Below are 87,476 nucleotides of genomic sequence, written 5' to 3' on the forward strand. Positions count from 1 at the left end.
GTGTTGACTGTGTTGACTGTGTTGACTGTGTTGACTGTGTTGACTGTGTTGACTGTGTTGACTGCGGGCAGGTGCAGGTGTTGATAATGAAACTGTGCCAATATAATAATTAGCACAGCTCCATTTCTCTGCAGAGAGTAAGTATTAAAATAAGGGTTTATTACTTAACGGTTGCTCTTAACATCCAAGCCGTTTTTTCATGGATCCCCATTCTATCTGACACCAGTGAAGCCGTTGATTCATCATCAGCCTCTTGGGCTATTTTTAACACGCTTCGCGCCGTTTTTATCACTTGCTCATGGCCTTTTGTCAGTAGCTTAACCATTTCTATTGATGTAGGTACACCATCAACTTCAATAATAGAACTGAGTTCGGCAAACTCTTTATAAGTACCTGGAGCAGGTTCATCAAGCGTACGAATACGTTCTGCTATGTCGTCGACTGCAGTTGCCAGTTCGGTATAGTGCTCCTCGAACATTAAGTGTAATTCGCGAAATTGCAGGCCTGTTACATTCCAATGGAAATTATGAGTTTGTAAATATAAGGTGTAAGAGTCAGCAAGCAATCGCTTTAGACCATATGCAATCTCTGCTCTGTTTTCTTTACTAATGCCAATATCAATATCTGTCATAACTCATTCCTCGTATCTGATATTTGTAAACTGTTACACCTTAAGTGTTACTTGAGGTGTAAAAATTAATATGTTTAAAAGTCGTCCTGCGGGTGAGTAGGCGTGCTACTCACCACAGGCTAGTTTGGTGTTAAGCGGTTAGCTTTGTTTAAAACCTGTCAGCATTCATTAATTTCACCCATGTTGCGACGAAGTCGTTTACAAACTTTTCTTTGTTGTCATCTTGTGCGTATAACTCGGCATAAGCACGTAAAATAGAGTTTGAGCCGAAGACAAGATCAACGCGAGTGGCAGTCCACTTTAGCTGGTCAGTTTGACGGTCGACAATGTCATATAGGTTCTTTGCAGCTGGTTTCCAGCTGTACTTCATATCGGTCAGATTAACGAAGAAGTCGTTGGTCAATGCGCCTTCGTTATCAGTAAATACTCCGTGTTTAGTACCGCCATAGTTTGTACCAATAACACGCATACCACCGACGAGTAATGTCATTTCACATGCAGTTAGTCCCATGAGTTGAGAACGATCTAACAAGAGTTCTTCTGCACTGACCACATAGTCTTTTTTCAGCCAGTTTCTAAAGCCATCATGAAGTGGCTCAAGTACGTCAAAAGAAGCTGCATCTGTCATTGCATCTGTAGCATCGCCGCGTCCAGCAGAGAATGGTACAACAATATCGACACCTGCTTTTTTGGCTGCAGCTTCAATGCCCGCATTACCACCTAATACAATAACGTCTGCAATACTGGCACCTGTTTGATTAGCAATATCTTCATAGACAGAAAGCACTTTAGCTAAACGCTCTGGTTCGTTACCTTGCCAGTCTTTATTAGGTGCTAGACGAATGCGTGCTCCATTGGCGCCGCCTCGCTTGTCTGAACCACGGAACGTTCTAGCACTGTCCCAAGCTGTGGTTACCATCTCGTTAGTGCTGAGTCCTGATGCTATGATCTTGTCTTTAACTGATTGAATATCATAATCAGTTGCACCAGCAGGAACTGGATCTTGCCAAATTAAATCTTCTTGCGGTGCATCAGGTCCGATATAGCGAGCTTTAGGTCCCAAGTCTCGGTGAGTCAATTTAAACCACGCACGAGCAAAGACTTCTGAGAAATAGGCTGGATCTTGATAAAATCGCTCAGATATTTTTCGATACTCAGGATCTACCTTCATGGCCATATCGGCATCGGTCATGATCGGGTTGTATCGGGTTGTTAGATCTTCAACATCGACAGGTTTATCTTCTTCCTTGATATCGATAGGTTCCCACTGCCATGCCCCAGCGGGACTTTTTTGTAGTTGCCACTCATGGTTTAGCAATAGTTGGAAGTAACCGTTATCCCACTTTGTCGGGTGGGTTGTCCAAGCACCTTCAATACCACTTGATACGGTATTTCGGCCAATACCTCGTTTAGTCTTGTTTAACCAACCAAAGCCCTGGTCTTCTATTTCAGCGCCTTCTGGATCAGCTTCTAATAAATTAGCATCACCGTTACCGTGGCACTTACCTACAGTGTGTCCGCCCGCAGTAAGAGCAACCGTTTCTTCATCATTCATTGCCATACGTTCAAATGTTACTCGAACGTCCTGGGCTGTTTTGAGGGGATCTGGTTTCCCATCTACGCCTTCAGGATTAACATAAATCAATCCCATCATGACGGCAGCAAGGGGGTTATCTAAATCACGTTCTCCAGAATAACGACTGCCTTCACCGCCACTTGGTGCAAGCCATTCTTTTTCTGAGCCCCAATAAATGTCTTTTTCTGGATGCCAAATGTCTTCTCGTCCAAATGCGAATCCGAAGGTTTTCAAACCCATTGATTCATAGGCAATAGTGCCGGCATAAGCGATTAAATCTGCCCAACTGAGCTTATTGCCGTATTTTTTCTTTATTGGCCAAAGTAGGCGTCTGGCTTTATCTAGGTTAACGTTGTCAGGCCAAGAATTAAGTGGCGCGAATCGTTGATTACCCGTGCTAGCACCACCTCGGCCATCTGCAATTCGATAAGTCCCTGCAGCATGCCAAGTCATGCGTATCATCAAACCACCATAGTGGCCCCAATCAGCAGGCCACCACGCTTGGCTATCAGTCATGAGAGCATGTAAGTCATTTTTGAGGGAAGATACATCCAGTGTTTTAACTATTTCTCGATAGTTAACATCATTAGTAAGTGGGTTAGTCTTACTATCGTGCTGATGTAATATGTCGAGGTTCAGGGCTTTAGGCCACCACTCCATATTGGACATACCGCTTTCAGTTGCGCCGCCGTGCATTACTGGGCATTTACCTTTAGTCATCGGTTAATCTCCTTCATCCATAAAATAATGTGCAAACCATTCTCAAACTTAATATTTACAGTATTGAGTATTTCTGTGTTGTTTTAAAATTGATTAAACAAATCAGCGTAATCGCTTTATTCGGGTATTGCTTAATTAGGGAAAATTAAATTACTGTTAACTCGTTACAATTAATGAAACAGCATAAGTGTGCTATGAGCGTGATGTTCTCTTATAAAAAGCCATTGATTAGTACGTTTGCTTACTCAATAAGCGATCTATTTTTACGAAGATTGATATCCGGTTGTCGTATTGATTATGTCTTTGGCTTTTGATGCTACTTCAATTTTGAAAGCTGACTTGTGACGTTGATCTAACTTTATTTGCCTGTTTTATGAACACTCATTTCAGGTCAAGTATTGTAAATTTGATGTTTTTATCCACAACGAGGTGATAGAGGGAGTTAAGGTTTACTCTTTGATTTGTGTGGAAACTGAATGTAGGTTAGGAAAAATAAGCCTAGAGCTAGATATCGTTTGGGCGTTTGTCTGTCGAGAAAAGATCGGGTTCAATCATATAAGTAAAAACACAAGTATCAAGGAAGGCTCATGATTAACGTAAGGCGTTTTACCACAAGCGACATTAAGCCTTTGTGGCAGCTTAAACTTAATACCATCCATAATGTTATTAGTCAGCACTATTCGTTAGCTGAGGTAACGGCATGGGCGCCTCATGAATACAATGAAAGCGCTTGGGTACAAAGAGTGACAAAAATTAATCCGTTTGTGGCTGAAGTTAATGGTGTTATCGCAGGTTTTGCCGATCTTCAAGATGACGGTTATATCGATCATTTCTATTGTAGTGCTGATTTTCAAAAGCAAGGTGTGGGTGATGCATTAATGCAAGCGATCTTCAACAAGGCTGCAAAGTTAACGCTTAATAGTTTATATGCTGAAGTGAGTATTACCGCAAAACCATTTTTCAGCCGCTATGGCTTTGTGGAAGAAGAGGCCCAAAGTGTGGCGGTAAGAGGTCAGAAAATTAATAATTTTGTGATGCGTAAATTACTTGGCTGATGCTTGAATCAAGAATCAAGAATCAAGAAGCAAGAAGCAAGAAGCAAGAAGCAAAAATGCCACTGTCAAAAGACGGTGGCATTTTATTTTCTATAAATAGCAACTTAATAAAGCTTAGTTGGTATGTGTATTCTCAACAATCGCTTGTTTGTTATCAGCTTGAGCAACGTGACACTGCACACAGAAGTAGTATTTATCATCAAATGTGCCATCAGCTTTGACGTGAGATTTATCAACAGGTGTCGCTTTCATACGCGCTGCTTTCTCAGTGCTGTGACAGGTTAAACAACCATTCTTTTTAGCTGTAATTTTATATGAGTCTCTGTGCGGGATGAGCGGTGGCATATGCACAAAATCTCTTGCTAAAGCAGTACCACGGCTTGGGTAAGTCGCTTTAGCATCTGCTGGCATTGTTGCGGTAATCGCTACATCGCCAGCGAGTGATTTAACAGTTACTGGAGCTGCTGTTTCTGCTGTTTGTTGACCTGAGCATGCGCTAAGACTGAGCACTATCGCAGCAAGGCTGAGTATTTTCTTCATGGTTTACACTCCGTCATATCCATTATATCTGTTTATAAATGGATAGAGAAAATTAGTGATTTAGTGATGCCTTTTTCCTTTTGAGAAGGCATCACATTTCAGTCAAATTAGGCTTTAACAATCTTCACAGGACACTTCTTGAAATCCGTCTCTTTCGATAATGGATCCGTTGCATCAAGTAATAGTTTGTTTACCAGCTGTCTAGCATCAAAGAATGGCATAAATACCACGCCGACAGGTGGCTTGTTACGGCCTTTAGTTTCAACACGCGTTTTCACTTCACCTCGTGGAGAAATTACTTTCACTTCATCACCATTTTTCAGGCCGCGACTGCTCGCGTCTTTAGGGTGCATGAATACTTGTGCATCAGGGTAAGACTTATGCAGCTCTGGTACACGAGCTGTCATACTGGCTGTATGCCAATGCTCAAGTACGCGACCTGTTGACATCCATAGGTCAAACTCTTCATTTGGCTCTTCCGCTGCAGGCTCAAATGGCAGAGCAAAAATCACTGCGCGTCCATCAGGTTTACCGTAGAAGTTATAACCTTCACCAGCTTTAACGTATGGATCGCTTCCTTCAACGAAACGACGAACCGTCTCTTTACCATTGACTACAGGCCAACGTGCACCACGGTTTTCATGGTAAGTATCAAAGTCTGCTAAATCATGACCATGACCACGGCCAAACTGAGCATATTCTTCGAATAGACCTTTTTGCAGGTAGAAGCCGAATGCATCGTTTTCGTCGTTGTAGTCACCTTTACATTCAGAGCTAGGGAATTTATCCACTACGCCGTTTGCAAATAGAATGTCATATAAAGTCTTGTCAGCGTATTCAGGTTTTTTAGCAATTAACTCTGCAGGCCATACTTCTGACACTTTAAAGCGCTTAGAAAACTCAACAAGCTGCCATAAGTCAGACTTAGCACCTTCAGGAGTTGGAACTTGCTGGTGCCACATATGAGTACGACGTTCAGCATTGCCGTATGCACCTTCTTTCTCAACCCACATCGCAGTAGGAAGGATTAAATCTGCAGCAGTTGCTGTCACTGTTGGGTATGGGTCTGATACCACAATGAAGTTTTCTGGGTTGCGGAAACCGGGGTAAATTTCATCGTTAATGTTTGGACCGGCTTGCATGTTATTGGTACACATTGTCCAGTAACAATTTAGCTTGCCATCTTTAAGCATACGGCTTTGAAGTACCGCGTGATAACCCGGTTTTGGCGGAATCGTACCTTCAGGTAGCTGCCATAACTCTTCAGTCATTGCACGATGTTTAGGGTTTGCTACAACCATATCGGCCGGTAGACGATGTGAGAATGTACCGACTTCACGAGCGGTACCACACGCTGATGGTTGACCTGTTAGTGAGAACGGACTGTTACCAGGGGTGGCGATTTTACCGGTTAACAAGTGAATGTTATAAAGCATGTTGTTTGCCCAAACACCACGAGTATGTTGGTTAATACCCATAGTCCATAAGCTCATGATCTTGATGTTAGGATCAGCATACGCTTTAGCCATTTCTTCAAGATTTTCAACTGGTACACCACTCATTTCTGAAGCGTATTCAGCAGTATAAGTGCTGACGAATTTTGCGTATTCTTCAAAAGAGATAGGCTTAGATTTGCCGTTACCTGGGTTTTTCGCTTTTTGCTCAAGCGGATGCTCAGGGCGTAAGCCGTAACCGATGTCAGTCACACCTTCAGCAAAGTTAGTGTGCTTGCTAACGAAGTCTTTATTAACCGCATCGTTTTGGATGATGTAGTTAGCAATGTAGTTCAAGATAACTAGGTCAGATTGCGGCTTAAATACCATTGCGTTGTCGGCAAGTTCGAAGCTGCGGTTTTCAAACGTCGATAACACGTGAACCTTGCTGCCAGCGTGGCTCAAACGACGATCTGTTAAGCGTGACCAAAGGATTGGATGCATTTCTGCCATGTTCGCGCCCCAAAGCACGAAGTGATCAGCTGCTTCAAAGTCATCATAGCTACCCATTGGCTCATCGATACCAAAGGTACGCATGAAACCACCAACCGCTGATGCCATACAGTGACGTGCGTTCGGGTCGATGTTATTGGTTAAGAAACCGGCTTTATGCAATTTAGATGCAGCGTAACCTTCCCAAATAGTCCATTGACCTGAACCAAACATACCAACAGAAGTAGGACCTTTTTTAGCGATGCTTTCTTTCCACTTGTCAGCCATAGTATCTAGAGCAACATCCCAACTAACAGGAGTGAAATCACCTTCTTTGTCATACTTGCCATCTTTCATTCTTAATAATGGCGAAGTTAAACGGTCTTTACCGTACATGATTTTAGATAGGAAGTAGCCCTTAACACAGTTAAGACCTTTGTTAACCGGACTTTCTGGATCGCCCTGAGTCGCAACAACTTTACCGCCTTTTGTTCCGACTAATACACTACAACCTACACCACAGAAACGACATGGGGCTTTATCCCATTTTATTTCTGCAGCTTTCTCTTCTGCTTGGACCATTTTGATTGGTAAGGCAAGCCCAACAGCCGACGCGGCTGCTGTAGCGGCATTGGCTTTTAGAAACTCGCGACGGCTTATGCTCATGGTGTTTCCTCACTCTTTGCTGTTAGTTGTTAGCCCTTAAACAGGCTAATCATCGTTTTGTATGCCAAATAATGGCTTTTTCATCTCAATAGAATTGAGTTTAAACCTCACATTTCGCAAGGGTATACCTCGCAATGAGTATACTGAGTGTTTGTTGTTGTAGATCACGTTTTACGATGTGATCTGCGGCACATTTTAGAAGTTACTCAGTCACTTAATTAGTTGATGGTAATTTAACCAGTATATTGATTCTAGGTGAAGATGGTAGAAATTAAAGCTTATACAAGGCCAAAATTACACTTTTTTTAATTGTTTTTATTTTGTGCAATCATTGATGTAATTATAATCTGCCATGAATATATTAAATCGATAAATCGTCATTATCATTAATTGATATCAGAGGCTGGGTATTACGTATGGGGTAGCATAAGTTAATACCTTTAGTTGACTTAATCTTGGTTTATATATCGCTCGTTGATATTCAATGAGTTTAATTATATTGACTAATAACCTGTGAGCTCCATATAACCATTGCCATTGTGGCTGCCACTCACTTCAATTGGGCCTTCCCAGTAAGGGATGGATAAAGGCATATTGCTGTTAGGGTTGAGTGCTGAAACTGTGACATCAATCTGTTCACTAGGAATACTTAACTGCCAACTCACTGGATAACGCCCACTGGCGGTTTGTTGCCACTGAAGTGCTGTCATCGCGATGAGTTCACTTGAATCGCCGCTGATATTGCGGCCTGTGCCATCAGCAAACATTCTTCTGGCACTGTAAAAAGCTGGTAAATCTTTATTTGCCCCGCGTAGCTGAAATAGCATTAATGCAGACTCATCATCTAAACGGATAGAAAACCAATCCCAGCCTTGTTGTGCTTTAGTCAAAAACTGAGAACTCCACTCTCTGTCTAACCAAGCTTTACCAGTCACAGCTTCTTGCTTTCCATTTCTTGTGACGGTGCCGCTTAAATCAATAAATGGCTGGCTGTAATAATAAGAGGCAACAGCTGCATCAGCACTTTTGATACTGTAACCCTTGTCACCTTGCAATTGCATTGGCGCATGGCTGGTTAAAGAAAGCTGATAACTAAATTCATTCGTTGCGACAGATAACGTAGCGGGGAAAAGGCCATCTGATCCGCTCAACCATTGCCAATCATCCAGTTTTGCTGTGAATGGCTTTGCGCTAACGTTAGCCAGTTCTGGGTGACCTCTTGACCATTTTTCTGCAGCTTGATGGGCTACTGATGACGTTAATGCAGCATGGGACATATACATTTGTGATGTTGCCCAATTTGATGCTTCTGAATTTGAGCTATCTAAGTTTAAAGCTTCAGAGTTTAATACTTCAGGGTTTAATGCGTTAGGGTTTGCAGCATCTAAGTCTGAAATAGCAGACTGTGCGGCTTCGGGCGCAAGTGCAATCCTAAATTGTGTCCACTGAATACCGAGTTGCTCCCCTGATTCAGTCTGCATATTGGCCGTTAAATACCACCACTCTTGGCGAAAATCATCATGACTTAAATGATCTGCAGGAAAAGATAATTGATAACCTGGGGTAACAGTAGCGTATTGGTTTAATTGAGAGGAGGAATCACCCAAAATCCCGCCCATACTAATAGATGATGCAGGCTCTGGCTGACAGGCACTTAACGTGACTAAAGCAATCATGAATATGCTAGCCCGTTGGGCATTGTTGATTACTGTTAACGATATATCGGGCAACCGCTTCATAATGCCTCCTGCTGCAAGCTATTTATCAATGGTTTTCTTGTCTGCCAATATAAAGGAATTGCAATAGCGACAGCACTTGTGGTGAGCGCAATAACAACCACGCGAATGTAGGCATGCCAGTCCCATAGCATGGCGATACTCCAACCGAAGGCCTGCAGAGTGACTTTATTTATCAGCAAATAACCCAAGACTGCTCCTGTTGGCAATGCCACTAAGCAAGTGAGCAATACTATGAGCTGCATCTGCACGAATGTCATCAGTCTTAATTGGCCTTTACTGAGCCCTAAGGCATATAGTTTTGCAAGCGGCGCTTGCCGTGCTTGGGTGAGCATTAAACAGGCACTAAATAAACCAATTGCAGCGACGATGAGAGTGAGGCTATTCAGCACCATAGTGATGGAAAATGTTTGTTTGAACATTGCAATCGCTTGCTGTTTTATTTTGGCTTGATTATACATTTGCGCAGTGCCAATAAGCTTAGTGTCGACTAATAGTTGTTCAAGTTCAGTAACGTCACCTTGATAACTGGCTGCAATACTTTTGGGTTTTTTAGGCAAGCCTATGTTTTGCCAAAACAGCTGGTCGATCACCACTTGGCCTTTAGGGTTACCATAATCAAAAAATATTCCACCAATCGTCGGTAGCGATGAATTGGGCTGTGATGTAATGGGCTGTGATGTAATGGAGAGTGCTTTGGTAAATGGAGCAATAGAAAAGCTGTCGCCCAAATTCAAACCATATTTAATCGCAATGGGTTCACTAATGAGGATTTGGTTACCTGATTGAAACTCAGGCCATAAATCATTGGTTTGGGCTTTTAATGAGCTGGTTACCTTGGTTGAATATAAGTCTCGACTGACAAGTTCTATCGGCATATTTTGATAGGTGGAATTAATTGTCCATTGGTTATATATGCCAGTGACCTTGTCGTTTTGGTCTAAAAAGTCATTTATGTCTAAGATTTTATCACTGGCAGGACGCATGTATAAATCCGCATGTAGGCGACTCTCAAGCCAAGTTTTTAACGTGACCTCAAAACTCCCCACTAAGGTATTCATTGAAATGTTTGCAGTTAAGGCTAACAGCATTGCCATCATCGCGAGTGATAAAGGGCCTATGAGTTCTTTGGTTTCTGCAATCATGTAATGCCAAATTCCAGCAGGACAAAGCCGAGCAAGCCATTGACTGATTTTATAGATGGTTAAGGGCAACAAAAGAGGAATGGCAATAATCACAACGCCCATTAACCCTAAGCTAACTTGATATTGCTTTGCGAAAGGGAAGGCAATTGCACAGCAAGCAAGACTAGATATTGCAATTGTAAACTGGATTCGATGGGTTCGGATTAAGTGACTGACTTGGCCTATTTTAGTGCTAATTCTCGCTAGTGGCTGATTGGTCAGTTGTCGATAGAGTGGCAAACATGCCAGCAGGCCTGCGAACAGTGTAAGCAACATCGCTTGAACTAACCATTGCCACTGCCAAGATCCCGGCATAAGTCTGGCGCCATAAAGTTGCTCCAAGGTCATTGCCACCATTGGTTGTAGCCATAAACTCAGTTGAAGCCCCAAAATAAACCCGATAATAGAGCCGATTATCACCAGTAAAGTCAGCTCACAGATTAATGCAATCATTAAATGATTTTTTTGAATGCCAAGTTGTAGTAATTGAACCAGTAATTTTTGACGTTTCATTAAGCTGTAGCGGACACCGTTATAGGCGATGAAAAGCCCAACTACAAAGGCAAGCATGCTCATTGCATTAAGGTTTAAATGGAAGCTACGAGTTAACTCTTGCAGCGCTTGGCCTTGGTCTTGCTCGGTAATATTAGCTTGTTGTTGCAATAGATTGCGTTGAGTTATTTGATTTATCAATGACTCAGGTTCATCAAACAGTGCGATGTAAGACAGCTGTTGAGGTTGATTTAACAGTCTTTGTGCCAGAGAAATATCGGCAACAATGGCATTACCAAGTCCTAAGTCATCATCTAAGCTAATCACTTCAAGTTTGATCGGTTTCTGCTTATCTATAGGATCTTGCAGATAAAACTCACCATTAGGTGCCACTTTATTGGCTAATGATTGGCTCATTAATAAAATGTTTTCAGCAGCAAGCAGTTTAGCAATAGGAATATCTGAGTTAACTAGATTGTTTTGCTGACGGGTATTTTCATCATTTGTAATTGATTCATTTACAGTAGCTTGAGTCGTTTGTAGGTTGATTGCCGCAAACAAATCACTGCCTTGAACCTGCCAGCGTCGACCTTCTGGATCTACAGCGAGCCCACTAACTATCGCTAATGCGTTGCTGATACCTGATTGGCGTAATCTAAAATATACCTCTTCGGTTAAATATCGCTCACCTGGATTCGGTGTTATGAGCAAACTTGCACGCTGACTGAGTAACTCGGTTGCTTCACTGTAACTACGAACAGCATTCTCATTGGTTGATTTAACCCCAATCAGTAATGTGACGGCTAAAATGATGCCGAGCAAAATGGCACCAGCTTGCAGTGGGGCATGCTTATAATGAGCCAAGAAAACATTTAAGCTTAATCTTATCTCGGCAAGGCTATTCATGGATTTTTCCTTGCTCTAGATGCCAGCGCCTTTGCATGTAATTAGCACAAGTATCGCTATGAGTTACCATTAATATTGTTGTATTAGCCGCTTGTGCCAATTCACATAGTAACTGCATCACTTGCTGTCCCGCTTTTTCATCGAGATTCCCCGTGGGTTCATCAGCCAGCAATAAACTGGGTTTATGAATGAGGGCTCTTGCTATCGCAACCCGCTGCTGCTGACCGCCTGATAAGGTTTCTACTGGCCTTGCAAGGACTTCACGTAAATCAAGTTGATTAATAAGTTCATCAGCCCAAGGGCTCCACTTGAGTTTGTTTAGCTGTAACGGAAATCGGATATTGTCGAGGACATTGAGCGGGGTAAGTAGATTAAACTGTTGGAATACGATGCCAAGTTGTTGGCGACGAAAGTGGCTCCAATGGTTGTCTTGCCAACACTGGGCTTGCTGGCCTAAAAGCTGTAATTCACCGCTATCGATTTTTTCAAATCCGGCAATAATATTGAGTAAGGTACTTTTCCCTGTTCCGCTAGGACCTGTGAGTGCGATGGTATCCCCAGAGTGCAAGGCTAAATCTACGCAATCGAGAACCTGATGGTATCTGTCGCCGTCAGTAAACCCTTTAGAAACAAGTGAGAGTTGACTAACAAGATTGGTTTCGACTGTTTGCATATTAAGGCCTTGTAAATCTATGAATTACATCATCATACGATAGATTTTATATAAAAGATCGAATATTGATGAACTGAAGAAATCCCTTATAAATCAAGATTGGTACTTTAGTTGTACTATTTTATGTTTCTTGATTAGGCTTTAAATACAATGAAGATTAAATAATTGATTATTGTTTCAGCACATTTGTAATTGCAATCATAGGCTTAAGGGTTATAGTAATAAGGGTGTTTTTTGAGCAACCCAATCCTTCTTATGATGTATTGGTTAATGTCAGCCCATGATTTACTGTGGGCATGGTATGAATAAGCCAAGTTAAGGAAAACCGCTGTTTAAGATTGGCAATAATCAAATTTTGACTTGTAAATGAGACTTGTATTTATGGATAAAAATAAGCAGATATTACACAGTTTTCGAAGTCGAATTTTGGCTTTTATTGCCTTGCCGCTGATTTTAATCATGACGTTAGTATATGGCTTTAATGGCTGGATTAATTACTTAGAACATGAAGAAGATGTATATCAACGCCTAGAGCAACAGGCGGTACTTTCTGCTAATCACCTTAATTTTGTTTTGGATTCCGTTCAAAATACGACTCGCGGTCTTTCTGACTATTTAACTTATATCGATAGTAATAATATATATGGTGACATTGAAAAAATTGAGCTGTTATTAATTAATCGACTTCAGCGTAACCCGAGTATTTTTGGCAGTGCGATCGCTTATCGTCCTAATTTTTTGACCGACAAACTTCGTTACGCTCCCTTTGCATATCGGGAAGGTAATGATATCAATATTATCGATATTGGTGCTGAGGCTTACGATTATACCGATGGTAGTTGGAGCTGGTGGACTGATGCGATGAACAGTAACACTGGTGTTTGGTCTGAACCGTATTTTGACGAAGGCGCGAGTAACATCTTAATGGTGACTTATTCTAAAGCTTTCGGGAGTCTTGATGATCGTTACGGAGTCGTTACTGCAGATGTTGCATTAAACAAACTGCCGCAAATAATGAAGATCCCAAGTAAAAATTTAGTCGTTCTTGATGACAACGACAAAGTCATTTTTTACGATTCGGCTAACAGTGATTTAAAAGGCAGTAGTGACAAGTGGCTGTCTGATGACCCACAAAATGATCAATTAAGATCTTTACTGGCAAACAACATAGCTGGTCAAACAGAAGCGATTACTGTTTCAGGCGACCGTTTTCTTGTCAGTGTCGCAATCGTGTCATCGCTAAATTGGCAAGTGGTTATTGCGACCAGTGATAGTGAGCTTAATCAGTATTTTCTATCCAACCTTTCAAGATTAGCCTTCATATTATTGTTGTTATCAATTGCGCTGTTATTTACTAGCATTCTTGCATCTAAACGTTTAAGCCGTCCTCTAGAAAACCTAGAAAATGGCATTATGGACTTTGGTGAAGGGAAAATTGATCGCTTGCCCTCTGATAAAGTTAACATTTCGGAAGTGTCGACATTAACCAATAAGTTTAATCAATTAGCTGACCTACTAGCAGAAAGAGAGTTGGCGTTAAAAGACTCTACTGGCAGCCGCTTTGCAAGTCTAATCGATGGTATGAGTGATAAGTCATTTTATTGTTCTTTAGACCCAAAAGGGCAGTTAGCTCAAGTGAGTGATGGAGTAAAGAAAGTACTAGGGGTTGATGCTGATACTTTGAAAAGGAAGTACCAGCGGATGTTTACTGCTGATCCAATTAATGAGGTTAATTGGGATTATATGGAGCAAGCACTGGAAGGAAAAATTGTGCCTGCACACCAAGTTGAAATGCTCGCTGCCGATAGCAAAATAAGACGCTTGGATGTCTTTATGCAGCCTCTTGTTGCTGACTCTGGTGACATCATTTCTGTAGAGATGCTATTTACTGATGTGACAGAGCAATTTTCTGCAGCGCTATGGTCAAATGCAGTGATAGAGTCATCGCCTCAAGCCATGTTAATTGTTGATGAACATGGCGGTATTATTTTTACTAATACACGTTGCCAGGAATTATTTGGCTATCCAGCTGATGCACTTTTAGATATTAATGTTGAATTACTATTTCCTGAGCGTTTTAGAGAAAAGCATGATGCAGTTAGGGCTGTCTTTTTAGAGCAAGGGTTAACCCGTTTCACCACCCCGAAAGAAGGTTGGGTGGCGTTAAAATCTGATAACGCAGAAATTAGGGTAGAAATTAACTTAGCCTTACTGCCGATAGCCCATGATGGCAAGAAACAAATTGCTGCCACTATTCGCGATCTCACCAGTCAGATGGCTATCGAACGTAAGATAAAAGACAGCGAAAGCCGTTTTAGAGGCTTGGTGGCTAATATACCGGGTGCAATATATCGAACCCGCATAAGCGATAATTGGACGATGGAATATGTCAGTAATAACATCGCAGACATAACCGGTTATCCAGCCTCAGATCTGATAGAAAGCCATAAACTTCAGTTTAATACCATTATCCATCCTGATGACGATGCCGATTGTTTTACGGCAATATCTCAGGCAATTGAAACTCAGCAAAACTTTGATGTTGAGTATCGTATTTTTCATCGTGATGGTAGCGTCAAATGGATCCATGAGAAAGGCAAAGCCAGCTATGATGAGCAAGGAAAACCATTATGGTTCGATGGCAGTATTAATGATGTCACTGAAAGTAAAAAGGCTTTAGAAGCGATTCAAAACTCACAAAAACAGTTAGAAAACATCACCGAATCCTTACCTAATTTAGTGTATCAAATGATATGGCACTCGGAGACTGAACGAGAGTTTAGCTTCCTCTCTGAGGCGTGTATTAGCATCATCGGTTTTCCTCGCGACATGTTAATGCAAGATTTAGATTTATTAATCGGGCGTATTATTGACACTGAAAGACAAACGGTTATTGATGATTTGTCGGGTAAAGGCGAAGACGGTTTACATTGGGTCACTGAATTTAGGTACAGACACCCCTCTGGTGAGGTTATTTGGTTACAAGCTGGTGCTAAAGGTCAAGCATTAGCAAATGATGCCATTCTCTGGAATGGCTATTTGATGAATATTACCGATCGTAAGAATGCTGAAACTCGTTTAGCTGATAGGGAAAAGCACTTACGCACCTTACTTAATACAGCAGAGATGGGCATTGTTAATATTGATACTCATGGTGTGATTATTAATTGCAATGAGCATTTTGGTCGTAATATTGGCATCAACTCCAATGATTTAGAAGGTAAGCTGTTTTTCGAGTTCATGGTTGTAGAAGATAAAGTATTAGCCAGAGAAAGATTTGATTTGTTAATCAGTGGGGCGTTTGAAAACTTTAATATTGAACCACGGGTACTCAGCCAAAATGGTGAAAATATTTGGATGGACATGACCTTTGCCGCGCTTAAAAATGAGCAAGGAGAAGTGACATCTTCAGTGGTTTCAATGGCAGATATAACCAGTTTAATGACAGTATCAAACGAGTTGAAACAAGCCAAAGACGAAGCTGATGCTGCCAGTAAAGCTAAAAGTGATTTCTTAGCGAATATGTCCCATGAAATTAGAACCCCCATGAACGCCATTATTGGTATGTCACACCTGTGTCTGCAAACCGATTTAAATAAGAAACAACATAATTTTGTTGAGAAAATAGAGCGAGCGTCTAAATCCTTACTTGGGATTATTAATGATATTTTGGACTTCTCAAAAATTGAAGCTGGAAAAATGGAGATTGAAATCGTGCCATTCCAGCTTGATACCATGTTGGAAGATCTCAGTGACATGTTTGCCGCAAAAGCGGCTGAGAAACAATTAGAGTTGCTGTTCTCTGTTGCGCCAAATATTCCAAGTCATTTAATGGGTGATCCGCTCAGGTTAAGCCAGGTGCTGATAAACCTGATGAATAATGCAATTAAGTTTACTGATCGTGGTGAAGTGATTTTAGCGATTGAATCTATTAGTCAGCAAGGTGATGAACTTGAGCTTAAGTTCAGTGTGAGAGATAGCGGTATCGGTTTAACTCCGGAGCAATGCAACAAACTGTTTAAGTCGTTTAGCCAAGCTGACAGTTCAACAACCAGAAAGTATGGCGGAACAGGGTTAGGTTTAGCGATTTGTAAGCAACTTGTAGAGCTGATGGAGGGGGAAATTGGTGTTGAAAGTAAGCGCGGTATCGGCAGCACTTTTTACTTTTCTGCTAATGTCAGTAAGGCTGATGACCTGCAGCTTAAAGTGACTCAAGAGCTGGAAGGGATGGAAATCTTAGTGGTTGATGATAATCAAACCGCACGAGACATTTTGCACACTATGCTTAAAAGCATGGGCTTTAACGTCGCGCTGGCCAAAGATGGCACAGAAGCGATATCAATGTGCCATTCTAATGAATATCAACTAGCCTTAATTGATTGGAAAATGCCAGGGCTTGATGGCCTTGCTACAGCTGAAACCATCATCCAGCAAAGTGCAAACCCACCGCTTACCATTATGGTTTCAGCTCATGCAACAACGGAATTTACAGATTCTATCAATGACATGGGAATTAATGGCTATATAACCAAACCTGTTAGCGCGTCTCGTTTACTTGATGCCATTATGTCGGCGCTAGGTAAGCAAGGGCATATGCCAGTTAGGGCAAAAGCCACAGAGCTTAATGAAGCCTTATTACAGCAATTGAATGGTAAAAAAATATTGTTAGTTGAAGATAACGATATGAATCAAGAGGTTGCTACAGAGTTTTTAGAGCAAGTGGGAATTGATTTAACGATTGCTGATAATGGTCAGATTGGCTTAGATAAATTAGCTCAGCAAGAATTTGACTTAGTATTAATGGATTGCCAAATGCCAGTCATGGATGGTTATACCGCCACAGAACAGTTGCGAAAGAATCCTGCGTACGAAACTTTACCTGTTATTGCAATGACGGCTAATGCGATGGCGGGAGATAAAGAAAAGTGCCTCAGTGTAGGGATGAATGACCATGTGGCTAAGCCGATAGAGGTTGCTTTACTTTATCAAACCTTACTTAAATATTTAGGCGATAAAGTCAGCGATATCGAGTTAGCCACCCCTGAAAAAACTGCCAATGTTAAAGTGGAAACTTGGCCACAACACCCAGATATTGATGTCGATCGTGGTTTGCAACTGGTGCAGAACTCAGCCAGATTATATCGAAAGATTTTAACTCGTTTTGTTGAAGGTAAACGCAATATTGCAACGCAAATAGCAGCCGCGATAGAAGCTGATAATCGAGAGGATGCTGTTAGATTTGCTCATACTCTTAAAGGTTTATCGGGTAATTTAGCCAGTAATAAACTGTCTGAGCTTGCTGCGGAACTTGAAAAGAACTTGATTGACGAAGTTGAGTTTTCAGTTGAACTTAATGCCATTGATATGCTGGTGAGGTCATTATGTGAAGCCATAGATCTGTGGTTGAATAATAATGAGTCAAAAGTAAAGACTGAGTCAGCTGATCTCATTAGTAACGATGCTTTTCTCAGTTTATTAGATGAACTGTTGGTGTTGCTAGATGACGGTGATGCGAGTGCAATCGATATGATTGATAGCCTAGAGATGCAGGTGAATCATCAAACCTGGGATCAATTAAAACCAGTAGGGTTAATGATTAAAGGTTATCAGTTTGAAGATGCGGTTGAGTTGATTAAGCAAATTCGTCAACACTCCTCCCAAGCAACAGATTAATATTAAGCAAAGATATAGGTAATTAACATGGAAAAAGCGACTGTGCTGATAGTTGATGATACGCCTGAGAATATCGATATCTTAGTCGGGATTTTGGGTAGTGATTACAAAATCAAAGTTGCCATAGATGGACCTAAAGCGCTAGCTCTCGCACAAAAATCATCTCCTGATTTAATACTGCTTGATGTAATGATGCCTGGAATGAATGGGTATGAAGTATGTCAAAAACTGAAAAATGAACCGTTAACCTGCCATATTCCAGTGATATTTGTGACAGCACTTTCTGATACTGAAGATGAAACTAAAGGCTTTGCGCTCGGCGCAGTTGATTATATTACTAAACCTGTCAGCCCAGCAGTCGTTAAAGCGCGGGTTAAAACACATTTAAGCTTATACGACCAAAAAAGGTTATTAGAGTCGGAAGTGGAACATCGTACTAAAGAGCTAAAAGAAACGCGTTTTGAAATTATTCGCAGATTAGGGCGAGCTGCAGAATACAAAGATAATGAAACAGGATTACATGTTGTTCGTATGAGCCATTATGCAAGATTACTTGCTATGGCTGCAGGGCATTCCTCTCGGTTTTGTGAACTGCTATATAATGCAGCGCCTATGCATGACATCGGTAAAATCGGTACACCAGATGCCATTCTCAAGAAACCAGGAAAGTTAGATGCGGATGAGTGGAAAGAAATGCAAGCTCATGCAGCAATCGGTGCTGAAATCATTGGTGAACATGATGACCCTTTATTACAAATGGCCAAAAGAATTGCTATTAGTCATCATGAAAAGTGGGATGGCAGTGGCTATCCTTACGGGCTTGTTGGTGAAGATATTCCGATTGAAGGGCGTATTATTGCTATCGCTGATGTGTTTGATGCACTGACATCGGCAAGACCTTATAAGAAAGCTTGGACAGTGGAAGATACGTTGAGTTTGATTGAGAAAGAATCAGGTAAGCACTTTGATCCAGAACTGGTTGAGAAATTTAAATCTGTCATGGATGATGTGAAATTGATCAAAGCAGAGCATGAAGAGTCAATCTAGCGTGTTATAAAATATTGTTTCTTAATATCTTATTATATAAAAAAGGATAAATACTTAAAGTATTTATCCTTTTTTGCTTTACTACTGTACCAAGATAAATGATTAATCTTCCAACGAGTAAGGTAGTGCAATAACACTGAGCTCACTTGTTTCATCTTCTTTAATACGCAGTTTTGCATCATTTTCTGTGTCGTTAGCAAGAACCGCAGTGAGTAAGACTTTACCTTCATGCTGTACTGACTCAATGACTTTACCTGCACGACGAAATCCGTCTTCATCAGCAATTTCAATTTGAGTTTCGCTGCTAACTGTTTCTGATGTGGTTCCAGTAAGGATATATAAAGCACGCTTATTACCGCCGCGATACTTCATTCTTGCGATTGTTTCTTGCCCCATGTAACAGCCTTTTTCAAAGCTGATACCGTTGACGGCTTGTACATTACACATTTGAGGAACAAATTCGCCACTGTGGTTCGCATCAATATTGGCATAACCTGACTTGATTTCAAGAGCTTGCCAAGTTGCAGCCTCTTGTAAAACTTGTTCTGAAGCTGCAACTAACTCATGGGCTTTTACGGCTTCTGTGATAACAATGAAACGTTCACCATCTTTAAGGATAATAGTATCTGCAACTGTGGTTAATTCAGCTGTGATGTCACCAAATTGCTGGGCAATAAATGCTGCAGCATTTTTCCCTGCCAAACCCAGAATGATTTTATCAGCGGTAACATCAATTAATTCAGCTTTACTGAAAACGGCATATTTTTGCCATTGCGCTAAGCTCAGAGGCAGGACTGAAGCAGGTAATAGGGCAAATAGCTGCTCAGCAATTGAAAAGGTTCTAAAGCTTGAAAGCATTTTACCTTTCGCATCGCAATGTGCACCCCAACGCCATTGATCATCCTGTAGTGACATGATGTCAGTCGTCACTTGACCGTGAATAAAGGTTTTTCCCTGTTCACCGGTTATTTCAATTAAGCCTAAATGAGTAAGATTGGCGACTAATAAGTCAGGAGAGGTATGTAAAAAATCCCAATCAGGCAGAGTCGTTGCAAGTGTCATAAACTAATTCCTAAGATGACCAACAGATATATGGATTGAGTGTAACGGAAATCATTAACGCTCAAAAGAAAAAGCTATCTCCAATTGAATGAAGATAGCTTTATTTCACAGTTCACCTGTACAACTAAAAGTACGTCAAATTAACACTGGTGGTTAAAATAAAACGCGAGTACGAATCGTACCTTCAATTGCTTTTAACTCGCCTAAGGCTTGTTCTGCTTGATTCGAATCAACTTCCATTACTACATAACCAATCTCTGCAGTTGTTTGCAGGTATTGTGCAGCAATGTTAATGCCTTTTTCAGAGAAGGCTTGGTTAATTTTAATCAATACACCAGGTCGGTTATGGTGAATGTGCAGTAAACGCGAAGTGCCTTTGTGTTGCGGTAAAGAAACTTCTGGGAAATTAACTGCAGAAACCGTTGAACCGTTATCTGAATATTTGGCTAGCTTGCCAGCAACTTCAATGCCGATATTCTCTTGTGCTTCAGCTGTACTGCCACCAATATGCGGGGTAATGATGACATTATCTTGGCCGCGTAATGGGCTGATAAATTCGTCATCATTTGATTTTGGCTCGACTGGAAATACATCGATAGCTGCGCCAGCAAGGTGACCTGATTTCAATGCATTTGATAGTGCGTCGATATCAACCACAGTGCCACGAGATGCATTAATGAAAATACTTTTCTCGCGCATTTGAGCAAACTCTTTTTCACCAAACATATCTTTTGTTTGAGGCGTTTCAGGGACATGCAAACTGATCACATCAGCTTCACCTAATAACGTTTCTAACGAATGAATTTGGCTTGCGTTGCCTAGGGGTAGCTTATCTTCAATATCGTAGAAAACCACTCGCATACCTAAGGTCTCAGCTAAAATACCAAGTTGAGTACCAATATGGCCGTAACCAATAACACCAAGGGTTTTCCCACGGACCTCATAGCTGCCACTGGCACTTTTAAGCCAGCCACCACGATGGGCATGAGCATTTCGCTGAGGAATACCGCGCATTAGCATGATGATTTCACCTAAGACTAACTCTGCAACACTGCGGGTATTAGAAAAAGGCGCATTAAATACCGGTACACCGAGTTTTTCAGCAGTGGCGATATCAACTTGGTTTGTGCCAATACAGAAACAACCAATGGCGACGAGTTTTTCAGCATGATTTAACACGTCTGCAGTTAATTGAGTACGGGAACGCAAACCAACAAAGTGCGCATCCTTAATGGATTGCAGCAACTCATCTTCAGGTAAAGATGCTTTATGGTATTCAATGTTTGTGTAACCTGCACGCTCAAGTACATCGACCGCAGTTTGGTGGACGCCCTCCAACAGCAGGATTTTTATCTTATCCTTGTCAAGCGAGTGTTTCGCCATGATATGGGTACCCTCTTATCAATAGTTATGCTTATGTTATGCTGATATAAACGCCCGACCAAAGTAGCACTTTTTTTAACGCTTGTAGAGGGCTAGATGGCTAAAGTTAATATTCTAATTCTAGAACAATATCATCTAAGAGGGATTTAGTTTGAATAAGAAAGTTATATGGATAGTTATATATTGCGCAGTTTTAGTTTGGTCAGTCATTTCGCCTAAAGATATGTTTACATGGTGGTTAGAAGCATTACCTGCTTTATTGGCAATTCCTATCTTATTTTTCACACGTGATCGGTTTCCGTTAACACCACTTTCCTATGTTTTAATACTCATTCATTGCTGTGTGTTACTCGTTGGAGCTAAGTACACCTATGCAGAAGTGCCTTTATTTGATTGGATAGCGCAGTGGATGGGGAGCGATAGAAATAATTACGACAAAATAGGCCATTTAGCTCAAGGGTTTATTCCAGTCATTTTAGCTCGTGAGGTCATGCTAAGAAACCAAGTACTACAACCAGGGTATTGGTGTCAGTTTTTGTCTGTATGTTTCGTTCTGGCATTTTCAGCTTTTTACGAATTAATCGAGTGGTGGGTTGCTATTGGAACAGGTGAAGATGCAGAAGCATTTTTAGGTACTCAAGGTTACGTCTGGGATACTCAATCTGACATGTTGATGGCCTTATTAGGAGGTATTAGTGCTTTAGTAGTGCTTACTCGATTGCATAATAAACAGTTAGCATCACTGATAAAAAATAAAAATTAGTGTTTTATGCTTTTTGTAGCATGAAGTTAAGTTTTTTTATGCTATTAATAGAGGGTATTAGAAGGACTTATCGTTTTATTTAATGCGTTAGTATGACAAAAAAACCATATTAACTAGTTAAAATATACTATGATTGAGTATTGTTACTATTTTGTTATCGAAATTCAGGAAGAAACCCGTTAGATCGGGATGTTAGGGATGCTTTTCAGGGAGAAAAGTGATGAGCTCAAATATTGATGAATTAGTTTTCTTACACCAAGTTGCAGCGCCATGTAATTTGGCCATTCTTGCGGAATCAATAGGTCTTAAAACCAGGATAGTTAAACATGCTAGTGATTTGGAAGTAGAAAAAAATTCCAACAGTTTTTATTTGGTGGCGCAAAAGGGCGCTGCTTTAGACAGTAAAGGGATACCTTTACTTGTGTCTCGTTTGGTTAACCATGTGCCAGTTGCTTTATATCAAGTTGAGCGAGGCTCCTTAGATCAAGAGTCAGCGTTATTACTGGGCGTAAGAGGGCTACTCTACTCCGATCAACGTATGGACTTGATGTTGACAGGGCTGCGTAAAATGGTAGCTGATGAACTTTGGTATGACAGGCCGTTAATCAGTAAAATTTTCCGTAGATTAGTACAAAAGTTAGATGCTAATACGGAGATTCCACCAGATACAGTTGCCATGCTTCAGATGCTAACTAGTCGCGAAAGAACGATTATCCAACTTGTGTCTAGTGGTGCGAGAAATAAAGAGATAGCCCATCGCTTATGTATTAGCGAGCACACAGTTAAAGCACATATTTCTTCTATTTTTCGTAAAACTCAGTCGCGAAATAGAGTTGAGTTATTACGTTGGGCACAAACTTATCAAGCCCACTTTGAATTTGCGTAATTTATAGATTAAATCAAAACAAAAGGGAGCATATAGCTCCCTTTTTTGTTTTATGTTGTCAATACTCGAATATTAATTTTGATATACAGTCGCAGTATTGAAATCACCGGTTTGAGAAACATTAATCATGCCGTTTTCGCCGATTTGTGAGCCAATGACTAGGTTATCATTACCCATTTGCGAGATAGTTAAGTTATTGCTGTAACCATCGACTGAGAAGTAACCTTCATCACCGCCAATCCAGTTTCCGTCACCTTGTTGAGTAATATCAACGATGTGTTCATCGCCAAAAGCAACTACGTCAGTGAGGTTAAACTCACCGTCTTGAGCAATATCGATAACTTGAGCAATACCGATATTAGTCAAGCTCGCTTCGTTATCTGAACCTACTTGCTCAGTAGTCACTTCATTTTCAAATCCAATAGTATCTACATAAGCAAAGTTAGTATCGCCTGTCTGATCAACTGTCACCATATTGTCATCTAAATTAACAAACACTGCGACTTCATTGTTCATGCCTTCAGAGCTAACGCTGACCTCATTGCCAAAGCCATAAGTCCCTGATGCGACATAGTTTGATTCACCATCCTGTAATACTGTGACGGTATTTTCATCACCGCTGGTTTCAAATTCTGTTAAATTAGACATGCCAGCTTGATCGATATCGATGACATTGTCATTACCAGAAATGACAGCGATGTTAGCATCACCTACTTGGTTATCTGTACCATCTTGGTAGATATAGACTTCATTGCCATCGCCAGTTGCAAATTCAATCACAGCGCTGTTTACATCACCAGATTGGTCGATAACGATGTCGTTACTATTACCTGTAAGACTAGCCACAACCCCTGTATTAGCATAACCAGATTGATTGATTTCAATGTTATTGCTGTCGCCGTATACGCCAATGGCTGCACCAAAGTTTTCGTCACCTGATTGGTCAACGAATAAGACATTGTCATTACCTACATTGGCTGTACCACCCGGTGCGACAAGTCCTGCTTGGTTATTATTACCATCTTGAGTGATGACACCTTCGTTACCATTACCATCAACACGGAATACTGCTAAGTTAGCTGAACCATATTGTGTGGATTGCGTAAGGTTACTATCACCTACATGTTGAATGATGCTGTTGTTCTGAAATCCATCTTGCATAGTGTCAGCGATGTTTTCGTTACCGAGTGCAGTAGTTTCACTGGTATTCCAAAAACCTGATTGATTCACGGTCGCTTGGTTATCATTACCGGTAATAGCGACATTAGAAATATGCCAATCATCTACTTGGTTAGTCGTAACAAGATTCCCATCACCTGCAGAAGTTATATATGACTCTTGCCAATCACCAGATTGAACAACCTCAGCTATTTGATCATTTCCGTTTTGGGTGACTTCAGCCACATGGCGTGAACCTGATTGTGATACTGACGTATCCTGACCTAGGCCATTTTGCTCTACGGTTGATTGGTTATTAACTGCAGCTGCAACTTCTGCTGATTTTTCAACGGATGCAACACCAGGCAGTGATAATCCTGTAGCTGAAACGGGTAAAGCGAGGCTAGTAGCGATGGCGAGTGAGATTAACGATAACTTTGTTTGCGACTTCATTTGACGCTCCCTGTAAGGATATTGAGTGAGTTGATAGCTGTTTTGCTATCTTTCAATATTGAAATTCGCCTTCTAAATACAAGCAAATCAGGCTTAAAAAAGCCAATGTTGATTATCTGATATTTGAAGGTGAGCAAGTAAGTAAACTTGTTATTGACGTTCATCAATATGAATTAGCTAGGGCATTAATAATCAAAATATAAACCTAAGAAATTGCTTATTCGATATCTCTTTATCGGTTTAATTCTTTGCTGACGTATTTGATTACTAAACCGCATCCTTTAGCTGATTTGACAAGTTACAGAGTTAACTTACGGATTGAAGAGAGTTATCTCAATCGGAAGAATGGCTATATTTTTGAGGGTTTTTAACAAGAGAACTTTCGTACTACAAAATTTTAAGTTGTTGTTATATTTGGTTTTGTGTTGTTGTTTTTCGTTTGTAGGCGAATTGCTTACACTAATAGGATTAGTAGTTTATTACTATTTAAGGTTTAGCTACTTTTATTCTGCTTTCATTATGACAACAATCAAAAGGCTACAACAATTCCGGGTTTCACTTCGTGGAAAACCAACTCGCTTAATAGGCTAATGGAAAAGCTACCAGTGTTGAGGTACCGGTTCTGGGAATTAATAATGGAATATAGGAAAGCCAGAAATGATAAAAACAATGACTCCAATTGCAATTGCAATTGCTTCTACTATGGCACTAAATGTTGCCCCTGCAATCGCTAAAAACAAAGTTGAATACAAGAAAGATCAAATTCTTGTGGTTTATAAAGATAATGTCACTAAATTTGAAAGACTTTCAGCACAGCGTTTAGTGAACGGTACGTTAACCGATAAGAATTTAGATGGTATTGATGATAAATTTCAACATTTATTATCAGGTCGTCTTGCAAAACTTGAGTTAAAAAGTGGCAGTGATTTAGATGCCGCGATTAAAATGATCAGTAAACACCCTGCGGTTAAATATGCTGAGCCTAACTACACATATAGAGCACTAGGAATGCCAGATGATCCTAGTTTTGTTGATATGTGGGGCTTACATAATACAGGCCAGTCAGGAGGAACCTCTGGAGCTGACATTGATGCAGTGGCTGCTTGGGACATCACCACGGGCAGTAGTAACGTGGTGATTGGTGTGATTGATACTGGTGTTGACTATAACCATCCAGATCTCGTTGCCAATATGTGGGTAAACCCAGGTGAAATTGCAGGAAACGGCATTGATGACGATGGCAATGGCGTAATCGATGACATTCATGGCTATAACCCTACAACAGGTACTGGTGATCCTATGGACGGCAATGGCCATGGTACTCACGTTGCGGGCACTATAGGTGCGACTGGTAATAATGGTGTTGGTGTAGTGGGCGTTAACTGGGACGTCACTATGATTGGTTGTAAGTTCCTATCAGATGGTGGAACGGGGAGTACTGAAGACGCCATAGCGTGTATTGATTATTTTACTAACTTAAAAGTTAATCATGGTGTTGATGTTAAAGCGACAAACAACTCATGGGGTGGCGGTGGATTTAGCCAAGCACTTAAAGATTCCATTGAATCGGCAGGTGATCAAGGCATCTTATTTGTTGCTGCAGCGGGTAATGACGCCATAGATAATGATGTTAATCCACATTATCCATCAAGTTATGACTCAGATGTTGTACTTTCTATTGCGAGTACTGATAGAAATGATGCAATGTCGGACTTTTCACAATGGGGCCTTACAAGTGTTGATATGGGGGCGCCAGGCACATCGATTTTATCAACTTTCCCTAATGATAGTTATGGCACTATTTCAGGCACTTCTATGGCAACGCCACATGTCGCCGGGGCTGCAGCATTAGTTTGGTCTGTTGCACCTGATATTGGCGCTGTTGAAATGAAGCAGCTATTAATGGATTCAGGTGAAGTTAATGCTGGTTTAACGGGCTTAACTGTTGCAGGTACCCGATTGAATGTCGCAAATGCTTTAGATGCAGCAGATCCTGATCCTTCATTTAATTTATCAGCTTCGCCAAGTTCGCAGTCGGTAGAAGCGGGTAGTGCTGTTAGCTATGACTTCTCTGTTGGCAGTATTGCTGGTTGGGATGATCAAGTGAGTTTAACTGTATCGGCTTCTCCAGCGTTAGATGGTGTCAGTTTATCAACCGCCACCGCAATGGCTGGTGATAATTTTACCCTCGATGTGGCGACATTAGACGATGCTGCTTGGGGCAATTATGTATTGACCGTATCTGCCGATGACGGTATGACAGTCAAAGATAAAGCCGTTGCGTTGACAGTATATCCGGCTGGATTAAATGACTTTACTTACGGTAATGATACGCCAGTTGATATTTCAGACAATACCACTATCACAAGTACGATTGAAATCGCTGACCCTGTTCAAATCTTTGATTTAGCAGTTAATGTCGATATTTCACATACTTGGATCGGTGATCTAATCGTAACCTTAACCTCACCAAATGGTACAGAGGCAGTGTTACACGATCGTGCTGGCGGTAATACTGATGACTTAGTTCAGACTTGGAGTTTATCTGAGTTTGATGGTGAAGTTGCTGCTGGTACGTGGACCCTGTCAATTTCAGATAATGCTGGTGGCGATACAGGTGCACTTAATAGCTGGGGACTCGATATTTCTGCGCTAGGTGAAGCAGCACCAGCAGCGCCTCTGGCAAGTTTTGATTATGATGTTGATGGATTAATGGTGACTTTCACCAATACTAGTTCAGATATTAACGATGATATTGTCAGTTACGAGTGGGATTTTGGTGATGGCAATATGTCTTCAGATGTCTCTCCTGCTTATATGTATGCAGCTGGTGGAACGTACACTGTTTCTCTTGTTGTGACTGATAGCGAATCGCAGACTGATACTGTTTCTATGGATGTTGAAGTATTTGAATATTCAATTGATGCAGCAGTTACACGCACAATGAAGTCTCGCCGAGGTAGTGCGCTAGTCGATTTAACTTGGAGTGGTGCAGTGGGTGATGATGTCGCTATCTATCGTGATGATGTCATGGTGTCTACAACGTCTAATGATGGTCGCTTCCGCGATCGTTTCACTGACGCGCCAGCAGAAGTGACTTATAAAATATGTGAAACAGAGTCTAGCTTATGCTCAGATCCTATTGTTGCAGTTTTTTAATGTTTCAATAATTCTATGTAAATAGAGTGAAAATGAAAGAAAGGGATGGCTTGCCATCCCTTTTTATATATAAGCATTTTTTGTAAATGCTTTGATATTAAAAGGGTAATCAGTAGACTAATGATAATTTATTACTTTGGATGGATGTCATGAGTATTTGGTTTAGAGAAGTTACATTAGAAGATTGTGCCAAAATGGATATCGGGATGCATGGAAAGGGCACCTTGATGAAAACACTAGGGATTAAAGTGACTGAAATTGGTGATGATTATATGGTGGCAACAATGCCAGCCGATCCTTCAGTGCATAACCCTCTTGGTATTGTTCATGGTGGTGCCAATGTCGCACTTGCTGAAACTGTTGCCAGTTACGCAGCTAACTTTGTTGTCGACTTCGAAAACTTTTACTGTGTTGGTCAAGAAATCAATGCTAATCACTTAAAAGCATCGCGTAAAGGCGAATTAATTGCCACAACTAAGCCGGTACACATAGGCAAAAGAAGCTCTGTCTGGGAAGTGCTCATAACTAACAGCGCTGGTGAGTTGTGTTGTATTTCGAGAATGACAGCAGCCGTTGTAGCACGTAAATCAACTAAATAAACATAACTGTCGAAACTTGAACCTGTGTGAATGATTAAAATTAACTACACTGACAATATGATGCTTTTAAAGAAGGGTGATGAATGGAAGCTGCAACAATTTGGGAATGGGTAGGCTACCTCGCTTCTGTCGTGGTCGCGATTTCGTTGATGATGTCGAACATCAAAAAACTTCGCTGGTGGAATTTAATTGGTGCTGCACTATTTGTAGCCTATGGATTGGCTATTGACGCAATCCCTGTTGCCTTAGTTAACTTTTTTATTGTACTTATAGATGCATACTATTTAGTTAAACTATATCGTGAGCCGTCCAAGCCTGTAGACAATTAGAAAGGCTATTGGGTTACGCTGGTTAAATTATTATGCGGCTGCATTTTAAGAGATAACTTATTAAGTTACCAGTCTGTAAAGTATTGATACATAACTTACATTTATTGTTGTTTTAGATCAAACTCAGCTATTAAGTCGTATAATATTATAAAAAGAGTGATGCAATGCATCGCTCTTTTTTTATTTGTTTAATCGTATTTTTCAATCAAGGTGATCAAATTTAATCGTTTTTGCATTTGGTTTTCGATTGGTATTATGAATTCAATGAAACACAGCCAGGAGAGATATCGTGGCAACAGTATTTGATTTAATTGAACAATGGTTACTAGCTGAATAATTTAAAGGTAAATAAAATGAACAATAACTACTTAACAAGCCAGAATGGCGCTCCAATTGCCGACGATCAAAACTCTCTGTCTGCTGGTGAACGCGGGCCGCTATTACTGCAAGATTGGCATTTAATTGAAAAGCTTGCTCATTTTAACCGCGAAAGGATCCCTGAGCGTATCGTACATGCAAAAGGTACAGGTGTTTACGGTAAATTTACCTTAACCAAAGATCTTAGTGATTACACCATTGCAGAACATTTTAACGGCGTAGGTAAAGAGACTGAGACGTTTATTCGTTTCTCTACAGTAGGTGGAGAAATGGGTAGCGCAGATGCTGAGCGTGACCCTCGTGGATTTGGATTACGTTTTTATACTAAGCAGGGTAATCACGACATTGTAGGTAATAATACACCGACTTTCTTTTTAAGAGACGGGATCAAGTTCCCTGATTTCATTCATACTCAAAAGCGCAACCCGCAAACCAATTTAAAAGATCCTCAAGCGATGTGGGATTTCTGGTCATTAAACCCTGAAGCCATGCATCAAGTGACAATTTTAATGTCAGACCGTGGTATCCCAGCTAACTATCGTCAAATGCATGGTTACGGTTCGCATACATTCTCTTTCTGGAATGCAAAAGGTGAACGTTTCTGGGTTAAGTTCCATTTTAAATCACAGCAAGGTGTAGTGAACTTAACTGGTGAACAAGCCGACGTGCTAAAAGGCATTGATCCTGATTCATCACAGCGCGACATGGTTGCAGCCATTGCGGATAGTAATTTTCCTAAATGGACAGTGAATGTGCAAATCATGCCTGAAGCAGAAGCGAATACGTATGCTATCAACCCATTTGATTTAACTAAAGTTTGGCCGCATTCTGATTACCCACTGATTGAAATTGGTAAACTTGAGTTAAACCGCATGCCTGAAAACTATTTTGCTGAAGTTGAGCAAGTTGCCTTAGCACCAAGTAACTTTGTACCAGGTGTGGGCGCATCGCCAGATAAAATGCTTCAAGCACGTTTGTTCTCGTATGCAGATGCTCAGCGTTACCGTATCGGGACTAACTACAATCAGTTACCTGTGAACTGTCCGCACGCAGCTAAAGCCAATCATCATCAACGTGCTGGTGCAATGGCTGGGACTCAATGTCCTTACAATGGCTCGCAAACCGGTGCTGATTCAAGCGCAAACTATGGCCCTAATACGGTAGATGGTGGTCTTAAAGATACGAGTCAATTTGCAGAGCCACCGTTAAGACTTGATGGCGAAGCTGACAGATATAGCCGTTACGACCAAGATGATTATACGCAAGCGGGTAACCTGTACCGTATTTTCAGTGAAGAAGAGAAGCAACGTTTAGTTGAAACTATTGCTGGAACGTTGAGTCAAGTGACTGCAGATGTACAACAGAAAATGGTTGCGCACTTTACTCAAGCAGACGCAGATTATGGTCAACGAGTTAACGCACTTTTACAAGCTTAGTTAGTTTGTAGGTTTAAAAAACTAAAAAGGAAGGCTGAGCCTTCCTTTTTTATTACTTAATTTTTAGCAATTAAACAATGTATATTTAATTTTTGTTGAGAAAGCAGAGGGTTAAACCAGTACTTGATTTAACACTCTTTGCCAGTTGCCACCTAAGAAGCGGTCTCGATCGCTCGATTTATAGCGCGCTTTTGCTAACGCATCATCAATACGGCTCATTCTATCGATATTGTTGAGTTCAGGAATAACCACATGTTGCGGTAGACTTTCAAAGCCCAAGACATTCTTTTCAGCTAAACTTTGCCACCAAGCGTGATACTGTTTAACGCCTTCTGCATTGTTATTATCTAATGCTAATAAGTTCTCTTGACCTCGTAGAGGGTAATCATTGGCGATGCCTACTGCGTTTACGCCACCAATTCTGGCGACTCTATCAAGTTGACGAATGTAATCATCAAGAGTGGGTACGGGCTCATTTGTGAGCCAAAAACTCATCATGAATACCCCAAACACACCACCTGTATCGGCAATCGCTCGAATGACTTCATCGGGTGAGCAGCGAGCGTTATTCACAATAGAGCGAACAGCGCCATGGCTTTGCACAATAGGCATGGTGCTGGCTTTTGCGGTATCAAGTGCTGTTTGAGGGCTTGAATGACTCACATCAATCAAAATATTACGTTGGTTTAGCGCACTAATTAATTGCTGGCCATCTGTTGTCAGCGGTTTATTTAATCCTTGAGTACCATCATTATCGAGCGCGCCGCCGGCAAAGCGGTTGCCGTAATGGTGGGTGAGTTGTAGAACACGTAACCCGTGCTGATGGAATTCATTTAAATGCTGCCAATGCTCGCTGTTTTCGCCTTCATTACCGTCAAAGCTATCGTCTTCAACACAGTCAGCGCCTTGAATTTGAAAGTAAACTGCAGTGTGCTGCTCTTCTCGGGCAATGGCGATATCGCGACCACTTAAGCCCTGCATTAAAATCGTCGGGTTATCATTAACGATTTTTTCTGCCTTTTTAATACTGGCGATACAAGCTTTATAACTGCGCTTATAGTTGGTGGTACCATCTGCTTGGGTAATGGCTTCAATATCTGAAATATCGCAAATGTAGGCATCGAGTTTTGAGGCGCGGACATCATCAAGGTTTTCGGGTAAGAAACTGAGCCCATCGATATAAAGTCGTTTTTTGGATTGCGCAAGTACAGATGAGCTGTAAAGCGGGCATAGTAAAGAGGCTGCTGCTATGCCCTTTAATAGTGTTCGGCGGCTTTGGTTACAAGCGCTTATTGTCATGTGGTTTCCTTTTTAGACGCTTGTAATCATGGTTAACTTGATTATGTTGCGGCAAATTGCTTAATAGCATTGGCTAGTGCGGTTAACCCATTGGTACGAGATGGACTGAGTTGACCACTTAATCCTAATTGCGTGAAATACTGTTCTAAGTCGAAATTAGCAATTTCGCTGGTGGTCTTCCCATGGGTTGCACTTAGCAGTATAGCAATAAGACCCTTAACTATACGTGAATCGCTGTCGGCACAAAAAAAGTGTGCTGACTCAAGCTGATGGTGATACAACCAGGCTTGGCTTTCACAACCTTTCACCTGAGCCGCTTCTACTTTATAGGCTTCAGCTAATGGTGCAAGTACTTTACCTACCAACATGATCTGGCGATATTTATCTTGCCAATTCTTAGCATTTTCAATCGCAATAACCGCCAGTGAGACTTTCTCATCTAATGGTAAAAAAGCGCTTGCTGCAGGTTGTAAGATTGCGGTGTCAGATGTGCTATTTGTATTCAAGGAAAGCCTCTTAAATGGATCGTTTACTCATGGGTATTATTGGTGTCTTATTGCTGCAAACACAATTAATTACTTGATGATATAAATACTCTCAATTACTTGATTATAAGAGTAATGCTTTGACATTGACGAGTGCAGCAATGAATTGGTCAATATCCTGCTTATTGTTGTAAACGCCTATGGATGCTCGACAGCAACCTTTTATGGCCAAAAGGTCCATTAATGGCATCGCACAGTGATGACCACACCTAACAGCAATACCTTGCTGGTCTAGCAAGATACCCACATCTTGATGGTGTTCATTAGCAAGATTAAATGCAACAGCACCAGTATTATTAGCGTTTGCGCCATATAGGCTGATGTCACCTAATTGTGTTAGTCGCTGCTGTAAATACTCCAGCAGAGATTGCTCATGTTGTCTGACTTGCGCTTTAGGTAGGCTATTGATAAAACTGATTGCAGCACCTAAACCGATGACTGCTGATATTGCAGGTGTTCCTGCTTCAAGTTTATTAGGCAAACTGCCAAATGTTGTACCCGTAAAGCTAACTGTTTTGATCATCTCACCGCCGGTCAGCATAGGCACTAATTGATCAAGTTGCGCGAAACGGCCATAGAGGATGCCTACGCCCGTTGGGCCATACATTTTATGACCTGAGAATACATAAAAATCGCAATCAATTTGTTGTACATCTATATCAAAATGAGCAATGGCTTGTGCGCCGTCAACCAATGTTATGGCACCTGCTGATTTTGCTTTTTGTACTAAGGTTGCTACATCGTTGACAGTGCCTAAGGCATTAGTGACATGACTTAATGCGACAAGCTTAGGCGAGAGAGTTAATAGTTGCTCAAAAGCGCAATGATCTATTGATAAATTGTCATTCAGTGGAATGGGCTTTATTGTCGCGCCTGTGCGTTTAGCGAGTTCTTGCCAAGGCACAATATTGGCGTGATGCGCAGCGCTATCCACCAAAATAATATCATTTGCGCTAATTTGCTGACTTATACCATAAGCAACCATGTTGATTGACTCAGTGGTGCCGTGAGTAAAAATGATCTCTTCAGCTTTAGCGCTATTGATAAAACTTTTTACTTGTTCGCGTACGGTTTCATAATGCTTCGTCGCACGGGCGGATAACTGATGAGCAGCGCGATGAACATTGGCATTATCGAATTGATAGTAGTGATTGATAGCATCGATGACTGATTGTGGCTTTTGACTGGTAGCTGCGGTGTCTAAATAGCACAGAGGGATTTCGTCCAATTGCTGGGCTAATGTAGGAAATTGGGCTCTTATCGCATCATGTTCAAACGCTATTGTCATTGCAGGCTCATTATTAATGAAATATCACACAGGGCATTAACCCAAAAAAAGAAAAGCGTCACGATCTTCATAGAAAGTGACGCTTAATGCAAGTATACAATAGCTTTAACTGGCTTTTAGCTTATGGACAGGGCATACGATAAAGGTTCGATAGCTGGTTTATTCTTGCTAGCAATTCAGGTGTCAGACTGACATCAAGGCTATCTATGTTTTCTTTAAGTTGCTCAAGGTTGGTTGCGCCAATAATATTTGAAGCCACAAACCGTCTTGAATTGACGAAAGCCAATGACATTTGTGTTGGGCTTAAATGAAATTCACGAGCTAAGTCGACGTAAGCTTGGGTTGCCTCGAGTGCCATTGGCGTCGCGTTATATCTCGCAAAGCGTTTAAAGACGGTTAACCTTGCTTGTTCTGGCCATTGGTTATGTTCATATTTACCTGTTAAGGCACCAAATGCGAGTGGAGAGTAGGCTAGTAATGGCAGTTCTTCACGATGACTGATTTCAGACATACCTAATTCAAAGCTACGATTAAGCAAGTTATAAGGGTTTTGCACACTGACAATACGCGGTAAGCCATGTTTTTCAGCTAAACGTAGGTATTGCATTAATCCCCACGGGGTTTCATTGGATACACCTATGTAGCGTACTTTGCCTTGACGAATAACTTCAGCTAATGCTTCAAGAGTTTCTAAAATAGGGGTTTGCTGTTCATCATCTAAGTGGTCATACAAAAACTCACCGAAAAAATTACAGTGTCTGTCAGGCCAGTGCAATTGATATAAATCGATAGTGTCGACTTGCAGGCGTGCGAGTGAGGCATCGACAGCCTGATGAATATTAACCCAATCTAGTGCCATGTTAGGGCGAATAAAGTCACTTTTAGGCCCTGCCGCTGACACTTTAGTGGCGATGACTAAATTGTCACGGTTATCACGCTGTGAAAGGTAATGCCCAATGATGCGCTCAGTTTCACCCTGTTTTTCAGCATTAGGTGGCACGGGATACATTTCGGCAGTATCAATAAAGTTAACGCCGCGATTAATGGCGTAATCCATTTGTTCAAAAGCGTCACTTTGGGAGTTTTGTTCTCCCCACGTCATGGTGCCTAAACAGATCTTGCTAACATCAAGGCTAGAATGCGGAATGCGTTGATATTCCATTTATATCTCCTATGCAATGCAGTTAGTTTGACGTTAGCAATGTTTGCCAATAAAAAAAAGTGACGAATGAGGGCAAAGCGTTAATTGCTGAATATATCAGCATTGATAAAAGGTGCCATAGCCAGAATAATGGCTTGAGTATAGATACTCTCACGGGTGGCCAGTCCATGTGTGAGTAGGCCAATAGCGCCGCCTTTTTGTTTAATGTTGTTGGTATTAAATAACCTATCCATGACGTGTCCCAATTCTTCACCTTGCTCGAGTGCCTGGTACACTTTAAGTGGTAGTGGCAACAAAGCACTGCGGCCAACAGACAACTGCTGCTTATGCAAAATGGCCATATAGGCAAATGTGGCAGGTCCATGATCAAAATTATCTACACCACCTTCCATGGCAATATAAAAATCTGCATCTTGCTGTTGCGCCTGACAATATTGGGCTCGGTTTATTGCGCCTAGTTTTGTATCTGCCTCAGTCATAGGTTGATCTGCGACTAAAGATGGCGCATGTATACCCTGACATATGATGTTGTGATCTGGAAAATATTGACTAAAAGCCACTTTAGCCGCGTTAACTTTAACTGGGTTTTTCGAGCCGACGGAAATAATGAGTTGTTTCATAGTGGTTTCAATTTCTAGATGAGTAGGTTCAGACATAGTTTTTTGTTTGGTGAGTTATTTTTAATAGCGCCATAAGATACACTGGGCACATTAAGCATATTACCTGATTTATATAGAGAGTCATCATGGCAAAGAAGTTTTATGTGGTATGGGCAGGCCGAGAAACGGGCGTGTTTACCAGTTGGGATTACACTAAAAAGCAGGTAGATAAATTCCCCCAAGCGAAATACAAGTCCTTTCCTACAGAGGCACAGGCGAAAGCGGCATTTGCGGCATCACCGGCTAGCAGTATGGGTAAAGCAACAGCAAAAGCGGGCTCGGCTAGTAATAACAAGCCTGTAAAAAGTAATGCTGTGGAATCGATCAAAACTAAACAGGTCGATCTAAGTACTCACGATACCATCGTATTTACCGATGGCGGCTGTGAGCCAAACCCAGGTAAAGCAGGTTCTGGTATGGCGGTTTATCGTCAAGGCCAAGTCAGCGAGTTATGGTATGGGCTATATAATGCTAACGGCACCAACAACAGCGCAGAGCTAAATGCTTTATATCAAGCGTTGTTAGTCGCTGAGAAAAGCATTAATGCACAACAAAGTGTTAAGGTAATGAGTGACTCACAGTATTCAATTAACTGTATTACAAACTGGGCTTACGGCTGGAAGTCAAAAGGTTGGAAACGCAAAGTCGCTGGAGATATTGCTAATTTGGAGGTGATCCAACAAGCCCATGAATTATATGATCGCATAAAAGATAACATGGCTATTGCTCACGTGGCAGCGCATATCGGTATTGAAGGTAATGAGCTTGCCGATCGCATGTCAATTTACGCCATCGATAAGAAGAATCCGGATTTTACCCTCTATGATAAGCCGATTGACTTAAGTGCCATTTTAGCGCTTAGAACGGGTTAACCTTTTAAGGATATACATTCTCAATAATATTTATTTTAACTGTATTATCGTACTTATAAAAAATCACTTAATGTGGCTGTAGTGTACATAAAATAAGAGTTACAGCTATTTTAGGTGTTGCTTTATTAGTGCTTTTGTTAATGTTTATATTAAGCATTGTTAATGACTTTACCATCTGATCGTACCAGTTGACTATCTTGCTCGCAAAATGCTTATTATTTTTTGGAAGTCGAGCTAAAAAATGACCTAGATCATATTTCGCTATTTAGAATTCTATATTCTTCGCCGTGAAATTAGTTACCTCATTTAAGGTCATTTTTATGCAAAGAGATTCAATCAATGCGCAGGATGTTGCAGTTGCAGCTCAAGAAGAGCAAACCCCAGTAAAAGGCTGGTCACGCCAAGACACTACTTGGATGCTTAGTTTGTTTGGTACCGCTGTTGGTGCAGGTATTTTATTTTTACCGATAAATGCTGGTATGGGTGGGTTTTGGCCATTAGTGTTAATGGCAATCATCATCGGCCCTATGACTTACCTCGCTCATCGTGGTTTATCTCGTTTTGTTTGTTCTTCTAAAAATCCTGGTAGTGATATCACTCAAGTGGTTGAAGAGCATTTTGGTGTCAGTGCAGGTAAAGCCATTACTGTCCTGTATTTCTTTGCTATTTTCCCTATTGTGCTTATTTATGGTGTTGGAATCACTAACACGGTAGATAGCTTCATCGTAAACCAGCTTGGTTTTGCTTCACCTCCACGCATTATTTTATCTGCAGTACTGATTATTGGCATGATGTCAGTAATGGTTGCGGGTGAAAAATTCATGTTGAAAGTGACCCAGTTCTTAGTTTATCCGCTTGTGGCTATTCTTGCATTTATGTCTTTCTACCTGATCCCTGATTGGAAATTAGATGCATTACAAGTTGTGCCTTCTGCTGGTGAATTCCTTGGTACTGTGTGGTTAACTATTCCAGTGCTGGTGTTTGCATTTAACCATTCACCTGCTATTTCACAGTTCTCAGTGTCACTTAAACGTGAACATGGTGACAATGCAGCTAAAAAAGCCGACGTGATTTTACGTAACACGTCAATGATGCTTGTTGGTTTCGTCATGCTCTTCGTATTCTCTTGTGTATTGTCTTTAAGCCCTGCACAACTTGCTGAAGCAAAAAGTGAAAACTTAGCTATTTTGTCTTACTTAGCCAATGTTCATTCAAGCGGCTTTGTTAGCTACTTCGGTCCTATCATTGCATTCATTGCGATTATCTCTTCTTTCTTTGGTCATTACTTAGGTGCGACTGAAGGCTTAAAAGGCATGATCACTAAACAATTACGTAGCAGTAATAAAGAAGTGTCTGATGCAAAATTGAATAAATTCATCTTAGGCTTCATGTTCTTCAGCATTTGGATTGTTGCGGTAATTAACCCTAGCATTCTAGGCATGATTGAAGCGTTAGGTGGTCCAATTATTGCGGCAATTCTTTACCTAATGCCAATGTATGCTGTGCATAAAGTGCCTGCTTTGAAAGCGTATCGTGGTCGTATCAGCAACGTATTTGTTGTGATTGCAGGTCTGTTAGCAATGACGGCAATTCTATTTGGTTTAATGAGCTAATCGCTTTTAATCAACAGTATTAAGCCGTTCATTTTAGTTGTGAGTGGTTATTCGAGGAGTGCAATCTGTGCTCCTCTTTTTCTTGTTTTAAGCTGTGCTGCTTTGCCAGTAGAGCATTGAGGTTTATTTATGTTTAGTGCATTTGAAATCTTTAAGATTGGTATTGGTCCTTCTAGTTCTCATACCGTTGGGCCGATGAAAGCGGCGAATTGTTTTATTAATGATTTAATCGAGCAAGGTCAACTAACACAAATCACTAAGTTTACCGTTGATGTTTACGGCTCATTGTCTTTAACTGGTAAAGGTCATCATACTGATATTGCTATTATTATGGGACTTGCTGGTAATGAACCTGAAACGGTAGAAATTGAAAGCATTGAACCTTTTATTGCACAGGTAGAGAAAAACCAAGAAATCATTATTGGTGATGCCATTCACCACGTTGATTTTCCACATGATGCATTAATATTCCACCCTGATACTTTGCCATTGCATGAGAATGGCATGAAGCTACATGCATGGAGTGGTGATAAGTGTGTTTATAGCAACACCTACTATTCTATTGGTGGCGGCTTTATTGTTGAAGAAAAAGACTTTAACCAAAGTCATTCTAATGGTGTTGAAGTGCCGTTTCACTTCAACTTTGCCGATGAGCTTGTTGCTCATTGTCAGCAGTCTGGATTAAGCATCAGCGGCTTGATGAAGCAAAATGAATTATGTTTTCGCAGCGAAGAAAGCATGTATTCAGGCTTTAGTTTAGTGTGGAAAACCATGCAAGATGCCATTGAAAAGGGCTGTAATACTGAAGGTGTTTTAGCTGGGCCTTTGAAAGTATCACGTCGCGCTCCAGCATTACATCGTGAGTTACTTCGCAGTGAAAAAGTGAGCAATGACCCGATGGAAATCATCGACTGGGTTAACTTATTTGCTTTAGCGGTCAGTGAAGAAAATGCGGCTGGTGGCAGGGTTGTGACCTCACCGACCAATGGTGCAGCAGGGATCATTCCTGCGGTACTGGCTTACTACAATAAGTTTATCCAAAAGGTTGGACCCAAAGAATGCAGCCGTTATTTTTTAGCCGCTGCAGCAGTAGGCTCGCTTTATAAACGCAATGCATCGATTTCTGGCGCTGAAGTTGGTTGTCAGGGCGAAGTGGGCGTTGCATGTTCAATGGCTGCAGCTGGTTTAGCTGAACTGATGGGCGGCTCACCTGCACAAGTGTGTATGGCTGCCGAAATTGGTATGGAGCATAACTTGGGGCTAACTTGCGATCCGGTTGCAGGCCAAGTTCAAGTCCCTTGTATTGAACGTAATGCTATTGCATCTGTTAAAGCAATAAACTCATCGCGTATGGCGCTTCGTCGTAATTCAGAACCGAGAGTGAGCTTAGACAAGGTGATTGCTACCATGTATGAAACCGGTAAAGATATGCATGTTAAATATCGTGAAACCAGCCAAGGCGGCTTAGCGATTAAAGTGGTTAATTTGTGTGCGTAAATGTGTGCCGTTTTATCTGCTTCGTTTAGTGTTCTAAATAATAAAAAGGCTTTCAAATGAAAGCCTTTTTTGTTTACGAGATTGTCCACTTCATTGCGTTAATTCTATTCGCTGTACGTTATGCCTTTGAGCCTTCAGCAAGCTCTTCGTACATCAGGTAGTGGCTTTGCTCCATACCTAATGATTCATAGGTTTTCTGCGCAGCTAGATTATCGTGCTCCACATATAATCTGAAACTTGCTGCGCCACCCATTTCAGCTGCCTTGGTTTTTACCGTTTGATAAAGCTTGGCATAGATCCCTTGGCGACGATTTTGTGGACGAATATAAACACTCTGAATCCAACAGTAATTAGTTGCGCGCCAGTCACTCCACTCAAGTGTCACCATTAAAGAACCTGCAATTTCTCCCTCTATTTCGGCCACTAAATAGAAACCCTTTTCAGGGCTGTCAAGCATAGTGTCAACGCCCTTGGTAAGCAGTGCATTGTCTAATGACAAGTTTTCTGTCTCCATTGCCATGGCTTGGTTAAATTCAACTAATGCTGCTAAATCTGATAGTTGGCCTTTTCTTATTTTCATTGTGGCTCCTTGATGCGAAAGAGTTGCATATTTTTACGACATTTTTATTCGACTAAAGTCTAAGCTGCTATGCTTAATACTCATCTTGTATGGTTTGAGAGAATGCTATGAATAAATCAAAATATCAATTCAGAGTATACCGCTACTTTGCGCATCCTAATCGTATTAGTTACGCCATTAACGAGCAATTGCAGGCTTCATATCTTGCAGCTACTCCTAATTCACAGCCGGTAATTAACCATGTGCTGCACTTTACATTGACCTTAATGACTTTTGGGTTATGGGCCATTGTGTGGTGGTGGCTAATATTAAAAGCGCGTGGGGAGCAAGATAATCTTTTTGCAGGCTTTGATGATGACTATTGGAGTTACTTGATTGAAAGAGAGCGCCCACCTGCGGCGCTGTATCCTATAAAAGTAGGAAAAGAGCGAGTTGAGTGTATTTTCGAGGCCTAATGCTATTTATTAAGCTTTAGCGATGCGTAAGATGATATAGATCACCCATCTGATTGTAATTGTCGTGCTAGTATGCCGCGCCGATTCTGCTGATTATTGCCATAAATCAACTCAATATGCCGTTCGGCGCGAATTTATTACAACTCACTTACTCAATCTGCAAGGTTTACATCATGTCAAAACATGCTCCGTCACTGCCAAGTCGAGTTTGGTCTCGCTGGATGTCAGTTCCGTTATGGTTACAAATTCTTATCGGGATGGTGTTAGGTATTATTGCTGGGGTCAGCTTAGGCGAAGATGCAAGCTATCTTAAGCCGATTGGTACTTTATTTGTTAACACCATTAAAATGCTCATTGTGCCGCTAGTATTTTGTTCGTTAATTGTCGGGGTTACCTCGATGCAAGATACCGCCAAGATGGGGCGAATTGGTTTCAAATCTTTTGCATTTTATTTAGGTACAACCTCTATTGCTATCAGTATTGGCTTATTGGTTGGCAATATCATGCAGCCGGGAGCCGGACTTGGTTTACAAACTAGTGAGATCATTAATGAAGTAAAAGAAGTGCCCACCTTAATGGAAACCTTGATTAATATCGTACCCACTAACCCTGTAGCTGCGCTGGCAAGTGGTCAGATTTTACAGGTGATTGTATTTGCAGTTGCTTTGGGTATTTCACTGGTATTGATAGGCGATCACGGTAAGCCCGCTATTCGAGTATTTGAAAGTTTAGCAGAAGCCATGTTCAAGCTAACTGATCTTGTCATGAAGCTTGCTCCTTATGGCGTCTTTGGCTTGATGGCTTGGGTTGCTGGCGAGTATGGCCTTGATATGTTACTGCCATTAATTAAAGTGATTATTGCCGTTTATGTTGGTTGTGCTTTGCATATCTTAGGTTTCTACAGCCTAGTGTTAAGCTTGTTCGGTAAACTGAATCCGATTCAATTTTTCAAAGGCATCGGCAATGCAATGGCGGTGGCATTTACCACTTCAAGCTCTGCGGGCACATTACCTGCAAGTATGAAATGTGCTAGCGAAAACTTAGGGATTAACAAGAAGATTTCAAGTTTCGTATTACCGCTTGGTACGACAATCAACATGGATGGCACCGCACTTTATCAAGGTGTAACGGCGTTGTTCGTCGCTCAAGCATTTGGTATTGATTTAACTTGGGTTGATTACATCACCATTATATTAACCGCAACGCTTGCGTCTATAGGTACCGCTGGCGTACCTGGTGCGGGTCTTGTGATGTTAACATTAGTATTAACCACAGTTGGTTTACCGCTAGAAGGTGTAGCGATTATTGCCGGTATTGACCGTGTGTTAGATATGGCGCGAACTGTGGTCAATGTATCTGGTGATTTAGTAGCAACAACGATTATTGCCCGTTCTGAAGATGAGATTGATGTAGAGCATTACAATGCAGATATGGAGCAATCAGCGATTATTGCTCAACACGCTGAGGTCGATATGAAGCAGAAAGTAGAAGATAATATTCGAACGAGTTAGCGCTCTATTGACTGGTTTTATTCGTTTCGAGAAACAAAAAAGAGTCGTTACATCATTGATTAATTGATGAAACGACTCTTTTTTTTCATGAGATTTAATCTTCTTTCTTGCTTAACACTAATAAGTTAGCACCCGCATCAGACTTTAATAATAATTTGCCTGATTTCGATATTGTGATGTTAGTGACTAGTGGCATAGCTTTCATCACGCGCTGTTCTTGCTTCATCAGTACATCAACGCATGCCATCATGCTTGAACCTGCGGGTAAAAGTGTTAATTGGTTTTCTTCTTGTTCATACTCACCAAAAAACTGATTGCAGCTATTATTACCTGATAGTTTGCCGTCAGCAGCGAAAATGATTTCAGCAGGACTGTGATTGATTACGGCTTCAGATAATGCTGACTCCACATGCCAGTTACCTACTATATTGATTTCTTCAGCTTGATGACTGTTGCTTTGACAAGCACTAAGGCCGAAAATAACCAAACAAGCAGTGAAAATGGGTTTTATCATGATGGATTGATTCCAATAAGGATGCTAATACGTATTAATATCCATAGTATATACTGTGTTTTGCGGTTATTTTTCACTTTCAACAAGATTTAATCTTTTAACGTATAAAAGTTGCTGTTTCAGGTATTCAAATCAATTTATCTTTCGGTTTATTTCTTAATAAGAGTTGCGCTAATGAGTAAGATTTTTAAGATGATGCATATGCTTGGGTTATTGTCTGTTGGCATAGGTGCGAGCTTGTACCTTTTTACTGACTTCGCCAACGAAGTCAGCGGCATGTTGCTTGTTGCCAGTTTAATTGGCGTTGGCTTATTAATCATGGCACCTTACCCTGTTGCGTTAGTATTTGATTGGGCGCAAAAACAAAATGGTGATAACGCTTCTAAATGAATATTAAATACCGATTAGCAAATGAAGCTGATGCTAATGCTATTGCTCAGCTTGAAAAGCAGTATATGAATGATGAATTATCTTCTTCTGCAGACGTGATGTCTGGTCAGTGTTTTTCTAAAATACAAATAAGTGAGTTGATTAAAAAAGGCTGGATTATGTTGGCTGAAACAACAGAAAATGAAAATGTTGTCACAGCTATTATTGGTTACGTCATTGCGGGTCCATGGTCATGGTTTCAAGCTTGGGGGATTTATGCCCACGTACTACGCAAAATGAATGATATTGAAGTGGGTTTTAGTCGACTAAGCTCAAACAATAGCTGCCAGTATGGACCAATATGGATACATCCCAATTATCGTGGTCAGGGTATCTTTGAGCAATTAGTGCAACAACTTAAACGTAAAGTTTCAGCCAAATACAGCTTTATGGTGACATTTATTGCTGAAGAAAATGCGCTCTCCTTTGCCGCGCACACTAAGAAATCGCCAATGGAAGTCGTGGATTACTTCAGCTTTCAACAACGTGATTACTATTTGTTAGTGATGAAAAACTAGCCCTAATCACTCTAATCTTTTTATTAATCTTTTAAATTGAGTAATCCCCTTATGGCACATTCTGAATCGATAACCTTTGAACAAGTATTTCAACCTTATCTGCATTTAAGGTTGGCAGCGTTTGAAAACCTAAAAATTGTGGTTGGTGTTTTGGCGGCTTTGGAAAAGCATTATTCAGCCTTTGAAATTGAACTTAACCCTCAACTCTTCATTTCACAAGTGGAGGACAAAAGCAGTTCAAGCGCTGAGGGCAAGTCACCACTCAACTTGAAGCCATATTATATTGTTGAAACTGAGTTTGGTAATATTGTGTGCGGCCGCACAAATGGTTATGAAGAGGCCATAAAACTGATAGCAACAGATGCTGAACCTATTGATTTATCTTCAGGCAAGTCGGTTAATGTGCCTATTCTTAGTCTGCAGCAGATTTCATTTATGTGTGTTGAAACTTCACACTTCGATCATTGTTAATCAGGTCGTTAAGTTCAAATGCTAATTGAACGCCTTATTTTGAAACAAGCTTCATCAGAATTAAGGGTCTATCTGGCTGTTGGTACTTAAGAAATAATTGTTGGATATCATTATCAGGTTTGTGGCAAACGATAAAACCATAAGCTTGATAAAATGATTCAAGTTCGGGAATCGCAAAAACATAAGCTTGTTCGAGTAATAATTCAGGTTTTATATATTCCAGTAATTGATGAGCAAACCCTTGTCCTCGTGCAATTTGTGCGACGACTAATCCAGTGACCAATTGACACTTGCCGATAGGTTTAATTCGAATGCTGGCTTCAATTTCACCCAGTGAACCCAATGAATCTTTGGCTTCAACCTCTATGTTTATGCCTTGATTCAATTCAGATAAATCATCACTCAAATCATCACTTAGAACATCACTTAGAGCTCCACTCAAGCCAGCATCTATTACGCTATTATTTTGCAGTTTGCGATAAACACCTTTTGTACTGCTATTTCTTATGAGTGCTATGCGATCGTTAATACTGGGTTTTGAGTAACTTAAATGTTGGCGATAAAAAAGTTTTATTTCAGACCACTGCATTTGGGCGAGTAAAATCTGGCTATTGTCTTGTTTTGGGGTTTGTTCATGATTTTGTTCATGGCTTTTTTCAAGGTTGTGTTTAGGCTTCTGCTTATGAGTGAGCAGAAACGCTGGAGGGGAAAACCACTCAGGCATGGGCACAATGATCCTGTCAATTTTTATAAGTAATCTGAGTTTTGTGTTTCGCCATCATAACAAATCATCAGTTTAGCTGATATGAATAGCTAAATTTCAATGATCTAGCCCTCGCTCAATAACATCACTACCTTCTGCGCGTTAAATGTTGAGCATAATATGCTCAGTTTTGCTGATAAATTATGTTAATGACTTGTTTCTTTTGAGTGGGAAGATTTGGGCTTGTTTGAACAATTATAGGGTGATAGCTTAGTAAGTAACTTATTTAGCATATGATTTTCATCAGTTTACCCGAGCTCAATTAGCTAAGTTGATGTTTAGAACAACTTGAGACATAAATGGAATTTTTGCCAGAATCATTAACACCGCAACAAGTTTATAAATTGCTTATTGGTGGTGTCAGCCCAAGACCCATTGCTTGGGTTTCAACAGTATCAAAATCAGGGGTCAATAATTTAGCACCTTTTTCATTTTTTACTGTAGCAAGTGCTAATCCACCAGTCTTGTGTTTTAACCCTATGAGCACAGATAAAGGGGCTGAGAAAGACACTTTAGTCAATATTCGTGAACAGCAAGAATTTGTGATTAATAGTGTCAGCTATTCAGATTTAGCGGTGATGAATCAAACCTGCCATCAAATCCCCGCAACTGAAGATGAGTTTGAATATGCAAGTGTTGAGAAACAGGCTTCATCGATAGTCGCTCCGCATAGAGTGAAGCAAGCGATTGTCAGTTTTGAATGTAGACTAAATCAAATTGTAGATTTAGGGCAGGATCCTATGTCAGGCCATTTAGTGCTAGGTGATGTGGTTGCTATTCACGTGCAAGATGATGCCGTTACTGACTTTAAAATCGACAGTGAAATGTTGGATGCCATCGGCAGAATGGCGGGTAATGACTATAGTTTAACAAGAGACAAAGTGCAGCTAAATCGATAACTTTTGAATTAGTGAGGCTCCAGTAGGAGTGCGAATATCGGTATATGACCATATTAATGAAGGATCATCGAGGTCATTTTTTTAGCAGTTGAGCATTAATGACAGGGAGAGATAATGCCAATTTCAAGTTCAATTACCAATAAACTTACCAGTAAGCAACGTGATGTCACTCAAGGTATTGTGATAGGGATGCTTGTGTCTTTTGCTGTGGTGATTTATGGCGCACTAGCAAACCCTTTTGAATATAGTGAGCCACAATCATTAATTGAAAGGTTGGTCATTTATGCCTATGGGATGATTTTACCAACGTTAAGCTTAATCATTGCTGTGGGGCGTGTTGCTAAGCATCGATTTTTCAGTGCGAAAGATATTGATGGTAGCAGTTATTATGAGCAATCAGAGCGAGTTAGGCGCTTGCAAAGTGTTCTGCAAAATACCTTAGAACAATTTTGTATTGTGATGAGTGTGTATTTCTTATGGGCTTTCATTATGCCCGCTGACTATATGTCGTTAATTGGATTAATTTCGGTATTATTTTTTATCGGCCGAATATTGTTTATGCGCGGTTATGATAAAGGGGCGGGGGCAAGATCTATCGGCTTTAGCTTGACCTTTTATCCGTCGGTGTTAACTGTGGGCGCGATTATCATTTATCTTTTCTATCGTACTTTCACCTAGCCTGTAGTGTACATATCTATCTTGCACTGCCAATAGTTATCTATCTTGCACTGTACATAGTTATTTTGAACTCTAGATATCAAGTGAGATAAATTAAAGGCACAAAAAAACCGTCAATTGACGGTTTTTTTATTGCTTAACTTAGCGTAAACAATTTACTTGGCATCAGCAGTCAATAAGTTTAAAACTTATAGACCTGCATCAGCGCGTAAGATTTCAGCTTTATCAGTTGCTTCCCAAGGGAACTCTTCACGACCGAAGTGACCGTATGCAGCTGTTCCTTGGTAGATAGGACGTGCAAGGTCTAGCATTGCTGTTAAGCCGTATGGACGTAGCTCAAAGTGCTGACGTACAAGCTTAATCAATACATCTTCAGATACTTTACCAGTACCAAATGTTTCAATGCTGATAGATGTTGGTTCTGCAACACCAATTGCATAAGACACTTGGATTTCACAGCGGTCGGCAAGACCTGCAGCAACGATATTTTTAGCAACGTAACGCGCAGCATATGCAGCACTACGGTCAACTTTTGATGGGTCTTTACCAGAGAAAGCACCACCACCGTGACGAGCCATACCGCCGTAGGTATCTACGATGATTTTACGGCCTGTTAAACCACAGTCACCTACCGGTCCGCCAATAACGAAACGACCAGTTGGGTTGATGAAGTATTTAGTGTCTTTGTTTAACCACTGAGATGGTAAAACAGGCTTAATGATGGTTTCCATCACGCCTTCAATCAAGTCTTCTTGGGTCACATCTTCACGATGTTGAGTCGAAAGCACGATAGCATCGATGCCTTTGATTTTGCCATTTTCATAAGCAAAAGTGACTTGGCTTTTCGCATCAGGACGTAACCAAGGTAAAGTACCATCTTTACGCACTTCAGACTGACGCTTCACTAATTTGTGTGCGTAAGTAATCGGTGCAGGCATTAATACGTCGGTTTCGTTACTCGCGTAACCAAACATAAGACCTTGGTCACCCGCGCCTTGTTCAGCAGGATCGCTACGGTCAACACCTTGGTTAATGTCTGGAGACTGTTTACCAATGGCATTTAAAATCGCACAAGAATCAGCATCAAAACCCATATCTGAATGGGTGTAACCAATTTCACGTACTGTTTTACGTGTGATTTCTTCGATATCAACCCAAGCAGAAGTTGTGACTTCACCGCCGACTAAAACCATACCGGTTTTAACGTAAGTTTCACAAGCAACGCGTGCTTTAGGGTCTTGCTCTAAAATTGCGTCTAATACCGCATCAGAAATCTGATCGGCGATTTTATCTGGATGACCTTCTGAGACTGATTCAGAGGTGAACAAGTGGTTTGCCATAGTTGGTAAATCTCGTCTTTTGGAATTTGAACGTGTAGAAGCATCTACATCTAGACGTCTATAATAATTCAAATCGGATTGGATAACACCCCTTAGAACTAATATAAGTTAATAATTGTGCAATCATTCAAAGATTTATAAAAACTGATTTATACCTGTTTCATATTTTTAATAAATTAATCTTATGAATTTTATGCTAATTATTTGCTTTACAGCCTACGTTTTAGTTGGGTGAGGTTAAAAATAAAACAATAACTTTAGTTGATGATTATCACTTTGTTGTTTTTTATTGCTAATTGGCAATAAAGTTCACGCACCTTTATTACGCTTACTTTGAGCTTTAGATCAATAAATCCATAAATATGGCCTTTGAATGACGATTAAATAGATATCATCGTTGCCGTGATTATTATTTGTTCAAGGTTGTGATGAATTGGGCTCAAGCTGGCGATATGTATTGATTCAAGAAAATGGTGATGGTTTGTTCAAATATTCACCAGCAATATCCTATCGAAAACAGTTAGATGTAAAAAATAGTTAATAGATCTAATAATAATTTGCGTCCCATCGCTGAGTAGGGGAAAATATGTCCCCACAATTGCCCGCTAGACCTCATCATCAACAAGCAGGAGAGAGCATGTCATCTCGTAAAGAACTCGCTAACGCAATCCGTGCATTAACCATGGATGCTGTTCAAAAAGCCAATTCTGGCCACCCAGGTGCACCAATGGGGATGGCTGACATCGCTGAAGTGCTATGGAATGACTTCCTTAAGCACAACCCAAACAACCCAGAATGGGTTGATCGTGACCGTTTTGTATTATCAAATGGCCATGGTTCAATGCTTATCTACTCTTTACTGCATTTAACAGGTTATGCATTACCTATTGAAGAATTGAAGAACTTCCGTCAGCTTCATTCTAAAACTCCTGGTCATCCTGAATATGGTTATACGCCAGGTGTTGAAACTACAACGGGCCCATTAGGCGCTGGTATCAGTAACGCTGTCGGTATGGCGATTGCTGAAAAAACCTTGGCTGCTCAGTTTAACCAACCTGGCCACGATATCGTCGACCATTTCACATACTGCTTCTTAGGTGATGGCTGTTTGATGGAAGGTATTTCTCATGAAGCATGTTCATTAGCAGGTACTTTAGGTCTTGGTAAGCTTGTGGCTTTCTGGGATGACAATGGTATTTCTATTGATGGTCATGTTGAAGGCTGGTTCACCGATGACACGCCTAAACGTTTTGAGTCATACGGCTGGCACGTTATCGCAGACGTAGATGGACACGATAGTGATGCAATCCGCGCAGCTATTGAAGAAGCGAAGTCTGTTACTGATAAGCCAACAATGATTTGTTGTAAAACGACCATTGGTTTTGGTTCGCCAAATAAATCAGGTAGTCATGATTGTCACGGCGCACCACTGGGTGATGCTGAAATCGCTGCAGCACGTGAATTCCTTGGTTGGGAGCACGGTGCATTTGAAATCCCTGAAACTGTTTATGAAGGTTGGGATGCAAAAGATTCTGGCGCTTCAAACGAAGCAAGCTGGAACGAGAAATTTGCAGCTTATACTGCCGCTTTCCCTGAGCTAGCAGCTGAATACAAACGTCGTGTTATCACAGGCGAGCTTCCTGCAGAATTTGAAGAAAAAGCCAACGCATTTATTCAAGAATGCCAAGATAAAGCAGAAGGCATTGCAAGTCGCAAAGCTTCACAAAACGCCATCGGTTTCTTCGGCGAAATGTTACCTGAACTGTTAGGTGGCTCTGCTGACTTAGCGGGTTCAAACCTGACTCTTTGGTCTGGTTCAAAAGGTATTCAAGACGATCCTGCTGGCAACTACATCTACTACGGTGTACGTGAGTTCGGTATGAGCGGCATTATGAATGGTGCTTCTTTGCATGGTGGTTTCATTAACTACGGCGCGACGTTCATGATGTTCATGGAATACGCTCGCAATGCAGTACGTATGTCAGCATTAATGGGTATTCAAAACGTGTTCGTTTATACCCATGATTCAATTGGTCAAGGTGAAGATGGACCAACTCACCAACCAGTAGAGCAACTTGCTAACTTACGCATGACGCCAAACATGACTGTATGGCGCCCATGTGATGCGGCTGAAACTGCTGTATCTTGGAAGTCTGCTATTGAAAACCGTAAAGCGCCTACTTCACTTATCTTTAGTCGCCAAGGCCTTAAGGCACAAGCACGTACAGCTGAGCAATTAGCTAATGTTGCTAAAGGTGGTTATGTACTGTCTGATTGTAAAGGTACTGCTGAAGTGATTCTAATTGCTACAGGTAGTGAAGTGCAGCTAGCACTTGATTCTGCTGCAGCATTGACTGAAAAAGGTCAAAAAGTTCGCGTTGTTTCTATGCCATCTACTAACGTATTTGATAAGCAAGATGCAGCTTATAAAGAATCAGTATTACCTGCTGGCGTACTGAAACGTGTTGCTATTGAAGCTGCGCATGTTGATTACTGGCACAAATATGTTGGTTTTAACGGCGCAGTAGTCGGTATGTCTACGTTTGGTGAGTCTGCACCTGGCGGCGATTTATTGAAGCACTTCGGCTTTACCGTTGAAAACGTGGTTAACACAGTGAATGCTCTTGTTTAACCAATATACAGTTAAATAATAAGGGTAAACTTTTACCCTTTAAGTCTGTATAATGCGGCCTGCAATCACTTGCAGGCCGTTTTATTATCTGCTTTTTACTGAGTACTGTTAAGAGGAAGCTTAACCCTCAATGATCCGAGTCGCTATCAATGGTTATGGCCGTATAGGTCGTTCTATCCTCCGTGCACTATACGAGTCGGGTAAACGTCAAGAAATCCAGATCGTGGCAATTAATGAACTTGCCAAACCTGCCGCAATCAGTCACCTCACTCAATATGATACGACTCATGGCCGTTTTCAAAATACGGTTAAGTTAAAAGATGAACAGCTCGTCATCGGCGATGATGTGATTCAATTGTTCCATCAGCCTGACGCGAATTTACTGCCTTGGTCAGATCTCGATATTGATATCGTTTATGAATGCAGTGGTAGTTTAGGCGATCGAGCAGAATGCGAAGCGCATATAAAAGCCGGTGCCAAACAAGTCCTGATTAGTCACCCTTCTTCTGCTGATGTTGATGCCACCATAGTCTTTGGTGTCAATGATGATTTACTCAAAGCAGACCATACAGTGGTATCAAATGCATCATGTACCACCAACTGTATTGTGCCTGTCATTGATGTGCTAGATAATCACTTCGGGGTGAAAAGCGGCGCAATAACCACTATCCATTCATCGATGAATGATCAACAAGTTATTGATGCGTATCATGACGATTTACGCAGAACACGTGCAGCGGGTCAATCCATCATCCCAGTAGATACAAAACTTGCTCGCGGCATTGAAAGAATTTTGCCGCACATGAAAGATAAATTTGAAGCGATTTCAGTGCGAGTGCCCACTATTAATGTCACCGCAATTGATTTATCGGTGACATTGAATGAGCGAGTAGATATTGCCAAGATAAACCATGTTTTAGAGCATGCAGCCAGCGGATTATTTAACGCGGTGCTAGGCTATACCGATGCGCCATTGGTGTCGTGTGATTTTAACCACGACCCGCGCTCCAGTATTGTTGATGGCACTCAAACGCGGGTGAGCGACGGCCACTTGGTCAAGTTATTACTTTGGTGTGATAACGAATGGGGTTTTGCCAATCGAATGCTCGACACCAGCTTAGCAATGATATTAGCTAAGCAAACAGATAACTAATTTTATTGTTATTGAGCGCTTTATCTCTGCGGGTAAAGCGCTCAGTAGCAAAAGCAGTTTTGTTTTTAAATTATAAGGAAAGTCTAATGGCTATTATCAATATGAGTGAGTTAGATTTAACCAATAAGCGTGTGCTTATTCGTGAAGATCTAAACGTGCCTGTCAGTGATGGTGTTGTAACGAGTGATGCTCGTTTACGTGCTGCTTTACCAACAATTAAGCTAGCGCTTGAAAAAGGTGCAGCTGTGATGGTGATGTCACATTTAGGTCGTCCAACTGAAGGCGAGTTTAACCCTGAGTTTTCTATGCAGCCAGTGGTGAACTACTTAAATGAAGCACTTGATTGCCCTGTAAGTTTAGCGTCAGATTACCTTGACGGTGTTGAAGCTAAAGTTGGTGAAGTCGTGGTATTCGAAAACGTTCGCTTTAACGTCGGCGAAAAGAAAAACGATGAAGCTTTAGCTAAAAAACTAGCGGCATTATGTGATGTCTACGTAATGGATGCATTTGGTACAGCGCATCGTGCGCAAGCATCGACTCATGGCGTTGGACTTCATGCATCAGTAGCTTGTGCTGGCCCACTTCTAGCGGGCGAGCTATCTGCTCTGGGTAAAGCATTAGATAATCCAGCCCGTCCAATGGTTGCTATAGTAGGTGGTTCAAAAGTATCAACAAAACTGACCGTTCTTGAAAGCTTATCAACTAAGGTTGATCAATTAGTTGTCGGTGGCGGAATTGCGAACACATTCGTCGCGGCAGCTGGCCACCAAGTGGGTAAGTCATTATTTGAAGCTGATTTAGTGGATGAAGCTAAACGTTTAGTTGCAAACGCACAAAGCCGTGGCGGCGATATCCCTGTACCGACTGATGTTGTTGTAGCGAGTGAATTTAGCCCAACAGCTGAAGCTACATTAAAATCAGTTAGTGACGTATCTGATACTGATATGATTTTTGATATCGGCCCTGATAGCGCAGAAGCTTTAGCTAAAATTATTGAAACAGCAGGCACTGTTGTGTGGAATGGCCCAGTTGGCGTATTCGAATTTGACCAATTTGGCGAAGGTACTAAACGTATCGCGCAGGCGATTGCCGATTCGAGTGCATTCTCTATTGCAGGTGGTGGCGATACGTTAGCAGCAGTAGATAAATATGATATTGCTGATAAAGTCTCTTATATCTCTACAGGTGGTGGTGCTTTCCTTGAGTTCCTTGAAGGAAAAGAATTACCTGCAGTAACCATGCTTGAACAGCGTGGTGCTTAACAAGCAAGTATAAAAAACGTTTTAGCCATTTCGTCACTTAGATGCTAACCAAAGAGTTGGCACTAAGGCTGATGGGCTAAAACGGAAAGATTGCAGTAAGAAAAATATAATTATTAGAAAAAAACCGCCCGTGTTCTTTATTGAAACGTTGGCTATTTACGGATAGTTAACCTGGCTTTGAAGTGTCATAGGGTATAAAAATCAATCCAAAGCGATAGCGACCTAGGTGAGACATCACCCTACTTTTGGAGTAAAAAATGGCCTTAATATCTCTACGTCAAATGTTAGATCATGCTGCAGAACACGATTACGGTGTTCCAGCATTCAACGTAAACAACCTTGAGCAAATGCGTGCAATTATGCAAGCTGCTGAAGCAACTGACAGCCCTGTGATTGTTCAGGCATCAGCTGGCGCACGTAAGTACGCTCGTCCTCAGTTTCTTAAGTACTTGATGGCTGCTGCTCTTGAGCAATATCCAGATATTCCAGTATGTATTCACCAAGACCATGGTACCGATCCTGATATTTGTCAGCGTTCTATCCAATTAGGTATGTCTTCAGTAATGATGGACGGTTCTTTGATGGCTGATGGTAAGACACCAGCATCGTATGATTACAACGTGGATGTAACGCGTCGTACTGTTGCTTTTGCACACGCTTGTGGTGTGTCTGTTGAAGGTGAAATTGGTTGTTTAGGTAGCCTTGAAACCGGTGAAGCTGGCGAAGAAGATGGCATTGGCGCTGCGGGTATCCTAACAATGGATCAAATGTTAACTACGCCAGAAGAAGCTGCACGTTTTGTTGCTGATACTCATGTTGATGCATTGGCTATTGCAATTGGTACCAGCCATGGTGCTTACAAGTTCAGCCAACGTCCTACTGGTGATGTGTTGCGTATTGACCGTATTAAAGAAATCCACGCTCGCATTCCTAATACTCACTTAGTTATGCACGGTTCTTCTTCTGTACCGCAAGAGTGGTTAGAAGTGATTAACCAGTACGGCGGCGCGATCCCTGAAACTTACGGTGTGCCATTAGAAGAAATCGTTGAAGGTATTAAGCACGGTGTGCGTAAAGTGAATATCGATACTGATCTACGTTTAGCATCAACGGGTGCTGTACGTAAATTCCTTGCTGAAAATCCATCAGAATTTGATCCACGTAAATTCTTAAAAGCATCTATGGAAGCAATGGCTGACATCTGTACAACACGTTACGAAGCATTTGGTTGTGCTGGCATGGGCTCTAAGATCAAGCCTAAGTCACTACAAGCAATGTATAAAGCGTATCAGTCAGGTGAACTTAATCCTCAAATTAACTAATGGCTGACTTTTACAAGAGTCTTTAGTTATATGAGCATTTAGTTACATGAGTCTTTAGTTATATGTGAAAGTAACAACACTTATCAGTTAACTAATTGATTAATAAAGCTTCAAAAAACCAGCGGTCAACGCTGGTTTTTTTATGTCCAAATTTTGATGAAACAACTTGTATCAAAGGCGTTTATAACGCATTATCCCCGCCCTTAAAAATGGAATAAAACTGACTCAGCTTAATTAGAGACATATTAACTGTCATTTTGAGTCGTTAACCTTGTCATGGAATATGCTCACCTTTAACCATTACTGAAGTACTAACATGCACGTAAAATCAGATAAACCACTCTCATTATTCGCGTTGACTTGGCCATTATTTTTCGATTTTGCGCTACATTTTTTAACCGCAGCGTTAAATACGTTAATGATTAGCCGTGTTTCCTATCAAGGGGTGGCAGCGTTATCTGTTGGTAATATGGTCTTTGAGTTATCCATTACCTTATTTAGTTTTGTCAGTATTGGCGCGAGTGTGGTCATTACCCAATATTTGGGGGCTAAAAATCGATCAACAGCCCGCGATGTTGTTTATTCCTCTATTGGGTTTAATTTAATGGTTGGGGTTGCAGCAGCGCTTGGAGTATTTTTTGGCGCGGGGCTAATACTGCACCTGATGAACTTACCGGTAGAGTTAATTCCCGATGCTAAGTTATATTTGCAAATCGTTGGTATCTGTTTGATCCCTGAAGCTATGGCAATGTGCTTAGCTGCTGGGATGCGTGCCCATGGATTTACTCAGCAAGCCATGTGGGTCACTTTATTAATGAACGTGATTACCTTCTTGGGCAATTTATTATTGCTATACGGCTGGTTCGGTATACCCCAAATGGGCGTCGCTGGCGTTGCTATTAGTACCGTAGTAGGTCGACTCGTCGGCATGTCTTTGATGGCATATTTATTTGTTAAGTACACCCAAATTCCGCTTAAAATAACTGAAATTATTAAGCCTAAAAAGCATTTACTTGCCAAAGTATTCCATATTGGCTTACCTGCGGCAGGGGAAAATATCTCTTGGATGCTGCAATTTATGGTGGTGACAGCCTTTGTTGGTTTGATGGGTGATAAAGCCCTTGCAGCGCAAGCGCTTTATTTTCAAGTCTGTATGTTCATTCTTTTGTTCGGTTTATCTATCGGTATTGGCAATGAAATTATGATTGGCCATATGATTGGTGCCAAGCAATACCAAGCTGCTGAGACACAAATGTATCGAGCACTCAAAATTGGACTGGTTCTAACGACGATTGTTGCAATTCTTGCCGCCTTAATGGGGGAAAGGTTAGTGGCCTTTTTCACAGATGATCAAGATATTCTCGCTATGGTTGGGCAATTATTTCTTCTGACTTTATTGATGGAGCCAGGGAGAACCTTCAACTTAGTGGTAATTAATGCTCTGAGAGCTAGCGGTGATGCACGCTTCCCCTTTTTTGCTGGTCTTATATCTATGTGGTGTATAGCTGTGCCTGGTGCATACTTCTTTGGTATTTGCCTCGACTTAGGCTTGGTCGGCATTTGGATGGCCTTGGCGATAGACGAATGGGTGAGGGGATTAACCATGTTATGGCGCTGGCGGAGTGGCCGCTGGCAAAGTAAGAGCTTGTTATCTGCTTAAAAACCGCCATTTGGAGTTTAAATATTAAATGCACAGTAGTTTTTTCATTTTTGATACCAAAGTGTTAGAATTCGGTTCGATTTCTGGGGTGAACTTGAATTAATTGTAAATAAAGGATTTGATGACATGAAAAAACTGCTACTTGCTGCAGCTGTAACACTTGCCATGCCATTTGCGGCCCATGCTGGTGCTGATTTTGTTGAAGGTGATGCGACGTTTGCTGGTGAAGCTGAGTTAGGTGCAACGTTAACAACGGGTAACACTGATACTTCTTCTTTTAAAGCCCGTCTTGGCCTTAAACAAGAGCTGGGTAACTGGGAAAATGCTTACTTACTAGAAGGCTTATATAAAGAAGACTCTGGTGAGAATACGGCAAAACGTTACTATGCTGGTATCCAAGGTGATTATAAGTTTGATGAAAAGAACTACATGTATATCACAGCAAACTACGAAGCCGATCCTTTTACTGGTTTTGATTATAAAGCAATTGGTTCAGCCGGTTATGGTCATAAATTTATCGATACGGGTAGAACATTTTTAAGTGCTGAAATTGGTCCTGGTTACATTTATAAAAAGCTAGATGATGAACAGTCTTTAGCATTGGGCTATGACACTGAAGATAGTGTAGTTGCCCATGGTGCACTTAACTTTTCTTATGAAATAACAGAAAGCTCTAAGTTTACTCAACTCTTCGTAGCTGATTACGGTGATTATTTAGAGGGACGTTCTGAGTCTGCGTTAACAGCTAACATTATCGGTGCGTTAGCGATGAAGTTTGCTGTGATTGTTCGTTACAACAGTGAGCCTTTAGAAGGTTTCAAAAGCACTGATACTGAAACAAACATGACACTGTTATACGCATTCTAATGTATTCGGGATATCACCGGTAAACATTTGTGTGAACCTATAAAAGCCGAGGATAACTCGGCTTTTTTGTCGCTATTTTTTGAAACGGTTTTACTTTTACCAAGCGTGTACCGCTCTAATGTTATTAGCGTTATGAATGTTACATTTGAGGGCTAGGTTTACTTTGTATAAACATAAATGGAGGCTTGCCTTATGATCTCTGCTTAGATAGGGGAGGTTGTTTGAGTGCTTTTAATCTTATAAGCCTCTGGTAAATATTATTATTTTGTTAAAATAGTTAACATTTGTATCCGTTTTGCTGTTTGTGACAATGAACTCTTACGAAATTACGAGGGCTAGTTCACGAAATTAAATCTAGGCTATCTATCGTCTGTTTTGATCACAAACTATCTTTTTTGGCTAGCGTATAATAATTGGTGATATTGACTAAAGAGATTATATAGGAATGCAAATCGGGTGTTGTTGGTTTGATGATGAGCAAAAAGAGCTTATTAATCAATCTAATGCTACTAAATGGCAACTCAATTATAATGAGTACAAGGTGTTAAGCATTCTTGCAAAGCATCGTGGCCATGTTGTACCTATAGAATCACTGTCATTTCCAGAAGAGCATGATGGCTATTTGCACAGTTTATCTCTTGCGGAAATGGAACAACTTGTAGAGAACTTCCAAGATTACTTTGGTGATGCTCATCGTGGTCTAATTGAATTAATTGCAGATCAAGGGGCCATTTTATATACCAATGTGGTAGTAAATCGTTCCAGCTTGCTGGATTCACCCACTAAAGTTATTTCAAACGCACATTACATTCTTGTTATTCTAATGACAATAATTGCGTCTTATTTTGTCCATTCAAATCTAAAAGACTCGGGCTTTAGAGTGCCAGATTTTAGCGGTGAATTTATAACTCCTGCTGGTCACTTAGCTAAGCTTTATGCTTACGAGTCTGAAGGGAGTGAGGACTATCATGGCGGTTTTTTATCTCGTTCTGAAAATGCATTAAGCGAATTATCAAAGTGTGATGTGATGGATTGGGATTCACTTTTAGTGTCGATTGCTCGCGATAATAGAACCATTAGCGTTGTTTTGAAAAAACGTGATCAGGATGGGTTACATTTTGAAAATATTAGAGTGATAAAAGAAGATCCACAAATGACTGTTGTGAACCAAGATTGGTTAAAAGAGGTGAATATTTGTGGTTAATCGCCTAGCACAATTTCTAATGACAAAGCTTGGGCTCGCTGTTTTTATTCTGTCGAGTACAGTTCTGTTTTGTATTAGTATTTTAATACTGGAGTTTTTTGCAGATTCGCGTCAAGTGTCAGCGTTTGATTGCAGTACAAAAATTCACGTAATGACAGCCAGTGATAATAGTGTGATTAACACCCCTCAAGTCTCGATACATCTCTCATTGACTTTCAATGATGAGAAAATTTATTTGGACTATTTTAGTGAGCAATCTGAATCATCACGTGAATATTTATCTTTAAAAGGTCAGTTAAGAGAGCTTGAGATTGGTAAGTTATTGTATCAGCTAGATTTAGATATAACAGATGCTAAGTTTGTATCTTATAATTCATCATTACAGGGTTATTTAGCCAATGAATTCAATGAACCAAAAGAAAACCTTGCTGTTGATAACCAAGTGAGTGTTAATGTTCAAGTGTTAGAGATGGACGCAGACAACGGCTTTATTTTGGTAAAGTTTACTCCTTTTAGCACCCTTTGGGCTTGCCGATTGCACGAATAAAGCATGAGTTGTTAATATCCCCCTTTCTCATTTTTCGCTAAATTCGTTATAGTAGCTATATTCTCCGTTATTGAGTTCTCCTCAGTGGCAAAAATCAAAGTAAAACAAGAAGAAGCATTATCAATTAAGTTCAGCCATCAGATGGAGGTTGGGCATCAGCGTGCACTCGATTTATATTTTTATTTGCCAACAGAAATGGGCATTGGCGATAAAACCTTAGATGAAGAAGAGTATTATCATAGCGCCATTGTCGGGCGTCGTTCCTATTATTCTAAGGGCCTGCATTTACCTTTAGTGCAAAACCGTTTTGTGAGTATTAATAAGCGTACTAAAGAAGAGTTCCGCTTCTACCTTAATTTATTCGCTTATCAATTTGCCGTTGCTATTGAAACTGATGCAAAGGAATTAAGGCAAATTACCGAGGCCGCAGAGTTTTATCCTACATTAGCAGAGCTTGGCACATCGGTTACACAATTATTAAAGAAATTTCGTCGTAATGAACCCAGCGAAGAAAAGTGGCAATCTTATTTTGCTAATGCTGATAACTATCTGTCTTGGTTTTGTGAACAGCAATTACTTAAAACACTAGCTTATCGGCCTCGAAATGCTGATTACAGTGATATCAAAGAGCAGATAGTTAACTTGTGTCGTGCTGAAAATCATTACCGTGAAGAAGAAAAAAAGTACAACTCGGCAGGTACAAAGCAAGATGCAAACCGCATTTCAAATAAGATGTTGTTACTGCGCCGCTTGATCCAACAAGGTGTAGTACTTAAAGAAGAGCTAAAAACCCTCGGAGTAGGGCTAAAGAAGTTCGTGACAGGGTTAGCCACAACCCTGGTTATGTTGGTCGTCTCAACGTTGATTATTAAAGCACAGGGCGTATTTAGCGGCTTAACCATGAGTTTAATCGTTACCCTAGCGATTATTTATGGTTTTAGGGAAATTTTTAAAGAAGATGTGCGCAATGCCCTATGGCGCTTTATTCAACGTGGGCGTCCACGTTGGAGTCGTATTCTTCGAGATACATCGACTAAAACGGTGGTTGCTAAACAGTTGGTTTGGCTCGATTTCACTCGCCCGCAGGATATTCCTGCAGAAGTCGCTGAAATAATGAAGCAGCGGCATAGCCAAAACAAGGTTGATGCTGAGGTGTTGCATTACCGTATTGCCACCAAAGTCACTAATAAAGAATTTGAAGCAGGCTACTCGCAAATTCAAGAGCAAGTTAACTTTAGCTTAGTGCCATTTGCAAGGCACCTAGAGCGTGGCAAAGCCAAGATCTACAAAGAACTGGACGGAAAAGTCAGTAATGAATCGGTAGAGCGCCGTTATCAAGTCAATTTGGTCGCGGTGTTAAAAGATGGTAAAGGGCCGTTAGAATATGCCCGTTATAAGGTCGTTATGAGCCGTTCTAACATTATTGAAATTACTCGTAGTAAGTTACCAGCAAACTTATTAGAGATGGGTGATTAAGTCGCTGTGTTAGCTGTTTTTTATCAGGTTAACTTAAGCTTTCAATATACTTAAACCACTTTAGAACATATCAATTAAGCAGCTTTAGGCTATTTCAACTAAGCCGCTTTAGGCTATTTCAATTAAACTGCTATAGGCAATATCAATCAAGCAGCTTTAGGCAATTTTAATTAAACAGCTTTAGGCTATTTCAATTAAACAGCTTTAGGCAATACCATAATGAAACACAAGGGCTGCAATTTTTGTTCAGCCCTAATACCCAGTTCCTTCCTAATATATAGTTCAGGTTTTGACAGATTGATAAGCAAAATATCCGCTCTGTACTTTATGTGTTGCGAATAAATTTAAGCCTTGCGAGTAAAAGCTTGGCAGATGTTTTGATCACCCGTTTGCTTAGCGCGTTTCAATGCAACTTCAGCGTTGGCTAAATAGTCTTCAAAACCTTGCTGTTTAGGGTAACCAGCAATGCCGATATTAATCCCTTCATTTAAGTCGCTTTGCTCTAATCTATCCATCGTACTCATTGCATATTTGTGCGCTTGAATTGAATCACTCAACGGCAATAAAATCACTAATGAACCTAAACGCCAACGGGCAACTTGATAACCTGTAGGCAAATCAATCAGCAACTGAATCTCAATGTCTTTTTGACGTTTTTCAAGATGATCAATATCGCTAATATGGCTAATTAATCCTTCTGGGTTAATATCCATAATCATTAAACAAGTTTGCTCGCGATTAGGCTCAGTTAACGTACTAAAATGTACTTCTAATTCTACTAATGGCAATATCATCGAACTTAATGGCGACTGCTGTGATGGGAGTTGTTTAGATAATGTTTGCTGTTTTAATACCTGTAAGGTAATCACTAAGTATTCTATATCACCATCAAGTGAATGTTCTGCTTGAATACTGGCTTTTAAACTATTAGCAAATCGTGTGCCTGTGTTGGCTATGATTTGGCCTTTCCACTTTCCTTGTAAACTTAAGCGACTGGTAATGTCGGTCCATTGTTGAGTTATTTCTTCGCCTAATAAATCAACAATATTAGCTTTACTCGCTTCTTCGACATCTAACAGTTTTTTGAATTTATGGTTAAACTTAATAAGCTCACCATTTGCATCGGTCAATGCTGTCGCTACATCACTTTCTGACAATAACTGATAGGTATAGGCTTGCTGTTTTACAGTGCTTAATTCGGTGACATTCTCAAAGGTAATCACCCAATAGTGTTCACTTTTTAAGTGAGTTGTTCCTGGTTGAGCATAAACGCAAATGGTGCAATTTTGATCGTTAAAGCTGATGACTTCAGACCAAGGTTTATTGCCATTCATTGCTTGTACTAATGCCTGATAAGTGTGGTCTTCTAGTTGCAGTATTCGCTGTAATCTTCTTTCTAGTAGCTCGTCGATGTCTAAAGACAAGGTTTCAGCGGCTTGTTTATTGGCTTTAATGACTCTTCCGCTGTTATTCACCAATAAACAGCTTTGATGGCTATTGAACAGACTGCTGGACAGGGTAATGCTGTTAGTGTTGGCGTTCTTCTCAAGTTGAAAACGGTGACGAGTAAACAGTAATGCACTGGCTAATGCCGCAATAATGACGCCGAAACTCATTAGGATATAACGCCACCGCTCAAACCTTGCTGCAATGTCTTCGTGGCGAATATATGACAATAAATAATATTCCCTAATGATAGGGTGATGAGCAGCAAGCTCAATTTTAAGAAACACAAATGTACCGACATCATTGTGATACTGGCCAAAATTGGTATTGGCCATTTGTTGCCAAATAGATGGATAACTTTGTTGCAGACTGCCACCTAAGGCATTGGGCATTTTCTTGAGTGGACTGTCTTGTTCATCACCTGCATAAAATTTTCCGTCTTCACCGAGTAACAATAGTGGGGTATCGTGATTGAAGAAAGCGGGTTTAATCGATTGTAGTACTTCGGTAATGGAATTGTAAGTGACTAAATATCCACGAATACTTTGATCGGGGTTTTCAATCCAAGCTAACTGAAAAACAAAAGGAACCAGTTTGCCATTGATAGGCACAAATTGAATCTGAGAAGAATAAATATCATTACCGCCCATGATTTTATCTTTACTTAACACGACTTCAGGAAGCGAGATGTTATCAAAGGCTGGGGTGGTGGCAATACGGATATTACCCTGAGGATCAAATAAGGTGAGTCCCAAGAGTTCTGGAATATGAGTCAGTAACCCAGACCAATTTTCGAGTAAGCGTTCTTTTTGAAGTTCAGCTGGCGTTGTTAAATACTGGTTCATCAACTCGCCATTAGCAAAGGCTTGGGTACGAAACTTAAGGAAGTTAACTTTATCTGCCGCCAGTGTACCTACAGTTTGCAATTCACTGTAACGTTTATCGGCCCAATCCTCTTGTAAGCGACGTTCGCCCAAGCTGAGTAATAGGGCGGTAAAAATAATGACGCTGATGATCATCACAGACAATTGACTTGCTAAGGCCAAGACCTGTTGACGACTCCAATGGATATCTTGCGCTGAAATGAGCAGAAATTTTGAGACGTTTTTATTGGTTTGTCTTTTAAACATTCACTTACTTATATTAACTGTCCCGATAGGCTGATGTTATCACGAAAGCTTTACTAGGTTGACCTCAGTAAAGCTTTTTTAACGATTTTATTACCAAAAAAGCGCTAGATTAACCCACAATATCCAGTTCTCTTTGCTTAAACTCACAGCCTCTTTGTTCGACTATTTCTCGGCATCGCGCAATATCGACCTGATCGAGCCCATTAATGGCTGAGACTTGAACTTGAGGAATATATTGTGGTGCAAGCTCAATGAAGGCTAGCAGTGCGTCATAAGCGCCTTTGAGTTTAGGTTTACAGTGTTGGATATAAAGCGCTTCAGTGTCCGCATTAAGTGAAATAGATAAACTATCAATACAAGCTGAGAGTTCTGGAAGGATGTTTCTTCGATGAAATAGATTGCCCAGTCCATCAGAATTAAGACGAGTTTTACCGCCTTCAGACTTGATGTATGTCGCAACCGTTATCAGGGTTTCTAAATTAAGCGTTGGCTCGCCATATCCACAAAACACATATTCATCAAAGTCAGTTACCTTACCTAAAAGCGGGATAATATCAGCTGGCTTCACTTGTTTGTCTAAAGACAGTTCATATTGGTGAACCTGCTTGGAACCATTGTGTTTAGGACAGAATTGACACCTTAAGGTACAGCGGCCGGTAATATTCAGGTAGCGGCTTTGACGAATATCGTAAACCAAGGTTGAATCATGGGGCTCACTTGAATTATAGGGCTCAGTAGATTCTATTAATTCTTGATTGTGATTTTTGGCGTTGACTATTTCGGAGTTGAGTGTTTCTGTCATAATTTTGCCATGTTAAGCCTGACTGTAAAACGCTCATTTTAGCCTTAACTCAACTTGATTACTGTTTTGCGGCTCGCATAAATAAAGCTTAACTATAATAGCCTTTCAATTCGCTAAGGTGAGACAACTCATGCCGTTGGAGAAATTAAAGAGGGGAGCTTTAAGGAATAAAAAGGGAGCTTTCGCTCCCTTTTAATGAATTACTTTACTGTGTTTAAGCCTAGATCTAGTGTTTAAAGCCTAAAACTAGTATTTAAAGCTAGAATTAGTTTCAAGCATTAGGTTAATTGTAGGCTTCATCATCGTCCTTTTTAGGTTGCCACCACCAAATGAATAATCGGCGAAGTACGCTTTTGACATCTTCTAAAATGATGTACAACACAGGGACTAAAATCAACGTCACTACGGTTGAGAATAAAATACCAAATGCCAGTGATGTGGCCATCGGGATGACAATTTTTGCTTGTAAGCTTTTCTCGAGCAAGATGGGCACTAAGCCGACAAAGGTGGTCATTGAGGTTAAGATAATGGCCCTAAAACGATAGCAACCAGAGTCAATGGCAGAGTCTAAAACTGAGTAACCTTCTTTGCGGGCTCGGTTAACAAAGTCGACTAGAATCAATGAGTCATTAACCACAACTCCAGCTAATGCCACGATGCCACACAAGCTCAATACACTCATGGATATCCCAAGCAGATAATGGCCAAACAATGCGCCAATCATCCCAAATGGGATAACCGACATGATAATCATCGGCTGAGTGTATGATTTAAGCGGAATTGCCATAAGTGCATAAATGGTAAACATCGCAAAGAAGAAACCTTGCACTAAACCTAACATGGCGTCTTGCTCATCTTGACTACCGCCATCAAGAGAAGCATTGACTTCTGTATATTGACTGGTGAGTTCAGGTAAGAAATCCTCTTGAATTTCACTGACAACTTTTGACGGCTCAACCGCATTTTTATTGACGTTAGCGGTAATAGTAATCGCCCTGCGACCATCAACACGGGTAATAGACGCAAACGACTCACCTAGTTCAATATCTGCCACAGTTGAGAAAGGCACTGCAACGCCCTGGGGCGTGCGAATAAGCATATTCTCAAGGTGACCAATGGTGCGGCGCTGCTCAAGCGGATAGCGCACCATGACTTTCACTTCTTCTTTATTACGCAAAATACGCTGGGCTTCATAGCCATAAAACCCATAACGAACTTGGCGAGCTAAATCAGACAGTGTGAGCCCCTGGGCTTCAGCTTCAGGACGAATGTTTAGACGAATTTCTTGGCTGCCAGATGAAAAGTTATCAGAGATATCATAGACACCTTCATAGGTGGCTAATTTACCTTTTAATTCTTTTGACGCCTCAGACAACTGCGCTAAATTGCTTGAAGTTAATCTGAAGGAAATATCGCCTCCGGCATCATTTGTACTGGCAGCAATATTGAGTTTTTTAACCGATAGCAACTCAGGTAATTGTGCTCGCCATTCAGCCGCGATAGTCACGCCATCAATCTCACGGTCTTCGCCTTTTGATAATTCAGCAAAGATAAATGCTGAGCTTCTCGAACTCATATTAATAAAACTGTGTTTAACCACATCTGAGCCTGACTCTTGGGCAAATTTGTCGTTCATTGCATATAAGGCTTCTTCTACTTTTTGTACGACATCAAGGGTGTTAAGTTCAGAGCTACCTTCTTCCATTTCAAGTTGTACTTGAATAAAGTCTGACGGAATATCTGGGAAAAACACCCAACGCACTTTACCGCTTCCAACCAATGCCAAAGATAAGATCAATACTCCAACAAAGGCTGCGACGACATTGTATCGATGGGTAATACACTTACCTAAAAATTGGCGGTAATTATTGTGAATAAAGTACTGTAGTTTTTCGTTCAGTTTTACTTTGAACTTTGAAAATACATTGGTTGGCGGGCGCTTTTTCTTCACTTTCATGTGCGCTAAATGCGCAGGTAAAATAAGCTTTGATTCAATAAGCGAAAAGGCCAAAGCTAAAATCACCACCATGCCAATTGATTTCCAAATCACTCCCATCGGCCCAGATACCATGATCATTGGAATGAATGCCGCAATGGTTGTGAGTACCCCGAAAGTGGCGGGCATAGCAACCTTTTGCACGCCTTTGACGACGTTATCGAGAGATTGACCGTGTTTTTCAATTTCACTGTAGGCACTTTCGCCGATGACAATGGCATCATCGACGACGATCCCCAACACCAGAATAAAGGCAAATAAGGTCAGCATATTAATTGATAGATTAAATGGCTCTAATGGCATCAATAAGATGGTGCCAAGAAAACACACTGGTAAGCCAACCATGACCCAAAATGCTAACTTAAGATCTAAAAACAGCGCCAGAATAATAAACACCAATAAAGCACCGTAAAACATGTTCGACAACATCATGTTTAAACGACCTTCAAGGTAGTGGGTTAAATCCCCCCAAGTATCGAGTTCAATATTGGCTTGTAAGGTGGTCTTTCTTTCTGCTATATAGCTTTTAACTTGTTCAGATATTGCTAATGCATTTTGATCGTCAATACTGGTAATTTCGATAATGGCTGCGGGTTTGCCATTAAAGCGGGTGTATTCTAAACGTTCTTCAAAGTCATCTTTTATCGTCGCGACTTCAGGTAGCATTATTCGGCTACCATCAGGGCGTGTCGTGACTACGATTTTAGAGAAGTCTTCACCTGTATATGCTTGCCCTTTGGTGCGCAGTAAAATATCACCATCTTGAGCTCGAATTGAGCCACCAGGTAAATCAATAGATGAGTTTTGCACCGCTTGAGCGACCTGAGAGAAAGTGAGATCATATTCTCGCAGTTTATCTTCCGATAGCTCGATACCGATTTCATAATCGCGCACTCCAGTAACTTGGGCGCGTGTTACAGCAGGTAAATCTGTAATGTCATCACGAATGGTTTTAGCCATTTCCTTCATTTCGTGCAGGCTAATATCGCCATACACCGACACCCAAATAACATTATTCTCAGGTTTTATTTGATAAATATTGGGCTTTTCAATGTTATCAGGGAAAGTTGAAATAGCATCTATTCGTAGTTTAGCTTCATCCAAGACTTGCTGCACTTCATAGCCGTCTTCAACTTCAATCGTCACAGAGCCGACACTATCACTGGCGACAGAAGTGACCTTCTTAATGCCGTTGATATCTTGAATGGCTTCTTCGATTTTTATGTTAATCCCTTCCTCAATCTCTTGCGGCGCAGCGCCTGGGTAGGCGACTGAAATATTGAGCAAGTTGAGTTCAAATGTTGGGAACACTTCTTTGTTAATCAGCAATGAGCTAAATAGTCCACCAATTAACAAGGCAAACATCAGCAGATTTGCGGCAACATTGTTGCGAGCAAACCAAGCAATAATTCCTTTATTGGTATCCATTATTGCTCACCTGCCAATGATATTGCTTCGGGATCTGCCGACTCTATTTCAACTTCTTCGGACTTTTCACCGAGTAACTTCACTTTTTGACCTGAAACCAAGTTACTAATGTCAGTAATCGAAACGCGCTCGCCCGTTGCTAAGCTGTCTTTGATAAACACATTCTCAATGTCAGTACGAACAATATTCACTTTACGGATTTCAATGGTGTTATCGTCTTTGACAATGGCGACTTGGTCTTGACGAACCACGTAGCGTGGTAATTTAACAATACCGTCGACCGTGCGGCCTTTAATTATTGCAGTGACAAAACTGCCATATTTAAGTGGCAGCTCATCTTCACTGCGTTGATTACGTAGGTATGGATCTTTCACTTCAGCAACCAAGTAGACCATGCGGTTTTGTTCATCTATAACATTTTCACTGCGGACAATGTTGCCATTCCATGTAAATGATTTACCAGCGAGTGAAGCACTTAATATCACCGAAGTGTCAGGGTTATCGACAGACTCTAAATAAGCTAGGTCGTTGTTGGTTAACGGTAGGCGCACTTCAGCAATACTAATATCGTAAAGCTCACCTAAATTGGTACCTAATGAAACGTACTGACCTAAATCAACATTGCGAGCTTTGATGATGCCATCAAAAGGGGCACGAATAACGGTGCGCTCTAAGTTGCGCTGTGCTCTCGCTAAAGCGGCTTTGGCATATTTAACGTTGGCTTGTTCTTTCTTTAACTGCGGGATACGTAAACCTAACTCAGGCGGTAAGCCATTATCAAAATCTTTGAATTCAATTTTTGCCACTTCACCGCGGGCAATCTCTTCATTTAGTGCTGCGTTAGCTTGCGCTAACGTCGCTTCTGCTTGAATGAAATCAGCTTGATAGTCAGAAGGCTCTATTTGAGCGAGAGCTTGCCCTTGCTGAACAATTCCGCCTGCAACAAAGCTTGGGTCTAAACTCACCAGTCGTCCTTGTACTTCAGTGACTAATTGAGTTTTATATTTAGGACTGACAACACCATAAGATGGCAAATTTAACGATATTGTTTGCTGTTCAACGGTCAAGAAATCAATGATAGGTGTTTTAACTTGTTCTTCTTTTTGTTCTGGCGCTTGTTGAGTACTCAGCAAAACGGCTGCGAGGCCAATAAATACCACTAGAATAAACAGCGGAGAGAGGATTCTTAATATTCTTTTCATTGATAAACGTATCCATACTAAAACGACATTGTTGGCTCTAAAGGACTACTCTGCTAAAAACTTAGTTTTCTTATTAAAGACTTAGAGCAATATAGACTCTAAATTAACAGACAACGAATTGAAGCAAAAGCGTTAGTTGTGAATTAAATGTTTCAGAAAATTTATTTCACGATTAAACAGAGCAATACGCTACCAAATTGATTTATGGCCACAAAAAAGCCCTGAATTGAGTAAACAATTCAGGGCTTTGATAAAAATTAGCTTATTTCAGCTTTGCATCGCAGATTTATTTTTTCTTTTTGTTCTTCTTCGATTTTTTCGCTGCAATCTTATTCTTGTCTTTCTTCTTACCTGGGACTTTTGCTTCTTTGTGCGTTGGTCTTAACCCATCGATATAACGACGCTTCAATGGCTGCTCAATATAGCGTTCAATTTTGCTAACGATACGCATATCATGAGCTTCAACTAATGAGATAGCAGTACCTTTGGCACCGGCACGAGCTGTTCGGCCAATACGGTGAACATAGGCATCAGCAGAACGAGGCATATCGTAGTTGATAACGTGAGTGATCCCATCAATATCAATACCACGTGCAGCAATGTCAGTGGCAAGTAAAATGTTGACTTCACCTTTACTGAACTTACTTAATGCTTGGAAGCGTTTCTTTTGCTCCATATCACCACGTAAGAATGCGCAAGGAATACCTGCTTTTAATAGCAAGCCTTCGAGGCTGGCGACGACTTCACGTGTTTTAACGAACACAATAGTGCGCTTAACTTCTTCTTGCTGAAGCAAGTTACATAACAAGGCAAATTTATGCACATTGTTATCGGCTAAATGCGCCCATTGGTGGATTTTGGCTTTTTCGCTACGAGGAGACTCAACATCAATGGTGACTGGGTCTTCTAATAGTACGTGAGCAAAACGAGCAACACCGCTGCCTTCTAAAGTGGCAGAAAACAGCATGTTTTGTTTACGACCTTGAGCTTCGATGGCAATGGTTTCTACCACTGACGAGAATCCCATGTCTAACATGCGATCTGCTTCATCAATAATCAATATTTCAACTTCAGTCGCTTCAAATTGACCTTTATCGAGGTATTCCATTAAACGCCCTGGAGTGGCGATTAAAAGGTCGATGTTTTCTTCAAGTTGTTCTTCCTGCGGTCCGTAAGGAACACCACCAGTAATAATACCAACATCTAATTCGAGATCGGTGGCTAAATGACAAGCGTAACGGTGGATTTGGCTGGCAAGTTCGCGGGTCGGCGTCAGAATCAATATTCTGGCTTGACCGTTAAAGCGGCGCGGGAAGTCAATCAAGTGTTGTAAAGCTGGCAATAAGAAGCTTGCAGTTTTACCTGTACCTGTAGGCGCTTTAGCTAAAATATCCCGTTGTTCCATCGCCATTGGCAATGTTTGTTGTTGAACGGTCGTCGGGCTTAAATGTCCCATAGCCTTTAGAGAGTCTAATAGGCGTGGATCTAGGTCAAAATCTTCAAATAGCATGCGCTTTGGGTCTCACTGATTGATAGCCAGACATTATAACCTAAGTTGTTAATCTCAGCGAGAGACTAATCAGCCAAAAGCAGATTAAACCTTAAAGTTTCAAATAAAAGTCACGGCAAAGCTGGATCATTGCCTGAGTATATTGACCTTTACCGTCAGCAATGACTAAGTTTGATGTAATTGGCTCATATTGAGGCCGAGCCCGAGTTTGTGCCTGATGTCGAGATTGAGGTTGAGCCCGAGGTTGAGATTGAGGTTGAGATTGATCCTGAGATTGTTCTTTTGTTTCTGATGAGTCTGTTGATTCAATTAAGCAGGCTTGATGCTTAATTGCCAATAGCAATCGACTCGGCGCTTTAGTTTCAACAGTGCTGATATGGGTTTTGTCTGATATTTCAAGTTGAGAACAGGCGAGTGCAGCTAAAAAACCTGTTTCACTTTGCACTGGAATGATAAAGCTTGCTGTCCCATGTTCTGCAAGCAGCAATTGAACCTGTGTGAGCAAGGTTTCAAAGTTCAATGTATCTGTATGCCTTGCGGTTGCGCGTTGTTTGGCATCTGATTGTGGGCCATTTTCAAAATAGGGCGGGTTACAAATAATGGTTTCAAAAAGAGGAAGGTTTGCTTTGAGCAATTCTTGACGATATCGCTGAATACTCGTGTGTTGAACGGTTAACTGTGAAGCCCATGGGCTCTGATTAAAGTTGCTTTGGCAATCTTGCGCCGCACCTTCATCGAGTTCTACTGCAATTATTTCAGCACTTGGATTACGTAACCGCTGGGCGAGCATTAAAGACAGTAAGCCACTTCCTGCTCCAACATCTAATACTCGATATGGACCTTTGGTGTTATCCGTTGATAGTTTTGCCCATGCGCCTAATATTACGCCGTCAGTACTGACGGGCATTCCGCAGTGGCTATCATCAATGTGAAATTGCTTAAAGGTAAATGGCATTGGGTCTAATTCTGTTTCAGGGTTAAGTGCAACTTGGTCTTTAGTCTGTGTCGTACACAGAGGTTTATGGTACCTGCTTTTAGTTTATAACCCTACCTAAATAGCGTTACATTGATGTTGCTGAGATTGTGCTATGTGGTTGCACTGTAGCGAGAATGTTTTATGGGTTTTAAGCTTGTTTTCAGATGAGGTTTAATTTTACTTTGTGCTGGTTTTGCGCTTGTTTATCTATACGCTATTTGATATTAGTTCCTACCCGTTTAAAGGCGCTAAACGCAGTTAAATGGTAGAAAAAGAAATACGACTCACAAATGAGTGTTCTAAAAACGAGAAAATGGCTTTTTAATAACCATTTGTGAGTAGTTTTTAATAAAATAAAGTGTAATTTTAAGTTTACATTCTTACAGGTGGGTTTTGATTAGCAGTAGCTAATTAGCACTGAATCACTTAAGTTTGTTAAAAAACAAAACAACAAGATGGGGCATTGTGTGCAAAACAGTAATATGAGTATTGGCGATACATTAGGCTTAGGCTTTATGACTTTCGCATTTTTCTTAGGTGCAGGTAACCTTATTTTTCCGCCTTTTGCAGGTATGTTAGCTGGCGAGAATATGATGCTGGCAATGTTAGGTTTCCTTGTTACTGCAGTAGGTTTACCTCTTGCTGGTCTTATCGCCGTCGCTAAGGCAAACGGTAAGGTTATGGCAATGCTCCCAGCATTTGCTGCCACAGCATTAGCGGTTTCTATTTATATCATTATTGGCCCAGCTTTCGCCGCACCTCGTACAGGGTTAGTGGCGTTTGAAATCGGCGCTCGCCCATTTTTAGATAACGCAGAAGCGGTGATTCAAATCGGTGCGCTGGCGCTGAATCAAGCACAGTTGTTTTACACTATCGGCTTTTTTGCTTTGGCGATGGTGTTGTCGCTATACCCAGGTAAATTGCTTGATAGCGTTGGTAAAGTATTAACCCCTATTCTTATTTTCTTGTTGGTTGGTTTAGCTGTTTCAGTGATTGTTACTCCGAGTGCTGCGATCGGTGCTGCGACTGGTGATTATATTGATAGTCCGCTTTCTAAAGGTATTTTAGAAGGTTACAACACGATGGATACATTAGCGTCTGTGATCTTCGGTATGCTAATTATTGATATTCTTCGTAAGAAAGGTATTACTGAATCTAAAGCGCAAACTCGATACCTTGTTCGTGCTGCGGTTATCGCCGCTTCAGGTCTAGCTTTTGTTTATATTTCACTATTTTATTTAGGCGCAACAGCTGGTGATATAGCAGCTGGCGCTGAAAATGGCGGTCAAATCCTCACAAACTATGTTACCCATGAGTTCGGAACTATGGGGACGGTACTATTAGCTGCGGTTGTGAGCATTGCTTGTTTAACAACAGCAGTTGGTTTAATCACAGCATGTTCTGAGTATTTTAATGAGTTGCTACCAAAGATTTCATATAAAGCATTCGTTATCTTTTTCAGCTTAGTGTGTGCAACCGTTGCAAACGTTGGCTTAACCCAGCTCATTAATATCAGTATTCCTGTATTGATGACGATATACCCTGTGGCGATTGCACTTGTGGCGATTACTTTCTTGACTGAGCGTTTTGCTCGTCCAGAGTTTTCACACCGTCTAGTGCTATCGGTTGCGTTGTTCTTTGGTATTTTTGATGGTCTTAAAGCCGCTGGGTTCGAGATTAATTTCTTAAGCTTTATGCCACTTCATAGTGAAGGCATGGCTTGGTTATTGCCTGTTGGTATTGCAATCGTGGCATGTTTATTTGTCCCAGCTAAAGATCAAGCGGTAGCTGCAAGCTAAACAAAAGTCATTGCTTGGCAATCTTTGTCAAAACAAGTTAATTTTAGTTACACTAATGGCGTTATTTCAATTGAAATAACGCCATTTTTTTAGGAAAAACAGTGACAGACAAATATCAAGCGGACCCTATTATCGACGCCTTTTTGGATGACTTATGGTCCACAAAGGGCTTAAGCGATAACACCTTGGCATCTTATCGCACCGATTTGCGTCACTTTGAGCGTTTTGTATTGAGTCAAAGCCATTGTTTAATTGATGTGGACCAAGCAAGCATCCGCGATTATTTGGCTTATCGGGTTGAGAAAAATTTTGCTAAAACCAGCACTGCAAGATTGCTTAGTAGTCTAAGACGTTTTTATGGTTACTTAATTGTAAAACAGAGCATTGATGTGGATCCAACGAGCTTAATTGAGTCGCCAAAGCTTGCGCGTCAGTTACCTGATGCGCTAAGTGAAAGCCAAATCGATGCGTTACTGGATGAGCCCAATGTAGAAGATGCCGTTGAATGCCGTGACAAAGCGATGCTGGAATTACTTTATGCAACAGGGCTGCGAGTGACAGAACTTGTGAGTCTAACCCTTGAGCAAATCAGTTTACGCCAAGGACTAGTGAGAATCGTGGGTAAGGGCGGTAAAGAACGCTTAGTGCCATTAGGTGAGTTAGCGGTGACCGAGGTCGAGCAATACTTATTAGCAGCACGAGCAGAATTGCTGAACAATAAACAAAGTGATGTATTGTTTCCATCAAAACGTGGCCAAATGATGACTCGGCAAACGTTTTGGCATCGGATAAAACTCTATGCTATTCGCGCCGGAATCAATAGTCATTTATCGCCCCATACTTTACGCCATGCATTTGCGACTCATCTGCTGAATCATGGCGCAGATCTGCGTGTGGTGCAGTTACTATTAGGCCACAGCGATTTATCGACGACCCAGATATATACTCATGTGGCTAAAGCTCGATTGCAGCAATTACATAGTCAGCATCATCCAAGAGGCTAGTGTTCAACAACACGCGATAAAGATTTGTTACGTTAAATATGGTGGCAGTTGTCACCAATAAAGGACTTAAGGTTGCTTTAGTCATATATTCGCTGTAACTTTTGCCGACAATATCAGGTCTATGTATTAGCTGAGACATTCAGTTTTACCCAATAGGATTTATTAATGAAGTTAACCAAAGCATTTTCTTTCGCGATAACGCTAGCTGTTGCCCCACTGCTACAGGCAGCTTCTGCAACAGATATTCCCAATGAAACTGAATTGAAACAACAAGTGTCAGACGTACTTGGCGTTAATGTTTTGAAAATTCAATCATCACCTATTGATGGTCTGTATCAAGCATTTACCGATCGTGGTGTTTTATATGTTTCTCCGGATGGTACTAAGCTGATTCATGGCAACATGTATGACCTTAAAAATGGCATGCAAAACTTAACTGAAGCTGCATTAGCTGGCCCACGTATTGATATGCTAAAACCATTTGAAGATGACATGTTGGTGTACAAAGCCAAGAACGAAAAGCATGTGGTGACTATTTTTACTGATGTGGATTGTGGTTACTGCCGTAAATTGCACCAAGAAATGGATGGCTATAACGATTTAGGCATTACGGTTCGTTATTTAGCGTATCCAAGAGCTGGTATTCCGTCAGCAAATGCTGAAGAAATGAAAGCGGTTTGGTGTGCAACAGATCCACTAAAAGCAATGACCGAAGCTAAGACTGGCGGTAATGTAAAAGCTGCAAGCTGCGATGCGAACATTGAAGAACAATATCGTTTAGGTCAGGCATTTGGTATTAATGGTACGCCAGCAATCGTGTTAGAAAATGGTATTTTAGTGCCAGGTTACCAACCACCTTCTGCATTATTGAACACAATTAAAACTAACCTCTAATTTGGGTTGTTTTAAATAAAAGGTGAGCCATTGGCTCGCCTTTTTTGTAATCTTTAATTGTCGATTTTTATAGTAAAAATAAGGTTTATTTGTGGCTCACAAAATTGTCCGCCGTGCTGAAGTAGATGACAGTCATTTACCTGCAACTATCCATCCTTTATTAAAACAGCTTTATGCTCGCCGTAATGTTGATTTAACGGGTTGTGAGCTAAGTTTATCTAAGCTACTTAGACCTGAAACTATGATGGGCTTATCTGAAGCTGCAGTCATTATCGCTGATGCCATAGCAGCGCAAAAGTCGATATTAATCGTGGGTGACTTTGATGCTGATGGCGCGACATCAACGAGTGTATGTTTATTAGCACTGCGTATGATGGGCGCAACTAAGATTGATTACTTAATTCCTAATCGTTTTGATTATGGCTATGGATTAAGTCCTGAAATTGTCGCGGTTGCCCAGTCAAAAGGTGCAGAATTACTTATTACTGTTGATAATGGTATTTCATCAATTGACGGCGTTGCTGCAGCTAAACAGCTGGGCATGCAAGTGGTGGTGACTGATCATCACCTACCTGGGAAAAGTTTGCCTGATGCTGATGCGATTGTGAATCCAAATCAACATGGGTGCCAGTTCGCCAGCAAATCGATTGCAGGTGTAGGAGTCGCATTTTATTTAATGTCAGCATTGAGAACTGAGCTGAGATCGCGTGACTGGTATCAAACCCATCAAATTTCTGAGCCTAACTTAGGCAGCTTACTCGATATTGTGGCGCTGGGTACAGTCGCTGATGTTGTGTCCCTAGATAGTAATAACCGCATCTTAGTTCAGGCGGGGCTGCAACGCGTAAAGTCGGGTCGCTGCCGAGTGGGAATTACAGCTTTGTTAGAAGTAGCTAAACGTAGCCCACAACGAATAGTCGCCTCAGATTTTGGTTTTGCAGTGGGCCCAAGACTAAATGCTGCAGGTCGTCTTGATGAAATGGCTCTAGGTGTTGAAACCTTATTATGTGAAGACATGATGCTAGCTCGCAGAATGGCTGATGAACTTGATGGCTTAAACGGCGAGCGCCGTGAATTAGAAGCCGGAATGCAGCAAGAAGCACTTAAAAGCTTACAAAAATTGACCTTAGATGAATCGAAATTGCCTTGGGGATTAGCGATTTTTCAAGATGATTGGCATCAAGGGGTGATCGGTATTTTAGCTTCAAGGATCAAGGACAAATATCACCGACCAGTGATTGCGTTTGCTGATGCTGGCGAGGGTGAAATAAAAGGCTCTGCGCGTTCAATTAAAGGCTTACACATGCGCGACTTGCTCGAACTGATAAATAGTCGTCACCCTGGGATGATCATTAAATTTGGTGGCCATGCAATGGCTGCTGGGTTATCCCTACGAGCAGATGCGTTTTCCGAATTTGAAGCCGCTTATGATAAAGCCGTGAGAGAGATGCTAAAGCCAGAACAATTAACTGGTGAAGTCTTATCGGATGGTGAATTGCCAACAGAACTTATGAATCTTGAGACGGCTTTCTTATTACGTGAGTCAGGCCCTTGGGGCCAGTCATTTGAAGAGCCATTATTTGACGGTTACTTTAGTGTTATTCAGCAAAGAATTGTTGGAGAGAAACATCTTAAATTGGTGCTCGAAACAGACTGTGGTTCTGTGATGATGGATGCCATTGCTTTTAATGTCGATTTAGCAATATGGCCAGATGCCACGATTAAACATGCAAGAGTCGCCTATAAGCTGGATGTGAATGAGTTTAGAGGTAATCAGACGGTGCAGATGTTGGTGGATTATATCGAGCCTGCTTAAATATCCTTTCTACAGCTCAGTCAGCGCTGGCTAACCCTGCGCTGAGTTAGGGCGTTAAATCGCAGACACAAAAAAGCCTCGCAATGCGAGGCTTTTTTGTTATTTAGTCGCGTTAGCCACCAAATCTAAATATGGTGCCCGAACCCGGAATCGAACCAGGGACACGAGGATTTTCAATCCTCTGCTCTACCGACTGAGCTATTCGGGCGACGGACGCAATTAAACGTTTTTTGCGGTCTAGAGTCAACTTTTTTTTGTGCTTAAGTGAATATTTAAGTTTGTTTGACCAAGAATTCCGCAAAAGGCTCAAATGTTCAGCTAATGTTTGAACGATGAACGGACCCATTTCAAACAGCAATAAGTTGAATATATATAATACAAAGGATTATTTTTACGTCTGATTGAATAGAAAATCACCGTAAAGAGGTCTTATTGATTGAATACTATAAATAACCTCGCATATTCACATTGGGTACTCGCTATTGAACTGGCAAATATCAATGATCAATCGAACGCTTAAATATCCATTATGGGTAGGACTGGCTGTATTTATTCTGATCTTAGTCAGCATATTAGGCATGCTTAGAATAAATCTTGATGTGAACTTTAATGACTATTTTGCTCATGATGATGCTCAGTTTATTGGGCTGCAGAAAATGCAGCAAAGGTTTGCACAGCGCAATAGTTTGCTTTTGTTATTAGAGAATCAACAAGATTGGCGCCAAGTAGAACAAGAGTCTGAGCTAATTAATTTCATCAATCAGTTACAAGCTGATAGCACGATTATAAGTGTTGGCGGTTATGGGACATTTATTGCTGACTTAAACACTCGTGCTAACGCTCATCAAAATAAGACTGATACTTCACTTCAGTATTCTCAATTACTCGCTTACAAGAAACATCCTAGGCTACCACTGGTTATAAATGAAACTGGCACAGCCATTGTGTTGAGCATTCAATTCAGTGAACGAGAAAAAAATAATTACCCTAATGCAACTTTATGGCGAGAAAAAACCATAGATAATTTATTAGCTAAGGCGAATGGTTTTTGGAGCCGAGAGAGGATTGAAAGCAGTGACTCAGTGAAAATATACCTTAGTGGAGAGCAAGCATTGAATTGGCAGTACGCTAAAGTGTTACGTCATGATTTAACTTGGTTTGCACCTAGCTTGCTGTTGATTATTGCACTAATGGCGTTGTTATTTATTCGAACACGAGTTTGGTTATTGGCAATCGCAATAAACTGCATCATCACTTTATTCATCACGCTTGGGCTTGCGGGGTGGTTAAATCTCACTATTGCAGCGATTAGTGCTTTTATTCCTGTGATCATTATTACCTTGTCATTAGCGTATTCTGCGCACCTATATTTAGCGTGGCAGCAGGGAATTAAACAGGGTATCGCAGAGCCGGTTAAATTTAGTTTTGAGCACAATAAACAACCTTTGTTTTATGCGACGCTGACAACCATGTTGGGGTTTGCCTTATTAAGCTTTAGTCCATCTCCACCTATTCAAAGTTTTGGTGTTTTAGTGTCGGTTGCCGTTGTGTGTCATTATCTGCTTTGTCACAGTGTCTTGGTTATTATTGTCAGCAAAGCCCAAAATAAATCAGTTAACGAGCCATTTAACAGTGCATTATTAACGGTTGAAGCCATCGCGAAAAATAGCACTAAAGTCCCTAAGTTAATGTTAATTACAGTCACGGTGATATCTATATTGTCACTGATAAGCGCTTCTAAGCTTGAGCTGAATGATGACCCATTTAGTTATTTCCCCAGTGATAATCCTTTCAGTCAATCAAAGCAGAAAATGCAGCAATACTTTGATGGTGTGAATCTGATTCATTACGAGATCAGTACTAAAGAACAGGCAATTTACGATAAACAGTATTTAGCTTTTTTATATCAGTTTGCACGTTTTTTAAAGCAACAACCTGAAGTAAAAAGAGTCACCCATATTGGTGACTGGGTAAAAAGTGCAGGTCTAAACCAAAGCCAGTTTCAGCGCGTAATCAATCAAAACTCAGTGGAGCGACTTGGCCTTGAAGCAGAAATCTCCACAGATTATCAATCAAGTTTAGTGAGTCTTTATCTTGCGCCATTAACGGCGAGGCAAATGATCGATTTTGAACAGCGTGTATCAATGTGGCTCATTGATAATCAAACTGATATTGGAGTAAGCCACGCGTTAGGAAGTAGTCTGCTATTTGCTCACTTATCCATTGATAATGCCAAAAATATGTTGTGGTCTTTTGCCATTGCACTTGTGCTCCTCAGTATGATCTTAGGATTTATTAAGCGCAGTATGATGTTTGCGGCAATCGGATTAGTCGTTAACTTTTTACCATTACTTTGGGTGTTTGCTGCTTGGCAGCTAACGGGGGGCTATATCAGTATTGGTAGCGCTGTTGTATTGGGGATCATGTTAGGGATTATTGTAGATGACACCTTACATCTGTTATTAAAACTGCCGCAGCCTAAAAAGGCCGCTTCGTTTGAATCATTCTGGCCTAGATATGCCGCCATTATTCCAGTGATTAGTTTTACTAGTTTAACTTTGGTATTGGGTTTTGGTATTGGTTTGGCCTCAGATTTTGCCCCTATAGCTCAGCTGAGTCTATTGTCTTGTCTGGTCATTGTCTTAGCTTGGCTATTTGACGTTTTAGTACTACCGGTTATTTACCATCAATGGAGGCGCTACTTAGCATGAGCTATGCGGGTATGAGAAGTATGGGTAAGAGCGAAAACATTAGCCTTAAACGTTGTTTTGGTAAACGAGCTGCGCCTCGAATGCAGCAGGGAAAAAATGCGCATCGCTTACAGATTTGGACCGAGCAATTAGGTCAGTCAGTCATCCCATTTAAAGATGCACAAACGGAATCTATGGCAAACTTATTGCCGCTATTACTCTGCGGAGAGCAGTCTGCTCAGCTGGTGTTTAATCAGGAAATTGTGAGACTGAGTGCTAACTCAATCAATCAAGTTTCAGGTGCAAACTCACATCAATTGGTATTGTCATTGATGGAGGTGGAATCTGACGAGTGTCGACATGACATTGCACTGCAAAGTGTTGCAGAGCAGTTACCTGAAATAGATTCTGTAAGAAAAGTGCAGCGCCTCGCTAAACGGTTCTATAGCAGTCTTAGCCGTGTTGATGATTATAGTCAGCACTTTGTTCGTATTGCGATATTGGATACTTGTGTCACCCAAATCATGCAAGCTTTCGAGCAAAGCCACCTAGGTATAAACCATCCTTTTAGTCAGTTATGCGGCTTAATTAAAAAAGATGAGGCAAAACATGTCTATATCAGTCGTCATCATGCCATTGAGTTAGGTGCGAGCTATGCTGATTTTCATCAGCAACAAGCGTTTATTACCCAGAACTTATTTCAGTTATTAACTAGCCAAGGCAGTGCTTTTGAACACATGGGAATTTGTTTAGATTCTCTGCAACAGAGACTGGAGGAAAAATGGCGGTAAAATTTGCCCAACACGACTTATCTGTATACTCAATTGCTCATCAGTTACCTGGCAGCAATATTGATAATGAAACCTTATTGGCGTGTTTATCTCAGCAATCTGGCCGATTAAATGCCCGAAAAGCTAAAAGTATCGTTAAACGACTCGGTATTGAAGGTCGCCATTTAGTACGAGACTTAACTACAGCGACAAGCTCCGCTTCACCAACCAGCATTGAATTAAGCGAGCAAGTATTAAAGCGCGCATTACAAAACGCCAATATGAATGCTGATGAGCTAGATTACTTATTAACTCATACTTGTACTCCTCATACCCAAGTACCGCCTAATGCGGCTTGGCTTGCAGATGTTATGGCTTATCACGGACCATATTTGGAGTTAAGACAAGCTTGTACTGGTTTTGCCAATGGTTTACAAATTGCGTCGGCTTTTTGTGCGGTAAATCAAAAGCCTGTTGCGATAGTGGGCGTTGAAACAGGCTCGGTATATTTTGATATGGATAAATCATTTATTGATACTGAGCAACTGGTGAATTATGTGCAAATGGGCGACGGCGCTGCAGCGGTTGTGCTAGCACCCGCTATAGATGGAAAATCGACAATAACTGATATTTATCTAGGGCAGATTGGCCATCAAAGGCAACCAGGGTTTTACTTGGATAGTGGCTCTAACGATGTAGGCGAAAAGCGCATGGCGCGTTTTCATCATAATATCCATGCGGTTAGAGAGCAGGGAAGTCAGCTATTTGAACTTGGCTGGCAAGCACTGCAAAGCCGTGGCTACCAATTAGATGATTTTGCCTATATTTTACCTCACCAAGCGAATGGGCATATTGATGCGCTAATGGCTGAAGCTTTAGGGATCACGCCAGATAGAGTTATCAATGATGCTAAACAGTTTGGTAATCTTGGCTCAGCGGCTATTTGGGTGAGTTTATCGAACTTAATCCATTCGGGGAAATTACAGGATGGTGACAAAGTAGCGGTACTCGGCGCAGAAGCAACCAAATACCTTTATGGTGGTTTTGTGTATCAGCATCGCGAAACACAATAATCAGTAAAAAGTTAACATTGGAACATTAGACATTAAAAAGCCCGCGATAATCACCACGGGCTTTTGTTTAGCTATTTAGTCAATAATCAATAATCAATAATCAATGACAGCCTGTAATCAGACTTATTTGAGTTGTTCGCTATCAGGAAAGTTAGCAGCAATAACAGTCAATACATTTTGTTTTAGCTGATCTTGGCCCAACTCACCGTAAGCTTCTGACATAATTTCAAGTGCACGTTCAGTTGCTGGCGTACCTGGGAATTGCTCCATAACGGACTGAGCACGAACTGCTGCAGCACTCCAAGCTTCCATTTTGATATAATACTCAGCCACTTTAATTGAGTATTGCGCTAGGCGGTTTTTTAGATACTGCATGCGTTGTTGTGCATCTGCAGAATACTTACTATCAGGGTAACTTTTGATTAAACGATCAAAATCTTTAAATGCATCTTGCGCATTTTTAGGGTCACGATCGGTACGGTCAATATTCATCATATCGTGGAAAAGATAATTATCAGCCTGCATATTTGTTAAACCACGCATATAATAGACGTAATCAATATCAGGGTGCGTCGGATTTAATCGTAAGAAACGATCGATATTGGCAATGCCTGATGCCACGTCATCCATCTTGTAATACGCAAAAATCATATCAAGTTGTACTTGAGTTTTGTGTGGTCCAAATGGGTAGCGAGAGTCTAAAGCTTCAAGGGTTCTTACCGCTTTAGAATAGTTACCAAGTTCCATTGAGGTCCTTGCTTGGGCATAAAGTCCTTCTGGAGACCTAGCATTTAGGTCTTCATCTTCAAAACCTTTTGAGGTACTACAAGCCGATAAAGCTAATGAAAACAATACTAGGGCGGCGCCTTTGGCAAATTTAGACATATGTAAATTCAATTCTTTTATAAGTTGTTGTTAAGAATTTTTCCATTTCACTGTAAAATAGAAAACAATCCGATTGTAACAGATAGCACATTCACTTTGGACCCCAAAAAAGGGGTACGGTTCCTATGACACAAGAGATTAACCTAAAAAGCGAGATCACAGCAATCCAAACAGGTCTTCGATTAGACCAAGCTTTGGCTGAATTGTTCCCTGATTATTCCCGTACACGCATCAAAGAATGGATCCTATCTGGTGCAGTTTCTGTCGATGGCGTTGTTGTCGATATACCTCGTGAGAAGGTACTAGAGTCGCAGTTAATTGCGGTAGAAGCAACGCTTGAGGAAGAAGTAAAAGATAAAGCACAGAATATTGAGCTTAATATCGTTTATGAAGATGAGCATATTATTGTTGTAAATAAGCAAGCTGGCCTGGTGGTTCACCCTGGTGCTGGTAATGCTGACGGCACATTATTAAATGCGTTATTACATCATTGCCCTGACATTGAGCACGTACCACGTGCGGGTATTGTCCATCGTTTAGATAAAGACACGACTGGTTTAATGGTTGTGGCGAAAACGGTTGAAGCGCAAACCCATTTGGTAACAGCTTTGCAAGCCCGTGACATCGTTCGTGAATATGAAGCGATTGTGATTGGTACTATGACTGCTGGTGGCACTGTTGATGAGCCGATTGAACGTCATGAAACTCGTCGTACACAAATGGCAGTGATCATGGGCGGCCGTCCTTCAGTGACGCATTACCGCGTTGCTGAAAAATTCAGAGCACATACTCGTTTAAGACTACGCCTTGAAACAGGTCGTACTCACCAAATTCGTGTGCATATGGACTACATTGGCCATGTACTTGTAGGCGATCCGGTTTACGGTGGTCGTCCTCGTCCGCCTAAGAAAGCCAGCCCTGAGTTTTTTGATATCTTGAAAAACTTCAATCGTCAGGCTTTGCATGCAGTACGTTTAGAGTTAGCGCACCCTTTCACACATGAAATCATGTCGTGGCAGGCGCCTATTCCAGAAGATATGCAGATGCTGGCCAAAGCAATGCGTAAAGATACTGAAGAAAACCCGATTGAGTACCTGTAAATTTATTGATTAAAGGCTAAATCGTGTATAAAGCCAGTTGGCCAATTCCTGAAAATGTCGGCATCGCCATGACCCATCGTCATGGCGGTGTTAGTAAGCCTCCCTTCGACAGCCTTAATTTAGGCTTACATGTCGGTGATCTTGCTTCAGATGTATTAGCCAACCGCGCTTTAATTCAACAACAGTTATTGATTGCTTCTCCATTGTTATGGCTCGAACAGGTTCATGGCACTGAAATCATTGACTGCTCAAATTTATCAGTCGCATCTTTAGCAAACAAACTCCCGCCTAAAGCTGATGGCAGTTATTCATCTTCAGCGCATATTTCTCTAGCAATCATGACCGCTGATTGTTTACCTGTACTACTGTGTAATAAACAGGGTACTGAAATTGCTGCAGTACATGCAGGCTGGCGTGGCTTATGTGATGGCGTGATTGAAGCGGCAGTTGATAAATTTAATTGCGAAACCACAGATATTATGGCTTTTCTTGGTCCAGCTATTGGCCCTGAAGCGTTTGAAGTCGGCGCCGAAGTAAAACATCAGTTTGTAGAGCAACATCCTGACTCGTCGCAGTTTTTTAAGCCTGTTGCTAATAATCTCCAAAATGATTCGAATAAATACCTCGCTGATTTAGCTTCCTTGGCAAAACATCGCTTAACATTACTTGGGGTCAACCAAGTCTTTAGCGCTGATATCTGTACTTTTTCAAGTCAGGATTACTTTTCGTATCGCCGCGATCAAAAAACAGGTCGAATTGCTTCACTTATCTGGTTAAAGTCTTAATCTGTTTTGTCGATTTGATCTGCATCAATTAATCTGCCCATATTTAATTGAATTTCAGTGTCTATATTGAATTATCGATAAACATCCCCATATTTTAATTATCAAAACATTCCGTTTTTATTAAATTGTGTAGGAGGCCGTATGAGACTCGATCGTATGACCAATAAGTTTCAAATCGCCATTTCAGATGCCCAATCATTGGCATTAGGGCGCGATCATCAGTTTATTGAACCTATTCATTTGATGATGGCGTTATTAAATCAAGATTCAGGCTCAATCCATCCTTTACTTACTCAAGCTGGTATCAATGTTAGCGGTTTACGTTCATCTTTGAGTCAGGAGTTAGAGCGACTGCCGCAAGTGGAAGGTACGGGTGGTGATATTCAATTATCCCAAGGCCTAATTCGACTACTGAACTTGTGTGACAAGCTAGCGCAAAAACGCAAAGACAAATATATCTCGTCAGAGCTTTTTGTTATGGCGGCTCTTGAAGGTAATGATGCCTTAAGTAAGTGCCTAAAAGATGCTGGCGCCACAAAGGCATTACTGGAAACGACTATTGAACAAATTCGTGGTGGCCAGAAAGTAGATGACCCCAACGCTGAAGATCAGCGCCAAGCATTAAATAAGTTTACTGTCGATCTCACAGAGCGTGCAGAGCAAGGCAAACTTGATCCTGTGATTGGCCGTGATGAAGAGATCCGCAGAACGATTCAAGTATTGCAACGCCGTAGTAAAAATAACCCAGTATTAATTGGGGAACCTGGTGTGGGTAAAACCGCTATCGTTGAAGGTTTAGCTCAGCGCATCGTTAACGGCGAAGTACCAGAAGGCATTAAGAATAAGCGCGTGTTGTCTCTGGATATGGGCGCATTGATCGCTGGTGCAAAATACCGTGGTGAATTCGAAGAAAGATTAAAAGCTGTATTAAACGAATTGGCGCAAGAAGAAGGCCAAGTCATCTTATTCATCGATGAACTGCACACTATGGTAGGTGCAGGTAAAGGTGAAGGGGCGATGGATGCTGGTAACATGCTCAAGCCAGCTTTAGCCCGTGGCGATTTACATTGTGTTGGCGCGACAACATTAGATGAATATCGTCAATACATCGAAAAAGATGCAGCGTTAGAGCGCCGTTTCCAAAAAGTGCTTGTAGAAGAGCCAAATGTAGAAGACACGATTGCTATTTTACGAGGTTTAAAAGAGCGTTATGAATTGCATCATCATGTTGAGATTACCGATCCTGCTATTGTTGCTGCAGCAAGTATGTCGCATCGATATATTTCAGACAGAAAGTTGCCAGATAAAGCGATTGATCTTATTGATGAGGCCGCTTCAAGTATTCGGATGCAAATAGACTCGAAACCGGAAGCATTGGACAGGCTGGATCGTCGAGCAATTCAATTAAAGCTAGAAGAACAAGCGTTAATTAAAGAAGAAGATGAAGCGAGCCGTAAACGTTTATCTCACTTGCAGGTAGAACTTAAGCAAGTTGAAGAGAAAGCCGGTGAACTAAATGAAATATGGCATACAGAAAAAGCCGCCCTTGCGGGCACTCAGCATATTAAAGCTGATTTAGAGCAGTCTCGAATGGATATGGAAGTGGCGAAGCGTGCAGGTGATTTAACCCGCATGTCAGAGCTACAATATGGCCGTATCCCTGAATTAGAGAAACAACTCGATTTAGCGTCACAAGCTGAGATGCAAGATATGACCTTATTACGTAATAAAGTCACCGATGCCGAAATTGCCGAAGTGTTATCAAAAGCCACAGGTATACCTGTGTCGAAAATGCTTGAAGGTGAGCGTGATAAATTATTGCAAATGGAAGAGGCATTGCATCAAAGAGTTATTGGCCAAAACGAAGCAGTAGAAGCTGTATCGAATGCGATAAGAAGAAGCCGAGCAGGACTTGCAGATCCCAACCGTCCTATTGGTTCTTTCCTGTTTCTAGGTCCTACTGGTGTGGGTAAAACTGAGTTGTGTAAATCGCTGGCGACGTTCTTATTTGATACAGAGTCTGCAATGGTTCGCATCGATATGTCAGAGTTTATGGAAAAACATACAGTATCTCGTTTAGTCGGCGCGCCTCCGGGCTACGTAGGTTATGAAGAAGGCGGCTATTTAACTGAAGCCGTTCGCCGTAAACCTTATTCGGTCATTTTATTAGATGAAGTGGAGAAAGCGCATCCTGATGTGTTTAATATTTTACTTCAGGTATTAGATGATGGCCGCTTAACTGACGGTCAAGGTCGCACGGTAGATTTTAGAAATACCGTGATCATTATGACCTCGAACTTAGGCTCTGACATTATTCAGGATGGTTTTGCATCTCAAGATTATGCGCAAATGAAATCGTCTGTGATGAATGTGGTAACCCAAAGTTTTAGGCCAGAATTTTTAAATCGAATAGATGAAACCGTCGTGTTCCATCCTTTGGCTGCAGAGCATATTGCTCACATTGCCGAAATTCAGTTAGAAAACCTTAAGCATCGTTTAGCAGAAAAAGACTTCACTATGTCTATTTCTAAAAGCGCATTGGCACTGATTGCTGAAGCTGGCTTTGATCCGACCTACGGTGCACGTCCTCTTAAAAGGGCTTTACAACAGGAAATCGAAAACCCATTGGCACATTATTTATTAAAAGGGGAGTTACTTCCGGGTAAACCGATTTTAATTGATGTTGAAGATGGCTTGCTGACATTTAAGCAATAATCAAACAGCAAATGAAACTTAAAAAGGAACCTGAATGGTTCCTTTTGTATTTTTTGCTCAGTAAATAAGTGAATGAGCATTAAATACGACGTTGACATAACTTGATGGTGGCTAATTATTGAACTAATTTAATTGAAGGAGTCATAGGTAAGTTCACCTCAATTCAAGTCAAAAGGATATAACATGAAAAGAACCGTCTTGTTAAGTATCGCATTAGTTTCGATTGCAGTAACAGGTTGCAGTAGTTCACCAGAACGAAGCGATGGCACTGAAGTTATCGGTGTCGGCAATGTTGAATACAATAGTCTTTATCATTTTGGTTATAACAGGGGCTGTACAAGCGCTATCGCGCAAAACACATCTAACGAATCACTGGAATCAATGAAGGATAAAACGCTACAAGGCATTGACCCATTTGAAGATGGCTGGCGATCAGGTACTGAAACATGCAGCAATGGAGAATTCAAATCTATGTACACTGTTGGTAATGCTGGTTAGTGTTTGAATAATGACAGTGAGTTAGATTGTTAGTTTTTAATTAGTAAATAGTAGATATCAAAAAGGAGCCGAGGCTCCTTTTCTATTTTGATCTAAATTACACAGCGAAATCTTACTGACAAAATAGCTTAATGCGTTCTTCACTCTTTTCTATCTGCTCTAAACGTTCTTCTTCTGTTACGACTACTTCCTCTCCAGTCTCTTTATTAGTGCGATGCAAATTTTGATAACTATTTAACACATTCAAACTATGCTTAGCACTTTCACAGATTGAGGCAGCTTGCTCGGCATCCTTTTCTTTAATAAGAGCTGCTTTTTGAGCTAAGTCAGATTGTGAAGAAGCTTGACTTGAAGTCGGTGTATTAGGTAATACGGGAACATAACCCACTTGAGCAGGCTCGATGTCTTCGCTGTATACTTTTTTAGAATCTACATCTTCAGGGGGTTGTTGGCTGTAATGAGACACACCATCTTTATCTACCCAAGTATAAATAACGGTAGCAAAACTAACATGACTAACACTCAAACAAAGTAATAAAGCAAATAGACGTAAATTGAACATAGATTTTCCTAGATGGTGAAGCGTAATTTTCCCTAATAAAAATAAAATAGGCTAAATAGCCGATAAAACCAATAGCTAAGTAGATATTGTTGATGCTTATTGCTGCTATAAATGGAAATCAACAGCAACAGAGTCACTATCTGAAGCGAACTTGATAAACGTCAAATCCCTCTCTAAACCAGTAAACGGAGCATTTTAGTAGAAAAACACTTCATAATGGCTAACTATTGTTCAGTTGAACTGAGTTTGCAATAAAACTGCAAAAAAGCCCTTGCGCGAAAATATGATTTGCCTATAATGCGCATCCACTGACACGGCAGAGCGCAATAGCGAAACACTGAGTCAGGTTGATTTGAGATGGTTTTAACCGCTTCAAATTAACGGCAAAAAGAAGTTTGAAAAAACACTTGACGCCAACGAGGGAAAGCGTAGAATACGCATCCCTGACCAACACGGTCAACGCTCTTTAACAATCAAACAAGTAAATCTGTGTGGACACTCACAGGTGTTGAGTTAATCGAAATTGTCACTTAGGTGGCAATCAAAATTATTATCAATGTAACGATGAGTGTTCATAGCAATATGTAACAAACAGGATGTAGATTCTTCCGAGTCTGCATAATGTAATCAGAATTCATTGAGCCGAAGCATTTTCGAATGTTTCAAAAAAACTTTAATTGAAGAGTTTGATCATGGCTCAGATTGAACGCTGGCGGCAGGCCTAACACATGCAAGTCGAGCGGTAACAG

The 87,476-nt window shown here is 40.9% G+C and carries 66 protein-coding genes, 1 tRNA gene and 1 rRNA gene; 40 read left to right on the forward strand and 28 right to left on the reverse strand.

Annotation, left to right across the window (positions count from 1 at the left end; translation table 11 throughout):
• Positions 1–160: 160 nt before the first annotated feature.
• Both LMH66_RS03325 and katG read right to left on the reverse strand, forming a co-directional pair.
• Complete coding sequence (locus LMH66_RS03325) at positions 161–631, reverse strand: Dps family protein (RefSeq protein WP_229368529.1); 471 nt, start codon at positions 629–631, stop codon at positions 161–163.
• Positions 632–779: 148 nt separating this feature from the next.
• Positions 780–2,927: a catalase/peroxidase HPI gene (gene katG / locus LMH66_RS03330; RefSeq protein ID WP_229368530.1), complete on the reverse strand. Its 2,148-nt coding sequence runs from the start codon at positions 2,925–2,927 to the stop codon at positions 780–782.
• Positions 2,928–3,514: 587 nt separating this feature from the next.
• On the opposite strand from katG, the gene LMH66_RS03335 reads away from it, so the two are divergent.
• On the forward strand, positions 3,515–3,982 hold the full coding sequence (locus LMH66_RS03335; RefSeq protein WP_229368531.1) for a GNAT family N-acetyltransferase: 468 nt from the start codon (positions 3,515–3,517) through the stop codon (positions 3,980–3,982).
• A 114-nt stretch (positions 3,983–4,096) separates the two neighbouring features.
• Here LMH66_RS03335 and LMH66_RS03340 read toward each other — a convergent pair whose 3' ends face one another.
• The 5 genes from LMH66_RS03340 to LMH66_RS03360 form a co-directional block, all read right to left on the reverse strand.
• Positions 4,097–4,522: a nitrate reductase cytochrome c-type subunit gene (locus LMH66_RS03340; protein ID WP_229368532.1), complete on the reverse strand. Its 426-nt coding sequence runs from the start codon at positions 4,520–4,522 to the stop codon at positions 4,097–4,099.
• Between the two features lie 107 nt (positions 4,523–4,629).
• A complete protein-coding gene (gene napA, locus LMH66_RS03345; protein ID WP_229368533.1) occupies positions 4,630–7,113 on the reverse strand; it encodes a nitrate reductase catalytic subunit NapA in 2,484 nt (827 codons plus the stop codon).
• Positions 7,114–7,616: 503 nt separating this feature from the next.
• Positions 7,617–8,789 carry a lipocalin-like domain-containing protein gene (locus LMH66_RS03350; RefSeq protein WP_229368576.1) on the reverse strand — a complete coding sequence of 391 codons (1,173 nt, stop codon included), beginning with the start codon at positions 8,787–8,789 and terminating at the stop codon, positions 7,617–7,619.
• 59 nt (positions 8,790–8,848) lie between these two features.
• A complete protein-coding gene (locus tag LMH66_RS03355) occupies positions 8,849–11,431 on the reverse strand; it encodes an ABC transporter permease (protein ID WP_229368534.1) in 2,583 nt (860 codons plus the stop codon).
• Positions 11,424–12,104: an ABC transporter ATP-binding protein gene (locus LMH66_RS03360; RefSeq protein ID WP_229368535.1), complete on the reverse strand. Its 681-nt coding sequence runs from the start codon at positions 12,102–12,104 to the stop codon at positions 11,424–11,426. Before LMH66_RS03360 ends, LMH66_RS03355 begins: the two co-directional genes overlap by 8 nt.
• A gap of 381 nt (positions 12,105–12,485) precedes the next feature.
• Here LMH66_RS03360 and LMH66_RS03365 point away from each other — a divergent pair, with 381 nt between their 5' ends.
• Positions 12,486–17,777: a PAS domain S-box protein gene (locus tag LMH66_RS03365; protein ID WP_229368536.1), complete on the forward strand. Its 5,292-nt coding sequence runs from the start codon at positions 12,486–12,488 to the stop codon at positions 17,775–17,777.
• A gap of 27 nt (positions 17,778–17,804) precedes the next feature.
• Positions 17,805–18,824: a response regulator gene (locus tag LMH66_RS03370; RefSeq protein WP_229368537.1), complete on the forward strand. Its 1,020-nt coding sequence runs from the start codon at positions 17,805–17,807 to the stop codon at positions 18,822–18,824.
• Positions 18,825–18,926: 102 nt separating this feature from the next.
• Here the strand turns inward: LMH66_RS03370 and ygfZ are convergent, their stop codons facing one another.
• On the reverse strand, positions 18,927–19,886 hold the full coding sequence (ygfZ, locus tag LMH66_RS03375; RefSeq protein ID WP_229368538.1) for a tRNA-modifying protein YgfZ: 960 nt from the start codon (positions 19,884–19,886) through the stop codon (positions 18,927–18,929).
• 153 nt (positions 19,887–20,039) lie between these two features.
• Positions 20,040–21,269: a phosphoglycerate dehydrogenase gene (serA, locus tag LMH66_RS03380; RefSeq protein ID WP_102527839.1), complete on the reverse strand. Its 1,230-nt coding sequence runs from the start codon at positions 21,267–21,269 to the stop codon at positions 20,040–20,042.
• Positions 21,270–21,420: 151 nt separating this feature from the next.
• On the opposite strand from serA, the gene LMH66_RS03385 reads away from it, so the two are divergent.
• Complete coding sequence (locus LMH66_RS03385) at positions 21,421–22,032, forward strand: DUF2238 domain-containing protein (RefSeq protein ID WP_102527838.1); 612 nt, start codon at positions 21,421–21,423, stop codon at positions 22,030–22,032.
• 220 nt (positions 22,033–22,252) lie between these two features.
• The gene (locus tag LMH66_RS03390; RefSeq protein ID WP_102527837.1) at positions 22,253–22,918 is read left to right on the forward strand and encodes a helix-turn-helix transcriptional regulator; all 666 of its coding nucleotides are present in this window, start codon (positions 22,253–22,255) and stop codon (positions 22,916–22,918) included.
• Between the two features lie 72 nt (positions 22,919–22,990).
• On the opposite strand, the gene LMH66_RS03395 is transcribed toward LMH66_RS03390, so the two are convergent.
• Positions 22,991–24,529: a curlin gene (locus tag LMH66_RS03395; protein ID WP_229368539.1), complete on the reverse strand. Its 1,539-nt coding sequence runs from the start codon at positions 24,527–24,529 to the stop codon at positions 22,991–22,993.
• A gap of 657 nt (positions 24,530–25,186) precedes the next feature.
• Between LMH66_RS03395 and LMH66_RS03400 the strand changes: the two genes are divergently transcribed.
• The 4 genes from LMH66_RS03400 to katB all read left to right on the forward strand — a co-directional run bounded on the left by LMH66_RS03400 (position 25,187) and on the right by katB (position 30,430).
• Positions 25,187–27,688, forward strand: a complete 2,502-nt coding sequence (locus LMH66_RS03400) for a S8 family serine peptidase (protein ID WP_229368540.1) — start codon at positions 25,187–25,189, stop codon at positions 27,686–27,688.
• A 149-nt stretch (positions 27,689–27,837) separates the two neighbouring features.
• Complete coding sequence (locus LMH66_RS03405) at positions 27,838–28,287, forward strand: PaaI family thioesterase (protein WP_102527834.1); 450 nt, start codon at positions 27,838–27,840, stop codon at positions 28,285–28,287.
• An 83-nt stretch (positions 28,288–28,370) separates the two neighbouring features.
• Positions 28,371–28,616, forward strand: a complete 246-nt coding sequence (locus LMH66_RS03410; protein WP_102527833.1) for a YgjV family protein — start codon at positions 28,371–28,373, stop codon at positions 28,614–28,616.
• 353 nt (positions 28,617–28,969) lie between these two features.
• Positions 28,970–30,430 (forward strand): catalase KatB, encoded by a 1,461-nt coding sequence (katB, locus tag LMH66_RS03415; protein ID WP_229368541.1) that lies wholly within the window; start codon positions 28,970–28,972, stop codon positions 30,428–30,430.
• A gap of 111 nt (positions 30,431–30,541) precedes the next feature.
• Here katB and LMH66_RS03420 read toward each other — a convergent pair whose 3' ends face one another.
• From LMH66_RS03420 to yjjX, 5 genes are all read right to left on the reverse strand, one after another.
• The gene (locus LMH66_RS03420) at positions 30,542–31,729 is read right to left on the reverse strand and encodes a membrane dipeptidase (RefSeq protein ID WP_229368542.1); all 1,188 of its coding nucleotides are present in this window, start codon (positions 31,727–31,729) and stop codon (positions 30,542–30,544) included.
• 41 nt (positions 31,730–31,770) lie between these two features.
• The gene (locus LMH66_RS03425; RefSeq protein WP_371996625.1) at positions 31,771–32,235 is read right to left on the reverse strand and encodes a SufE family protein; all 465 of its coding nucleotides are present in this window, start codon (positions 32,233–32,235) and stop codon (positions 31,771–31,773) included.
• A gap of 103 nt (positions 32,236–32,338) precedes the next feature.
• Positions 32,339–33,562, reverse strand: coding sequence for a cysteine desulfurase (locus tag LMH66_RS03430; RefSeq protein WP_229368543.1), 1,224 nt, complete (start codon positions 33,560–33,562; stop codon positions 32,339–32,341).
• 121 nt (positions 33,563–33,683) lie between these two features.
• A complete protein-coding gene (locus LMH66_RS03435; protein WP_229368544.1) occupies positions 33,684–34,724 on the reverse strand; it encodes an NADP(H)-dependent aldo-keto reductase in 1,041 nt (346 codons plus the stop codon).
• An 80-nt stretch (positions 34,725–34,804) separates the two neighbouring features.
• Complete coding sequence (gene yjjX / locus LMH66_RS03440; protein ID WP_229368578.1) at positions 34,805–35,344, reverse strand: inosine/xanthosine triphosphatase; 540 nt, start codon at positions 35,342–35,344, stop codon at positions 34,805–34,807.
• A 125-nt stretch (positions 35,345–35,469) separates the two neighbouring features.
• On the opposite strand from yjjX, the gene LMH66_RS03445 reads away from it, so the two are divergent.
• The 3 genes from LMH66_RS03445 (at position 35,470) to LMH66_RS03455 (ending at position 39,365) form a co-directional block, all read left to right on the forward strand.
• Positions 35,470–36,255: a ribonuclease H family protein gene (locus LMH66_RS03445; protein ID WP_229368545.1), complete on the forward strand. Its 786-nt coding sequence runs from the start codon at positions 35,470–35,472 to the stop codon at positions 36,253–36,255.
• A 320-nt stretch (positions 36,256–36,575) separates the two neighbouring features.
• Positions 36,576–37,868: a serine/threonine transporter gene (locus LMH66_RS03450; protein WP_102527827.1), complete on the forward strand. Its 1,293-nt coding sequence runs from the start codon at positions 36,576–36,578 to the stop codon at positions 37,866–37,868.
• A 129-nt stretch (positions 37,869–37,997) separates the two neighbouring features.
• A complete protein-coding gene (locus LMH66_RS03455) occupies positions 37,998–39,365 on the forward strand; it encodes an L-serine ammonia-lyase (RefSeq protein WP_229368546.1) in 1,368 nt (455 codons plus the stop codon).
• 118 nt (positions 39,366–39,483) lie between these two features.
• Here LMH66_RS03455 and LMH66_RS03460 read toward each other — a convergent pair whose 3' ends face one another.
• A complete protein-coding gene (locus LMH66_RS03460; RefSeq protein ID WP_229368547.1) occupies positions 39,484–39,945 on the reverse strand; it encodes a GNAT family N-acetyltransferase in 462 nt (153 codons plus the stop codon).
• Between the two features lie 107 nt (positions 39,946–40,052).
• Between LMH66_RS03460 and LMH66_RS03465 the strand changes: the two genes are divergently transcribed.
• Together LMH66_RS03465 and LMH66_RS03470 are read left to right on the forward strand one after the other, a co-directional pair.
• Complete coding sequence (locus LMH66_RS03465; RefSeq protein WP_229368548.1) at positions 40,053–40,400, forward strand: hypothetical protein; 348 nt, start codon at positions 40,053–40,055, stop codon at positions 40,398–40,400.
• A 173-nt stretch (positions 40,401–40,573) separates the two neighbouring features.
• The gene (locus LMH66_RS03470) at positions 40,574–41,911 is read left to right on the forward strand and encodes a dicarboxylate/amino acid:cation symporter (protein WP_229368549.1); all 1,338 of its coding nucleotides are present in this window, start codon (positions 40,574–40,576) and stop codon (positions 41,909–41,911) included.
• Between the two features lie 94 nt (positions 41,912–42,005).
• Here LMH66_RS03470 and LMH66_RS03475 read toward each other — a convergent pair whose 3' ends face one another.
• A complete protein-coding gene (locus tag LMH66_RS03475) occupies positions 42,006–42,425 on the reverse strand; it encodes an META domain-containing protein (protein ID WP_229368550.1) in 420 nt (139 codons plus the stop codon).
• Between the two features lie 174 nt (positions 42,426–42,599).
• Here LMH66_RS03475 and LMH66_RS03480 point away from each other — a divergent pair, with 174 nt between their 5' ends.
• Genes LMH66_RS03480 through LMH66_RS03490 form a run of 3 tightly spaced genes read left to right on the forward strand, consistent with a single transcriptional unit; the run spans position 42,600 to position 43,843 of the window.
• Positions 42,600–42,815, forward strand: coding sequence for a hypothetical protein (locus LMH66_RS03480; protein ID WP_102527822.1), 216 nt, complete (start codon positions 42,600–42,602; stop codon positions 42,813–42,815).
• A complete protein-coding gene (locus tag LMH66_RS03485; RefSeq protein WP_229368551.1) occupies positions 42,812–43,372 on the forward strand; it encodes a GNAT family N-acetyltransferase in 561 nt (186 codons plus the stop codon). Before LMH66_RS03480 ends, LMH66_RS03485 begins: the two co-directional genes overlap by 4 nt.
• A 51-nt stretch (positions 43,373–43,423) precedes the next feature.
• Positions 43,424–43,843, forward strand: a complete 420-nt coding sequence (locus tag LMH66_RS03490; protein WP_229368552.1) for a hypothetical protein — start codon at positions 43,424–43,426, stop codon at positions 43,841–43,843.
• A gap of 34 nt (positions 43,844–43,877) precedes the next feature.
• Here the strand turns inward: LMH66_RS03490 and LMH66_RS03495 are convergent, their stop codons facing one another.
• Positions 43,878–44,567 (reverse strand): GNAT family N-acetyltransferase, encoded by a 690-nt coding sequence (locus LMH66_RS03495; protein ID WP_229368553.1) that lies wholly within the window; start codon positions 44,565–44,567, stop codon positions 43,878–43,880.
• A gap of 338 nt (positions 44,568–44,905) precedes the next feature.
• On the opposite strand from LMH66_RS03495, the gene LMH66_RS03500 reads away from it, so the two are divergent.
• Together LMH66_RS03500 and LMH66_RS03505 are read left to right on the forward strand one after the other, a co-directional pair.
• On the forward strand, positions 44,906–45,505 hold the full coding sequence (locus LMH66_RS03500) for a flavin reductase family protein (protein ID WP_229368554.1): 600 nt from the start codon (positions 44,906–44,908) through the stop codon (positions 45,503–45,505).
• Between the two features lie 114 nt (positions 45,506–45,619).
• The gene (locus LMH66_RS03505; RefSeq protein ID WP_102527817.1) at positions 45,620–46,183 is read left to right on the forward strand and encodes an MAPEG family protein; all 564 of its coding nucleotides are present in this window, start codon (positions 45,620–45,622) and stop codon (positions 46,181–46,183) included.
• Between the two features lie 188 nt (positions 46,184–46,371).
• Here LMH66_RS03505 and metK read toward each other — a convergent pair whose 3' ends face one another.
• Positions 46,372–47,523: a methionine adenosyltransferase gene (gene metK / locus LMH66_RS03510; RefSeq protein ID WP_102527816.1), complete on the reverse strand. Its 1,152-nt coding sequence runs from the start codon at positions 47,521–47,523 to the stop codon at positions 46,372–46,374.
• A 637-nt stretch (positions 47,524–48,160) separates the two neighbouring features.
• Between metK and tkt the strand changes: the two genes are divergently transcribed.
• From tkt to LMH66_RS03555, 9 genes are all read left to right on the forward strand, one after another.
• Positions 48,161–50,155: a transketolase gene (tkt, locus tag LMH66_RS03515; RefSeq protein ID WP_229368579.1), complete on the forward strand. Its 1,995-nt coding sequence runs from the start codon at positions 48,161–48,163 to the stop codon at positions 50,153–50,155.
• 130 nt (positions 50,156–50,285) lie between these two features.
• Positions 50,286–51,308 (forward strand): erythrose-4-phosphate dehydrogenase, encoded by a 1,023-nt coding sequence (gene epd, locus LMH66_RS03520; RefSeq protein ID WP_102527814.1) that lies wholly within the window; start codon positions 50,286–50,288, stop codon positions 51,306–51,308.
• Between the two features lie 86 nt (positions 51,309–51,394).
• The gene (locus LMH66_RS03525) at positions 51,395–52,570 is read left to right on the forward strand and encodes a phosphoglycerate kinase (protein ID WP_229368555.1); all 1,176 of its coding nucleotides are present in this window, start codon (positions 51,395–51,397) and stop codon (positions 52,568–52,570) included.
• A 257-nt stretch (positions 52,571–52,827) separates the two neighbouring features.
• Positions 52,828–53,892, forward strand: a complete 1,065-nt coding sequence (gene fba / locus LMH66_RS03530; protein ID WP_102527812.1) for a class II fructose-bisphosphate aldolase — start codon at positions 52,828–52,830, stop codon at positions 53,890–53,892.
• Positions 53,893–54,208: 316 nt separating this feature from the next.
• A complete protein-coding gene (locus LMH66_RS03535) occupies positions 54,209–55,552 on the forward strand; it encodes an MATE family efflux transporter (protein WP_229368556.1) in 1,344 nt (447 codons plus the stop codon).
• 126 nt (positions 55,553–55,678) lie between these two features.
• Positions 55,679–56,419 carry a DUF481 domain-containing protein gene (locus LMH66_RS03540; RefSeq protein WP_102527810.1) on the forward strand — a complete coding sequence of 247 codons (741 nt, stop codon included), beginning with the start codon at positions 55,679–55,681 and terminating at the stop codon, positions 56,417–56,419.
• A 445-nt stretch (positions 56,420–56,864) separates the two neighbouring features.
• Complete coding sequence (locus LMH66_RS03545) at positions 56,865–57,623, forward strand: hypothetical protein (protein ID WP_229368557.1); 759 nt, start codon at positions 56,865–56,867, stop codon at positions 57,621–57,623.
• A complete protein-coding gene (locus LMH66_RS03550; RefSeq protein WP_229368558.1) occupies positions 57,616–58,170 on the forward strand; it encodes a hypothetical protein in 555 nt (184 codons plus the stop codon). Before LMH66_RS03545 ends, LMH66_RS03550 begins: the two co-directional genes overlap by 8 nt.
• Positions 58,171–58,254: 84 nt before the next feature.
• Positions 58,255–59,646 (forward strand): hypothetical protein, encoded by a 1,392-nt coding sequence (locus tag LMH66_RS03555; RefSeq protein WP_229368559.1) that lies wholly within the window; start codon positions 58,255–58,257, stop codon positions 59,644–59,646.
• Between the two features lie 344 nt (positions 59,647–59,990).
• Here LMH66_RS03555 and LMH66_RS03560 read toward each other — a convergent pair whose 3' ends face one another.
• The 6 genes from LMH66_RS03560 to LMH66_RS03585 all read right to left on the reverse strand — a co-directional run bounded on the left by LMH66_RS03560 (position 59,991) and on the right by LMH66_RS03585 (position 70,115).
• The gene (locus LMH66_RS03560; RefSeq protein WP_229368560.1) at positions 59,991–62,222 is read right to left on the reverse strand and encodes a PAS domain-containing protein; all 2,232 of its coding nucleotides are present in this window, start codon (positions 62,220–62,222) and stop codon (positions 59,991–59,993) included.
• Positions 62,223–62,331: 109 nt separating this feature from the next.
• A complete protein-coding gene (locus tag LMH66_RS03565) occupies positions 62,332–63,024 on the reverse strand; it encodes a TatD family nuclease-associated radical SAM protein (protein ID WP_102527805.1) in 693 nt (230 codons plus the stop codon).
• A gap of 283 nt (positions 63,025–63,307) precedes the next feature.
• Positions 63,308–66,448 (reverse strand): efflux RND transporter permease subunit, encoded by a 3,141-nt coding sequence (locus LMH66_RS03570; protein ID WP_229368561.1) that lies wholly within the window; start codon positions 66,446–66,448, stop codon positions 63,308–63,310.
• Complete coding sequence (locus tag LMH66_RS03575) at positions 66,448–67,650, reverse strand: efflux RND transporter periplasmic adaptor subunit (protein WP_229368562.1); 1,203 nt, start codon at positions 67,648–67,650, stop codon at positions 66,448–66,450. Before LMH66_RS03575 ends, LMH66_RS03570 begins: the two co-directional genes overlap by 1 nt.
• Positions 67,651–67,936: 286 nt before the next feature.
• On the reverse strand, positions 67,937–69,160 hold the full coding sequence (gene srmB / locus LMH66_RS03580; protein ID WP_229368563.1) for an ATP-dependent RNA helicase SrmB: 1,224 nt from the start codon (positions 69,158–69,160) through the stop codon (positions 67,937–67,939).
• Positions 69,161–69,251: 91 nt separating this feature from the next.
• On the reverse strand, positions 69,252–70,115 hold the full coding sequence (locus LMH66_RS03585; RefSeq protein WP_229368564.1) for a tRNA1(Val) (adenine(37)-N6)-methyltransferase: 864 nt from the start codon (positions 70,113–70,115) through the stop codon (positions 69,252–69,254).
• A gap of 476 nt (positions 70,116–70,591) precedes the next feature.
• Between LMH66_RS03585 and brnQ the strand changes: the two genes are divergently transcribed.
• From brnQ to recJ, 4 genes are all read left to right on the forward strand, one after another.
• The gene (gene brnQ / locus LMH66_RS03590; RefSeq protein ID WP_229368565.1) at positions 70,592–71,935 is read left to right on the forward strand and encodes a branched-chain amino acid transport system II carrier protein; all 1,344 of its coding nucleotides are present in this window, start codon (positions 70,592–70,594) and stop codon (positions 71,933–71,935) included.
• A 101-nt stretch (positions 71,936–72,036) separates the two neighbouring features.
• Positions 72,037–72,939 carry a site-specific tyrosine recombinase XerD gene (gene xerD, locus LMH66_RS03595; RefSeq protein ID WP_229368566.1) on the forward strand — a complete coding sequence of 301 codons (903 nt, stop codon included), beginning with the start codon at positions 72,037–72,039 and terminating at the stop codon, positions 72,937–72,939.
• A 165-nt stretch (positions 72,940–73,104) separates the two neighbouring features.
• Positions 73,105–73,833, forward strand: coding sequence for a bifunctional protein-disulfide isomerase/oxidoreductase DsbC (gene dsbC, locus LMH66_RS03600; protein WP_102527798.1), 729 nt, complete (start codon positions 73,105–73,107; stop codon positions 73,831–73,833).
• Positions 73,834–73,924: 91 nt separating this feature from the next.
• Complete coding sequence (recJ, locus tag LMH66_RS03605; protein WP_229368567.1) at positions 73,925–75,649, forward strand: single-stranded-DNA-specific exonuclease RecJ; 1,725 nt, start codon at positions 73,925–73,927, stop codon at positions 75,647–75,649.
• A 132-nt stretch (positions 75,650–75,781) separates the two neighbouring features.
• Here recJ and LMH66_RS03610 read toward each other — a convergent pair.
• A tRNA-Phe gene (locus tag LMH66_RS03610) sits at positions 75,782–75,857 on the reverse strand.
• A gap of 292 nt (positions 75,858–76,149) precedes the next feature.
• On the opposite strand from LMH66_RS03610, the gene LMH66_RS03615 reads away from it, so the two are divergent.
• The 3 genes from LMH66_RS03615 to LMH66_RS03625 are packed head-to-tail and all read left to right on the forward strand — an operon-like array spanning position 76,150 to position 80,182.
• A complete protein-coding gene (locus LMH66_RS03615) occupies positions 76,150–78,360 on the forward strand; it encodes an efflux RND transporter permease subunit (RefSeq protein ID WP_229368568.1) in 2,211 nt (736 codons plus the stop codon).
• Complete coding sequence (locus LMH66_RS03620) at positions 78,357–79,130, forward strand: hypothetical protein (RefSeq protein ID WP_229368569.1); 774 nt, start codon at positions 78,357–78,359, stop codon at positions 79,128–79,130. The genes LMH66_RS03615 and LMH66_RS03620 overlap by 4 nt, the downstream gene beginning before the upstream one ends.
• Positions 79,121–80,182, forward strand: coding sequence for a 3-oxoacyl-ACP synthase III family protein (locus tag LMH66_RS03625; RefSeq protein WP_229368570.1), 1,062 nt, complete (start codon positions 79,121–79,123; stop codon positions 80,180–80,182). The genes LMH66_RS03620 and LMH66_RS03625 overlap by 10 nt, the downstream gene beginning before the upstream one ends.
• A gap of 123 nt (positions 80,183–80,305) precedes the next feature.
• Here the strand turns inward: LMH66_RS03625 and LMH66_RS03630 are convergent, their stop codons facing one another.
• Positions 80,306–81,067, reverse strand: coding sequence for an outer membrane protein assembly factor BamD (locus LMH66_RS03630; protein ID WP_102527793.1), 762 nt, complete (start codon positions 81,065–81,067; stop codon positions 80,306–80,308).
• Positions 81,068–81,192: 125 nt separating this feature from the next.
• Here LMH66_RS03630 and rluD point away from each other — a divergent pair, with 125 nt between their 5' ends.
• From rluD to LMH66_RS03650, 4 genes are all read left to right on the forward strand, one after another.
• Positions 81,193–82,167 (forward strand): 23S rRNA pseudouridine(1911/1915/1917) synthase RluD, encoded by a 975-nt coding sequence (gene rluD, locus LMH66_RS03635; RefSeq protein WP_102527792.1) that lies wholly within the window; start codon positions 81,193–81,195, stop codon positions 82,165–82,167.
• A 23-nt stretch (positions 82,168–82,190) separates the two neighbouring features.
• Complete coding sequence (gene pgeF / locus LMH66_RS03640; RefSeq protein WP_229368571.1) at positions 82,191–82,952, forward strand: peptidoglycan editing factor PgeF; 762 nt, start codon at positions 82,191–82,193, stop codon at positions 82,950–82,952.
• A 141-nt stretch (positions 82,953–83,093) separates the two neighbouring features.
• Positions 83,094–85,667, forward strand: coding sequence for an ATP-dependent chaperone ClpB (clpB, locus tag LMH66_RS03645; RefSeq protein WP_229368572.1), 2,574 nt, complete (start codon positions 83,094–83,096; stop codon positions 85,665–85,667).
• A 183-nt stretch (positions 85,668–85,850) separates the two neighbouring features.
• Complete coding sequence (locus LMH66_RS03650) at positions 85,851–86,165, forward strand: hypothetical protein (protein WP_229368573.1); 315 nt, start codon at positions 85,851–85,853, stop codon at positions 86,163–86,165.
• Positions 86,166–86,277: 112 nt separating this feature from the next.
• Here the strand turns inward: LMH66_RS03650 and LMH66_RS03655 are convergent, their stop codons facing one another.
• Positions 86,278–86,727, reverse strand: coding sequence for a DUF4124 domain-containing protein (locus tag LMH66_RS03655; RefSeq protein ID WP_229368574.1), 450 nt, complete (start codon positions 86,725–86,727; stop codon positions 86,278–86,280).
• Between the two features lie 674 nt (positions 86,728–87,401).
• On the opposite strand from LMH66_RS03655, the gene LMH66_RS03660 reads away from it, so the two are divergent.
• Positions 87,402–87,476, forward strand: a 16S ribosomal RNA gene (locus tag LMH66_RS03660); the annotation flags it as partial.

The organism is Shewanella sp. 10N.7 (assembly GCF_020806285.1).
GTDB classification, from domain to species: domain Bacteria; phylum Pseudomonadota; class Gammaproteobacteria; order Enterobacterales; family Shewanellaceae; genus Shewanella; species Shewanella electrodiphila.

Bases quoted from the DNA above. Each gene is read 5' to 3' on its own strand.
- rluD (WP_102527792.1), top strand. From the start codon at position 81,193: ATGACACAAGAGATTAACCTAAAAAGCGAGATCACAGCAATCCAAACA.
- LMH66_RS03540 (WP_102527810.1), top strand. From the start codon at position 55,679: ATGAAAAAACTGCTACTTGCTGCAGCTGTAACACTTGCCATGCCATTT.
- LMH66_RS03565 (WP_102527805.1), bottom strand. From the start codon at position 63,024: ATGACAGAAACACTCAACTCCGAAATAGTCAACGCCAAAAATCACAAT.
- LMH66_RS03445 (WP_229368545.1), top strand. From the start codon at position 35,470: ATGGCAAAGAAGTTTTATGTGGTATGGGCAGGCCGAGAAACGGGCGTG.
- yjjX (WP_229368578.1), bottom strand. From the start codon at position 35,344: ATGAAACAACTCATTATTTCCGTCGGCTCGAAAAACCCAGTTAAAGTT.
- LMH66_RS03650 (WP_229368573.1), top strand. From the start codon at position 85,851: ATGAAAAGAACCGTCTTGTTAAGTATCGCATTAGTTTCGATTGCAGTA.
- LMH66_RS03490 (WP_229368552.1), top strand. From the start codon at position 43,424: ATGGCACATTCTGAATCGATAACCTTTGAACAAGTATTTCAACCTTAT.
- LMH66_RS03360 (WP_229368535.1), bottom strand. From the start codon at position 12,104: ATGCAAACAGTCGAAACCAATCTTGTTAGTCAACTCTCACTTGTTTCT.
- LMH66_RS03620 (WP_229368569.1), top strand. From the start codon at position 78,357: ATGAGCTATGCGGGTATGAGAAGTATGGGTAAGAGCGAAAACATTAGC.
- LMH66_RS03405 (WP_102527834.1), top strand. From the start codon at position 27,838: ATGAGTATTTGGTTTAGAGAAGTTACATTAGAAGATTGTGCCAAAATG.
- LMH66_RS03575 (WP_229368562.1), bottom strand. From the start codon at position 67,650: ATGAAAAGAATATTAAGAATCCTCTCTCCGCTGTTTATTCTAGTGGTA.
- LMH66_RS03465 (WP_229368548.1), top strand. From the start codon at position 40,053: ATGAATAAATCAAAATATCAATTCAGAGTATACCGCTACTTTGCGCAT.
- LMH66_RS03560 (WP_229368560.1), bottom strand. From the start codon at position 62,222: ATGTTTAAAAGACAAACCAATAAAAACGTCTCAAAATTTCTGCTCATT.
- LMH66_RS03355 (WP_229368534.1), bottom strand. From the start codon at position 11,431: ATGAATAGCCTTGCCGAGATAAGATTAAGCTTAAATGTTTTCTTGGCT.
- LMH66_RS03340 (WP_229368532.1), bottom strand. From the start codon at position 4,522: ATGAAGAAAATACTCAGCCTTGCTGCGATAGTGCTCAGTCTTAGCGCA.
- LMH66_RS03585 (WP_229368564.1), bottom strand. From the start codon at position 70,115: ATGCCATTTACCTTTAAGCAATTTCACATTGATGATAGCCACTGCGGA.
- LMH66_RS03370 (WP_229368537.1), top strand. From the start codon at position 17,805: ATGGAAAAAGCGACTGTGCTGATAGTTGATGATACGCCTGAGAATATC.
- ygfZ (WP_229368538.1), bottom strand. From the start codon at position 19,886: ATGACACTTGCAACGACTCTGCCTGATTGGGATTTTTTACATACCTCT.
- brnQ (WP_229368565.1), top strand. From the start codon at position 70,592: ATGGGGCATTGTGTGCAAAACAGTAATATGAGTATTGGCGATACATTA.
- LMH66_RS03570 (WP_229368561.1), bottom strand. From the start codon at position 66,448: ATGGATACCAATAAAGGAATTATTGCTTGGTTTGCTCGCAACAATGTT.
- srmB (WP_229368563.1), bottom strand. From the start codon at position 69,160: ATGCTATTTGAAGATTTTGACCTAGATCCACGCCTATTAGACTCTCTA.
- LMH66_RS03460 (WP_229368547.1), bottom strand. From the start codon at position 39,945: ATGAAAATAAGAAAAGGCCAACTATCAGATTTAGCAGCATTAGTTGAA.
- LMH66_RS03395 (WP_229368539.1), bottom strand. From the start codon at position 24,529: ATGAAGTCGCAAACAAAGTTATCGTTAATCTCACTCGCCATCGCTACT.
- LMH66_RS03390 (WP_102527837.1), top strand. From the start codon at position 22,253: ATGAGCTCAAATATTGATGAATTAGTTTTCTTACACCAAGTTGCAGCG.
- LMH66_RS03455 (WP_229368546.1), top strand. From the start codon at position 37,998: ATGTTTAGTGCATTTGAAATCTTTAAGATTGGTATTGGTCCTTCTAGT.
- LMH66_RS03545 (WP_229368557.1), top strand. From the start codon at position 56,865: ATGCAAATCGGGTGTTGTTGGTTTGATGATGAGCAAAAAGAGCTTATT.
- LMH66_RS03655 (WP_229368574.1), bottom strand. From the start codon at position 86,727: ATGTTCAATTTACGTCTATTTGCTTTATTACTTTGTTTGAGTGTTAGT.
- tkt (WP_229368579.1), top strand. From the start codon at position 48,161: ATGTCATCTCGTAAAGAACTCGCTAACGCAATCCGTGCATTAACCATG.
- LMH66_RS03525 (WP_229368555.1), top strand. From the start codon at position 51,395: ATGGCTATTATCAATATGAGTGAGTTAGATTTAACCAATAAGCGTGTG.
- LMH66_RS03365 (WP_229368536.1), top strand. From the start codon at position 12,486: ATGGATAAAAATAAGCAGATATTACACAGTTTTCGAAGTCGAATTTTG.
- LMH66_RS03625 (WP_229368570.1), top strand. From the start codon at position 79,121: ATGGCGGTAAAATTTGCCCAACACGACTTATCTGTATACTCAATTGCT.
- LMH66_RS03410 (WP_102527833.1), top strand. From the start codon at position 28,371: ATGGAAGCTGCAACAATTTGGGAATGGGTAGGCTACCTCGCTTCTGTC.
- LMH66_RS03325 (WP_229368529.1), bottom strand. From the start codon at position 631: ATGACAGATATTGATATTGGCATTAGTAAAGAAAACAGAGCAGAGATT.
- dsbC (WP_102527798.1), top strand. From the start codon at position 73,105: ATGAAGTTAACCAAAGCATTTTCTTTCGCGATAACGCTAGCTGTTGCC.
- LMH66_RS03450 (WP_102527827.1), top strand. From the start codon at position 36,576: ATGCAAAGAGATTCAATCAATGCGCAGGATGTTGCAGTTGCAGCTCAA.
- LMH66_RS03475 (WP_229368550.1), bottom strand. From the start codon at position 42,425: ATGATAAAACCCATTTTCACTGCTTGTTTGGTTATTTTCGGCCTTAGT.
- epd (WP_102527814.1), top strand. From the start codon at position 50,286: ATGATCCGAGTCGCTATCAATGGTTATGGCCGTATAGGTCGTTCTATC.
- metK (WP_102527816.1), bottom strand. From the start codon at position 47,523: ATGGCAAACCACTTGTTCACCTCTGAATCAGTCTCAGAAGGTCATCCA.
- katB (WP_229368541.1), top strand. From the start codon at position 28,970: ATGAACAATAACTACTTAACAAGCCAGAATGGCGCTCCAATTGCCGAC.
- LMH66_RS03535 (WP_229368556.1), top strand. From the start codon at position 54,209: ATGCACGTAAAATCAGATAAACCACTCTCATTATTCGCGTTGACTTGG.
- LMH66_RS03505 (WP_102527817.1), top strand. From the start codon at position 45,620: ATGCCAATTTCAAGTTCAATTACCAATAAACTTACCAGTAAGCAACGT.
- napA (WP_229368533.1), bottom strand. From the start codon at position 7,113: ATGAGCATAAGCCGTCGCGAGTTTCTAAAAGCCAATGCCGCTACAGCA.
- LMH66_RS03630 (WP_102527793.1), bottom strand. From the start codon at position 81,067: ATGTCTAAATTTGCCAAAGGCGCCGCCCTAGTATTGTTTTCATTAGCT.
- LMH66_RS03435 (WP_229368544.1), bottom strand. From the start codon at position 34,724: ATGGAATATCAACGCATTCCGCATTCTAGCCTTGATGTTAGCAAGATC.
- serA (WP_102527839.1), bottom strand. From the start codon at position 21,269: ATGGCGAAACACTCGCTTGACAAGGATAAGATAAAAATCCTGCTGTTG.
- LMH66_RS03470 (WP_229368549.1), top strand. From the start codon at position 40,574: ATGTCAAAACATGCTCCGTCACTGCCAAGTCGAGTTTGGTCTCGCTGG.
- katG (WP_229368530.1), bottom strand. From the start codon at position 2,927: ATGACTAAAGGTAAATGCCCAGTAATGCACGGCGGCGCAACTGAAAGC.
- LMH66_RS03495 (WP_229368553.1), bottom strand. From the start codon at position 44,567: ATGCCTGAGTGGTTTTCCCCTCCAGCGTTTCTGCTCACTCATAAGCAG.
- LMH66_RS03350 (WP_229368576.1), bottom strand. From the start codon at position 8,789: ATGATTGCTTTAGTCACGTTAAGTGCCTGTCAGCCAGAGCCTGCATCA.
- LMH66_RS03500 (WP_229368554.1), top strand. From the start codon at position 44,906: ATGGAATTTTTGCCAGAATCATTAACACCGCAACAAGTTTATAAATTG.
- LMH66_RS03485 (WP_229368551.1), top strand. From the start codon at position 42,812: ATGAATATTAAATACCGATTAGCAAATGAAGCTGATGCTAATGCTATT.
- LMH66_RS03480 (WP_102527822.1), top strand. From the start codon at position 42,600: ATGAGTAAGATTTTTAAGATGATGCATATGCTTGGGTTATTGTCTGTT.
- LMH66_RS03400 (WP_229368540.1), top strand. From the start codon at position 25,187: ATGATAAAAACAATGACTCCAATTGCAATTGCAATTGCTTCTACTATG.
- LMH66_RS03420 (WP_229368542.1), bottom strand. From the start codon at position 31,729: ATGACAATAAGCGCTTGTAACCAAAGCCGCCGAACACTATTAAAGGGC.
- clpB (WP_229368572.1), top strand. From the start codon at position 83,094: ATGAGACTCGATCGTATGACCAATAAGTTTCAAATCGCCATTTCAGAT.
- LMH66_RS03335 (WP_229368531.1), top strand. From the start codon at position 3,515: ATGATTAACGTAAGGCGTTTTACCACAAGCGACATTAAGCCTTTGTGG.
- LMH66_RS03615 (WP_229368568.1), top strand. From the start codon at position 76,150: ATGATCAATCGAACGCTTAAATATCCATTATGGGTAGGACTGGCTGTA.
- fba (WP_102527812.1), top strand. From the start codon at position 52,828: ATGGCCTTAATATCTCTACGTCAAATGTTAGATCATGCTGCAGAACAC.
- LMH66_RS03430 (WP_229368543.1), bottom strand. From the start codon at position 33,562: ATGACAATAGCGTTTGAACATGATGCGATAAGAGCCCAATTTCCTACA.